The sequence below is a fragment of the Caldivirga sp. genome, from assembly GCF_023256255.1.
In the GTDB taxonomy this organism is placed as follows: Archaea; Thermoproteota; Thermoprotei; order Thermoproteales; family Thermocladiaceae; genus Caldivirga.
In genome coordinates this window covers 57,672-171,578 of record NZ_JAGDXD010000028.1, presented here as the reverse complement: position 1 = coordinate 171,578, position 113,907 = coordinate 57,672, and the positions used below count along the sequence as shown (strand labels likewise).

Genomic DNA, 113,907 nt, shown 5'->3' with positions numbered 1-113,907 from the left:
TAATAATGTTCCTCATCTCCACCGTTGAATTCTTGATAACATTAATGATACTGGCTAAGTTAAGTAGGAGACGGTGAACTAACTGGTAGTTTAGGGTTTAACATGGAGGTTAACTGTGGTATAGATCATGGAGCTTTAGGTATAGTAATAAACCCACTGACGCACCTTAAACCCATGAGTAACGGATACGTGATACGTACCCCACTTCAATGTGTCCAGTACGTTGCACCACACACCTGGGCTTACATGAGTGTTAGGAGGATTTTAGTTAATGAGAAGACTAAGTATCAGCATGTCCTCATTGCTGAACTTGAGGATTTCGGTAAAGCACTCTTCTTGGATGGTATCCTACAGTCAGCTCAGGCTGATGAGCATATTTACCACGAGTCACTTGTTCACCCAGCCATGGTGACTGTCGGTAACCCTGAAAGGGTACTGATATTGGGTACTGGTGAGGGTGCTGCATTAAGGGAGGTTGTTAAGTACAGTAGTGTTAAGGAGGTTGTTACAGTGGATATAGATTATGAGTTAATTAAGTACGTTAAGGAGTACCTTAGGGAGTTTCACAATGATTCATTTAAGGACCCAAGGGTTAAAGAAGTTTACCAGGATGCGGTGGATTACGTTAGGGACGCTGCGGCCATTGGGGAGAGGTTCGACGTGGTTATAATGGATTTAACAGACCCATATGGGTCAGAGATAGGTACTAGGGTTTACTCAACTAACGTAATTAGGGGTATTTACAGTATGCTTAATGAGCATGGTGCTTTAATTGTGCAGGCTGGTTCAAGTTTCCTATTCCCTAAGGAATACGGGCTTGTTTATGATATGGTTAAGTTAACGTTCCCATTAGTTACAGAGTACCAGGTCTGGGTACCATCGTTCATGTACGCTGAAAGTTTCATTCTGGCAACAAAGGGTACTAATCCATTGAAGCTAAGTAGTGATAAGGTTGATGCAGTACTGAGGATTAATGGTGTTAAGACAAGGTTCTATAATGGTAAAGTACACTCAGCGCTTATGGCCCTAGGTTCCTATAATCGTACTTAATGCGAACTTAAGCTGAGTAGTTTTAAAGGACCCCTGGGGTTCACCTACAGTGATGAGAGCCCTCGTGGCGGAGGAGTGAAGTATTCACGTACCGGCTGAGTAATTAAACAGTCCTCTTAACGTAACCCTGCTTAGGCATGTATATTTCCCCATTGCTCTTAAGTATACTCAGTATCTTATCAACAGTAGCCCTGTCAAGTCCCTCATTCTCAGCCTCCCTGTAAAGTTCATCAACCTTAATGGGCTTATTATTATTAATCTGCTCAAGCTTAGCTATTAGGCTCATTAGTAATGCAATCTTCTCCTGCTGGCTCCTGGGCTTACCCGTCATGATGACGTCAATGTCAATGTTACCTGTCTCCATGTCAATACCCACACTCTGCAGGAACCTCATGAATAACCTAATGGCCCTCTCAGCATCCTCAGCTGTCGCTATGCTACTTAGCCTCATCTTAGCCTCAGCCTCAGTAAGCCTAATCAAAGCCTCAAGTTGCCTAGCCGTAATAGCCACAGGTGAACCAGCCTCCTGCGTTGACTTAGCCCTCATCTGAGTATAGAAGCCCACTATCCTATCCTTAGCCTCAGGGGTGAGGACTGGCTTAACGTACTTCCTAGCGTATGCAATATACTTCCTAAGTAGGTCAACCCTAATCATATTTCTGAAGCCTTGAGTTAGCTCACCTGAGTGGAGTTTAGCCACATGCTCAGCCACAGCCCTATCCCTATCAACATTAGGCTCATCCCTAATTATGAATATTAGATCAAACCTTGACAGTAGAGTCACAGGTAAGTCCACGTTTTCGGCCACGGTCCTATTAGGCAAGTACCTACCAAAGGCTGGGTTTGAGGCAGCAAGCACGCTTGCCCTAGCGTTGAGTGTAGCTAATATTCCAGCCTTCGCTATTGACACTGTCTGCTGCTCCATAGCCTCATGCATAGCCACCCTATCCTTAGCATCCATCTTATCGATCTCATCAGCCACAGCCACCCCCATGTCAGCTAAAACGAGTGCACCAGCCTCAAGGTAAAATTCACCCGTTAACCCATCCCTAACAACAGCAGCAGTTAACCCAGCCGCCGTAGACCCCTTACCAGTAGTGTAGACTGCCCTAGGCGCTATCCTTGCAACATACTTAAGCAACTGTGACTTAGCTGTACCTGGATCACCAACCAGTAGAACGTGAATGTCGCCTCTTATCCTTGTTCCATCAGGTAATTCCTTAGGTACCCCACCGAAGAGTAGGCAGGCTATAGCCTCCTTAACGTCATCAAGGCCATATATTGAGGGAGCTATTGATGCAATAATCCTCTCCCTAACATCAGGAAGCATGGCAAGCCTCCTTATCTCCTGCTCATCCTGAGGTGTTATTTCTATTTCAGCGAATTCCTTCTGTAGGCTTTCAATGTAATTAACGTTAATGAGCCTTGAGAAGACCGGTAACTTACCCCTCCTAGGCTCAAATAGGTTTATCTCAAGCACACCACTCAACATAACCCTATCACCAGGCTTTACAGTATCAACCAGGTCATCTGTTAAGACAGCTTCAATGCTTCTTGGTAATTGCCCAGATGGAGTTTCCTCAGGTTTCTCCTGAACAAGTATTTTCTGCCAGTCAGTTATCACTGATTCCTCAGTTATGAACACCATTGAGTTCACTGCACCACATTGGGGGCATTTCTTAGGTGGTTGAAGTGAAGTGTAGGTGTCTGTGGTTACCGTAACCTCGTACCCGCATTGATTACACCTGAACTTAGCCATCCTTACATAATGCATTGGTGGCGTCTGCCTGAGTACAATACCCTCAATTGAAACGAACCTACCCAAGTGCTCGCTTCTAAGCCTCCTAATGCTCATCCTCTCCATGGGGCTTAACCTAAACCTGGCGTGGAATCTTGGAACAAGCTTGGCGTATTCCGGATCCTTTTCCGCTATTAACCTACCAACAGCCTCTGAGGCGCTTTCAATCACTAAGTCAGGCTTCTCAATTAAGTAGTCGGCCAATTGCTTATCGTAGAGTAGGAGATCGTTGAAGTCTACTATAAGTGACCTTCTCCTATTCACTATAACTAGGCTTAGTTCCTCATCGTACTTCTCAACCTGCCTTAGGAACTTCTCAACCCTATTAACCAACTCATCTCTACTTAATTGAAGCAGCTCCTCGCTACTCATTGCTAATCACCATGTTGAACCATGGGTTAATTACCCTGGTTAACTCCTTAACAAGCAGCTCCTCCTCAATTGTTAACTTATCCATTATTTCCTGAGGTAAGCCTGAAGGTGATACGCTCATCATGTTTAACACCTTCTTAAGCCTAATGGAGACCAGATCCCTTAATGCAATCATTAATTCCCTTGAGTTTCCCTGACCATTACTTAGTGCACTTAACCTGGCCTTAACGTAGAATAACTTATCAAGTTTAGTTAACTCAGTTTCCTTACCCTCAGTCCAGTGGATCCTTCTAACGTCATCTATCGTAACTAAATCCTGCTGGGTTAATGAAACATACCTACGCCTAATAAGTCTCTCAACCAATGGTACTGGTAATGTAACTAAGTCACCTGTAGAGTAGCCTCCGAAGGATATTCCATTAACCTCTACCTTAGGTATATCCCTATTGACAATAACCTTAATCCCCTGTCCAGCCACCGCCGTTGAAATCACCGACAACACTGATGGCATGCCTAATACTGTCTAGGCCAGAGACCTTATAAGGGAATTAGGTAAAATACTTCCCTATAATTAACTTAAAGTATTAGGATATGGTTACCTCAACCTCACTCTGAAGTCCACACCTCTGTGGTTCCTTCAACTCAGCCACACATATGACCTGCCTCATTGATAGGTTACTTGCCTTAATTAATCCAAGTAACTCACCGTTTAAGTCATATACGTCTGCTATTTCTATTAAATCATCCTCAGTTAAGTAGTCGGGCATATTAACCACACCCATGTTTAGTATCTCGAAGAGTGGTGGATCGTTTTTAGCAATGTAGTCAACAACATCGGGAAGCATTGTTAAGATAACCCTTAAGCCACTTAACCTGGGCATTATATTCCTTAACGTGTGTATGGCAGTTATGTAACTCCCTATTGACTGGTCATCTTGGCTTAAGGCCCCCTCATCAATCGCCAGCACTAAGCCCTTTAAACCTACGGCTAGGGTTAAGTCATGAAGCATTGTTAGGAAGTCCACTGGGTAATTGAGGGATGCGGCTTCAAGTTCACTAATGCTTAGTTTAATGAACCTGGATAACGTGTTGTTAAGTCTCTTTGATTTCGCTAACCTTACGATACCCTTAATGAAGTCCTCGTTATTCCTAACAGCCACGCTTAATAATTGACCAAGCTTCTTATCGGTTAATTGAGCGGCATCAAGGTACATGCATAACCATTCCCTCCTAAGTTCACTGCATATGTTCAGGACCATATGTGTCTTACCTGACCCAGCCCTGCCTATTAATGCCATTAATTGGTAATCATTAATCATGTTCATTATCTTATCCTTCACAGCCCTCCAGGAGGGCCCAAGTAGTACATTAGCTCTCTCAGGTGTTGCTAATAGCCTACTCTGCATCATGGTATCACCTTAACTAAACCATAGTACCCTGAACCAACCTTAACCCTATGTGAACCACCATAACTCAGTACGTACTTTCTTCCATTAATTCTAATTGCCTTAAGGAATAATTGATCGAAATTCAATTCCCCTATACCCAGCCTACTGCACACGTACTTCATAACAACACCAAGGTCAGCATAGCCTGTTGCTGGGTTGGCATGCTTCATTATGGCATTGTTCAATTCCTTAATAAAATCATCGAAGGTGATGATTGACTCAACGACGCTACCATATATACCCTTCACCTCGGGCGTGTATTGTATAATAACCCTGAAACCACCCCCAACCTTCTCCATTTTAAACACCCCCTCCTCCGTAAGCTTCCCTATGACTGCATCTGGGTTATTGATCCTTCTGGACAGTACTTGCCTTAGTTCACTTAACCTAACGTTAATCCCAGTTTCAGAATCCTCACCAAGCACTATACCTGAAACTATAGCTAGCTTCCTTTCGTTAATCGGCACGTTAAGTTAACCTTACTGGTGTTTTATTAGTGTATCATTTATGATTCAACACCTGGCTAAGGCTACAGCATACTTAAGTTGCTTTGCCTATTCTTAATTAATAAGTTAACTATGAATTCTGCAGCCTCCTCAGCGTGTTGAAACGGCTTTTCCTGAACCTTATTGTGGAAATCAAGTATGTAGACTGGGCACTCCGCCTCATTAGCAGCTGCGAAGGCGTAGTGCCTATTGGCCAATTGATGCAGCTCAATCTCCTGCGGGGTTTCCTTTTCCCTCATCCTAAGGGTCTCATCCTTCATCCTCCTCTGAATAATGTCCATTGGGTTGAACTCAAGTACTATTATTGCATCTGGCATTAGCCTTTCAACAATCCTACTGGGTAAGCCAGGGTAAAAACCCCCGCTCATCCTGATTGCTGCATGAGTATCAATTAGGACATCACCAGGTAGCTTAGCGATTTCCTCAGCGGCTATTTCCTGAACCCTCCTATACTCACCAAGGGGAAGCTTCCTCCTCATCTCATCCCTATGCGTTATCCCATAGCGTCTCTTAGCAACGTCGAACATGTAGTCACCGTAGTTGACCACGGTTACATCAGGTAATTTACCCTTAACAATCCCAAGTATAGTAGACTTACCAGCACCAGGAACGGCAACAACAATTAGCCTCACAGGCAAGTGACTTTGCGTTGGGTTTTTAACCTTTAGTATGTTAAGCTTAAGGTAAAACCTTATAAACCCACCACTAATGGTAGATGAAGGGCCCGTAGCTCAGCCTGGCCAGAGCGGCGGGCTCTTAAGGCAACTGGAGAAACCCGTAGGGCGTGGGTTCGAATCCCGCCGGGCCCGCCAAGGTGGATGCTCCTAATTACGATTAAATTAACACTTTGAGAAACGTAATGAGGAACCTTAGATGATGTAGGGCACTTTCTGCTTCACCCCTGTAACTCTGATTCTCCGCCTTGAGGGTTAATGGCTTGGGGCCTTGACCCTTCAGGATGGGGATAGGGCAATCTAATTACGCGATAAGTTTAAAATAATTAACAGGACTTATAAAGTATGTCACTATTTGGTGGTAGAAAGGAACAGCAGAGTAGTGTTGTGCAGAGGATTGAGCAGATTGCCTTAACCGTGGATAATCTTAATAAGCAGCAGCAGGCATTAATGAATGATATTGGTAACGTTAGGAGCATGCTTCAGGGCATTGGGGGTGAGGTAAGTAGGCTTAGTAAGGTTGTCCAGGACTTAAGCAGTATTATTAGGGATGTTGTCTCCGTTCAGGACAAGAGGATAAGTGACATAAGTGAACTATATCAGAGGTTTTCCCAGGCCACTGACAGTTACCTCAACGCCCTCTCAGCATTATTGGGTAGGGTTGAGCAGTTGAGTAAGGTTATGGAGGATGCGGCTAATGGATTAACGGTTAGGATTAATGAATTGAATAAGGGTCTTGAGGGTGGCTTAAACATGATGAGTGTAATAGATGGTAAGCTAAATGACGTATCCCAGAAGTCAAGTCAACTCCTTGACCAATTCTCTAAGATTGAGCAGGTTGCAACTAGACTTCAGGCGGCTAGTGATGAGGCTATTAGTAGGCAGAGGGAACTTGAGGGTAGGATAATTGAATTAGCTAATAAGGAAAGTGAACTTAAGGTTAGGGAGGAGAGCCTTAAAAGAAGGGAGGAGGAGTTAAATAGAATTGAGGCCTCCCTAGAGGAGGAGAAGCGTAAGGTTGAGGCTGCTTCAAAACTAATGGGTGATTTATCAAACTTGTCCAACAACATGAGCAGTATTATAAATGATTTAGCAAGTAGGCTCACCAACTATGAGAAGGCCCTTAAGGACATTCAGGAAAGGGAGGCTAAGCTTAGGGAGCAGGAGATTAACCTAAAGAACCTTGAGGCTAGGCTTCAGCTTGAGGCCGCTAGGATTGAGGCTAACTCCGAGAGGCTTAAGGAACTTGAGAAGAAGGAGGAGGAGATTAAGGCTAAGCTCCAGGAATTAGCCAATAGGGAGAGTCAGATCAAGGCTAGGGAAGAGCAGATCAATAAGTTGGCTGCAGAATGGGAGAGGAAGGCTAGGGAGCTTGGTGAGCTTGAGGCTAAGTTGAATAGTTATAGGGATGAGTTAAACAGGAGGGAGAAGGAGCTTGAGGCTGTTAAGAATGAGCTTGATAATAGGAGGAGGGAACTTGAGGGTAAGCTGGAGCCCCTAGTAACTAGGTTAACTGAAGAGGAGAGGAGGCTAGCTGAATGGGAGAGGAAGCTACTTGAGAGGGAGAGGGAGTTGATTAATTATCAGAGAACCCTAGTGGTTAGGGAGAGTATGCTTGTGGAGCTTAAGGAGAAGCTTGATGAGGAGGCTGAGCATTTGAAGAGGCAGCAGGCTGAGTTCGAGGAGATTAAAAAGAAGTATGATGAATTAGTTAAGCAGTGCCAGAGCCAGCAGAAGCAGTGAAGTTTGGTGGTGTTGACTTATCAGTGAAGAGGATGAGTGGTGTAGCGGAAGTTAACGATGGGGTACTGGTCAGTACGCTGGTTAAGAGTGATGATGAAATAATCAATAGCCTAAGGGGTTCATTAGTGGTGGCTATTGATGCACCCCTTAGTGGGGTAGGTAAGTTTAGGGATGTTGATAGGCTCATGTTTAAGATGGGGCTTAAGGTTATGCCTGCTAACTGGAGATGGATGATTAAGTTAGGTGAAAGGGCTCTTCGAATTAAGGGTAGGCTTGAGGAATTGAACATTAGGGTCATTGAAACTCACCCATGGAGTGTGCTTCACTGGCTTAACACTGACTTAACGCAATTATCCAGTAGGTTGGGAGTTAGGAAACTAGTGATTAATGGTGGTAAGGACGCCTATGATGCTGCAGTCTGCGCCTTAGTTGCATTAGCTTACACTATGGGTAAGGTTAGGAGGATTACCGCCAGCGATGGTGAATTATACTTAATAAGCGCCGACTAATGAGAATTAATTCGTAATAATTATAAATATGCTAATGAGTAGCTAATCATGGGGGAATGCCAGCTAGATAAGTGCCTTAATCAAGCAACTGCGCCCACTCAAGCTAGCTTTAGGAGCACCCTAGAATGCTTGCTTAGAAATGCCACCGAGAGGGTTATCGTCATTGATAATGGATTACAGTTCACGTGGGTGGCTTACGTTGAGGTTAACGATTCCAGTAAGCTGAAGGAATTATCATCATACCTGCAGGATTGCCTAAGCAGAATCAAGGAAACGCCTCTAGGTGCATTTACCAGTGGTTTAAGGGTTTTAAGCATGGAGGGGCAGGACTTGTTCATTTTCAATAAGGAACTGGTGGCAATTAAGGTTTTCCTAGTCTCCTAGGTTTCCTTAACGTAGACGTTCATCATTGGCCTGAAGCCGTACTTCCTATAGAAGGCTACTGATATTTGGTTCTGAGCTGGGAATTCCGCTGATATTACGTGGGCGCCCATTTCCCTAAGCATTTTAATGGCCTCATCCATCATCATTTTCCCAATGCCTTTCCTCCTGAACTCAGGCATGATGTAGAAGTCCATTATTACACCCTCCATGCGTGGTTCATAAAATAACCTCTCCCTAACCTCAGACACTAGGGCCCCAATTATCCTGCCGTCGTCAGACTCAGCCACCAGCAGTAGCTTACCCTTATTATTTAAGTAACCGTTTAACCAATTCTTAACCTGGACGTAAATGTCATCCCTAACCTTAAGTAGTGGATCAAATTCACTGTTGAGTCTCTTTAACCTAACCACTAGTTCAACCACGTTTTCTAAGTCCCTTTCCCCCGCCTTCCTAACCTTAACCATTACGTTCACCTTATTAACTCTGCTGGAAGCTCCCTTATAAGTCCCTCCTTCATGAGCTTCTCCATTGATGCCCTTGACTTAGATATTATGTTCCTAGCCCTCTCCAATTCCTCATTGTAAGTCGTGTTAACCCTAGCTAATCCTTCATTAACAATCTCCACAGCCGCAGCCGCTGCCGCCCTTGGGTAAACCTCCCACTCCTCCATGGTTGGTATAATGTAATCCTCCGTTATCCCCCTCTCTTCAGCATACTTAGCAATCTCCCTGGCTACTGCCACTATTACCTCATCGGAGATTCCCCTAGCCCTAACGTCTAACGCACCCCTGAACACTGACGGGAAGATCAGGCTATTGTTTATTTGATTAGGGAAGTCGCTCCTACCAGTGGCTACAACCCTGGCTCCAGCCTCCTTAGCCTCCCATGGCCATATTTCAGGAATTGGATTAGCTAAGGCGAAAACTATGGCATCCTTATTCATTGCCCTTATCCAATCCTTCTTAATAACATTCGGCCCTGGTGTTGATGCAGAAATCAATACGTCAGCGTTCTTCATTGCATCCTCAATAGTCTTGCTTCTCTCCTTATTAGTCTTAAGGGCTAAGTCATACTTCCATGGATTATTAAGCATCAGTTTATCCATATCCTCCCTCTCAGCGTGCAGTGGACCCTTACTATCTATGAGGATCATGTTCCCGTAACTCACGCCAGCGGCATGAAGGATCCTTGCTGCGGCTACATTTGATGCGCCTGCTCCGAATAAAACTACTTTAATATCGTTAATGTTCTTATCAACTACCTTAAGGGCATTATATAAGCCAGCTAAAATTGCACCGGCAGTCCCCTGTTGGTCATCATGCCACACAGGTATGTTAAGTTCCTTCCTTAAGGTGTCCAGTAGGTAGAAGCACTTGGGTGATTCAATATCCTCCAGGTTTATCCCACCGAAGGAAGGCTCAATCGCCTTAGCTACAGCCACAAACTCTTCCTTAGACTTAACCCTAATTGGGAGTGGAACAGCATCCACGCCGCCTAGGTACTTAAATATGAGGGCCTTACCCTCCATTACTGGTAACGCCGCCTCAGGTCCAACGTTACCTAAACCCAGTACCCTAGTTCCATCAGTTAATACGGCTATTGCATTCCAACGCCACGTTAATTCAAAGGAGAGGTCAGGGTTCTTGGCGATTTCAAGTGACACACCAGCAACCCCAGGGGTATAGTATATTGAGAAGTCCCTTAGACTCTTAACAGGAACCTTAGGCATCACCGAGATTTTGCCACCATAATCTTTCGCCACCTTAATTGACGTATCGTACCACTTCCTTGTTCGATCTTCACCAGAGCCACTCATAAAATATTTGACAAGCTAGGGTATTTATTTATTTCGCCTATTAACGTATTCAAAATAGGCAATACAAAGTATTTATCATTAGTGGACTTTTTAGCTAAGGAACAACACTTACTGTTTGATAGTTTATTAGTTTCACTACTACTGCATATTTATATATGTAAAATAATAAGCCTTAAACCTCCTGGTTTAGTTCCCTTACCTCTCACCCTGCATACTAAGGGTGGCGCCTAAGGCTTTCTTAATGTCTTCTATGTTAACTGGTACTATATCCCCCTTAGATATTGTGAAGTAGAACCAGTCTATTGAATGGGCTGTGCCTTTAAGTCTCTTAACCCTAAGTCTCCTAACCGGCACACCTAATTGAGCTAAGTTTGGGTCAAGTTCAATTTCAATTATTCCATCGAACACATACTCCATGTTATCAATCATTCCACTTAAGTCCTCAGTAGTCGTGTGGGCGACCATAACGCTCACTGTATTATACCGCCTAGTAATCATCTTCACTTCCTTTAAGAGGAAGAGGAGGCTCCTTGGGTCAATGTTCATAAGCATGTCATTCACTGAATCCACTATTACTCCTCTTGCCTTAGTTTGAGGCAAATTACTAATTATCCCATTAATCAACTGTCTCGGGTCTAATTCCGTTATACTACCCACAACATTAGGTGTTGACCTACTTGTGGCCTCACCTAGGTTGAATCCATCTATTATGAATAACCTAGACGCGTAGTCGCTTAGCCCATCCTTTACCGAATTAGGGTCATCATCAAACGTAATATATAATACAGGGTACTTTGAGAGAATTTCCCTTGCAATACGCTTAACCATAAGGGTCTTACCCATGCCTAAGTCACCTCTAATCAACATGAGGTAGCCATACGGTATTCCTGCTGGTACAAGTTCATTTAATGGGCTCAACTGAAGGGTCTCCATGCCCTAGGAATAGGCATTGGCTTTAATAAAACATTGTTTAAAATTGCTAACTCAAATAAGCTACTTAACTAGACTGCTGCATTACCGTTATCCTCTTAACAAACCTCATTTTCTCAACAGCTTTAAGTTTAGGTATGGATTTAGGTAACACAACCTCATCACACATTACTATTGAACTAACCTTGCTGTCGAATAATTCCCAATTAACGTCACTATTGAAGATTAATCGTTTAATACCCCTGAAGGTGACTTGTGAATCAAGGCTTTCAAGGTCCTCCTTAGTAACGGTTAATTCATCAACATTAGATATAACCCTAACACCCTTAGCACCCTCTATGAATGCCTTACTTGATTCAGACAGAGCCTGCGCCATTGATGTAACAGCCTTATTCGTTACATCGGCTAGCGATATGAATGCCCTCAATGATTTATTAACTAATTCACCAACAGTTATACCCATTTCCCTAGACATTTGAAGTGCCTTATCGTAAAGCTCCTTATCAACACCCTTAATGGTAACCTGCTTCTTCTCCTCCTCACTACCGGAACTACCAGTTTCACCACTACTCATAAAATCATTATGCAGTACTGGTTTATAAAGATTACCAGGTTAAACCATTTCAGTAATAGCACCTTAACTCCTACAATCCCATGATATTAGCTTAAGGTTTTATTTCACCCTAAACCATTACCTATAATATTTTAGCTGCTTAGGTTCTTTAAATTAACTAACCTCCTCAGGTTCCTCATACCACTTAACCCTCTCACCGATGAGGGATCTAAGCCTCCACTTTATTGACTTAGGCGCCTTCTCAACTTTAAGGCGAATATCATTAATCTTACCGATTACTTCACCACTAATTTCGGCTAATTCCCCATGACCCTTAACATAGTCAGTAACCCTACTTAAGTTAACTATAACAGTCTTGTACAATCCCCAGTCATTTGAGGTTAAGCTAATCAACCTATTAGCATCTAGTTCACTTACTGAATCACTGCTACCTACCTTGAATTTAAGTAGGAGAGCGATTATGTCCTTAATGTCCCTCTCACTAATACTCCATATTTGAAGTTTTGTTAAGAGTAAGTCACTTGGTGGTATTGTAGGTTTAAAGACCTCTAATCTATCCTTCAGGTTTATGACGTGGCTCTCCCTAAACACATCAAGGAATACATCAATCCGGGTACCACTACTTGGCTCCCTAAACATTAATCTCTCGTAGCCGTGAAGCGCGTTGAAGCGTTTATCAGCCTCAATACCCATATTCTCCATTAATGAAGTTAATCTGCTTGAATCCTTAGCATGCGCTACCAAGTCTATATCCTTCGGGGTCCTTGATAATGAAGGTACCTTAGGGTACACTGCGGAGGCAAGTATGTAGACTGCTACACCACCAAGTAATCTCACAGGCACTCCCTTCTCCTCACTTAAGTTAACAATCCTTAGCCCCAGCTCAACAGTCTGCGGCACACTAGGCATGCCTACTTACTAACTGAAGGCGCTTTTTAAATTCATCACTAACTACCTGTAGCGTAGCTTGCCTTGATTGCCTGATGTTTTTAATACGCTAGGGTATTAAGAGGGAAAAGACTAACATCAATGAGTTAAGGGGATGACTACAGTGCATTTAAAGGTAATTAAAAAGATTAGAAGTCTCACCTCAATGAGGCAGGAGTTCTCTTTAGTCTGTGTCGTTTTACTACACGTATGAAGTGTAATATTATCATATTACTGGTTAATCATTGGATTATGCTTTAAACCTAGGAATGCGTAGTGGCTATTGATGGATTTATTTAAACCATTAACATTAACTGATGGCACATTGCTGGTTAGGCTGGCTCGGTACGCAATAGAGAGTAAGCTAAGGAATATTGAGAAGATGCCTATTGCTGCAAATCACCTTAAGTCAATGAGCCTTGGTGTGTGGGTATCTGTAGAGAAGATTAAGGTTAGTAATGGGTTTAGGTATAGGGAGCTTAGGGGGGATGTTGGATCACCATACCCTATTAGGAACCTTTACGATGATGTCATTATGATAGCTAGGTATGCTGCCTTCAATTCCCCAAAGTATAGCCCACTATCGTTAAGTGAGGTTAAGAGGATAATTATTGAGGTAATTGTTAATAATCAACCTAGGCAAGTAAACATGGATAACTTAGCCAGCATACTCATACCTGGTTACCATGGTTTACTGGTTAAGAGGCCAGACGGCAGTATTGAAGCTTACTTGGCTCATAAGATAATTGAGACTGTGGCTAAGTTCCATGAAGAGAAAGGTAGGTCCCCATCCATGGATGAGTTAATATCACTTATCTGTAGTAGAGGGTGTAGTGAAGTTAAGATCTTCGAAACCCAAGTGTTTTATGAACTTGAACCTGAAGGTGAGGTTATAGAGAGACTACTCTACATGAATAAGTACCTTAGGGAAATAAACGCAGCTAAGGGTATAGTTAGTTAAACACCGCCTAGCGCATATCTCTACCTAGGTATTAACACCTCTTAAGCTTACTGACTCCCTACCTTTATTTGGGTGGTTTCCTTTGCTTGTGGTGTTATTGGTCATGGGATAGGTAGTACCCTTACCTAGATGGGTTTAAAGCAGTAATAATGCACTATCCCCCCTTAACACTGACCCCATTACCCTAATCCTCAATAAAAAGTACCAATATTGTAACCGCATGATTAACCTAGGGCTAGGTTCCTGGCGAAAGATTTATAAAAGACTAAGGGATGATGGAGTTAGATGATAGATATATCAAGGGAACTGCAAGTTGTAGCTAATACAGGTAGGTTGACGATGGGCGTTAAGCAATCAATAAAGGCAATACTCAATGGTGACGCTAAGTTAGTTATAATGGCTGCCAATGTACCACCAAGCATTAAGCAGGATGTTGAAAGGTACGCTAAGTTATCTCAAGTGCCAATATTCACCTACGCTGGGACAAGTTGGGAACTGGGTGGTGCATTAAGGAGAAGCCATAAGATAGCTGTTGTGGCAATTATTGACCCAGGGGAGAGTAGTATAATGTCCCTTGCTGGTGGTGGTAATGTCTAAGAGTAGGGGTCGAATCATACTAACTGACGATGAGTTAAGGTACGCGGCGCTATTTGAAAGCGTTACTGGAATAACACCAAGGGACGCTATATATGATCCTGAGTTCAATAGGATCATCTTCATTGTTGATAAGAACTTTGCACCATTGGCTGTTGGCAAGGGAGGCATAAATGTTAAGAAGCTTAGGAATCTACTTGGTAAAGATGTTGAGATTGTTGAATACGGTGATGATCCTGAGGAATTACTAAGGAATGCCCTCTACCCAGCTAAGGTGATAAATATAAGCATCAATAAGCTTCCTAATAATGGGAAGGTAGCAGTAATTAGGGTTGAGGAGGGGGAGAAGGGCATAGCGTTAGGTAAGTACCATAGGAATCTTAAAAGAGCAGCCTTACTGGCTAAGAGGTATTTTGACATTGACAACGTCAAGATACCATAACGCTTATTAAGGCTAGCCCAGGGGGCACATTGTGAGCGGTAAAAAGAGCCCATTAGGACTATATGCTGCCAGGAAACTTAGGAGAAGGAGGCAGAAGTTTAAGTGGAGTGATATTCAGTATAAGAAGAGGGCATTAGGGTTCGTTAAGAAGTATGATCCATTGGAAGGAGCCCCAATGGCAAGAGGCATAGTTCTAGAGAAGGTAGGTGTTGAGGCCAGGAAACCAAACGCAGCAGTTAGGAAGTGCGTAACGCCGGATACACTCATTAATCTAACGCCAAGGGTAGCCATTAAGATAATAAACCTTACTGATAAATGGCGTGATGTATCAATAGTTCATTTTAATAAGGATTTTAAGGTAATTAAGCCGACGAACCTCGTTGATTTTTTCTATATAGAGCCTGAGGAGTTTAAGGAGGATGGTGTTTATGAATTAAGGACTCTCTATGGCAGGAGAATAATAGCAAGTGGGGATCACCCAATATACACGGGTAAGGGAATTCTGCCGCTTAAGGAAGTTAAGCCCGGTGATTACGTGTCAGTATACCCAAGGGAATCCATTGAGGCATACGCTCTTAACGATGATAGGATCATATTGACGGAGGATGATATCAGGAGGGAAGCCCCACCTAATTCTAAGATTGATAGGATTATTGATGAGCTCAAGGGCCTTGGGTTAATACCACTTAAGTATAACAATAGGAATATTTATAGAATTGCACGATTAGTCGGACACTTGTTTGGTGATGGTTCACTAAGTTATGCCAGGGGTGGTAACGGCTATGGGGGTAAGATAGCATTCAGTGGGAATCCTAGTGATCTTGAGGATATTATAAGTGATGTGAGTGAACTAGGGTTCAAGGCATCTGTAATAAAGGAGTATGAGCGTGAGAGCACCGTTACCTGGGGTAATGGTTTAGTACAGGTAATTAGTGGTAAATCGTACGTTGCCTCTGCTAATTCAATAGCGCTTTTCGTACTTCTTAAGGCACTGGGTGTTCCTGTTGGTGATAAGGCGTTGCAAATGTACAGAGTTCCTAAATGGATAATGGAGGCGCCATTGGATGTTAAGGCAGAATTTCTAGCAGCGTACTTCGGTAGTGAGTTAGAGAAACCACGGGTCGAGAAAAACGGTAGAACTTTCCAGCCATTATCATTGGTGGTGCATAAGGCAGAAAGCCTAGTGGATAACGGGGTAGCTTTCCTAAACGACATTAAAGCATTGCTTAGTGAATTTGGTGTGGAAACAACACCAGTGATGGTTAGCGATGGTGTTATTAGGAAGGATGGTATTAGGACTACTAGATTAAGAATTACGATACTTAGTAAGACTGAGAACTTATTAAGATTTTTCGGAAGGATAGGCTATGCATATAATAAGGAACGTGATTCATTGGCTTTATTAGCGTATGAGTATTTGCGTAGGAAGACCATGATTTGGCAGCACTATTCTGAGGCCTATGAATTAGCAAGGAAACTGGCGAGTGAAGGTTATGATAAGCTCAGCATAGTTAAGACCATTACGAGCCAGTACAGGGTTAATAAGGCCACGGTTTATAAGTGGCTGAGGGGCATTAAGAATACTAATTACGTAGGTAGGACTGTTAGAATACCTCCATTCAATAAGTGGGTTGTTGAGAATACCCTAGGATTAGAGGGTTCAGGGCTTGTTTGGGATATGGTTACGGAGATAAGGCCTGTTGAGTGGAACGATAAGCTCTGGGATGTAACGACAGAAAGCCCATACCATAACTTCATTGCGAATGGACTAGTAACTGGTAATTGTGTCAGGGTCCAACTTACTAAGAATGGCAAGGTTGTTACAGCGTTTGTACCCTGGGATGGGGGTCTGAATCTAATTAATGAGCATGATGAGGTCATAATTGAGAGAATAGGAGGACCTGAGGGTAGGGCATATGGTGACTTACCTGGTGTGAGGTTTAAGGTAACTAAGGTTAATGGAGTTAGCCTTAAGGCCATACTACTGGGTAAGAAGCAGAAGCCTGTTAGGTAGTTCCTTGAAATTAATCTAAGTGTGTTTGGCCTAAGGGTTATGGATTTTATGAGTTATATTGAATTTATGTGTTAATATTTAAAAATAGGATAATTATCCTAGTCTCCATGTCCTTAGTTTTTGAGGATCATTGGGATAAAACGCATACAATTGCATTCATAGTATTTAGCCTAAGCACAACAATTGAGGCTTACGTATACTCAATCTCATATCTAGCTACTGGCTGGGTGACAACGCCAAGGTACTTAACGGCACTATTGGCGGTTTGGCCACCACTATGGCTAATGATTGGAGGCATCGTAACTGGCCCCCTCTCAGATGCACTTGGTAGAAGAAGAACGCTTTACTTAACTCTCTTAATGTATGCCGTTGGGGCTGCTGGATTAATTATTAGCCAAGGATACGTAATGCTGCTTACTTTCCTAAGCCTACTACTAGTAGCTACTGGTGGTGAGTATAATACAGTTATGACGGCAGCTCACGAGTACTTCCCAAGTAGGCACAGGAGTAAGCTAGTTTTCATTATACTCAACTTTACTAATTTAGGTGGTGCATTAGCTGCTATGCTTACGCTACTTAATGTTAGTCCAATAATGCAGAGGTTTGCATTAGGGGCAACATTAATGGTTATAGTGCCTCTAGTCTACATGCTTAGGCAAATGCTTCCTGAATCTGCACTGTGGTTGGAGGCAACCAGTAAAGTTAATAATAATGTGAATGAATCTAATGTGGTTTCTAATAATCCACTCTACAAGACTGCTGCGAGAATTAAGCTGCCTCCAACATGGTTAAGGGTAATGGTAGGTGGGTTAATTGGATGGGCCTATACCGCTGGGTTCAGTTTACTAGCGTTAACCCTTGGGCCTTACTTCCTACCAAGCCTAACCAATTGGTTAATCCTAGTATTCTCCGTAGTTGCCTTAACGTCAGGGGTAATCATAGGTTTGCTTGCGGATTCAGTAAGTAGGAAGTTGATGTTGGTTGCCTCATCAATAGGATCAACATTAATAACCCTAATCCTAGCTTTAACAATCCACACTTGGATGCGTAACCTAGGCTTATTCTGGGGCTTATTCACAGCATTCTCAATACTAATCAATGCGTACTTTTTAACTGAAGACACTCTTAAGTCAGAATACTGGAAGGTAATTAGGAGGGGAACCTACACTGCCTTAGTTAGGGTTATTTCACTAGGCGGCTCAATCCCAGTACTATTTGCCTCAGCCTACATACCAATGGAACTCTACCTACTAGTTAACTCAGCAATACTAGGGGTTGGGGCAGTTACAAGCATAGTCTGGTACATTATTGGCGTAGAGACTGGAAAAGGCATTAGCGTAAGGGCTTGGGGTGTAGCATGAATGTTCGACCTACTAGTCGTTTCGGACTGCGTCCTAGACGTATACTATAGGGTTAAGAAACTCCCCATAAGGGCCTATGACTTAGTGGTAACCAATGAACCAGTACTGTCACCGGGTGGTGCATGTAATGCTGCTATTATAGCCAGCAAGCTTGGCTTAAAGGTGGCCGTCGTTGATAAGCTTGGTGATGACCCATTCTCAACCCTCCTAATTAGCATGCTTGAGAAGGCAGGTGTCTACACAGGTTTCCTTAAGCGCATGAGCAGCTCCTACACGACAGTCTCAAATAATATAATTGATGAACAGGGTAGGCACGCCTTCCTAGGCTATGTGGGTGCTGGGGCCTACTTAACACCTAGTGATATTGATGAGCAGGTAATCAAGTCCTCTAAGGCAATATTCGTAAGTGGCTTCAATGCTGCGTACTCTAATAGCGTTAAGGAAACGATAACTAGGATAATTAAGGCCAGTATTGATAATGGGATAATCGTGTTCCTGGATCCAGGTCCTGCTGCCGGATACATTAGGGAATTAGTAACGTTCCTTAAAACGTCAGGGATACTTCTGCTTAATGGTAAGGAGGCTAAGGCACTCTATGGATTAAGCCTTAAGGATACTGTTAAGGTAATGAGGATGAGTGGGGGGCACTTCATAATTAAGTTAGGCAGTAGGGGAGCTTTACTGATTAGTAACGGTAAGTCCAGGCGCTGCCCCACGCGTGAAGTGAAACATGCGTTAACAACAATTGGGGCTGGTGATGCGTTTGATGCGGCCTACATTGCTGGGGTGTTGAAGGGACTTAGTAATTATGGTGCATGCATGCTGGCTAATTATGTGGCTTCCTTAAAGTTAAGCGTACTAAGCCCCATGGATATGCCTAACATGAGTAACCTAACTGCTCAATGGATTAGGCGGCTGGGTAATAGGGATTAATCAGTGGAAAGGGTGTCATCAATCATCGTGTAGACTAGGTATAGGATTATTGACAAGGCAAGCATGTAGTCGAGCATTAATGATGAAGACACAGTAACCATTCCACCTACTGAAGCAGGCCTAGTGCCCATTGTGAAAAGGGAGAGTAATGCTAAGCCCTCTACTAGTGACGCCACAATTGCGAATATTGAGTGCTCAGTACCCTTCACTATCGACCTAACTCCAGCGGCGGCTATGGCTACTATAACCAGCAGTAGTCCAATTAATGATATTGAGTAACCAAGCAGACTTAGTAAGCCGTATAAAATAAGAAGCATTAGTACATCAACGATAATGTTCAGTAAAACTGAACTAACCTTACCTGGCATACTCAACACCAAGAGTCATGTTGAATAACCCAACACCAAGTGTTATATTACTTAGTAATTGAGTGGAATTAACTATAAGGCACCCATACTGTCCCGGTTTAATTGAAGTACCGCTGGGGCCTGCGATTAATGTCACTTTTAAGGGTGTTTTATTGCTTAGGCATATCTTAGTACTGTATGTATTACCCGCTTGGGAAACCGTTAAAGTTAGGTTCTTCACTATAACCATCATTGAGAGAACCACTGTTAACACCTCAATAGCCAGTATAAGGATTATGAACGCCTCAACGACTTTGCCCAACATAGGTTTGAACACCCCTAGCCATTATCATTGAGCCAACCCACGCTATTATCACTATGAAGACTGACTTATAGGTTACATAGCCTATTAAGTTAAGGACACCGTTAATGCTTGGGCCTGAACCAAGGTACCTTGCTAAGGGTGCTGCATTAATATACTCCATGTAGGCCAACACTACCGCTATTATCATTAAGGTTAACCCAATCGCAATTAACGCTAACGCTAAGCCACTTCCCCTATGCCTAGGGGGCTGTTGGTAAGGGTAATTGTATGGCGGCTGCACTAATTATTTAGGGTCAGGAGTATTAAAAAGGGTATCGTGAACTTAAACCGTAGATACCTGATCATTAAGCCGTTAGGTTTATAAGAGGTGCCTTAATTAAGCTTCATGACTGCTTTCATTTTCATTACAGGCGGTGTAATGAGCAGCGTAGGTAAGGGCATAGCCACAGCATCCATAGCTAAGATCCTCCAGGCTCGGGGACTTTCAGTAACGGCAATTAAGGTGGATCCTTACTTAAACGTAGATGCCGGTACAATGAACCCTTACCAGCATGGTGAAGTCTACGTTACAGCGGACGGTGGTGAAACCGACCTGGACCTAGGTCACTATGAGAGGTTCCTTGATGTTGAATTATCGAAGAGCCATAACATAACGTCTGGTCAAGTATACTTAAGTGTAATTGATGGTGAACGAAGGGGCGTGTACCTTGGTCAGACGGTTCAATTAATACCCCACGTAACTAATGAGATTAAGGCCAGGATCAGGGCAATTGCTAAGGAAGGTTGGGATGCGGTAGTTATTGAGATAGGGGGAACTGTGGGTGATTACGAGAGTTTACCATTCCTTGAGGCCGCTAGGCAAATGAGGCTTGAGGAGAACGGTAACGTGGTATTCGTTCATGTGGCCCCAGTGCCCATTCTTGATGTTACTGATGAATTCAAGACTAAGCCACTGCAGCATAGCGTCATGGAGCTTAGGAGGGTTGGCATACAGCCTGATGTGATAATAATTAGATCCACTAAACCTATAACAAGCGACGTTAAGGCTAAGGTATCCTTATTCACTAATGTTCCTCAAAACCTCATCTTCAATTCCTTCAACGTCGACACTATATACAGGGTGCCGTTAATCCTTGATGAACAGGGGCTAGGTGATATGTTGACTGGGCTACTTAAGGTTAAGGTAAGTGAACCCAAGTGGGATGAGTGGATTAAGTTAGTGAACTCAATGATTAACGCCACTGATGAAGTTAAGGTAACACTGTGTGGTAAGTACGTTAGATTAAGGGATGCCTACATAAGCATAGTGGAGGCTATTAAGCATGCGGCAGCTTGGCTTAGGGTTAAGCCAAGGATTATTTGGTGTGATTCAGAGGACCTGGAGAAGGAGCCTGACTTATTACCCAACATGGATACTGACGCATACGTAATACTACCTGGCTTTGGAGCAAGGGGAGTTGAAGGTAAGATCATGGCTATTAGGTACGCTAGGGAGAATAACATACCACTATTAGGCATATGCTATGGTATGCAGCTTTCAATTGTTGAATACGCAAGGGATGTCCTAGGCCTTAAGGATGCCCACACTACTGAGGTTAACCCAAATACAACGCATCCTGTAATAGACATAACCCCCGAGGAGAAGAATATTAATAAACTTGGAGGAACAATGATACTTGGTGATAGGGAGATAAGTATTGCGGAGGGCAGTATTCTTCATGGTATATATGGTTCATTAAGGATTAGGGAAAGGCATAGGCATAGGTATGAGGTGAATCCATCATACTTTAAGCAACTTCAGGAAGCCGGCCTAGTTTTCTCAGCCATGAGGGTTGATGTACCTAGAGTGGAGGCTATTGAACTACATAATCACTACTTCTTCGTAGCCACTCAATTCCACCCTGAGTTCAGAAGTAGGTTAACTAGGCCGCATCCATTGTTCACAGCCCTACTTAAGGCAGCACTATCCTGGAGACGTGGTGAACCATCACCTTACACTGGGGTTACTCCTCATTAATTACGGGGTTTCTTAAAACACCTATACCCTCAACCTCGGCTTCAACTAAGTCACCATGCTTAAGGAACTTACCCTTAGGGAAACCAACACCTGATGGTGTACCAGTTGAAATGTAGTCACCTGGCTTGAGGGTTATTCCCTGGGAAGCCCAATGTATTAATTCATGAACCTTAAATATTAAGTCCCTAGTATTACCATCCTGCTCCACTGATCCATTAACCTTAAGTGTTAACCTAAGGTTATGAGGATCATTAACCTCATCCTTAGTTACAATGTAAGGACCCACAGGCATTGCCCCATCCATGGACTTACCGTGTATCCAGTCCATACCATATTGATCCATTGAGGGGAATTGCCAATCCCTCATTGAGATATCATTAGTCACCACGTAACCGAAGACGTGGTTGAAGGCGTCCCTAGCATCAATATACTTACCCCTCCTACCTATTACAACCCCAAGTTCAACTTCCCAATCCACCTTATTAGAAGCCTTAGGCTTAACTATAGGTTGCCCATTACCTATTAAGGCATTACGGAACTTCGGGAAGAAGTAAGGCCTTTCAGGGGGTTTAGTGCTACTCTCCTCGCCGTGAGCCTTATAGTTAACAGCGACGCACAGTATCTTCTCAGGGTCGGTTACTGGAGGAAGCCAATTGATTAAGGATGGGTTAACTAATAAGTCTCCTCTACTCGACTTAAGGGCTTTATTAACTAAGTCACTAACAATGCTTAATGCTGGTTCACCATTCTCAATAAGTCTTCTCATGGAGTAGAGGAAGTCGGGGGCTGATTCAGTCTCATAAATAGTCGTGTAGGCTTTAGGCAAATCTACAATACCCTTACCAGTGTACGCTCCCACCCTAGTGATACCGCCTAGTTCAAAGGTAAGTAACTTCATAACTAGGTCTAGTTACCCGGATAAATAAACATTAACCATTATGTTGCTTGAATAATAGTTAAATACAGGGATACACCTTGCCTAACTGCATGATTACCCCAATAGCTGCTACTGTAACTGCAGTAACTGTATTAATGATTTACCCAATAATAGTGCTCATCTATGATCTTAATAATTACCTGGCATATAGAAGAATAGGAATTAAGAAAGTCAATACGGTGGAATGCCCTAATGAGCATGGTGCCTTAAGCGTAATAATACCCACATGGCATGAACCCATTGACACCGTTGTGAACGCTATTACAAGGGCTTTAGGCTTCAATTGGCCTGGCCCAATTGAAGTAATAGTGGTTTCTGATGATGATGAGAGTTACGTTAATGAACTTAAACACAGGGTCACTGGCCTTGGTGATAACGTTAAGGTACTTAGGAGGGTTGTTAAGAATGCTGGTAAGGCGGGTGCACTTGATTATGGGTTTAGGCACTCCAGGGGTGATTATGTTTTAACCATGGATGTTGACTCATTTATAGACCCAAACTTTCCCCTTAAGGCCTGTGGATTAATGTCTAAGGAGAGTGTAGTTGCCGTAGCAGGCAGGTGGTTTGGCTACAATACTGACACTTTAGTTTCTGAGGCTGTTACTGCATCCATGAACCTTGCCGTTGACACTATACAGGGCGGTAGGAGGGCAAGGGGCCTACCAGCCTTAGTCGTTGGTACAGGTACCATGTTTAAGGCAGGTGCGCTCAGGGAGGTGGATGGATGGAGTGGTAGTGGGCCTCAGGATGACGTGTATGTTTGGCTTAAATTAATATCAATGGGCTTCGACGTCGGCTTCATTGATGATAAGGTTATTGGGGTTGAGAACCCAAGGACGTATAGTGTATTTAAGTTTCAGCAGACTAAGTGGGCTTATGGTGTTGCTGATGCCTTAAGAAGAATGATTAGGAGTTTCATGGGTAGTAGCGTTAGCGCTAGGGTTAAGTTTGATGCTGTATTACTTCTAACCCAATACTTAACTCCCGCGTTATTTGTAATAAGTAGCTTAATTGTTGGAGTTACTTCACTGATCCTGGGGGGTTTCATTGGATTAGTCACATTGCCCTTGCTTATCCTTTATGGTTCACTTGCCCTAGCTTACGGTTACTTACCATTAAAGACTAGGAGCGGTGATTTAACGCCTTACTCAGCTGGTAGGTCATCAGCAATGGTTATGTCAATCAGTATTCAAACGCTGTACTCGTATATTAAGGGTTCCTTAGGGCTTAACTTCAGGGGGTGGGATGTTACACCTAAGGGTGGGTTAACAGTGATTAAGACTTTACCCATTGAGACGATAATGATGGTAATCTTCACGGTACTGCTAATCCTTAACTTAATCCACGGTTACTTATCATCATCATTATGGGTAGCCGTGGGTGATGCACCCTACGTGTATGTTCACTACAGGTTCGCTAGGGAATTACTGTAGGTCTTTTTAGAGGAAAGCATTTAAGCGCCTTTAACTTAAGCCTGCGTGTCAGATAAGTTCAATGATGTTGTAGCGGAGTCAGGCTACTATTGGCCTAGCTTTGATGTGTACAGGGGTAAGGTTGAGGCTGGTGGGTTTTATGATTACGGTTTACTCGGTGTACTTTTAAAGAGAAACATTATTGAAAAGTGGAGAAGAACGTTCATACTGCCTTACTTAGACTTCACCTACGAGGTTGAAACCCCCATTATTATGCCCAGTGTAGTCTTCGAGGCAAGTGGGCATGTTGAACACTTCACTGACTACCTAGTCACCTGCAGTAAATGTGGACGCAAGTACAGGGCGGATCACTTAGTGGAGGAGGAGCTTGGGAAGAGGGGCATTAAGATTAAGACTGAGGGACTTAATGAGGGGGAATTAACCAATTTGATAAGGCAGAATAACATAAGGTGCCCTGCCTGTGGAGGTGAATTAGGTGATGTGCAGAGGTTTAACCTTCTCTTCAAGACTACGATAGGTCCATATAGTGAGAACGTGGGTTACCTAAGGCCTGAGACCGCGCAGGGCATGTTCGTTAACTTTAATAGGATATACAGGATAATGGGGAAATTACCTATAGCAATAGCTCAAGTTGGTAAGGTTGGTAGAAATGAGATTTCACCAAGGCAGGGATTAGTTAGGCTTAGGGAGTTTTCCCAAATGGAGATTGAGCTTTTCTTTGACCCACAGGACCCATCCTGCCCATTCATTAATGAGGTTGATGATGTTAAGTTAAGGCTGCTTACAGAGGAGGATGTGGCTAATGGTGTTAATGAACCTAGAGTTGTTTCAGCTAAGGAGGCGGTGAAGATGGGTTACGTTGCTAATGAGTGGATGGCCTTCTACATGGCGCTCTCGGTTAAGTTTCTGAAAAACCTAGGTGTACCTGAGGAGAAGCAGATGTTCATAGCTAAGCTACCCAATGAGAGGGCTCATTACGCTAGAATGGTTTATGACCACGTTGTTAACACTGAGCGCTTCGGTTGGCTTGAGGTCAGTGGGCACGCCTACAGGGGTGACTATGACTTGAGTAGGCATGCATCTTACAGTGGTCAAGAAATATCTGCTGTTAGGAGGCTTAGGGAACCTAAGGTTATTGAGGTGCATAGGGTTTACCCTAACCCATCAAGAATAAGGGAGGTTTACGGTGATAAGGCTCCCTTAGTCCTCAGGGCCTTAGCAAGCGTTAACCCTGAGGAATTGGTTAAGGCATTGGTGGATAAGGGTGAAGCAACCGTTGATGGGTTTAGGGTGACTAAAGACATGGTTTTCATTAAGACTGAGTCTAGGAGGATAAGCACCGAGAGTTTTACTCCTCATGTTATCGAACCCTCATTCGGCATAGACAGGATACTTTACGTTACGCTTGAGAACGCATATACGCTCATTGAGGGTAAGGTTGTTCTTAAGTTACCTAGGGACGTAGCCCCCATTACTGTTGCGGTATTACCAATAGTGAGCAGGGATGAGTTAACTAAGGTGGCTAGGGATATTAGGATTAGCCTAGTTAATGAAGGTATCACGGCGGTTTACGATGATGGGGGAACCATAGGGGCTAGGTACGCTAAGTGGGATAGCTTAGGTACACCACTTGCAGTAACCATAGATGCCGACACCCTTAAGGATAATACTGTTACTGTTAGGGATAGGGATAGTAGAGCTCAGGTTAGGGTTAAGATTCAGGACCTTGTACCCGTCATTAGGGACCTCATAAAAGGTAAATCCATTAATGAAGTTGCCGCCGAGAGAAACCTACCGCTCATAGTGAGAAGCCAGTAGACGCTATAGGTATAAATATAGGTACGGAGGAACACTTATAATTTACTGAAGGTGATTAAACACCATGGTTAATCTTCAGGTTAAGGAAATAGCAGTTATAGGCGGTGGAACAATGGGTCATGGGATAGCGGAGGTTGCTGCCATAAACGGCTTCAAGGTTCACCTAAACGACCTAACGCTCGACATACTGCAGAAGGCGTTGAATAACATAAGGTGGAGCCTAAGTAATCTTCATGAGAAGAGGCAATTGAGGGAAAGCCCTGATGAAGTCATGTCCAGAATAAGTGTAACAACATCACTGGAGGATGCTGTGAGAAACGCAGACTTCATTATTGAGGCCGTCTTCGAGGACTTTAACACTAAGAGTAGTATTTTCAAGAGGGCAAGTGAGCATGCGCCACCGCACGCAATATTAGCCAGTAACACTTCATCAATACCAATAAGTGAACTAGCCTCAGTAACGAATAGGCCTGATAAGGTTATTGGGATGCACTTTTTCAACCCACCAGTATTAATGAAGCTAATTGAGGTGGTTAGGGGTGATAAGACTAGTGATGAGACAGTTAATGTAACTGTTGAGTTAGGTAGGAGGCTTGGTAAGGAGCCTGTTGTGGTTAATAGGGATGTACCAGGCTTCATATCTAATAGGTTGTTCATGAGGCTTATTGAATCTGCTTGCCTAATGGTTATGAATAATGAAGCAAGCATTGATGCTGTTGATAGTGCAGCTAGGTTTAAGTTAGGCTTACCGATGGGTATCTTTGAATTAGTTGACTTCGTAGGTATTGACGTGGTTGATTTAATATTGAAGGCCATGGTTAATAGAGGCTTCAAATTCAGTGGCTGCGGGTTAATTGATGATAAGGTTAAGGCCCTTAAACTTGGGTTAAAGACTGGAGAGGGCTTCTACAAGTACCCTGAGGCTGGGAAGTACAGCAGGGTTAAAGTGCCTAAGGAAGCTGGGGAGGGGGTTAACCCAGTTAGGTTAATTGCATTAGCAGTTAATGAGGCTGCTTGGTTAATTAGAAATAAGGTAGCGTCAGCGGTGGACGTGGACACGGTAACTAAGTTAGGCTTCGGCTTCCCAAAGGGTCTACTGGAGTACGCTGACTCATACGGTATTGGAAGCGTAATCGTTGAGTTAATTAAGTTAAGGGACAGGTATGGTACTGTTGAACCAGACCCATTAATAATGCAGATGGTGTCTGAGGGGAGAGTGGGGGTTAAGGCTGGTTCAGGGTTTTACGATTATGGTGGAGAAGGCTATGAAACAGTTAAACTCACTATTGAGCCACCAATAGCTTGGATTACCTTAAATAGGCCTGAGAAATTAAACGCGATAAACAGTAAGATGATTAATGAGTTAATTGCGGTAGTAAATAAACTGGGGGCTGAACCCTTCGATAGGGTTAGGGTTGTTGTAATTAAGGGTGCTGGTAAAGCCTTCTCAGCCGGCGCTGACTTAACAATGTTCAGTAATGAGGAACCCACTGAGGCGTATTTAACAAGTAGGATGCTTCAGGAATTAACTAATAGACTGGAGAGGCTTAATAAGCCGGTAATAGCCATGATCCATGGCTACGCCCTAGGGGGTGGGCTTGAGTTAGCGTTGGCCTGCGACATGAGGATAGCCTCAGAGGATGCTATACTTGGGTTACCTGAGGTTACACTAGGCCTAATACCAGGTTCAGGTGGCGTTAAGAGACTGGTTAGGTTAATTGGGTTAGGTAAGGCTAAGGAGCTTATTCTAACTGGAGCAAAGTTAACAGCTAAGGAAGCTGAGAAATTAGGTATAGTTAATAGGGTTGTGCCAATTAATGAATTGGAGAATGAAACCAGGACCATTGCGCTTAAGCTAGCTGAGGAACCACCAATAACACTCATGATTGCTAAGGGAATACTTAACATAGCCAGTGAAGGATCATTAGAAGATACGCTTACTGCGGAGTCAATGGGCTTTAGCCTACTCTTCTCAACAAAGGATTCAAGAGAGGGCATCAACGCGTTCTTAGAAAAGAGGCAACCCAAGTATCAGGGTAAGTGAGGGTTCTCTAGTTTATAAAATATTAAAAATTCTCATAAGTATTAATTGAAATAATGAGAAAAATTTAAAAAGAAGAATACTGGCTAATAATAATGAATGTTTTCAGAATACTCAGAGTGGATTTATCAAATGAATCCTTTAAGGAAGAGGTGGTTAAGAATGGTTTACTTAAATCATTCCTAGGTGGTAGAGGTTTAGCAGCCTACTACGCCTTTAATGAAATACCAAGAGGCATTGATCCCCTTGATCCCAGTAATAAACTTTATGTCTTCTCAGGTCCTCTCAGTGGAATAGCTACCTTATCCACAAGTAGAGTTAATGTCACTACAAGGTCCGTGTTAAACGGAGTCTACACTCACTCCAATGCTGGCGGTAACTTCTCCTATTGGTTAAGGAGGTCAGGCTACGATGGCATAATCATTGAGGGTAAGGCTGAGGAGCCGGTTTACCTTGTAGTTAAGAATGGGGAACCATTATTAAAGCCGGCTAAGCATATTTGGGGTAAGTGGACTGGTTCAGCCACTAGAATCATCCTAACTGAGAATGGGTTTCCACCTGATGAAACAAAGGCCGGTGTGGCTGTAATAGGACCTGCTGGTGAGAATCTGGTGAAGTTCGCCGGTATCAGGTTCTCCGACTATGAAAGATTTGCTGGACGTGGAGGTGTAGGTGCTGTTATGGGTAGTAAGAGGCTTAAGGGTATGTTGGTGTGGGGGACAAGGGACTTATATAAGGAGTTAGTGGATAAGGGTGCATTCATGAAAGTTAATAATGAGATCGTGAAGAAACTTGTAACACATGATACAACCAAGGCCCTACACTCATATGGCACTAACGTTCTCATGAACCTTGTTCAAGCTGTCGGAGGCTTACCTCACTATAACTTTGCTGGTACCGGATTAATCAAGAACGTTGATGATGTCAGTGGTGAATTAATTAAGAGTAAGTATGTCGTGGAGACCCATGGATGCTTCAACTGCCCAATAGCCTGTACTCAGATAACCATGGTTAAAAGCGGTTCATTTAAGGTTCCAGGTGAGAAGATTAAGTATGAGTATGAGAATACTTGGGCACTGGGGCCTAACATTGGATTAATCAATGCTGAACCAGTCCTTAAGCTTGAGAAGCTCGCCAATGAACTAGGCATGGATACCATAAGCCTAGGTAACACACTGGCTGTTGCAACCGAGTTGAGTAGAATGGGTAAGCTTAAGCTTGATGTAGACTGGGGTGATGCAGCCTCTTACATTGACTTAACCTATAAGATAGCCTACAGGGAGGGTATTGGTGATGAACTTGCTGAGGGTGATTATAGACTTGCCGTGAAGTATAATGCCCCTGAAACCTTCACTGGAGCTAGGGGACAGGGGTTACCTGCATATGACCCAAGGGCGCATAAGGGTTTTGCGCTGGCGTATTATACTGCAAATAGGGGTGGGGATCATCTTGAGGCGTACACACCAACATGGGAAATTCTAGGTACAGTATTCGGTAAGGCAGGTAAGGTTGATCCACATGATGATTCACCAGCAGGTATTGACCTACAGGCTAGGTTGGTTAAGTGGAACCAGGACCTATTTGCAGTAGTTGACTCATCAATATTCTGTAAGTTCGAAAATCTGGTGCCTAACGTTAATACTGAGCAGGATATAGCTAACCTGTATAATGCAGCCTATGGCTGGGACTTAACTTCTGATGATGTCTTAACCATTGGTGAACGTATATTTAACCTTGAGAGACTCTTCTGGGTTAGAGAAGGTAAGTGGATTAAGGATGAGTTACCACCTAGAATGAGGGAACCAATACCTGATGGACCTGCTAAGGGGCATTCAGCCTCAAGGATGTTTGATGAGGGTATTAAGACTTACTACAAGTTAAGGGGTTGGGTTGATGGTAAACCCACTAAGGATACGCTGAGGAAACTTGGACTCAGTGAATTTGAGTACTTACTTTAATTTATGGAGGATTAACCAAGTTGAATTAACTTATCTTTAAAAGTGGGGTTTCCTGCTTTCATTGATTCACCTTGCCCTTGGTTTGAGCCAATGGGTGAGGTTCCGCAGATAAATGAAGAGAATCAAGGAATTTAAAAACACCCTCAAGAATCCTCACTATGAATGGTGAAGTCACTCAGAGGGTTCGCAGTAATCTAATAAGTTACTTCAGTAATGTTGTAGTTAGTCTCGTACAAGATATCTAGTGCATCATCCATTAGGTTCCTACTCTCACTCTGATATATCGCATGGATGCTACCTACAGCTTGATCGAAGGCGACAAACATGACCTTAGATAGGCTGGGTCTTCTATCCTTCTCGGAGTTAAGGAAATCAACCATGCTTTCCCTAAATCTAATGCCTAATACTATGAGACTCCTTACCCCATAATGTTTACTTATTATTAACTTATAGTGGGGTGTCCAGGGGCATAAGTAAACCACAAGACTTCTTGAACTGTAGGTGAACATGTAGTTAACACCACAGTATATCTCCCTATCGAATATGTATTTACCGTACATTGATAGTGAATGCTTAATCACCCTAGCCCTAGTGTTCTTAGCCCTAGCTAACCCTAACCTAAGGCTTCTTAAGTCAATTAATGGATTAACCAGGACTTCATCATTATGCAATTTAGCTAATTGATTAAGTAGGCCACTTGTTAAGGCGTCTCTAATACCCTTACCATAGAAGGCCCTTATGAAGCCATCAATTGGCTTAAGGTTCCTGGCTATAGTCTCTAAGGTAACCATGAACATTGGGTTATCAATATTACCGTACACTATTGATGATGAATCCAACTGCGGTGGTGGATCCACCTTAGATAAGTAACCTGCTAGGTATTCTGGGATTATTACGGTTGACTTATCAATTCTCATAAGGAATCCACCCTTAACGTAATCATCAATACTTATTCTTTGACCAGCCATACCGAGAAGTTCCCTAAGCCTATCTACGTGTTCACCATTACCAATGTAGTACCAGGTTATTAATATGGGGTTAAGGTTTAGGTTTAGTGAACTTAACCTAGCCTTAACGAGGTTATCAATCCTATACCCCATTTCATCAACTATTGTTCTCCTAACCTTAACCTTACTATCAAGGTCTAGGAAATACACCTTAAGAGCCTCATTAAGCATAAGGCTCATTCTATCACCATACCTAATACTGAAGTCGAGCTCAAGGGCCTCCCTACTCCTAGCCACTGTACCCTGGTACTTAGCTTCAAGTAATTCTAAGTCCTCCATCATCACTTCAGTACGTTAAGCGCCTGCAGGTGAATTTATAAGCCTTGTTAGTGTTCATGCCTTTAACTAAAGCTTTAGAAAACCAGCTCCTTAATCCTACCCATTATTAACCAGCCATGTTCAAACTTACCTAAACTACCTTTACTGGCGTTAATCTCGTTCAATGTTAAACCATCAGCCTTAACCTTACGTGACTTAAGCATTATTGGTACTGGGTCATCACTATGCGCCTTCAGTGCCCATGGAGTTGCGTGATCACTGGTGACTAGTATTGAGTCCCCCCAATTACTCTTAATCAACTTAGCCACGTAATACTCATCAATGTCCTCTATTGCCTTAACCTTACCCTTTAAGTCACCATCATGACCTGGTTCATCAGGCCCCTTTAAGTGAACGTAGGCTACGTCAACCCTTTCCAGGAGTTTCATGGTTGCCTCGAAGCGTTCACCGAGGACCTCATCCTTGGGGGCGTTGTAAAGCTTAACCTCCTCAACATCCATACCCAGCGCCCTAGCTATACCCCTCTCCACAGGCATCTCAGCTACTGCGCCGAATTTAAGCCCATGAAGTTGATTTATCGGGGTTACTTTAGGTAATGAGTCACCTGCATCCCTCACTAGTATTACGTTAGCCTGCAGTAAACCCTTCTTGGCCCTCTCCTTATTTAATGGATGATCCTTAAGTATGTTGATTACTTTATCAACAAATTCATTAGCTAACTTAGCTGTTAATGACGCTGCCTCATCCTGTGGGTTTAAGGGCCTTATCTGTGCAAGCCTATTATCAGGATTAGGTACAGCAACAGATACCTTACCAACCCTAACGTAGGCTGGATCATTATTAGTAACATCCCCACTAAGGCGCCCTGATTTAACACCAATAATCACCACTGCTCTATGGCCAATAGTTGCAATAACCCTAGCATACCCTAAACCACCCCCAAGCTCAATACCGTCAACCGCCTTAGCTAGCTCCTGAGCCTCCCAGGATTCCAAGCTCCTACCAACCCTCCTATCAAGGATAACCCTTGTTTCAGGATTAATAGTGGCGAAGTTAGCCCTAAAGGCAACCTCATGCCCCTCCTTAACCCTATAACCAACCCCAAGGGCTTCAAGAGGACCCCTACCCGTGTAGTACTTATCCGGGTCATAACCCAGTATAGATAATACTGCTGCATCACTCTCAGGAGCTCTACCTACCCCTAAGGGGTAGTGGTATCCTAAGGCTCCCTGAACAGCCAGTGAATCTAAATTGGGCTTCTTAGCCATGGATAACGGGGTCTCCCCCTTCTCATTAGGCCTATCAGCAGCCCCATCCAGTACTAGGAAAAGCAGCTTCATACCTAGACATGGATACAATACTTTTTAAGTGTTCGCAATAGCATTCGATTGAAATCATTTTCCTTAAACCTAGGAAATGGCTTAAGGCTGATTCATGGTATATGGGTTTACCAGCACATAGGTGCAGTCAGTGGGTGGTGGCCTATCATTTAACCGCCTTGTGCAGTATGTTGCGAAAAGCATTTTTAGTCAAGTAACCTTAGGCAATTATGGCTACTGAAATCCCGCCAGCGGTTAGGAATGACTTAGATAGGCTGAGGCAACTTGAGGATCAACTACAGGCAGTATTGCTTAGGAAACAGCAGTATGAGAGCGAACTCAGGAATGTGGATAAAGCCCTCAATGAGTTAAATAAGCTTCCACAGGATTCGAAGGTTTACAAGGTTGTGGGAACCTTTCTACTTTCAACCACTAGGGATGAGGCTATACAGGATTTAAACCAGAGGAAGGAGCTACTTGACCTGCATCTTCAGTCCCTTGTGAAGCAGGAGAATATGCTTAGGAAACAGATAAGTGAATTGGAGAATAAGGTTAAGCAAACGCTCGCTGCAGGTCAGGGTGGGCAAGTTCAATAGAAGAATCAGCGGCGTAATCAATACAGTTATTTAAATACTTGCTTACAATTACTTGAACTTAACATGGATTTAGACTTAAGCCATCATATAGCACCCTGCATCCATTCCTTAGCATTAACTTAATACCTGCATCATTTAGGAAATCCTCCACGCTTTTAACAATTAAATCAACAGGTAATTCATCAGCAATAAACGATATTTCCTCCACAATACTCCACGTAACCTTACCCTTAATAATAACTAGTACATCGAAGTCACTTGAAGGTCTATTATCACCCCTAGCTCTGGAGCCAAAGAGCACTATTGTTGAGTCAGGGTACTTTTTAATTAACCTGCTTATGAAATTCCTGAAATCCTCATCATACTTAGATACCTTAATAATCATTTTTCTAATAAGGTCCTCAGCCATGTTATAACCACCTCAGCGTGTGTTAAGCATTGCACAGCAGTATCCTTATCATAAATTGATGATGAATCGTACCTTGATGCTGAGTAGTGAGGATTAAGTACCCTGCATGAATTAAGGACTTCAGTTGATGCATTTAAATCAATTAACTTAATCAATGTTACTAAATTATGGGTAAATGGGTATGAACCAGCCCTCATGAATAATACACCCTTAGCATATAGTTCAACCGCCTGATGCGATGCATAACAGACTAACCAAAACCTACCCTCCCTTAATGCACCCTTAGCCACCTCAAACCAATCTTCAGCCTTCTTAACTAACTCAGTCACAACTGTAGCTAAGCCATGAGTTTCTAATAAAGTTTAAGCATGCGCTGAAGCTTATTTGCCTAGGCCTTAACTCCTTCATCCTTAATTGACTTAAATATACCTTCCCTATAGTACCTCTTTGATACTTCAGGTGGAATATTGGAGTACTCATCCTCAGGTAGTACACTTAAGGCGTCCCAAGCTATGTCAAGAGTCTGTTCGAACGTTCTCCTTTCATAGAAACCTTGAGCTATGAACTTCCTCTCAAACTCATCAGCGAACCTAAGGTACCTCCTTTCACGCCAACTTAAATTACCCTCACCAACCAGTACTGCTAGGTTCCTAACATCCAATGCCCTAGAGTAGGCTGATATGAGTTGATTAGCCACGTACTTATGATCATCCCTAGTCTTACCCTCACCGACAGCATCCTTCATTAACCTTGATAGGCTCATTAGGACATCGAAGGGTGGGTAAATGCCCTTACCCCACATTGACCTGGATAAGACTAGTTGACCCTCCGTAATGTAGCCTGTTAAGTCGGGTACTGGGTGGGTTATGTCATCGTGAGGCATCGTTAGTATTGGGAATTGGGTAACACTACCCTTTCTACCCCTAGCTCTACCTGCCCTCTCGAATATTGACGCTAAGTCAGTGTACATGTAGCCTGGGTAACCCCTCCTACCTGGTAGCTCACCCTTAGCTGATGAAAGCTCCCTAAGGGCCTCTGCGTAGTTAAGCATATCACTTAATATCACTAGGACGTGGTAATCCCTTTGCCAAGCCAAGTACTCGGCTATGGTTAAGGCAACCCTTGGTGTAAGAATCCTTTCAGCTATTGGGTCACTGGCAAGATTCATTACCAAGACTAGTCTTCTTAATGCACCTGTTCTCCTAAACTCATCAATGAAGAATAACGCCTCCTCGGTCCTAAGGCCAATAGCGGCGAAGACTATTGCAAACTCCTCCTCACTACCCCTAACAGTTGCCTGCCTTGCAACCTGGGCAGCAAGCATATTGTGCGGTAATCCAGTGCCTGAGAATATGGGTAACTTCTGTCCCCTAACCATAGTGTAGAGTCCATCTATTGCACTAACACCAGTCTCAATAGGCTCCTCTGGGTAATCCCTAGCGTATGGGTTAAGTGGCTCACCGTTAACGTCAAGGAAGTCCTCTGCTGGTGGCATTGATAATGAATCCCTTGGCACACCCCTACCGCTTATTATCCTACCCAGTAAATCCTCAGACACTGGTAGCCTTAAGGTGGTTCCATAGAACCTGACTGTGGAGCCGCTTGCCGGTAAGCCAAGGGTCCCTGTTAGGACTTGGGCTATGGCGTAGTCAGGTCCAACTTCAATTACCTGAATAAGCCTAGGTTCACCATCAGGCCCAGTTACAACACCCATTTCACCGTATGCTATCCCCCTAGTCCTTTCAATAACTATCAATGGCCCCTTAACCTCCCTAACAGTCCTATACTCCTGTATCCCCCTAATCTCAAGAAGCTTAGACATTAATTAAGCCGTCGAGTGATTAGTTTTTAACTATTAACGTGAGGACCGGTTAAATGAAATTGAGGGATGAATTAAGGGGTATAGTACCGCAGGACTTACTAAGCCTAGTGCCCTCAGGTTTCGACATAATTGGATCCAGGTCAGGGGCAGTGGCTATCATTGAGATACCCAATGAACTAGACAAGTTCAAGTACGAGATAGCTAAGGCAATAATTAAGAATAGTAGGAATGTTAAGGCGGTGTTAAGGAGGATTGGGCCAAGGAGCGGTGAGTTTAGGTTATACAGTTACGAGAAGTTAATTGGGGAAGTCACTGAGGTTATTCACGTTGAATCAGGGATTAGGTTAATGCTTGACCCAACTAAGGTATTCTTCTCCCCCAGAGATCAGTACGATAGGCTTGATTTAGCATCAAGGGTTAAGGATAATGAGGTAATAGCCTACTTATTCGCTGGGATCGCGCCATACGCATTCATAATACTTAAGCATAAACCCACAGTGCGCTTAATATATGCTGTTGAGATAAACCCGGAGGCAATTAGGTATGCTGAAGTTAACGTGAGGTTAAATAAGGTTAGGGGTAAGGTAGTGCCGGTTGAGTATGATGCGTCACTCTTCTGCGAAAAAATGAGGAATAGCTTCCACAGGGTAATAATGACCCTACCCTTAGGCGCTCACCAATACCTACCCAGCGCCATAAATTGCGTAATGGATGAGGGCATAGTGAACTTCTATCACATTGGCCCGGAGGAAGATCCCTTTAGGGATGCTGAGGAAATCGTGATGAAGCATTGCAGTAACATGAGTGTTAACTGCAGGATAATTAATGAGAGGATTGTTAGAGAGTATGCCCCTAGGGTGTATAAGGTTAGGGTTGACTTTGAGGTAAATAAAAGGCAAACTACCCATACGTGATCGTGATTATTTTTAATTAAAGGGCACTAACTTTAAGCTTTTGTTGGAAACATGCGTTTACCTAATCACAGGAACCTGGGCATTTCCTCCCCTCCCCTCTGTTGCCCACCCTCCTGTGCACCACCAATCCTATGCTCAAAGTATAGCCTTAGTATCTCCGGTACCTCACCAGCCGCATCATATTTCCTAAGTAAGTCAAGGTACTGTCCAGTGTGCTCAAGATCCACCTTTATGAAGTTAACCGCCAGTTCACGCAACTTAGCCTCAAGCTCCTTTAACATATCCGGTGTCATTATTGACGTTATGAGTGGGTTGTTTAGCCATGACTCAAAGTCCTTAGCGGTACGCTCTATGTAATATATCATGGCCTGCGCTGATAATAATAGGGTGTACCTATCCTGGCTCTTAACGTAATCAGCGTACTTCTGTAGATCATCTATTAATTTCCTTTGGCTTATTAACCAACCATCAAGCCTATTTATTAATCCCTTTATGTGAGCCTTAACCTGACTCTCCACGCTCATGTTTAACACTAATCCTAACTACATAACCGCTATATTTAAACCTTTGCCCCAAGCACTATATGCTACTCAACCATAATTAATGTTTATATAATATAATGATTAATCATATATAAGTTAAGAATCTAAACCTATAATATTAAATTTATTATAATTAATTGTAGAATTAATGCAACCACCGCTTACGCCGAATAGACACCAACAGCTAACCTAGCTGCATTATAACCTGGTACACCGGTTATCTGCCCACCTGGGTAATTGCCGGCACTCCCCTGGAATAGGTTAAGGAACTGGGTCCTGTACCCTGGCCTCCCATTAAGCACATATGGTGCTCTCATTGGGATATGGTTAACATCACCATTAGGTACGTTATAAGTGGCCTCGGCATCCTTGGGTGTTAACTTATCTATCACCAGAGCCTTTTCATGAATATCAGGCATCATGTCCAGTAATGAATCCAAGTCACCCATAAACTCTAAAACAACCCCACCCCTGGTTTCATCAAGTATTGACGGTATCACCAACTCTCCAGCCTCAGTGTCCATTATTGAGTGGGCGTAGGGCTTTAATTCAGGGGGGATTCTTGGGTAATCCTTAAGCACAATATTATACTTCCTCCAACCAGGCCTAGGTATACGCCAACTACTCCCCTTACCCTTAATCCATTGATCAAGCAGTATTGGGCTAACTGAGGAAACAACTACATCACCCTTTAAGATACCATCATTAGTGATGACACCGGTCACTAGGTCACCCTTAAACTCCAATCCATTAACCTTAACCCCCAGGCGCACATTAACGCCAATGCTTAAGGCATACCTCAACATTGCATCACCCACAGTACCCATGCCTCCCTTCACAAATGACCAGTCAGGTGAGTAGAAGTAGGCTATTAGGTACGCTGGGGAATTCTCCATACCTGGGTACATGAAGGTGTAGTGGAGGTCTGGAGATAGGTACTCACTCAGTATTCTACTGCATGACTCCTCAATGAATTCCTCAACACCAAGCTTAACGGCCTCATCCCTAATTTCACCCACTGAGGGTGGTTCATTAACAAACGTGAACTTACTCTCCATTAACTCCTTAAATTTAAGTAGCTTACCCTCGAACTCAGGGAACTTAACTTCACCAGCCTTAACCAACGCCTTAACCCTCTTATCCCTATCCCTCCAGAAGGGTATTAGCTTACCATTAATGTAAGTCACTTGAAATGGATCCTGCCTAATCACAGGTATGTTGAATTTATCCATGAATCGCCTGGGCATTAGGCCTAGTACATATGCAGCCCTACTAACCTTCACACCCATCATGGTTTCAGTATCAGCCATACCGCCAACCTTACCCCTAGCCTCAATTAACGTGACATTGAATCCGCTCTCCCTAAGCGTTACAGCAGCCATTAACCCATTATGGCCGCCGCCAATCACTAAGGCAGTCTTAACCATAGTTAATGAATTACCTGAAATATATAAGGGTACACTCATGTAGTGAGGGACCGTTAATATGCTGCTTATTGTAGGATTACTTAATGGTAAATGCACTATTATTACTTTACTCATGTACAGTAGTTGAGAAGCCTTGATTCTTCGTAATATAAGCATTATGCTAAACGTAGCCAGCGGATAAATTTATATTTCTGGGTTATTAGGTTTAAGCTTAATGAATCTAAGTGATGCTATTAATGCAGTAAATAGGGTAAGGGATATAATAAATAGTCATAATACATGGAGGAGGAGGGAAACCATAAACCTAATACCAAGTGAAAACGTCATGTCACCACTGGCTGAGTACTTCTACATAAACGACATGATGGGTAGGTATGCGGAGGGCACTATAGGTAATAGGTATTATCAAGGTGTTAAGTATGTTGATGATATGGAGGCGTATTTAGTTGACCTCATGTCTAAACTATTCCACGCAAGCTACGTTGATGTGAGGCCTATTTCAGGTACAGTAGCTAACATGGCTGTTTACTTAACGTTAGCTAAGGGTGGTAAGATTGCTGCAGTGCCAAGGCAGTGTGGTGGGCATATTAGCCATGATGAGGTTGGTGCCCCTGGGGCATTGGGGCTTAAGGTAATTCACCTACCTTGTGATGAGGAGAACTTCAGCATTAACGTTGACTCAGCGGCAAAGGTCATTAGGGAGGAGAAGCCTCAATTAGTTATATTGGGTGCATCACTTTACTTATTCCCGCATCCAGTTAAGGAGCTTGCCCAGGTGGCTCATGAGAATGGGGCTTACTTAATGCATGACTCAGCCCACGTGCTTGGGTTAATAGCTGGTGGCCAATTCCCCAATTCACTTAATGAGGGGGCAGACTTAATGACCTCATCAACGCATAAGACCTTCCCAGGGCCCCAGGGTGGTGTAATATTCACTAATAATGAGTCCATTTTCAAGAACATTCAAAGGGCGGTCTTCCCACAATTAACATCAAATTACCACCTGCATAGGTACGCCTCCACTGCGATAACGGCAATTGAAATGATGACCTTTGGTGAATCCTACGCCTACCAAGTAAGGTTGAATGCGAAGAGGCTGGCTGAGGAGTTAAGCAAGTATGGTATACCGGTGGTGGCTGAGGCTAGGGGCTTCACTGAGACTCATCAAGTAGTCTTTGATGCTTCTAAATTCGGCGGTGGGGCTAAGGTTGCTCAACTACTTGAGGATGGTGGAATAATCGTTAACAAGAATATGCTACCCTGGGATAGGAGCGCAGTGAAACCCAGCGGCATTAGGATGGGTGTTCAGGAAATGACTAGGGTGGGTATGGGTACTCAGGAAATGGCTGAGATTGCCGCATTCATGAAGGCAATGCTGATTGATGGTAAGGAACCTAGTGCAGTTAGGAGTGAGGTTAAGGAGTTTAAGGCCCATTACACTGAGGTCAAGTATGGCTTCAAGCTGAGTGACGTGGGTATTAAATGCGATTGCCTACCCCTCAATTACTAATTGCCCTTTAAACTAAGAAATGGTTTATTAAACCCACTCACCATATGGTTAAGGTGTCTTCAACATTAAGTATTAGTGAATTAAGGAGGCTGGGTGAGGAGGCTCTTAGTGAGATTACTAGGCATGGTCAATTGGTGGTTGAGCCAGTCTTCAAGACGCTTAACAAGGACTTAGCTGACACGGCTAATAGGGTTAAGGTCTTCTACGTGAACTTCATTGATAAGTACAGGAGAGGTAAGATAACCTTCGGGGAGGGTTTAAGAAATTACCTAGCCATTGATGGTGTGGAGAACCTAGCCAGGTACCTTACCTTAACCGCATCAATACTTTCATCAGTTAGGGTTGTTAGGGTCACTAAGTTCTATGATTCAATAGGTGGTGTTGCTGATTACATGGTTAAGTTCATTAATAATCCTGTTAAGGATAATGGAGTTAAGTTGGCTGAGGAATTCGTTAAGAATTATGGGGAGGCTGAATTACAGCAGGTTAATGATGCCGTTAAGAATTATGCCCTAAGCCTAAGGGCAGTTGCAAGGAGGGGTGGTTTAGCTAAGGAGTTCGCAGTCATTAGGAATTACACTAACCTGGAGAACTTCATAAGAAGCTTCATGACCCCCTACTCCACGGTTCATAGGAATAAGAGCGTTAGGATAATGATAAGGTGGATTGCTCATGAATCTGGGGCACCATTAGCGCTTAAGGTTATGTTAAGGGGGCAGAATAAGTTATACATACCAATCGGCGACATGTACACTGCCTCAGCGGTCATAAGGAGCGGGGCTTACTTGGTGCTTATAGACGATGATAAGGTTAAGGCACTGTACGTTAATTTAAGTAAGGGTAACGTAAAGATACCGTATAAGGTGGCTAGGGTCATTGCTGTTAAAACAATTAGGAGGAGCAGTGACCCAATAGCAGCCGAGAAGGGTGCTTACGATATTGGGTTCAATTGTTCAGTTAACCAGTGTATTGAATGCCCAATAGATGGGTACTGTTCCAAGTTCACCTCATTCAGCATAAGCCTTGATTAATAATAAGCCTACAATTTACGGAGTCCACCATTCGAACCCTATAAGCTTAAGACTATTCATATGCCTAACCGCCAGCACGAAGGTTTTCCTAACAGTATGGCTTAACCTCGCTGCCCTAGTTACATCTAATGCCGTTATGTTACGGCCTGGGTCAATTAGGTGAACGAGCATCGGTGCATGGTCTATGCCTGGCCCTTTCTCATAAACTGCGTAGAGTGAACCAAACTTCAACCCACTCCTAACCACGTAACCCCTATCCCTAAAATACCTGTATAATTCATAGACTAGTTCCCCATGTTCATAACGCTTCTCCACCAACTCCCTAAGAGTATCCTTATCCACCACTGAATCATCATCAACAACCTCCAATAGGCCTAACTCAACTAGGTAAAGGGCCTCAAGCGGCGATAAGTGTATTTGTGAATTCACAGAATCAACCTCCTCAATCTTAATCTTATCTTTACCTAGGAATTTCCCAAAGAAACCAAGCTTATAAAGAGCCCTGGATTCATCAATACTAGGTACAATAACCTTATCCCCCTTAAGTACCCCCTTATACTTAGCGATTGTCCTTCCCTTAGCATCCTGAACCATATTATTTAACTTCCACAGCATTATTTATAAACCTATACTAATAATCTCGATTCAAGTTAAGGAATTGATCTAGGTCTTAGTTAAGCCCAATTAATGCCTATTAAGCACGTAATGCTAGGAGCATTATCAGTTTAGTTTATTAAAAAGCCCCGGCAAGTAGGCAATATGGTTATTACTGGGGAGGAGCTTAAGGCCATACTTAGAAATTACCCAACTGGAGTCACTGTCGTCACTACGGTTAATAATGGTGAATACTATGGTTTAACTGTTAATTCATTCACTTCAGTATCCCTTGATCCACCACTGGTGCTGGTGGCGTTAGACAAGAAGGTGGGTTCACATAAGGCCATTAATGAATCTGGAATATACGCAGTTAACATACTACCCTACGATATGAAGGATGTGGCTATTAGGTTCGCCACAGCCCCAAGGGAGGAGAGGTTTAAGGGATTAAGGATTATTACAGCTAAGACTGGTTCACCCATAATTGATGGTTCAATAGCTTACTTAGACTGCAGGGTAGTGGCTAGGTATGATGCTGGTGATCACACGTTATTCATAGGGCAGGTTGAGGATGGTAAGGTACTTAACCTTAAGCCGCCATTAATATACTTAAACAGGAATTACTACACTATTAAAGTCTCATGATTCCACAGCCAACCTAAGGGAAGCTGCACTTCCCTAAGGCACAATACTTAATTAGCTTAAATAACGAACCTATTATGGAGGATTGGTTAAGGGGACTTAGGGCAATAATGATTAGGAGCCTAAACTACAATAGATTACCCATACCAGTTGAGAGAAGCATATGCAGTGAATGGGCTAATGGGGTTAATGTCCCTGAATCAGGTGATACAATACTTTACACTTCATGTCTTTACCAACTCGTGCCTTATATAAACTCATTCACGGGCCTAATGGAGAAGGCTCCACCGGAGTCGTTAGGCCCCTTAGTAAGTAGGTTCAGTGGCGCGGTTATTACCATGGCTAAGGTTATTTTAAAACCGCCCAGGAGTGAAATTAATAGGGTTAATGGTATTGTTAAGGCTATTGCAAACCTTCTCATTAAGAATGGGGTTAACTTCGCCTTTATGCACGACGAACCTTACTCAGGCGCTTTACTGTATGAATTGGGGTTTGAGGATGACTTCAAAGACTACTTCTCATCAGTGGTGCTCAGTTACTTTAAGAGTAAGGGCATTAAGACCGTGATAACCATTGATCCACATACCCACCACATATTAACCACTGTAGCACCCCGTTTCTTCGGGGACTTAGGCATCAATGTAATTAACTACATGGAGTTGATTAAGGGTGTTGATAAGGCAAGGTTAAGTAGAGTGGTTATTCATGACTCATGCCTATACTCAAGGTACCTAGGGATGAGGGAAACTTACAGGAAACTACTGGAGAAGGCGGGGGTTGAGCATGTTGAAGACCCTTACATAACCGGGATTTCAACATCAATGTGCTGCGGCGGCCCTGTGGAATCCATTAAGCCATCATTATCGAATAAGGTTGCCAGAAGTAGGGTTGAGTCATTATCCAAGTTATCAAACAACATAGTTGTGGCTTGCCCAATATGCTACGCTAACCTATCCAGGAACAGTAACGATAAGGTTAAGATACTAGACTTAGCAGAGGTATTGAGTGGAGTACAGTGAACCCTAACTAGGCTTAGTCTTCAATCACATTGATTCCATTTAAACGGGCATACTTCAAGAGCTTACTAATGCTACTCCATGACTTAGCCTTAACTAAAACTACGTCACCAATGATCTCACTGGCAAGACCAAGCTCACTCACCTTATTCTCAATAAGCCTAAACACTTCAATACCCATGGCCACTGTGAAGAAGCCATCAGGTCCACGTACTTTACGTGCATTAATTGAATCAAGTCTTAAACCCCGCTTCACCTAATCACCCCCATTTTAACTAAGTTATTATTAATAACTCTCATAATCTCCACGGCCTTATCCATTAAGTCCAGGTACTTGGGCAGTATAGTGAAGTTCTCGTCACCAACAGCATACTCTACAGTGCAGTCGGTGTCCTCACATAATATTGACGTGAAGACTGACAGGTCTTCGGTTAACTTAACTATGAGTAACTTCTCTAACCCGTAATCCTCAACAGTCACCTGCCCGTAACTCCTAATTTCATTGATTAACTTGTCAATAATACCATTAATGTTAATGGGCATTTATGTGCTTCCTAGCCTTGGGAAATATAAGCATTACTCATGTTTACTTTAAAAGACCAATAATGAATTAAACCATGGTTAGGGGCACTTTAGGTAACCTTAAATATTAGTATTACATAATACTAAGCGCTAATGAATTATGTTAACGCTCAACCTAGTGTGAGGTACCTGGATCCATTGAGGGATGGTGAACTGATTATTTCCTTCTATAAATCATTAAGTAGGCAATCTATTAGATCACGGTTCCTATGTATGATAAACGATGTTGAGGACTGCGTTAGATCACTATTATCATTAAGGCCAATAGTATATGGTGTCTACTATAATGAGGAACTGGTAGCAGTAGGTGAGGCGTATAGGATTAATGATTCCTATGAGATAGCCCTAGTCGTTAAGGATGAGTATCAAGGTAGGGGTATTGGTAAGTGGCTTGTGGGTTTAATGCTCAGTGATTTATTCGGTAAAAGGGCAGCAGTGAGGGTTTACGCATACATGAGTGTGGATAATATTAGGATGGTGAGGATATCTAGGTACTATGGGGGCAAGGTTTTGTTCAATGATGACTCATATAAGGTGGTTTTTAACGCTAACAACCTACAGCTTAAGGGAATTCAACAATTCAATAATACTACTTGAGATACCCCTAAGTTTACTCACACTTACGCTACCTACTACCTCAAGTTTAATTAAGCAGGTTAACTTACCAGCCTTTAGTTCAAAGGTTAAGTGAACTATATCCCTCACTAAGTCTAGTTCAATCATTGAGGTCACCCCTCTCCCATTATCTCTTTCTCCCATTGATACCTTAACACTAGATATATTACAGTTTAAGGATGAACATGGCCCATCCTTAATCCTCCTAATTAGCTCAGCTACATTAATCAAGTCCTCGGCTGCCACAGGGTTACTTCAACACGCACTTATTAATGTGCTCCAAAGCCGTGATAAAATGCTTGCTCGTTAAATACCTCATTAAATCAACTTGAGTCAACCATGAAATAGCCTAAAACCAGCATCAATTACCCTTAGAAAAGCTTATAACCCATTCACTTTAATTCCCAGCTTAGGGCCGGTAGTCTAGCCTGGAAGGATGTCCAGGAGCCTAGTCCTCAGGAAGGCCTGACCAGATGATGGCTCCTTACTACTTTTCATTCAATCCTAAATACATTAGGAATCATTGTTAAGGCTTAGACCACTAAAATAACCCTCTCTCATGATTATGGTGTATTAAGGTGCCATTACTGCAGTTTCCCAGAGTCTTGTTTAAATTTCGTGACCCATACATAATGGATTAGAATTCAATCTTCATTATACTTCTTAGCAATTACAGCAATGGAAGAGTGCAGTACCTTAAGATATTGAATTTAATAATGGACATTATATAATTAAGTTATGAGGCATGGTGGACCGGCCGGGATTTGAACCCGGGACCTCCCGCGTGCAAGGCCTATGCGGAGCCTAGTCCTCAGAAACCATTAGGTTTTCCACTCGTTTATTTTTAAATTTTTCACACTTTAAGGAGGGGTTAATTGAGCCCTGGATTATGTTTAATCTCCATCGCTAGATATTTACTGCATTGTCCTTTTTAACGTCAATTTCCCCTCCTTAATGGTCTCCTATTTTACCATTACTCTTATACATGGTTCAGTACTACTTGTTAAGTGCTTATGCTTTATTTAATTTTAAGTAAATACTTAAATATTAACTTCATGTAAAATTAAGCTATGTATAATATAAGTTTCACTACAGCTGCAAGAAGCAATCCTTAAAAATAATAATATTTAGCAATAATTATGATTAGTGAAGTAGTTAATTCAATAAAGCTTATTGACACTCATGAGCATCTTGAACCTGAACCTGATAGGCTATCTAGGCCCCAGGATCCAATGTTCCTGTTCCTAGCTCACTACTTAACAACTGACTTCTTCTCAAGCGGCATGACTCCTGAGGAGTTTATGGTGTTAAGGGATTTGAAGAAACCTTGGGAGGAGAGGTGGCCTATTTTCGAGAGGTACTGGGATTACGCTAAAACTACGGGCTATGGTTTAGCCATTAGGTTAGCTATTAGGGACCTCTACGGTATAAGTGACATCACTAGGGATACTTACCCCAAGCTTGTTGAGTCAATGAACAATAAGGCCACTAAAGGCTTCTACAGGTGGGTTCTAGAAAAGGCTAACATAGGCAAAGTGGTCTTGGATCATGGGGATAATACAGGTAATTCACTACCGAAGTTTGATAGGGATTTGTTCACTGGTGTTATTAGGTTTGAGGGGATTGTGTTCATTAGTAATTGGGGGGATTTAATGAATGCATCAAGGAGACTTAAGGTACCCATACACCACTTATCTGACTTGGAAAACGCCTTTAGGAGGTATATTAGGGAAGTTTTACCCAACTTTATTGGCGTTAAGACAAGCTTCCCAGCCTACATGCAGTCGCTTAAATTTGAGTACGTGACACCTAATGAGGCTGAGTACGCTCTTAAAGCCATCATTGAGGGTAAGGAGGGGTTTAGGCGCTATACACCTTCATCAAGTGAGGTTAAGCCTCTTCAAGACTACTTATTCAGGGTTATGTTGGATGAATTGGAGGCGTTGGGTAAGCCTCTTCAGGTGCATACAGGTATTCAGGAAACTGCACCAACGTATGATGAACCACCTAACAATGCGCTCACTAATGCTAATCCAACCCAATTAATTAACCTATTTAAGGAATATCAGAATGTAAAGTTCATACTGTTCCATGCAAGTTACCCATATTATCATGAGGCTGGTGTGTTGGCTAAGCAGTGGCCTAACGTTTACCTGGACTTGTGCTGGATGCATGAAATTAACCCAAGAGCCTACGTGGACATATTAAGTGAGTGGCTTGAACTTGTGCCGAATAATAAGATAATGGCCTTCGGAGGGGACTACGCCTTCATAGAGGGAACCTATGGGGCATCCGTAATAGCTAAGAGGGCTATAAACGAGGTTGTTGAGGAGAAGATTAATAAGGGCCATTGGGATAAGGAAGATGCAGACAAGGTGATCAAGAGAATACTGAGAGAGAACGCCGAAAGGGTATTTAAGTTAACTTAACTATATTTCTCGATCAATTGCCCAAGGCTCAGCGCCTCATACTTAATCCTCCTACCAGACTCAGCGCTCTCCCTAAGGCCCTCAATTATGTCATGAACCAGCAACGCATCGTAGATTGACTGCTCGGGTTTACGGCCTTCAGCTAAAACGTCATCAACGAAATGCCTCACAATACCCTTAAAGGACTCTACGTAGTCAATAGTCTTACCCATCATGAACGAGCCGGCTTGAAGTGAAGTCATTACGTCATCGAAGGAATTTATTGTTATGGTTCCCCTAGTCCCAATAACCTTATCAAGCCACATGAATGGGTAGGATGATAAATCATCCGCAGCCCAATTAGCCACAATGTTGCCTAAGGCTCCATTCCTATACTTGAAGGTTGCCACAAAAACCTCATCGCTCTTAACCTCCCTATAGGTCAATGTACCCCACATTGCCTGAAACTCCACCGGTGGACCTAGGAGGTAGTTAGATGTGTATATTGAGTGGTATGACTGAGTGAATAATGCGCCATGATGCCTCTTGGCTACATCCTCGGTGAGTCTCTGGGTTACAATGAATAATGCGTAGGTTGGTTCACCAATAGCCCCACTTTCAATAAGCTCCTTTGTTCTCCTAACCTTAGGCCTAAAGATGTAGTTGTGTACAGGCATCAGTATCCTATTGGTCTCGAGGCTAACCCTAGCCATGTCCGCAACCTCCCTAGCATTTAAGGCTAAGGGTTTTTCAACAAGCACATGCTTGCCAGCTTTCATAGCTTTAACTGCCTGGTCATGATGATACTCGTCAGCACTACATATTATTAATGCATCAATACTTTGGTCATTAATCAGTTCCTCAAAGGAGTAGTATGGCCTAGTTCCCCAAGCCTTAGCAACCTCCTCAGCTCTACCTTTACTATGACTAAACACTCCAGCTAGCTCACCATACTTAGTGCTCTTAAGTGCATTATAGTGGTTAAAGGAAACTTCACCAAGCCCAACAATAGCAACCCTAACCTTCCTAACTGAACTATGCATTAGTCTTTAAACCAAATTCGGTGCATTTAAAATTAACCGCGCCAGCATTAATGTCACTCATATATTTTCTACTAATCCATGGTAAATCTGGAATCAATTAGATGAACTGGAATCTTGATGTAAATAAAGAAATAAAAAGTGTTTAATATTTGAGTTAAATCATTATTACCTTAACCATACCAAGGCGTCCACTTAACCCAACCAGCAGTATGCGCAAAAGTAGCCTCTATACCTATGAGGTAGGCTATTAATCCAGCAATCACCAATATAGCCATTACCAAGTAACTCATGTACCTACTTGAGTTCCTACTTCTAGTCATGTATACAAGCGGTGACAGTAGTGGAGCTAACCCAGTTAGTATGTATAATGCAGCGGCTAATGCCGGTTCATTGGTTAAGTGATACTTCAGTATGTCAATACCGTACACTATTGGTATAATGCCTAGGAACGCTAATGGAATTGATACTGTCATTAATGAACCAGTGAAGTATAGTGCTAATCCAACTATTAAGGCAGCTACACCGAATAATGGCCATGGATCCATTAACACTATATTATATGAACTTGGTAATGGCCACGTTACTAAACCCCAAACACCAGTAGTTAATGCAAAAACACCAATACCCATGTAGTAGAAGGATAATGCCTTAATTGTGGGAGGACACTCAATAGTCTCCTCTGAAATAACCTCCCTCTTAACTATTGCAGCCTGCTCATTAGGTGGATCCTCCTTAATCGGTCTTGTCGTTAACCAAACCGTATAGGCTGTGCTGAGTAAGGTTGCCCCCAGTATCATTAGGAATATGTCCAGTGGATCCATGAAGAGAGCCATATTTCCTCAACATTAAGGTATTTCACGTGGAAAATAAAAATTACTAATGTACAGAAGCTTTATATCTAAACATACAGAGAATTTATAAACACCCTTAAAGGCTTAATTAGCACCATAACTTATTTCACCTATTCCGCATGCCTTATGACCACAAATGTAATCGTAATTACCTTACCTTTAATCAATTATGGTTATTTAAGTGATTCCTATTCCACGTTCCTAAGAATGTTTAATAATGCCCTGAGCCCATGTTAATGGTTAATTTCCTCAACTGATATGGGTAAATCCTAGAATTAATTAAAGTCTTCATAAATAACCTACCTGAAAGTTGCTTAGGATGAATATATTCATTACCTTACTTAACTTCATGTAGGTACTATTAAAAGTTGACTTAAGGACACAGGTATAAGCTACATTTTAATGTGAGGGATTAGTTACTTTAAAGTCCAGTGGTGTTTCATTTAATGAGCATAGGTTTCACTATTAGGAGACCTGATGTTGAGGGAGTCTTCGTTAGGAGGATTAATAGGTTCGTAGGCATAGGTATAATTAATGGTGTTGAAGTTGCTGTGCACATTCATGATCCTGGTCGATTAACTGAATTACTTAAACCTGGTGTTAGGTTTTATGCGTATTCAAAACAAACAGGTAAGACTAGGTTCTACCTAACTGCTGTTGACCTAGGTGATGAGTTAGTCTTGGTGAATTCAGCCATTCATAATGATGCTGTTACTTGGTTAATACATAATGGTTACATCCTAAAGGATTATGATGTTTTAAGGAGGGAGCCTCGTTTCAGTGATGGTAGGTTTGATTTACTGCTTAAGTCACCGAATAATAATTACGCTTTCCTTGAGGTTAAGGGTGTAACCTTAGAGGAGGGTGGTTTAGCTAAGTTTCCTGATGCACCTACATTACGTGGTGCTAGGCATATGCTTAAATTGGTTGAGGCCATTAAATCGGGTTACGAGGCCTACGTAGTCTTCCTAGTACTTAGATTAAGGGCTAAAGTATTCACGCCTAATAGTGAACTTGACCAAAGGTTCACTGAGTCACTGAGGTATGCGGTTAAGAATGGGGTTAAAGCCTTGGCTTATAAAATGGTGTTGACGAGGAACTGGGTGCTAACTCCAATGGGTTACCTTGAGGTTAGGTTGGCCTGATGTTTAGCCAGCTAATGGTAATTAAGTAATCTGTTAATCGGCCTTAATCCACCCATTCCTAGTCTTCATGAATCCCCTAGTTCTCTCAAGTGCAAGGACCCTAAGCCTATTGAATAATTCAAAGTCTCCGCATATTAACTTCCCCTCATGGAACGCATCCACGAATAACGTGTTGAATTTCATAATCTCAGCCTCCGCCGTTAATGTATCAGTGAAGTAAACTTGAACTAAGTCATTAGGTGGTTCAATGGCTTGCCCATTACCAATCACTATAAGGTCCCAGTCACTGTCTATTCTAGCTTCACCCCTGGCTCTTGAACCAAATAAAATAACGGTGAAGCCACGGCTGCACAATACCTTAATCCAATCCTCAACATCCTTATGCATCTTCATGAAGACTTCCCTAAACAACATTACTAAGCACCAATTCCATACACTTGATGCATTCCTCGGCATCATCCCTATCGTAATCCAGCATGCGTGCGTCAGGGTACCTGGAACTTATGTATTGTTCAGTCAGCGTCTTAGCACATTTAATCACTTCACCACTGGGCTTCCTCTGCAGTATACTTAGTAACTGTTCCAGTAATGCAACTATGGAGTGCGTGTAGGGTCTAGCACCAGTTAATTCAATTAATTTACCCTTTATGTAAAATTCAACGGCCTGCTGCGCAAAGAAGCATGCCTCATCATAAAGGCCCCTGTTAACCATATCCCTACTTAACTCCCTATACCGCTCAGCCCTATTAAACCAACGTGAAGACACTAAATAAGGCTCTCATTTCAGGATAAAAACATTACCCTTTCCGTGGAGGATCCTTAATAAGCAACCCACCACTAGCTAGGCAATAGCCTTAACATGAGGGCATCACATTGATGGATTGACCAGTTTTAGCTTCTGATTCAACGTGTGAAATTCTGTGAAACTTAATCCTTATAGGTTTATCCATGTTTACTTTTAGGCCTTTAATATAGATAGATAGTTAGTTGCTTAAAATTTATTCCTTTAAGGAAGCAGGAGTCTGAATGCTTAAATAATGAGCATTGAGAGAATGATCCCAGACTTAAAGGATTATGAAACATATGGTGCATACATGGGTACTGAACTCATTACTGTGAAGTTTAGTGAACACTTGGTTGAAGTTCTTTGAATGGTGGTGAAGAGGGAGTACTAGGGTAAGGGTATTGGTACAACATTACTTAATTTTATTGAACAGTTAGCTAGGGGTCGTGGTTCTGGGTTAATCATAGAGAAGTGAAGACTAGTGATGACACTGAACATGAGCCTATACCGGTGCTACTTATTGATAGCTACTCGGATTGGGAGAACCTATGGTGTTACGTTGAATACTTATGAGAGGAATAATGTATCCTTAGGGAATGTCTTACTCACCGTGGGTGATTAACCTATTCTTCATTATTGGGTAGAAGACATCCATTCCCATTGGTAATTCACCTACTCTACCTAACCTTAAGTCATGGATTATTGTTGAGTTTAGGATTAAGGCCTTAGTCAGCTTCTTGAAGTCATCAACTAAGTCTATACTGCACATTAAGGCTACGTTAACCCTATAGGGTGATACTCTCCTTATGCTAACCATGAAGCCGGGCTTATGATAAATCTTAACACCGGCGACGTGGTAATCCCCATCTGTTAATGCCTTCACCTGTTCCTCAACCTTATCTGGGTTACTACTTAACTTAGTGGACATGGCTAATATGGGTATTGGGGATTCGAGGTACTTACTTATTAATACATCTATTATGTACCTAGTGTAGTCCTCGTTGTTAACCACTAGACCCCTTAATATGGTTTCATCAGCCTCCTCTGACTGTAGGCTTACTCTTCCACCTGATATTGTTAATTGGTTTAAGGCCACCACATCCCTGTATATTACGTAAACAGGCACGTACTCGTAATTATAAACCATAAACGGTTTAATTGCTTCACTGCTTGGGCCAATACGGAGGTAGGGCTGAAGCTTAATGTAATCACCGATGCAGGGCTTACTTGAACTAATAATTAACCTACCGCTCCTATCAATGGTTAATGCTAGGTCGCTACTCCTCGACTTAACTATGGCGCAGTAATGCCTGTGTGTTAATATGAACTTAGGTATCACGTTCAAATCATGTGTCTGAGGGTTTTAATACTAATTAATTATTTTCAATGGTAACGTCACTTAAGAGGCTTAAGGAAGAGTACTTTACCGTAACCGCTTAACTCACCGTATATTATGCTTAGCGGTTCCTCACTGCTTGAATTGAAGCCGGCAACCCTTGAATCATTCTCAGTAATCCTAACGTACCTATTCTCATCAAACCTAACAGTGGCTTCCCTAGGCCCGAAGACCACCTTGAATTTAACCCTTGACTTAACTAAAGCTCTAGCTATGGCTGCCATTAACTCAACCTGTCTCTTAGTTGGCCCTCCCCTCGGTCTCCTCTTCTTAAGTTCCCCTAAATCCCCCACATCACCTTTGACAATGCCCTTAACTGAATCAACTATGACTGAATCCCCCCTGTAGTCCACAACCTCAAGGTTGTTGCCGTCCATAATCCTATTAATAAGTTCCTCGACGGTAACCTCCTCAGTCATCAGAATGGTGTACTAGTCGAAATTAATAAATGTTATACCTTAAGCATAATTACGTACGCATGACCCCTATATTGGCTGTTAAGTTAAATAGGGCTTTAGTGCACGTTCAAATTATGAGGAGTAGGCTTAGTGATTTCGTCGAGACCTTAAGAGCATTGAGTGATGGTAAGTGGGTTAGTTTGAGAAGTGTTAGGGATAGGGTACCATTCAATTTATCGTACAATGACTTACTCGAATTAAGTAGACGCGGCCTAATAGACACTTACGTTGACTTAGCCTCAGGGGAAGTTTACGTTAAGGTTAAGCAAGTAATTAGTAATGATAATGTAGTTAACGTGAATGAGATTGTTGACCGCATTATAAGTGAGTTGAAGGAACCCATGCCTAAGCCCGCCTTCGAGGAATTACTGAAGAAGATAACTGGAGATGAGTGGTCCCGAGTCTACTCCGAATTAATCAATAAGGGTATTATTAGGGAAATGGAGTTTAACGGTATGGTATTCCTAGCCGTGGTGAAACAAGGTGGTGAACAGGTTCAGGATTCAGGAAGCTCAAGTAAGTAGGGTTGATTGGTTTCCACCTAACTTTCAATCACTTGCACTAATGATAAGGGTACTCTAAGCCTTAATAACCTCATCTATTAGCTCCTTAACCCTCCTAACAACATCAATACGGTTAATCTCCGAATCACTTAGCATTAAGGGTGTTATGACTAGTTTCCCCTCCTTGTAGAATGCATACGCGTCAGTGTCAGCATCTAGTTGCACTAATTCCTCACCCCACCTCCAGTATATCTTATTACCCCTTGGGTCATTTGACTCAACTATAGTCTCCTTGAATATTCGCTTAGCCATACGTAAAACCACAGCGTATTCACCACTCCACCTGCTTGGTGATGGCATGTTTAGTGAGAGTGCATCAACTCCATTAATCCATCCCTTAATCCCAATGCGGCTAATGATGCCTCTAACCACCTTAATTATACCGCTGAAGTAGTCCCCACTAATCTGCGGTATTATGAACTTACTGTGAGGTGGTACCTCTATTGAGACTGCTATACCTGGAACACCTATTAATGATGACTGTATTACCGCCCCTATTGTACCACTTATGAACAGTGACTCAAGGCCCACGTTCTCACCTAGGTTAACGCCACTAACCACTATGTTTGGCTTAAACATGTTTATTCCCATGAAGACCGCATCTGAGGGTGTGCCATCTGTTGCGTAGACGTTTACTGAACTGTGGTAAAGGCCGCCATTCCATTTCCACATCCTTATAGGCCTATTATAGGTCCTGGCAGCACCTATACTGCTTAGTTGTGATTCAGGTGCCACCACGTGTACTTCATGTTCCTTGGCTAATTCATTAGCTAATGTAACTATACCCGTTGAGGTTAATCCGTCATCATTAGTTACCAGTATCCTCAATTAAACTCACCATCACTCATACTCACGCCAAGTATACCCACACCTAGTGCACCTGTAGAATCTGGTTGGTGGTTCATCAGCCGCCCTAGTCTGCTGCACCCAGAAGTACGCCTCATTATTACCACACCTTGGGCACGTTACCTTAACTTTAGGTAAATTATCATTGACTTTAGTGAGGACTACGGGTTTTTCATCAGGCTTATGCTCAATAACGGTCCTTTCAATCAATGGGGCTGCTGTTGAAGAGTCCTCAACATACCCACATTTGGGGCACTTCCAAATAACCTTATTACCGCTCCTGTATGGTTTCATGATTGATCCGCATTTAGGGCAGAATTTTATGGCCATGTAAATTAACACTTGGCCGGGTACTTTTTAATAAATCTTTCTCAAAAATTAAATACTTAAATGCGCCCGCTCGTGGTGGTTGAGTGTTAATTATAGGTCACATGACTATTGATGAGCTGGAGTTCCCAGGGATCAGTAGGATAAGCCCCGGTGGCCCACCAACCTTCTGCTCCACTTACCTGAAGCAGGTTGGCTTCATCACTAAGCCAATATCTGTCGTTGGTTTTGACTTTAAACCAGCCTTAAGACCCTACGAGGAATTGGGTATTGATTTAACTGGTGTTAGGGTTGATGAGTCATGCAGGACCACTAGGTTTAGGATAAGGTATGATGATTCCATGAATAGGAAACTATGGTTACTCAGCAGGTGCAGAGACATTAAACCCAGTGATGTAACGGTAAACGACGATACTGTTGTTATTAATCCAGTGGCCGGTGAGGTATCATGGGGGCTTGTTGAGGCTATTAGGGAAAAGGCTAGGTTAGTTTCAATAGACCTCCAGGGTTTTACAAGGAGGTTTCGTGATGACGGGTTAGTTATTAACGATAGCTCCAGGGATATTGTTGAATTAGCCCTAGCCCACTCTGATATTGTTAAAGTCAGCGCAGATGAGGTTAACCATGGGGTTATGCGCGTTAAGGATAAGGTCCTGGTGGTTTCAATGGGCAGTAATCTGGCTAAAATGTACACTAACGGTAAGGTTTACTGGTTTGACAAGAATATTAAGGTTAATGCAGTTGACCCCACTGGTGCAGGTGATGTCTTAATATGTTCATTAACAGGCTACTTAAAGATGGGTCTTAATCCACTCGACGCCTTCATTAAGGCCGTTGCCCTGGCGACAGTTAGGGTTACTGTGAATGGCCCCTTCAGTATGATAGATCTATGGCTACTTGACCACGTGACCAGTGAGCTTAGTAGGCTGGTAAGGTATGGTGAAGCCTAACTTACCAATACCTTAAGCGCTCATAATGCTTGTGGAAAAGCATTAAAACGTTGAGTTGAGCCTATAGCGATAAATGTGGGTAACGTAAATGTTCAATCATTGCTAATGGATATTGTGAAGAACGTATCTCCAATAATAGTTGAGAAGTCTAAGGATCCATCATACAAGAGGATAATGAAGTCCGGGAAAGGGGATGTAACTAGGGGTATTGATTGGGTTGCTGAGGGTGCAATAATTGATAGAATTAAGGCTGAGGGGTTGAGGGCTTTAGTTATTACTGAGGAGAGGGGTGTCGTTAAGGTTAATGATGGTGAGCCCGATTACTTATTCATAGTTGATCCAATCGATGGTTCACTTAACTTCGTCCTAGATGTACCATTCTACTCCATATCAATAGCCACGGCTAAGTTCAAGAATAACCTAACTCTGTCAGATGTTGAAGCCGGGATTATTCACCACGTCAACACTGGCGTGACCTACTACGCTGAGAAGGGTAAGGGAGCCTTCATAAATGGTGAACCAGCATCCTTTGACTCAAGCGTCCTAGATAAGCCGGTAGCCTCAATATACATTGAACCAACTGTTGAACAGAGGGTTTTAACAGGTTTAGCTGAATTATATAGGAGACTTAATGGTTTCAAGATAAGGAGCCTTGGTGCAGCCAGCCTGGAAATAACAATGGCGGCCTTAGGGAAACTACTCTTCTTCCTTGACGTTAGGAATAGGCTTAGGCTCTATGATATAGCCGCAGCCTACGTTATGGCTAAGGAACTTAACTCAATAATATTAGCCATGGATGGTTACAACATCGATGATGTGCCAATCAATGAGCAACCCAGGGTCAGCCTACTGGTTACTAGGAGTAGGGAGGTTGCTGAACTACTTAAGCAATTCCTTCAGCATTAACAATTTGTGAGTAAATTTTAAAACTCGGTTAAATTTAAAGGTGCTGGTTAGTGATTATTAATGAGGCTTGATATTAACGAAATTAAGAGGATTTATAAACCTAAGGTTAAACCTATTGAATGGAAAGATAATAGGTTAGTAATACTGGACCAGTCCAAGGTACCCTTTGAAACAAGTTACGTTGAACTCCACACACCATTAGATGTGGCTGAGGCGATAAGGTCCATGAAGGTTAGGGGGGCACCTGCAATAGGGATAACGGCAGCCTATGGTATGCTGCTCGGCTTGTTAAGCAGCATGAGTAAGGTAAGTGACCTTAACAGTGCCTTAAGGGTTCTTGAGGATGCTAAGAGGGTTATGGATGCTGCAAGGCCAACTGCAGTTAACTTAACCTGGGCTACAAGCAGGATGCTTAATAAGGCTAAGTTAAGTATAGATAATGGTAGTGTTAAAAGCGTTAGGGAATTAGTGGATTCACTTAAGGCTGAGGCTGACGCAGTCTTTAATGAGGAGTATGATGCAGAGATAGCTATCGGCATCTATGGCATGGAGAAGCTTAACAATGGTGACTCAGTGATGACTCAATGTAATGCTGGTGGCTTAGCAACGGGCACTGGCTTAGGAACTGCATTAGCGCCCGTTAAGTTGGCTAAACTAATGGGCATGGAGGTTTCAATGTTTGTGCCTGAAACTAGGCCATGGCTACAGGGAGCTAGGTTAACAGTGTATGAATTGGTAATGGAGGGTATTGACACTACGTTGATTACGGATACTGCCGTTGGGTTGGTGATGTTTAAGGGCATGGTTAACCACGTCATGGTTGGGGCAGATAGGATTTTAAAGGACGGGCACGTGTTTAATAAGGTGGGTACGTTTAAGGAGGCTGTGATAGCCCACGAATTAGGAATACCCTTCTACGCCCTTGCCCCATCCTCAAGCTTCGACTTAACCAGTAGCGTAGGTGACGTTAAGATTGAGGAGAGGGATCCTAATGAGGTTAGGTTAATTAGGGGGGTTCCAATAACCCTAAGTGACGTTAAGGTGTATAACCCTGTCTTCGACGTAACGCCCCCCAGGTATGTTACGGCAATAATAACGGAGAAGGGGATAATATACCCACCCTTCGATAAGAACGTGAATAGGGTTATAAACGGGGGTGGTGGATACGGATAGCGTGAATATTGAAGAGAAACTGGCTAAGGCCCTCGTTAGGCTCATTAGTAGTTCAAGGGGTAGGAGAGTCACCATTAAGACCGCCACATTAGTGAGGTTAGCGGGCCTTGATGAGAAGCATAGGAACATCCTTAAGGCAGCTAAAATGCTTAGTAAGCTCTCTAAGGAGAGGATCATTAAGATTGAATTCAAGGATAAAGTATCTAGGGCTAAGTCAATAATGTATGTTGTTGATGATCAAATGGACTTGTGGAGAATATCAAAGATTAACCCAGAGGACGCCACAAAGGCCATTCTTAAGTCACTGGAGAGGTTTAAGAATAGGGCTAAGTTAAGTGGGCCATAGTAACCATGCCTAAACATAATACTGAGGGAGGTGTTAAATTCATTGAGGTAGCTAAGGGTATTGAACTAGACCAGGAGGTTTACAAACATTTACTGCAGTACATGGATGATGGTGAATTAGGCTCCTATTTTGAAAGCGTTAGGAAACCACCAAGAAGATACTACGTCAGGGTTAACACACTAAAGGTGAGTACTGATGAATTACTGGGAAGGCTTAAGGAACGTGGGATAACAGCTTACAGGGATGAAATCCTTGAGGAGGCTGTGTGGTTTCCAACAGAGGGGCCTAGTAGGATTGGGACCAGTAGGAAGTATGTGATTGCTGATAAGTACGCCTCAGAGAGCGTCTACCTAGGCTCCAACCTGTATGGCCCAGGTGTACTCTACATGCCTGGTGACGTTCATGCTGGTGATGAAGTTAATGTAATCTCCCCAAATGGTGACATAGTTGCCTTAGGCGTTGCAAAGGTTAATGCATCAGACTTCAAGAGGGGCTTCAGGGGTATTGTTGTTGAGACCACTGAGTCAGTGTATAGGCTACCTAAGTTAAGGGACCTTGATGAGTGGCAGTTCGGTTTATTCTATGAACAGTCACTGCCAGCTCAGTGGGTAGGTAGGTTAATTGACCCTAAACCTGGTGAGGTCATTATTGACTTATGTTCAGCACCAGGTGGTAAGGCAACCCACGTAGCTCAGTTATCTGGGAATAGGGCAATTATTATTGCGGTTGATAGGAGCTGGAGTAAGGTTAAGCAAGTTGAGGGTAATGCAGCTAGGTTGGGGGTTAGGTTAGTAACCTACATTGAGGATAGCAGGTTCCTTCACGTTAATCACCCTGAGCTCATCAATAATGCTGATAAGGTTCTCATTGATCCACCCTGCAGCGACGCTGGGGTTAGGCCTAAGCTATACTATAGGCTAACAATGGCTGACTTAATTAACCTAGTGTCCTACCAGAGGCAGTTCATTAAGGTGGCCTATAGTCTACTTAAGCCTAATGGTTCACTAGTATACTCTACCTGCACACTGCCGCCGATGGAGAATGAGGATAACGTTAAGTGGGCTAGTGAGTTAGGCTTCAGGCTAGAGCACATTAATGCGCCTGCTGGTCAAAAGGCGTTCGATGGTGCTTCAAGGAGGTTCCACCCGCATATACAGGATACGCCAGGTTTCTTCATAGCTAAGTTAACTAAACCATCTTAACTCATTGGGCTGTATTCTTTTTTATGGTAATATGAGTCTTTTTGTATTTATTTTCTCTTTGTTTGCTTATTTTCTTCTCCAGATGGTTTTATAATTAACTTGCTTATAGGCTTTTTGGTGACCCCGAGTTCCCAAGAACCACTCCAGAAGGGTGGTGAGGGGGCTTGGGGAAACCACAATGAACCCGAGGGCAGCAATCAATAACCACTCCCGGGTAAGCAGTAAGTTTAAAAGTTGAGTAAGGTATTGATGAGGTGTGGATTCAATTTACCTAGTTCAGCATGGTAAGGCTTTCGATGAAAAGGTTGATCCTGAGAGAAGCTTAACACCAGATGGGGTTAATGAAACCACCCTCATTGCATCTTACTTAGCTAGATTAGGCGTTTCAGTTGATTTAATAATCCATAGTGGAAAGAAGAGGGCCCTTCAAACGGCTGAAATATTGGCCAAGCATCTTGGTGTTGAATCAGTGAACGCTGTTGAGGGTTTGAATCCTAATGATGATCCAAGTTTAATTGCCAGTAGGTTAAGTGAACTAGGTGGTAGGGTAATGATTGTGGGTCACTTACCTCACCTATCTAAATTAGCCTCACTGCTTATTACCGGTAACCCGAATAATCAATTAATTAAATTTAGGTACTCAGGCGTAGTTAGGTTAGGTTTAACTAATGGTCAATGGGTCATTGAATGGTACATAACGCCTGAGTTAATTAAATAGTAGGCCCCTGCCTGTTAACGTTGGCCATAAGCCCTCTTAAGCACGGCAGCTGACTTAACCTCCTCATTGGGGTACTGTCTATCCCATTCATTAATCACCCTAATAGCCTCATTAGCGACACGGCAAGCATCCATTACCCCCGCCTCAGGGTTAAACTCATCGCTCTCCCTATTAGCCACCACGGCCATTACTGAACCAGCCCTTAAACCATAAACGTTAGCTATTGTTAATAATGTTGCCGTCTCCATGTCGAAGTTCATTACTTTAACGGCCTTAAGCTCATTAATAATGCCCCTAAGCCAACTGGGCAAGTAACCACCAAGACCTGGCCTACCCTGGCCAATGTAGAAGCTGTCTGTAGTTGCTGTTAAACCAACATGGTACCTTACGCCCAACGCCTCAGCAGCCGTGATTAGGGCATTTAAGACGTCTGGGTGAGGAACTGCTGGATAACCTGGTGGCGCATAGTTGCCGCTTGCCCCATCAAACCTAACCGCACCCCTTGCTATGACTAAGTCACCAACCTTCACGTTAACCCATAGTGAACCAGTGGTACCCACCCTAATTAACGTACTAACCCCCAGCGTAGCCAATTCCTCAATGGCTATTGAGGCTGAGGGTCCACCTATACCTGTTGAGGTTGCCATCACCGGTACCCCCCTATAGACGCCTACGTATGTCCTGAACTCCCTGTTCTCAACCTTAAGCTTAACTTCATCCCACATTGAGGCTATTAAATCAACCCTACTTGGGTCACCAGGGAGTAGGGCATACGGCGCAGTCTCATTGGATTTAAGCATTAGGTGGTAGATCCTACCGTTAACGGTGGGTCTGGTAGCCATGCCTACTGATGCTTTTAGGTTAAATTAAGGTTTATTAGTAAGTTAAGCGTTATTAGGGACTTGGTCACTGTGAAGAGTAAGAAACCTTACCCTCATAATAAGGATATTGCGCAGGCAATCCTCAGGGTAATGTACGAGAAGCCTTACGTTAAACCAATTGACTTCATTAATGAGGTTAAGAGGATACTGGAGGAGAGGGGTTACTACACTGGTTTAGTGAGTGCTAAGAGGATTTGGAAGATTTACGAGGAGTACGCTAGGAAGGGGTGGGTTTACGACTACTTAGGTGTAATGGAGAATGATGGTGGGGAGTAACGTTAATCAAGGCTTCAGTTAGCTACCTATAGTGACCTAGGGGAGCTAGTGAAATATAGTTGCTGCGTAATGATCCTTAATCCTATATATAAGTATATTCCATGGGTACTTTATTTAGTAAAGCTTTAAAAATACCTGGAGTTAAGTAACCCATGGTATGGAATGGAGTACACTTTAACTTACATACTATAATACCCTGGCCTATTATGTTAATATGGGCCCTGGTTTACTTCGGCCTACTTGCGTGGGCATGGGGAATCGGCAGGGAGAAACCATTCAGTAGGTTTAAGACCATTGACTTCGTTTACATTGCATTAATAGCTGCACTTATGATAGTGTACAACTTCTTCATATCACCCATTATACCCAAGGTTAGTGCAATTACAACGTACTTCTACTACCCAACCATAGGTGAGGCATTCCTTCTAATGCTAGCGGCTGCACTGGTAGGTAAGCCTGGTTCAGCTGGGTTAACCATGTTCATATACACCCTCCTCTCAGACATAATTCACTACGGATTCGGGGGTGAGCCTTTCTGGTTTGTTTACGAGGTGCTTGGTTATGCAGCATTAATAGACCTCTGGCTAATATACAGGAATCAACATTACTTAACGCCATTCACTAGGGTTAGGAAAGGAACGGTTACCGTTGAGGAGGCAATCGAGGAGACCGAGGAATTGACTGCCCGCTCCACTTGGCTCTTACTGATTGATGGCGCAATAGGAGGCTTAACAGTATTTATAGCTTTCCCGCTCTTCTATAGGGGCTTCTTCGCAACCTTTGTGGAGGGCTACACTTACACAGTCTCATTCTGGGCAATAACAACAGTGACCGCCTTGATCTTCGGCGCAGTGATAGGTTTAATACTAGCGCCCCTAGTGTACTATATTAAGAAGGTGGTGACATGAAATATGCCGTCGAGGTTGAGAACCTCACGGTATACTACTTTGGAGCAAGTAAACCAGCCTTAAGGAATATTTCACTTAAAATTAAGGAGGGGGAATTCATCCTTCTTGTTGGGAGAACAGGTTCAGGTAAGTCAACTCTTCTAAACGTCATAAATGGAGTCATACCAAACGTAATAGAGGCTAGGGTTAGGGGTAAGGTAAGCGTATTTGATAGGGATCCAAGGAAGACGCCTGTACATGAAATGGCGACCCTAGTTGGTACAGTATACCAAGTTCCGGAGAGTCAAATATTCTCACTGATAGTTGATGATGATGTAGCCTTTGGTTTAGAGAATAGGGCAGTGGAGCCTAGTGAAATTAAGATTAGGGTTGAGGATGCCCTTAAGTTAACTGGGTTATGGAATAAGAGGAGGCATCCAACCTTCCTACTCAGTGGTGGGGAGAAGCAGAGGTTAGCCATAGCCGGTATGCTTGCCTTGAGACCTAGGTTACTGATCCTTGATGAACCAACTTCAATGCTTGATTCCCTTGGGGCTGAGGAAATATTCACATTAGTGAGGAAGCTCAATGATGATGGGTTAACTGTGGTAATGAGTGAGCATAGGGTTGAGAGGGTTATAGGTTATGTGGATAGAATAGTGGCGTTGAGTAATGGATCCCTTGTGGTTGATGATGAGGCTCATAAGGCATTAGCTAAAATAAGTGAACTCGGCATTGAGGAACCCCAGGTTGCGACACTGTATAGGATGTTTAATAGAGGGAATCCGCAGTACTACCCAACCACGATTAATGAGTTTATTGAAATGGGTGGCCTTAAGCAGCTTGAGCAAGTGCTTAATCATGTTAATCATAATACTGTGCACCAGGGTAATGCAATAGCTGAGGCCAGTGACCTATGGTTCACGTATCCAGGTAATCAGAACCCAACTTTAAGAGGCATTAATGTTAAGTTCCCCGAGGGGGCTATTATTAGTGTTATTGGACCTAATGGTAGTGGTAAGTCAACCTTAATGTACCTCATGGTGGGTATATATAGCCCCACGCGCGGTAACTTAAGGATAATGGGCCTTGAACCCTATAGGCTTAAGGGTAAGGAACGCGTTAGGCTAGTTGGCTACGTTTTCCAGGACCCTGACCAAATGATTTTCTCAACAAGCGTTAAGGGTGAATTAGAGTTCACACTTAAGAATTCTGGCGTTAGGGGGAGGGAGCTTGAGGCTAGGGTAATGAATATAGCTAGGGAGTTAAACATCATTGACTTACTTAATAGGGATCCCCACAAATTATCAGTAGGCCAGAGGAGACTAGTCACAGTTGCCTCAGTACTGGTGGCTGAGCCGAGGGTACTTATACTTGATGAACCAACAAGGGGGCTTGATCATGAGACCGGAGAACAGTTAATGAGGTATATTGAGGAGGTTAAGGGTAAGACTGGCTCAACAGTCATCATGGTTACCCACAACATGAGGCAGGTTGGGGACTATAGTAGTAGGGTTTACGTGATGTATGATGGTAAGATAGTGTATGATGGGTCACCTGAGGACGTATTCTGCAGGGCTAGGGAACACCCTGAGTGGGGTATTTCCCCACCACAGGTCTTTGAGGTTACGAGGAGGTTGAATAAGCCTGTAGCTAATTTAAGGGGTGTGGTTACCAATGCAGCCTCAACTCCTGTTGTATAATCCAGCCGTAAACTGGACAATATCACTGCTTTACCTACTCTATGGCCCAGTAATAGTGATATACCTAATTTTCAAGCTAATAGGCTTCCAGGGCTACATGTCATTATTCAGGTATGTTGAAGGGGGTTCAATACTGTATAGGCTTGATCCCAGGGTTAAGATACTTCTATCAATAGTAGTTACCGTGGTGGCTGCCGTAACGATATGGTGGGTATCAGCCATAATCTTCATGGGCGTTATGGTGCTTTACAAGCTATTAACCAATGTTAAGGATAAGCTTAAGGTGGCTGTGCCACTTGTATTATCAGCATTCATAGGTACTGCTTGGACTGAGTCAATATTCGCCCCATATAACTACTTATTCGCATTATTCCACCACGTAACCTTCATATATGTCTTCCCCCAGGTCTTCTCAGGTCTTGGATTAACCGAAGGTAACCAAAGCGCCACTGTAATATACCTGGGTCACATTAATAACCCAGTGGGCATAACCTGGGAGGGGGTAATCTATGGACTTCAAATATCCTTCAGGTCTGTAGCAGCATTAGCGTCAGGCCTACTGCTCATATTCAGCGCCTCACCGGCTGATATACTTAGATCCCTTGAGAAGTCAGGTCTACCCATAGAACTCGGCTTCACGCTGCTACTTGCTGTTTCATCTGTTCCTAAGGTCCTTGAGAACTCAATGACGGTTATAAACGCAGTTAAGGCTAGGGGTGTTGATATTAGGCCAAGGAGTAGGAACCCAATTGAGGCACTTATTGAGTTGGGTTATTCACTGAGGATTGTCGTAATGATCCTAGTCACCATAATAATACTAACCCTTAAGGATGCTAGACAAATAGCGATAGCAGCCGACATAAGGGGCTTTAGAGCCCTTAGGAGGAGAACCTACTATAAGGATATTAGAATGAGTAGGGTAGACTACGTAGCCCTAGCGATAATACTACTAATACTGGCTATTGGACTATACATATCTGGTTTACCTGGAATGGGAGCCATCCCCTACAACCCTTAGTCAATTTACATTATCTTCAATACGTATGCTGGTTGCCTCTTAAATTCCCTAGGCATCTTAGCCACAAGGCCCCTTTCATCCCTAGTGAACTCCAGTTTACCGTAACCAAGCAGTTCAACGTTCTTAATGTCCCCCTCATAAAGCCTTAGATTACTGCTCAGTGACTGAACCACAGCCTCCTCGCCAGGCCATTCTAAGGCTACTGCGTATAGTGCATTACCCCTACTGGTAAACCTAAAGTCCCTACCAGTGTACTTAACCTTAAGCCACTCAGCCTCCTTAAACTCACCAGTGGGTTGCCTAGTGGGTCCTTCACCATAGGTTAACCACGGCTCAGCCCCATATAATGCCTCACCATTAGTGCTCAACCACTCACCAACACTACTAAGTATCTTAACCTGCTCCTCAGGTATTGTTCCATCACTCCTAGGTGCAACGTTCAGGAGTAGGTTACCGTTCTTACTAACTATATCCACTAGATCAAGTACTATTGATTCAGGGGTCCTGTACTGGCAATCATTAGTGTAACCCCACGTGTTTAGGCATACTGATGTGTCTGTCTGCCATGGTAACTGCCTAATGCCACTTAACTTACCCCTCTCAACGTCAAACACACCAGCCCATGGAGGCATTGCATTATGCTTATAATTCACCGCAACCTCCATACCCCATTCAGAGGCCCTATTGTAGTAGTATGCCGTGAAGAACCTTAAGTAAGGCTCAAAGGCAGGGTGCTCAATCCACCAGTCGAAGTAGAATAACTGAGGCCTATACTTATCAACGAGTTCAATAGCCCTAAGCAGCCAATCGTTCAGGAACTCCTCATTAGGTGGCTCAACGGGCTGTGGCCATAGTTTACCCGGCTCACGGGTTTCCTTAATCGGTACCGCTGGCCCATATAGATCCTTGTAGGCTGGGTCATTTACATCTGAGTTGAATCTCCTACCACCCTCAAAGAACCACCAGTGCTCAGCCCTATGGTACGATACACCGAATATTAAGCCTAAATCCCTGCAGGCATCAGCCAATTCACCAATAACATCCCTATGTGGCCCCATTCTCTTAGCATTCCACCTATTTATTGAACTATCCCACATTGAGAAACCATCATGATGCTCAGCCACTGGCACAACATACTTAGCCCCAGCCCTCTTGAATAAGCTACACCACTCATTAGGATCCCACTTCTCAGCCGTAAACATGGGTATGAAGTCCTTGTAACCGAACCTATCATGAGGCCCATAATGCTCAAGGTGGTACTTAAACTCCCTTGACCCCTGAATATACATGTTCCTAGGATACCACTCATTACCAAAGGCTGGGACGGAGTAAACACCCCAATGAATGAATATACCGAACTTAGCGTACCTAAACCAACCAGGGATTCTAAAACCCCTAAGAGACTCCCAATCAGCCTCAAAGGGGCCAGGAGGTAAACTAACGGGGAAATTAACCATACTAAATGGAGAAGGTTTAAACTTTAAAATATTTAACCATATAATTCTGTGGGCTATCCTTTTCCCAAGGGGCTAGGTTTTAGGTACATCATATTTAAGCACATTGCGGGTTTTCCCCGGCTTCAGCCCCCTCATTATTGATGTTGTGGATTATTATGTAAAATAAGCCATCATGTATTAATGTATGTATTGTATTCTCATTAAGAATTGCTGCATTGTCGCATTCTCCTAGATTCCCTCTCAACCTATTCAAGGTTTTAGATTAATTCTCACTCAGTATAGTTTTGATGCGAAGCACTTGAAAAACTGCAGTATCGCTATGCCTAATGGTTTCTTTGGAGAGGAGGTTAGAGTAACTTCTTAGCTTCACTAATCATCTCCTCTATCTTAATGATACTCACCTTCACGTGGTTAATTGCGTATTTTCCCTCATGGAATCCCCATACGTGTAGGTCATATGCAACATTCTAACCATCAAGCACCCAATAGCCTAGCTCCTTAGCTAATGTCCTGCTAGCCATGCCAAGCAGATAGGTGTACCATTGACCTTCCTTTATGAACTCTTGGTACTCTGGTATTCTATATTTCTCAGCGAGCGCCTTAATAACCTCCTCAGCAGTCCCTCAATACTACTCATGCGTTAAGCTATGCGGCTACTTAGTATATAAATCCTCTACTGATTTACTATTCATCTTAAAGGGCAAACCTTTAAGTACGCTGTAAGGTAACGGTAACGTTGATGTGAGTATTATTAATAAGTTTAAATGACTTCTTATTTTTAGTGAATAATAATATTACAGTAAGCTAGCCGGGATTTGAACCCAAGGGCTACCGAGCGGGAAGCGGGTTTCCCCCTTCAGGTTAATTTACGCAGATGTACTTAAAGGTTCACCCAGAAGTTTAATCAAAAATAACCGAGTTAAAAATGTTAAGAGTTTCCAAGTCGTGAAAGTTTAAAAGCCTAATAGCAACTTACCTAATGGCGGGGGTGCCCGAGCCTGGTCAAAGGGGGCGGACTCAAGATCCGTTGGCGTAGGCCTGCGTGGGTTCAAATCCCACCCCCCGCACCATTCCATGCATACGGGTATGAATAGGCTAATTAAAACCAGCCTAGAATAAGCCTATGGATAACCTGGAGGTTGCCCTACTCCTGGAATCCCTCAGGCACGGCATGGTACTCAGGGGGAGGAGCGTGATTAAGCATAGTAGGCAATTCATAATAACCCTACCCACCGAGTACAATGAATTATGGAGGATACTAAACGAGAAGGGGGTGAAAGTAACAATAATCATTAGGCTAGAGCGTTTTCCTCAAGCTTAATGAAGACGTGCCTACTGGCTGGTGGCGAGTATAATATACCCATAGCGTACTCACCAAGTAACCTAGGGGTTAAGTCCATCCTCAACCATTCTCTATCAGCCTGCGTTAACCCAAACTTACCGTAAACCTCATCAATGTAGGCGTCTGGGCCAGCCAGTATAATGCTGAAGCTAAGGTTCTGCAACATACCGGTGGTGTATCAGTAATGCTCTGCGTAGTCGCATTGTCCAACGCCGCTGAGCCGAATAGGAAGGCAAAGCAAACATATCTACCCTAAGGTTAGGTCCTTAAGGCGTCAATAGACACCCTAAAGAACCTAACCTACAGTCACCTCCACAGGGTACTTGGATTTAACTTTGAACTAAGTTTATGTAATGATAAGTTTAACTTAGCACTTAATTAGTAATTATGATACAAACATTAGGGTACTCTGATTCCCTAATGAGCAAGGTTACGAATTTAGTTATAAGCATAGTGATGAACCACAAACCTAATATACACATCCTCAAACCTCAGGTTTAACACAAGGTATCTCCATTATCTTTTGTGATAGGGAGATTGCCCATGATTGAAGCTAAGCCAGACATATATGCAGCATGTTAGCTGTACGTAGAGAGATGAGCGTCCTATTACCTAATAGAACTTAAACCTAGGATTAAATTGAGGAAAAGTACCTAAATGAATTAAGCTTAAAACTACTGGGTTAATTCGATGGGGTGCAGATGAGTAGGTTAAGCAGTGGTATAATCTACTCCGTTGCTTTAGCCTTAGTATGGGGGGTGGCTTACCCACTTACTAGGATGGCGGAGGCTTACGCGTCGCCAATGGTTATAGCCGTGATTAGGGTTATTGCCGCATCAGCATTAATGTATCCGTTGGTGAGGAGACTGGTGTTGAACCTGAGGATGCTTATAACTGCGGTGTTGAACATGGGTCTCTTCCTAGTTTTAATAAATGTGTCAATACTATACTCCCCAAACCCGGGTTTAGCCGCATTAATGATATATACTCAGCCACTCTTCGTAGCTCTCTTTGAGAGATTAATACTTAAGCATGGTTTAAGCTTTGGGAGGGTAATCGGCTTGATACTGGGCTTTACGGGTGTCGCATTGGCTTCCACCAGTTCAGTGTTCCTAAGCTTAGGGGTTATTGTGGGTTTAGTGGCTGGTTTACTGTGGGGTCTTGGAACCATACTATATGCAATGTGGTTCAGGGACATTGATCCGCTTGTAACTAATGCATCATCATCAGTCTTATCAATACCAGTAACAGCCCTGGCCTTACCCATTGACCCAGCATTGTCACTAACACTCAGGGGCATACTGCTGGTGCTACTGGTTGTCGCTGATGCTCAGATACTGGGCTTCATACTCTGGTTTAAGGCGGTTAGTAGCGAGAGACCTAGCACTGTATCATCAATACTATTACTAACCCCAATCTTAGCCCTCTACTTCAGCGCATTAATACTTAAGTCACGGTTAACAACCCCTGAATTAATGGGTACTGCAGTGACTATGATTGGCCTACTCCTTGTTATTAAATCAGCTTAGTTCACCTTAATGTTGCCTTAACCCAAACCCCCCTCTTACTATCCCACGTTAATCTACCACTCCTTATTTCCCCATTTATAGTATCCTCAAGGAGCCTATAGTATTCCTCGTCCTTAACCAGGAATGAGCCTGAGTAAACAGCGTTAATAAGCTCCTCATCACCCTGCTTAACTAGGCTAAGGGCTAGGTCAGGGGTGAGGAACCTAGCCACTATCCTTAACCCACCCACCTCCGTCTCCTTAATGCCCACTGAGGTATCATTGGCAATAATTATTATACTTAGTGGGGGTTTAGGTTCCATTACGTAGGCTTCACCGGATACCCATGGTCCATGCATGATTATTAGTAGTGGCCTTAACCCACCCAGTGAATTAACATACTCTGTAGCCAGTTCCCAGGCATTTATCGCCATTACCCCTAGGTTGACTCCAGGGTTAATAAACCCTAGATTGATTCTAACCTAGGTTTGCATGTGGTAATGCTTACGTTATTTTGCTGATTAATTTTTTAAATTCAGTAATAATGATATAGCTATTAGCTCATCCTTAATGCATAAGGGTATTAGCAAAATAAGGATTGGGTATGCACTTGACTTAGTAGCATACATTATAGTCACTAGCCTAGTTGCCGTAATTATTGGCTTCATCCCTGCAATACTCACGAATACTACGGCTGCATTACCCTCATTACTCCTAGGCGTAACTAGTGAGTTCTCATGGCTACTACTTGGCTTAGTAATAATGCTAGTGATCATTATTATAATGGGGATTGTGGCCATGGTATTTAAGGTAATGGGCTTCCTAACCTTAGCTAAGGTTAATGAGACCCGATATGGTGCCGTCAGTGTTGGATTAGCAGCCATAATTCTAGCTTATATTCTAGGAGTATTACTCTTAGTACTGGTGATTTATACTCTAATGCATAATCCTCAACTTATGCTTAAAATGGCGCCTCCACTCATAATGTTAACCGTAACCATTATCGTATTAGCCATTGTTGGTAATGCAGTATTATCGGTGATCCTGTGGAGACTTAGTGATGATTACCGTTCATCAACATTGTTAGTTGGGGGAGTATTAATCATTTTAACGGTAGTCAATACAGTACTGGGTTTCTTAGGTACAATTGCAGTGGTGATGGGGCTTAGTGAGGTAATGAATAGGGTTAGTTCAATAGTTGAGGAGGAGGGTTAGCAACATCTACCTTCAGTGAATTATTTCCTAACTGTTCTTGGCAATATTAGTAGAGCCGCCAGTCCACCCAGTATTACCGCAATCAGCATTAGGGCTACTGCAGTAATATTTGCACTGACTACTGGTGCTAAAACAATTGACGTAGATGTAATGTATTTTGATGCTGCCCTTGGTATGATTGCCGCAATTAAGTAAGAGTTAGTTGATGAAGTCATCTGCTCTAGCATAGCGTGTGGTGTTACTGTTACTGTTCCATTATTCGGGATTAGTAACCAGTTACCTGTAAGGTCAATAATAAGTATGGTGCTTACGGTATAGCCATAAACGTTGATTGTTACATTATCGTGAAGCATCATTATGTAGGATACTAAGTACAGTTCGGTAGTTAGGTTACTGAACCTCACTATACCATTCGTGACCCTTACGCATTGTTGTTTACCAGTCATTGAGTAAATACACAGTGTACCACCCTTGATTAGTTCACCGTTAGGTGCCTTAATGATAATGCTAAGGCTTGACTTAGGGTATTGGTCAAGGGGCTTAAGCCTAGTGTTAGACATAATCCATGAATACACCGCATATGTTCCATTCTTAACAACCTCATTCAATACGCTACCAGGTACTTTAAGGTATCCAAACCAACCTGAAGACTCATTAAGAACTATAACGTAGTAATATGAGGAATTGTTGAGGTATTTCTCATGAATCCACGCCTCTTTTCCAGCAAGTATCCTTGAACCATTTACTAGGTATGATAAGGATACTGCTTCGTAACCATTATTGCTTATAATCATTACATCAATCCGCTCCCCAGGTTGCTGCGGAGTAGCTGATGTGGTAACTGTAGTGGAAGTACCATTGGTTGTTGTTACGTTAGTAGTGTTCATTGATACTTCGTATGAGTTTGTTAATTGACCTACTACAATCGCTAATGCCACTACCACAATCACCAGTGGTATCAGTGGACTGGGTTTCATAATAAGGGTTAATTCACCTGGTTAATTTACTTACCACGTAGTACATGATGTGTTAACGCCTAGGTTTTAAAGAACTAGGCTTCTTCACTACTATGGGTAGTGATGTTAGGCTTGGTGAAACAGCATTGAGGATTTACCTACTTCTACTTAGGGAGGGTAGGGCTATGAGTGCTAGGGAGGTTCAGAGGATTTTGGGCTTATCCAGCTCTGGCTTGGCTTACCATCACTTAGAGCATTTAAGGATACTCGGCTTAGTGATTAAGGATACTGATGGTTATAGGGCTATTAAGAAAAGTGGCGTAATTGAAGGTGCCATAATAGTCAGATCCAGCGTGTTGCCTAGGGCATCATTCTACATGGGATCCGCTACAGCCTTAACAATAACCTACACGATATTAGCAATCCTTGGTATGGTTAAATTTGATGCGGTCGCAGTAATAGCGATAGCATTACTCCAAGCCTTCGCCACCGTGGAATTTAGAGAACAGTACGTAAAGTTGAGGAGGCTACTTAAGGCTATTGAGGCTCAGGAATAACGGCATGCAAGGTAAGGTCATCCTAGAGTTCTTGACATTACTGCTTAAGGTTTCTTCCTCACGCGTTATTCAACCAACTTGCATTAAGGTGCGGAATTGCTTAAGCACTGGATATAGTGTTAAGTTAACTATTTTAGTTTATAAAGACTCATGGTAATTAGGTATCGGTAAATAGGGAAGCGCTCACTTACCTAACACATAGTACTTAACCTTCCTTCTCCCAATGACCTTAACCATGACTGTGGCTAAGCCCCTACTTGCTAATGAGTCTAGGGCCTTATACACCCCTAGTAATGATCCTTCACCAACAGTCTTCCATACACTGTAGGCTGTTAATGGTACCCCCTTAGGTGCCCTTGCTAGTATTGCATCCTGAAGGCTCTGAGCCCTATTACTCCTCGTCCTCATATTGAAACTAGCCCTAACCTTAGGTGAACCAGATACTACGGCTACAGCTTCATTAATATCCTTAGCCGCCACGTAGGCTGAGGCTGAGATTGGCCTAGCGAACACGGAGTGTTTAGCTAATTCAACAACAGCCGTAATAGTGTCCTCAGGCTTAACACTCATAAAGCTAACACCTAATTCCCTTAATTGATCACCTATTGGGCTCTTAAGTGAACCCACATGCACTCCCATTACCCTTGGTGCATTACTAATAATACCCTTATCCTCAAGCTCCATGAAGCCCTTAACTAAGGCAAGGATTAACGCGCCTCTCTCCACTGGTACTGTGACTGTTCTTAAGTCGCCTAATTGTTCAATTAACTCGTATGATATTGTCTTAAAGCCCTCTATTAGGAATGGGTTAAAGTAATCCACTGAGGGATCCCTAACACAGTTCACGCATACTCTAGTACTTAACTTAGCCAGTATGAGTAGGTCCCTTGGGTCAACATTAGAATTAACACTTACCGTAACATTAATACCCACCATGGATAGGTATAATGCCAGTGACCTGGTTAAATCCTCCTCGAAGACTAACTTAACATCACCATCATTAGTAAGACTAGCTAAAACCGCTGAACCCCTATCATAATATGTACCAGTGGGGTTATTGCCTTCATATTTAATGATTATGCCGTTAATCCTCCTAATCTTAGTAAAGCCCTCACCAAGGCTAACTAGCTTATTAGGCTTCGGTAACTCATTAAGGTACCTCCATACTCCAGGTAGGCTACTTATGTGAAACTTACTGAAGCTAACCCTGTAAAGCAGTGGTAGCCCGCATCTTGGACATACCCCTGGTTCATGGCTTCTGTAACCGCATAATATGCATGTAAACTCCACACGGTTACTGTATTGAACCAATTATTAACGTTGCGTCTCCTCTTATTAAGTAGGGTTCGACCTTCATCATGATTAATGTTTAATGATAATTAATCACTCAGTCTCATTTACTCCCCCCACTTAGCATTAAGGTATTAAAAGTAATTGAAACAACGAATAGCCACGTAAAAAGCTACAGACACTAACAGGTTTAGCTGAGAATTAGCCTTATGAAGTAGAAATTATATAATGGGCCGCATACAGGGGAGTTATGGCCTACGTGTCTTTCGACATAGATGGTACACTAGTGGATTCAACAAATAGGCTTAAGTTATGTTACATTAATGGTTCAGTTAATTGGGAATGCTTCCTAGACTGCGGTAAGCTTCACCTTGATTCACCACTGGTTAATACTATTGAGTATGCTAATTCATTAAATAGGAGGAAACTAGGCGTACTATTGTTAACTGGTAGACCTGAAAGAATGAGGCAATGCACCATTAGGCAGCTTATGGACTATGGATTAATGGGGTTCATTGACCTAATAATGAGGCCTAATGATAATCATGACCCAGACCCAGTCTACAAGACACAAGCCCTAGCTAGAGTACTAAGTAAGTATCCTATCTTAGTTCACTTTGACGATAACCCAGACACTGTGAAGGCAATTAAGGGAATAGGGATTGATGCAGTATTAGTCTAGAGGTTTCCCTCCAAGTTAATGTACTTGCCTATTACCTAGTTGAATGACTAGCATGAATAGTAATTGCTATCTCATAGGGAAATCAGCAACAGTGGTAATGCTCCTTACTCCTCTTAAACCCTGATGGATTAATCCCTTTGCGCCGTCTAAGTTAAGACTTTAGCTTTTTAATGTTGAGGCTGAGGTTATGAACCTAGTTTCACTACATAGCGTGTAACCGTTGGCTACTTTTATTCACCAGTTCCAGAACTTTATGTTTAAGTCTTATGCACTGGCTAGAGGCAGATGTCCTAGATGTGGTCTTGAAGGTACAATTGTGATTAAGTCTGTAACGCATTTACGTAACTACTCGTTATTTTTAATTGCTTCTAGTCCCCTTGATGCTATTAGGTGTGTTGAGGTTATGACTCCCCTATGTTTCATACGATTTAACAACAAAATTTATTAGCTTTTCCTTCAATGCTTAATTGGAGGGTGCCACTGTGAAGCCTGTGAGCAGTTGCGAGGTGGAGGAGGGCACCCAATGAAACCCCCGCGTCCTCGAGGGGAGTTAGTCCCGTAGACGGCACGGGGAGGAAGAAGGAGTAATGAGGCCGAGCGACTAATAGTCACGAAAAGTGACTATTAGCCACAATGAAGGCCGAACTCTAGTGGTAAAGGTCTCTATGTTTATGTTAGGCATGGTAGAGTATGGCATTACGTGGGTCCTTTAAGTAAAGTTAACGTTGATCAATTGATCATTAAAAATGATACGCATTGCAGGAGGAATAGCGCGTATTCAAGTAAGGTATTACCAGTACTGGCGCTTCTTACATTAGTATTATTGGTAGCATTATCAATATACGTAAATTTAGGGTTATTGTCGCAAGGTATTAATGTTAACCATGTTGATGCCATGCCTAACGCCACCGATACTTTCCAGGTCTTAAACGCGTTAAGCCATGATGTATGTAATGCTACAGATGCGTATTTAAGTAGTAATGATTAGTTTAGTTGCTAATAGTCATGAGAATCCCTGAGTTATTTTAAACATTATAGTAACGCATAAGTTTCATATAATGCTTATTACCTTATTCTGATCTAATTAAAGTGTGAATTAATGTATGGTGAAGGTAATTTGAAAAACATGGTAAGGGTAAACGCCCCTAAGTTAACTTAATTAGCTAATGCTCCAGGAGACTGCATACTATATTACGTTCATAGCGTAAGAGATATTAAAGCATTAAGTTAATTAATTAACGTGTTTAAGCCCTATAACCTTGAACAGGGAGCATTCCTAGTTAAGTTAGCTAGAAGGGCGGTGGAGGAGTTTATAAAAAGTAGACGTATTATAAAGCCACCTGAAGATACACCCAGTAGATTGCTTGAGGATAATTACGGGGTTTTCACTACGATAGAAACAGTGAAGGAGAATGGGACCACTGAGCTGAGGGGATGCATAGGTTTCCCAAGGGGTAATGTTAATACGGCTAGGGCGACAATAAACAGTGCCTTGGCCGCGGCTTTCGATGACCCTAGGTTTGCGCCACTCGACGTTAATGAGCTTGAGTCAGTAGTTTTTGAGGTAAGTGTACTCAGTCCCCTTGAGGAGACTAGGTTTAATTCCCCTAAGGAATTAGTCAATTCAATTAGGGTTGGTGTTCATGGTTTAGTAATAGAGAGGGGGATGTATAGTGGATTGCTTCTTCCTCAAGTGCCCGTTGAGTATTGTTGGGATACTGTAATGTTCCTTGATGAAGCGTGCGAGAAGGCTTACCTAAGACCTGAGTGTTGGGCCGAGAAGGGTACTAGAGTTTATACCTATGAGGCGCAGATATTCAGGGAGAGAAGGCCTAGGGGGGATGTTTACGAGAGGGATCTTATTGAGGAATTAAAGAAGTGTCACCTTGATGAAGCGTAGTTGCTCATTAATCTCCTAATCACGTTAACGTCAATGTTAGACAATGGTTTACTTGACACTATGATTGAATATAGTGTGTTTTCTATTATAGGAACCACGTAAATATTGGCACCATCCTTAACTATACCCATGTAGCTTAACTTATCTCTACTCACCATCATTATGTAGTCGTTTAATGACTCAAAGGGATAGTCGCCATCCTTTTCAATTACCTTGAGGTTAATGGCATCAACCAAGGCTAGGGCGTCCACGTTAACCATATCCCTAACTTCACTTAGACTTGACGGCGCGTAACTAATCATCATTATTGGGGATTCCTGTTGAGTAGTTTGACGTGTTGATAATTCGCTCACCTTCCTATTAACCTCACTGATCATTAACGTTAGGCTCTCTATCCTACTGATTAACTCATTCTTAAGTGAATCCATTGAATCCTGATTAGCTTGTTCACTAGCCTGTTGAGTACCCATACCTTGGCTTCCAGGGTTTTGCCGTATATTTATGTTGCTTAAATTACCAGTTGAGGTCGCCTTCCCCCCACCTCCCTTACCTCTTCTAACCACTAGCAAGATTACTACTAAGGCCACCACTACTACAGTGACCACCAGTACTATGTCTACTAAGTTCATTATGTGTTAGTACACTGAATTAATATAAAAATATTGCCCTACATTCTAATGGGGGTGATGGCTAAGAGGGGTATGATAAACACGCACATGATTGATAAGCCTAAGCCAATACTGTGAATAACCTTACCAGTTAATATAGCTGTAGTTAACGCTGAAGCCAGAAGTATTACCGACGGTACATGGTAATTAAACGGTGAACCTAAAGCAGTATTAATTGCAGTTGATGAAATAGTACTATTGATTAATCTAAGGAATTCAATTAATGCAATGTAGTTAACCGGAATCAACACCCCATAAACCACGTTATCCCTAAACATGCTCTTAATTTGAAAAATCAATGAATCAACCACCCTAGCTGCCCTGGTTACGAAGTATGGTGCACCAATACTATAGGCTATGTCCCTTATTCTTGAGAATTCGCGTTCAATAATGGAGGAACCTGTTATCTCCCTTGGATTAGGGTTCCATGTTAACTCAAGTATGGGTTCCATTACTCTCTGTTCTAGGTTTGTAATAAGCCTTATGAAACCAAGGAATTGAGGCATGTAGAGGGTTGAGAAACCTAGTGAGAATGCTATTATAGTGTAGGCTGGGGAGCGCGTAATAGCATAAACTACTAGTGCCGGAATGAGACCCATTATTGTGGGTTTAACGTAATCATAATCATATAGCTTTATTTGATTAACGTGTATAAGGGGCATTAACAGTAATGGCGCTAGGACAAGAATTGAACCTGCTAACCCAACGCCTATTAGCATTATCATTAATGCTTCAAGCATTACTAAAGCCATCGTTAACATTAATACGCTTAAATTAACTTCACTACTCATTTTCCTCCAATCCTCAACCATATTGTTAAACCTCTGGGCGAGAAACTCAAAGTATGCATCATAACTTACACCACTCTGTTCATAATGCCTAGCCATGGTTAACAATGCCTTACCAACCTTATTGAGTTCAATATTATCACCTATTAACCTAATGGCTTCCTCATAACCAACTAGGGGGGACATTAAAACTAGTAGAGTTAAGTTAACTAGTTCCCTAATCCTCATAACCCTTACGGTTACTGGGTGGTTTAAATTCACGTATAGGTAGGTAGGTTAATGAATAAAACACCATGACCCTACATTACATTACGCTTATTAACAGGGAGATAACCATAGGGTTAGTGTCCTTCAATATGATTGTGTTTAACTAGGCTTCACTTAGGAAACGCCAAGACAACACTATCCCTATTGCCGAGAACACCACAGCGAATATTGTCAAGTACAGGAAGTCCATGGGTACACTGAATGATGATACACCTAGTAGTAATCCTCTTGTTACATCATTAACGTACGTTAATGGGTTTACGTAGGCTACTGGTCTAAGCCACCAAGGCATCATCTTTATTGGGTAGAATGAATTACTTGCAAACATTAACGGCATGTTGAGTAGGTTTATTATCGCCATTTGAGACTGCCAATTGGTTGAACGAAGTGCCAGGGTTAAGTACAGTGATGAGAATCCTAAGGAAAGTAGAGTTAAGGCTGCGTAAACACCAATAATACTTAGCGCAAACTCAAGGGGGGTTAGCTTAGTATTGAATTTCATTCCTAAGAGCACCGCTATAAGTAGCACTATGGTGGCTTGGGCAAGTGACCTTATTACTGAGTTAAGCACCTTACCCATTATTATGCTACCCCTAGGTACAGGTGTTGTAAGTAGCTTACCCAACACCCCTAATCTCCTATCCCACACAATGCTCATGCCGCTGTTCATTGCGGTAAAGAAGGTTATTTGAGCAACCATTGAGGCGGCTAGGAATGAGAAGTAGTCCGTTGTACCGAATGTTGACTTTAAGTAGGCTTGGGCTATTTGGTCAATAACCTGTTTAGGTATGTTTAAGCCAGGTATGTTAACACTACCATTTGTGAATATTGAAGTCATGTTCATTGATTTACCGAAGAAGGCTAGCCAAACTATTGGTTGAATTAATGTCACTATTAAGACTACCGGAGCCTTATACCACTTCTTAAGTTCCCTATCCGTTAAGGCCCATAAACCATGAAGTGGATTACTCATCCCCATCACCTCCTAGCCGTGTTTATAATCCTCCTCATAGCCATGGCCTCCTCCCTACTGCCCCACTCTTCCCTTAGGCTATGGCCAGTGTACTCCATGAAGACCTCATCCATTGAAGGCTCCTTAATTGATATACTCATTACCCTAACACCAGCCTTACTCAATATATCGAATATTACTGGTGCAGCTCTACTGCCATCCTTAACCTTAAACCTAACGTACCCTTCAACAACCCTAACGTCACTTAAACCATCAACACTCTGAAGCACCTTAACTGCGGACTCAGGATTACCGGCAACTTGTATTGAAACCACGTCACCGCCAATGCTCTCCTTTAAATCCCTAGGTGTCCCCATGGCAAGTATCTTACCGTGGTCAATTATGGCTATTCTATCGCAGTACTGGTCTGCCTCCTCAAGGTAATGAGTAGTAACGAATATTGTGGTACCCAATTGCTCCTTAAGCCTATAAACATACGACCATATTGCAGCCCTAGTCTGCGCATCAAGACCCAGGGTTGGTTCATCAAGAAACAGTATCTTAGGCTTATTTATTAAACCCATGGCTATCTCAAGTCTCCTCCTCATGCCTCCTGAATATGTTTCAACCTTCCTGTCTGCTGCATGGGACAATTCAACTAGGTTAAGTAGCTCAACAGCCCTCTCCTTAGCCTCCTTCTTAGGTATCCCATATAGGCTAGCTATGAGCATTAGATTCTCCCAACCGGTTAAATCCTCATCACTAGTGTACTCCTGGGGAACTACACCAATTGATTCCCTCACCTTAGCCGGTTGCTTAACAATATCGTAACCATTCACCAGTGCTGTACCCTCAGTGGGTCTAGTTACAGTGGTCAGCATCTTTATGGTTGTGGTTTTACCTGCCCCATTAGGGCCTAGGAAGCCGAAAACCTCACCGTACTTAACGTCGAAATTAATGTGATCCACGGCTAGTATTGGACCATAGCGTTTGGTTAGGTTTATGGCTTTTATTGCTGAATCTAATGGCATAGCTATCCGATATCGACACTGCTACACAGCTTATAAACGTTTCTAGTCTATTAATGCATCCCTGTTAATCAGCTTCCTTATTCTTAATTCCCTTAGAGCCGAAGAGGTTAACATCCCTTATTCTCATCCTGACGGCGCTATCAACCCAATGCCAATACATCACCCTAGGTTCGCTAAACCTATAGCATAGTAACGCATCATAATTACCCTTATATAATGTTGGGAAGTGAACAATACCAAGCCTAGTGTTTATACTGAAGCCGAGCCTATGGGATAATTTAATTAGCCACCTTGACTGCTTACGTATAATGTCTAATTCACCATCCTTATACGCCTCCATTAATCCCCCTAACACTGGCTTAATTTCCGTAATTATTACGTTAGCTTCATCAACAGTGAAGGCATGGGTGTGCTTACCCATGACTTAACCTCAGTTACCGCTGCATTTAAGCGTAATTAATCCAATGATTACTGGGTTTATAGAGGTGACTGAAAGTATTAATTAGTTAGGTTCATCCTGATATCGAAATCATTAGCAACGCTTATTATTCCCAACCCAATACCCTCACCTATGCTTAACGTTACCGACAGGATGATAGTGCTACCTGGGGATTTAATTGGTGGAAAGAGTAATGATTACGTCATAGTTGGATCAGTGTACTGGGAGGGGGATAAGGCATACGCCGCGACGGTGGCCATGATTAACATTAAGGGTGACGTAAAGCCAATGGAGGTTCAAGTAATACCACTAAATGGGGCCTATAAGCCAAGGCAAGGAGACATAGTTATAGGTTACGTAATAGATATACTTGTTAATGGATGGGAGATTGATATTAAGTCCCCATACTCAGCCTACCTCCCCATTAATGAGGCCACCTTGAAGCCTGTTGATGTGGTCACCGCTGATTTAAGGAACATACTAAACATAGGTGATATTGTCCTTGCTAAAATAAGCGACTTCAACCTGGCTAAGGATTACCCAGTAACGTTAACTATTAAGGAGTCTAGGCTAGGTAGGATTGAGGACGGGACTATTATAGAAATAGACCCAGTTAAGGTGCCTAGGGTTATAGGGAAGAAGGGGTCTATGGTAAACATGTTTAAGGATGAACTCAACTGTGACGTAACAGTAGGCCAGAATGGCAGGATATGGGTTAGGTGCAGGAGTAAGCGTGATGAATTATTCGCATCACAGACTATTAAATTCATTGAGAAGGAGAGTCATCAAAGTGGATTAATGGATAAGGTTAAGGCAATAATACAGAGTTATAAGTCTACGGCTGGATTACCATAGGCTTAAATCAGATTCAGAGCAATGGCTTTAAACGACGTTAGCAATTGATCGTAAGGTTACTTTAATAGTTAAAGGGAAAATTCGGGGAATTAAGGTTATGTTGCTGAACTTGCTTAAGCAAGTTTAAATACCATTTTACTGCGATTTACTGAAATGGGTAAGAAGGATTACTGGGTGGTGTGGAGGATTAACATTGACTCGACGGTAAGCAGGAGTAATGGTAGGGTTGTGCCTAGGCAGTTGGCTGTTGAAAAGCCTACATTGGATGAATTGGTTAAGGCAGCTTCAACGCTTGGGCTTAAATATGAGGCGCACCCTGAGAAGAGGCACCCTAGGCATTGGTTTGAGGAGGACTCCGCAGGGTGCTTATATGTTTATAAGGTTGAAGGGTATGGTAGGAGAAGCCTTATTAAGAAATTAGCGCAACTCGTGAAGAGTAGTAGGAGGGGTGGTTAACATACTTGCGGTTTTCATAACTGGAACAGCTGGTTCAGGGAAGTCAACGTTAACCTCAGCTTTAGCTGATTACTTAGAGAACCAGGACAACTACGTCAGCATACTTAACCTAGACCCAGCCGCAGAGTACCTGCCTTATACCCCTGATATTGACATTAGGGATTACGTATCAGCCAGGAGCATAATGAGGAAGTATAAGCTTGGCCCAAATGCATCATTAATAGCGGCCGTTGACCTAATAGTGACTAGGATTGATGACATTAAGCAGCAGATAAATGATCTTGATCCAACGTACCTAATAGTGGATACACCGGGTCAGCTTGAGATGTTCGCTTTCAGGGATACGGGACCCTTAGTGGTGGATAGGTTAACGATGGATAAGTCCATGGTGCTCTTCGTAATAGATTCAGTACACGCCAGAACCCCACTAGGCCTAGCTTCAAGTCTCCTACTATCCCTATCGGTTCAGTTGAGGATTCAGAAGACTCAAGTTAATGTACTTAATAAGGTTGATTTACTGACTGAGGAGGAGATTGAGGAAATAGAGAACATGATTGAGGACCCTGACTACCTAGAGGTTAAGGGTGGGTCAGAGTTAGTATCAAGGATAGGTGGCGTGATTAGGAGTGTCAACATTGTGCCTGAACCAATACCAGTAAGTTCTGTTAATGGACAAGGGTTAGATAGGCTTCACGCAATCATGGAGCAGATATTGACTGGTGGTGATAAGCCATCGTAAGGTTAAGCCACCAGTCATTCCGTAGTATAGTTACTTAAGCTCATGCAGTATGGCAGCATAGCTTAATACCTGGGCTAAATGAACCCTTATGCCTGACTTAGTGGCCTTAGGTGAACCGCTCGTCCAGTTTAATGCAGTGACTGAGGGTCCATTAAGGTATGTGACGTATTTTGAGAAGCATTCAGCAGGCTCCGAGGCTAATGTGTGCGTAGCCGTCTCTAAGCTTGGGCTCAGTAGTGGATTAATAACAAGGCTCGGTAATGACGAGTTCGGCTTCTTCATATATGAGTGGCTTAGGGGGCAGGGAGTTGACGTTTCCAGGGTTAAGTTTGACCCTGAGAGGCCAACTGGGATATATTTTGTTCAAAGAAGTTACCCAGTACCAGGGGTTAGTACTGTATTATACTATAGGAGGGGTTCAGCGGCGTCAGCATTAAGCCCCAGTGACTTGGATGAAGAGTACATTGCTGGTTCAAGGTTCTTCCACACCACCAGCATAACCATGGCTATAAGTGACTCAGCCAGGGAGACTGTGATGAGGGGTGTTGAGGTAGCCCATAGGCGCAACGTAATGGTTTCGTTCGATGTAAACATTAGGAGACTCCTTTGGCCGAGTATTGAGGAGGCTGTTAAGGCTGTCGAGGGGGTTCTCAAGAATGTTAATGTACTTTTCCTTGATGAAAATGAGGGGGAACTACTGTTTGGTACAAGGGATCCTCAAGGCGTCTTCAAGGAGGCGGAGGCGAGGTTTGGGATAAGTAGGGTTATCTTAAAGATGGGGCTTAAGGGCTCAGTGGCTAGATGGGATGGTGAAACAGTAAGCTCAAAGGCTTTCCAAGTACCTGTCAAGGATCCAATAGGTGCAGGAGATGCGTACGCAGGTGTCTTCCTTGCATCAGTGCTTAAGGGACTTCCACCATCTAAGGCTATAGTTAGGGCATCTGCTGCAGCAGCCATGGTAGTTATGGTTAGGGGTGATGAAGAGAACCTGCCAAGAGAAGCTGATTTAGAAGTCTTTCTACGCAACTATGGGTTAAGCGATGTGGAGCTAAGGTAAACCACCTCAATAGTTGGAAGCCTGCTTTTCCCCTACTTATGCCTCTCAAGTGGTAAAATTGAATATTGCCGTCAACTTAATGATGTGAACCTTAATGGAACTGTATGACGTGGAATGCGGGTTAGTACAGGTGATCAAGTAAACCACCCCCACTGCGCCTAGTTCTTCCCTTAACCATGGTTTCATTAAATTTAACTACCCTACCATCCTTAACTAACTGGCGGGCTTGCTCCAGTATTGATACTGCAATCTTATCCCCTATTCCACGTATCTTGGTTAAGTCACTTACGGTTGCCTTAGCTAAGTCCTCTATCGTCCTATAGCCAGCGTTATAGAGAGCCCTAGCCCTAACCCTACCCACACCCTCAAGGTTAACGACTAATTCCAGTAATTCATCATTAACACCGTACTTAACCCTATACCTAAGTGTCCTTAACCCGTTCACAATACTACTACTTAACCCTAGTGTCTTGGCTAATTCCTGAAGTGCACCTATCAGCCACTCAGCCTGATCTGAGAGAACCCTTAAGTCCCCTGGTTGCACATCATAAGTCTTCATTACCTGGTCCTCACTGCCTTCGTTAATCCACTCAAGGAGCGCCATGGCTGTTTTAAACTCTGAGAGGAGGTCCTCGTAGTCCTCGGGGTAATTAAGTAACTCATCCTCATCACTGGGTTTAAGCGGTATTGAGGGCCACATTGAGACTACCTGTTGAGCCAAGTCATCAACCTCATTCTTCCTCACCTTAACCTTAGGTATCTTAGGTGACTTAACGACAAGCATTAGTGAATAAGCGTTTAAGTCAGCCTCATTGTTAAGGCTGTTTAAACCCATTATGAAGACATGAGCCGTATCCGGGTCAAGGTACATCCTATTCACCACTGCACCAACCTCAGTGGCCTCAAGCTTATCCCCATTCTTAATGATGAAGCCGTAATCCACTAGTTCATCAATAATCCTACTAATCATCCTCCTAATTGAATTAGCCTGGATTACTGATGATAATCTACCCTGGAATCCAGCGAACGTGTTTGAAATGAACGTAACCAATTCATTAATTGTATCAGCATATTGGCTTGCCACAGCGGATAGAATGTGGAATTTGAGTGAAGTGGTGTTCATGAAGTTTGACTTAACGTACTCAGGCGGGGACTTAATGTACTTGTCAATGACGTAATCCACCTCATCCTTACTTGAAACCACTATTATTGCTTCACCATAGGGGTCAAGGCCTGGTCTACCTGCCCTACCAGCCATCTGCTTATACTCCATTACAGGTATCTCAATGAAGCCGAAGCCTGGTTCATAACGCCTATACTCATTAATAATAACCCTACGTGCAGGTAGATTAACCCCAGCGGCTAGGGTTGTTGTGGAGGCTAAAACCCTTAATACGCCTCTCCTAAATCCCTCCTCAATTATTCTCCTAACCTCTAATTCAAGACCTGCGTGGTGAAAGGATACGCCGCACCTTATTAGGCTTGTTAATTCCTCGGCAAGTATCCTTGATGAGGAAGCCTCCTTAACCTCCTCAGCTAATTCATTTGCCTCAGTGGGGTCAATGTACCTAACTGGGGATGAGCATACGTATTCAGCTAGCTTCCTAGCTATCTTCACTGCGCCCTGCCTTGACGATGAGAACACGAGTACTTGCCCACCATCGTTCAGCGTATCCACCGTTAGGTTTACCAGTGAATCACCCTGCCCACTAATCCGCCTTTCGCCGTCATTAACGTAGGTTATTACGCCCTTATGGTAGACGCCCTCCCTCAGGCTGACTGGCCTCCAGTTTGACTTAACGAGCTTAGCGTTAAGCCAATTAGCCAATTCTTCAGGATTACCTATTGTTGCACTTAACCCAATAATCTGTGGGTTAAGGTTAAGCATCCTTAACTTAGCTACAATCGACTCTATGATTGGTCCTCTTTCATCATCATTAATGAAGTGTATTTCATCAATGATGAGTTGCCCAACTTCCCATATCCAGCTCGGCTTAAGCCTAAGCAGACTATCAAGTTTCTCATAGGTGGTTACTACTATGTCATAAGAGCCTAACCACTTATCCTCACTATTATAGTCACCTGTTGATGCAGCCACCCTAATGCCTAATTCACTGTACGTGTTGAAGTCACTTAGCTTCTCGAAGGCTAATGCCTTTAAGGGAACTGCCACAAGCGTCTTCTTATCATTAACTAAGATATTGTTTATAGCCGCTACCTCAGCTAGTAGTGTCTTACCTGAGGCTGTGGCTGAAACCATTAGTACATTTTCACCATTCAGTAAGCCAGCCTTAATAGCCTCCTCCTGGGGTGGGTATAATGTTCTAATGCCCCTCTTACTAATTAGGAAGTCCCTAAGCACGCTTGGCAGCGGTAGCTCCTCAATGTTCACTAAGGGGGTTGCATCCTATTGCTTAATATTTCTTATCATTATAGGTGACTTAAAGTTTAAGCTTTAAGCTAAGGGAAGGGCCTTGACGGCTAAACGCGCCCCGTCAGTCATCATCTAGAAAGCTTAAAAAGGCCTCATTCATTAACCCACTGCTAAGGTGTCTTATAGTGGGGTTGAAGATTCATAGGCCTAGGAGAGGATCCATGGCCTACTACCCTAGGAAGAGGGCCAGTGATATAGTGCCTAGAATACGCAATTGGCCTATAGTTAACTTAGGTAAACCCACCCTCCTGGGTTTCGTTGGTTATAAGGCCGGTATGGTTCACGTTACTGTGGTTGATGATAGAAAGACAAGCCCATTCTTCGGTAAGGAACTTATTAAAGCAGTTACAGTAGTTGAGACTCCTCCACTTTACGTAGTTGGTTTAAGAGCCTACGCAGTTAACCCACTTAAGTCAGAGTTAGTGAGCGTTGGGGAAGCCTGGGTTAGCGTTACTGATGAAGTTAAGAAGTATATTACGAGGAGGATACCTACATTACCTGAGAAGTTTAATACGGATAAGGCGCTTACTGACCTGCAGGGTCTACTTGACTCGGTAAGTTACATTAAGGTTATTGCAATGACCCAACCCTATAAGGCTGGTGTAGGTAAGAAGACCCCTGAGGTTCTTGAAATACCAGTTGGTGGTGTACCAACCATTGATGAGCAGTTTAAGTACGCTTCAGGGTTATTAGGTAAGGAGGTTAAGCCCACTGATGTCTTTAAGCCTGGTCAACTAGTGGATGTCATAGGGGTTACTAAAGGTAAGGGGACCCAGGGTGTAATTAAGAGGTTTGGCGTTAAGGAGTTGCCCAGGTGGCATAAGCATAGGAAGGGTTCAAGAAGGACTGGTACAGTTGGGCCTAAGCCTGCGGTAATGTATACTCAACCGAGGATGGGGCAAATGGGGTTCCATAGGCGCACTGAGTATAATAAGAGGATACTTAAGATAAGCGATAATGGTGCTGAGGTGACGCCTAAGGGTGGGTTTAAGCATTACGGCATAATAAGAAGTGGCTACGTGCTCATTGAGGGTTCAACACCAGGCGTTGTTAAGAGGCTTATTGCTTTCAGATACCCAATTAGGCCACCGTTCAACTATGATCTTAGGCAGATTCAAGCCCCAAGCGTAACTTGGGTAAGCACAATGGGTGTAAGTGGGGTGAGTTGAAGTGAGCATTGACTTATCCCCATTACTTAAGAACAAGTACGAGGTCCCGGCCAACGCTAAATTACTGAACCTAAACGGTGAAGCTGTAGGTGAGGTAAACCTACCTGAGCATTTTAAGACCCCAATAAGGTTTGACTTAATTAGAAGGGCAGTGTTGAGTGCATTAACGGCTAGGCTTCAACCAAAGGGCACCGATAAGGAGGCTGGGTTAAGGACATCTGCTGTAAGCTTCGGTACGGGCCTAGGTATAGCTAGGGTTCCTAGGATTAAGGGTAACATGTGGCCAAGGGCCAGGATCGCACCCAACGTGGTTAAGGGCAGGAGGGCGCATCCACCTAAGGTTGAGAAGAGGCTGCGGGAGAGGATTAATAGGAAGGAGAGGATACTTGCAATTAGGTCAGCAATAGCAGCCACAGCCGTTAAGGAACTCGTAATAGCGAGGGGGCACTTAGTTGGGGATGTTAAGGCAATACCGCTGGTTGTGGTTAATGATTTTGAGGGAATTAGTAAGGCTAGTGATGTTAAGGCCGTCTTCAAGGCTCTTGGACTATGGAGTGATGTACTTAGGGCTCAACGTAACGTGAGGATTAGGGCTGGGAGGGGTAAGATGAGGGGTAGGAGGTATAAGGAGCCTAAGAGTGTGTTAGTGGTTGTTTCCAGGAAGGATGCACCAGTGATTAAGGCAGTTAGGAATATGGCTGGAGTCGACGTGGTTTACGTAGACAACCTAAGTGTACTCCACCTAGCGCCTGGCGGTGTGCCGGGTAGATTAACATTATGGACTCAGGGGGCTATTGAGAAGTTAAGCAGTGGGAAGCTTTTCAATGTAGGTGAGTGAGCATGTCCAGTCAACCAATCATCACTAGGTTCATTCTAACTGAGAAGGCTATTAGGCTGGCTGAGAAGGAGAATACGTTAACCGTTGTAGTGCCTAGGAGCGTTAATAAGAAGGTGATCAGGGATTACGTGGAGAAGGCGTATAAGGTTAAAGTCATTAACGTTAGGACTCTGATAACAATGGAGGGGGAGAAGAAGGCTTACGTAAGATTATCAAGCGAAAACAACGCCATTGAACTATTAACCAACCTAGGACTACTGTGACCAAGCCTAATGCAGTTCCTTTTCCTGCAACTCAATGAATGGTTTAAGTGATTCAGGTACCCTTAAGGCTAACGCCGCGGCGCCGATTATTCCTATGTCATCCCCGAAGCGCGTGCCCGTTATTTCAGGCATCCTATTAGCAACATACCTCTTAACGTACCTGTTTAACCCATCCATTATCACATCCACATTATTAAGGAAGACACTACCACCCAGTATCACTACTTCAGGGTCATAGGCATTTATTGTGTTAGCCACCCCAGCCGCAATAGCCTTAAGTACATAGTCAATGAACTCCAGCGCAAATGGATCACCATTCTTGAATCCATTAAATAAGTCTGGAGTAGTGGCCCTACCTTCCTTAACCTTTAAAGCTAATTCACTCACCTGTCCCCTATACCTCTTCTCAAGGTACCACCGGGCGCTCCTAGGTATATTACCACCACCAGCAATAGCCTCCAAGTGCCCATAGCCCCCGCAGCCGCACTGCAGATCTGACTCAATATCAACAACGGCATGGCCCATTTCATGAGCGTTACCATCCTTACCCACTAGGAGGTGCCCATCAACCACAACACCCATTCCTATACCTGTGGATAAGGTTATGTAAACTACGTTATTCCTCCCAACCCCCTGGCCGAATAGGTACTCACCCCAGACTGACGCCATGGCATCATTACCTATTACTACAGGTAACCCAAGCCCCCTCCTCAATGGGGCATAGAGCCTAAACCTCTTAACCCTCCACCTTAAATTAGGGGCTATTAGAACGTTACCAGCCTTCAGGTCAAGGGGACCTATTGACCCTATCCCCACTGCTGAAACTGAGGATAGGTACTTGCCTAAATTCTCCTTAGCTCCCTTAATTATTATGTTAGCAACAGTGTCTTCATCACCTTCCTGGGGCATGGGGACCTTAACCTTATCAATAATCTCACCGTTTAACCCAACCACGCCTATCCTAATGAAGCTTGCACCCACGTCTACGCCTAAGTAGTACTGCACCATATTCACCTTCACCGTAGTTTATGCCTAGGATTTTTTAAAGCATTAACTAAAAGTTTTCTTCATGTTTCGCCTCATGACCCTTTTCATAGTTGCTTCCCGCATAAGACTTCAATGCCTGGGTTCATACTTTTATTGAAAGTGCCCTTAAGTCTTTCCAATTAAGTGAGTAAAGCCTAGGCATGATTATTTAAGTGATGAGTAGATTACGAATTTGGAAATATAAATGTCAAAGCGCATCATTAACCTGTTGAGAGGATAGATTTAAATATTCAATGGTCAGTGTGGTTTATTTGTGGATAAGCTGAGATTATACGTGCTAATTCAGAACCTAGCCAATGGTTTAACACAACCGTTCATGGGTTTCCTGGCAGTCGCCAGTGGGGTACCTAATATTGGCTTAGGTTTAATTTCATCCGCAAACGGTTTCTTTGCAGGGGTAACTCAGTTACCATTAAGGAAGCTCAGTGAACCCGTTAAGTTGCTTAGGTTATCAACAGTAACGTTGGCTACTTTATGGTTACTGATGGCGTTCATCTCCTACAGTAATCCAATACTCTATGTTATTACTTACCTATTCATTGCTGCCATTGGTGGTGTTTCCTCATACGCGTGGGCACTACTATTAGAGAGAGCAAGTAGAGGCTCTAGGGGTAGGGTTCTTGCTGAGTACGGCTTCTTCGGGTCAATAGGTGGTTTACTGGCCACATTAATAGCGGGATTAGTGATTAGGGGTGATTACTCCCTGGCTAGGTACGTATTCTTAACCGCTGCGCTACTCATAATGAGCAACTTCATGGTGTTGACTAGGTTAAATAACGTTAAGTATGATGGGGTGGATTCAGGCAACCTTAGGCAGAGCGTTAAGGGTATTGAAAGATTCCTGGGCGCAACATTCCTATTTGCGGTCGTCTGGTCCTTCGCCTGGCCAATATTCCCAGTTGCGCAATACTACGTATTCAACATGACCACTGAGCAAGTGGCTATACTAAGCATAGTAGGCGGAACATCAACGTTAATCCTCCAGAGGCCGGTTGGTTCACTTGTGGATAAGCATAGGAGACTAATGATGTTCCTGGGCAGGTTCCTTCTAGTAACGTTCCCATTAATGTACGTTTTCAGCACTAGCGTTTACCAATTATTCATAATGAACATAGTAGCCGGCTTCACTAACTCAGTATCAAACACAGCCTACATGGCCTACCTCTTCGATAATTCAAGGGACAAGAAGAGCGCAATAACAATATACAATGCCGTCTATGGTACTGGAACATTAGTTGGTTCACTCATAGGTAGCGCAGCATTAACTGTAACTGAACTTGTGGTGGGGATTGAGGAGGCTGTTAAGTATCTCCTAGTGATTGACGCAGCAGCTAGGGCTGGGGCAGCAGTGGCATACTTGAAGCTACCTGAGTTTAAGCCAGCAAGTAAAGGAACTTTAACAGTCTCAGCTAGAATTAATTAGGTTTATTAAGTAATACCTTTAAGTAATTGAGTGCCTCATTAACCGCAGCATCTCTATTAGCATAACTTAACTTAAGTATCTTGCTGAGGCTTAAGTATGAGTTAACCCAATTACTCATCCTAACATGGACAGTAATGAGGAAGCGCTTTGAGTTAATGATGCTCTCAATGTTCCTTAGAAATGAGGGATGCTTCATCTCCATGGGGCCAACCTCATCAATAACGTAAAGGTCACCTACTTCGTTAAGTAAGGTTAAGCCCCACTCAATCGCATTAATATCAACATGATACTTACCAACCATTGGCCCCTGCACCTTATTAACATGAGCCAGCCACCTCCATTCACCATTATTAACATTAACCAGCCTAAAACCAACCCTAACGCCCCCTTCCCTATCCTCTAACGTATAAAAGCCCACGACCCTAACACCAGCCTCCTTAAGCCTACTAGTCACCTTAACAACTAGGGTTGTTTTACCAACCCCAGGCGGTCCCGTCACGAAGACACCCTGCATCATGCTTAAACCCACTTGGCTGCTTTTAAGCTAAGCATAGGTGGGTGCGGAAAGTAGCCTTAGGGGAAAGCGAAGAAGCAGGAAGGTGAATAACCACCATAAGTCAATCATTGCTTAACGTGGGTTAATAAAATTAGCTGATACTCCGCGGTTCACACTAAGTAGTGATTCTAAGCGATTAATGCGTCAAATTTAAAAGAACAGGGGAATTGAGGGATTGTGAGGATTTACAATTGCTCGTACTGTGGAAGACCCATACCGCCTGGCTATGGGTTAATGTACGTTAGGGTTGATGGAGTGGTCCTACGGTTCTGCAGTAGGAGGTGCTTCGTAAGCATGGTTAAAATGGGTAAGAACCCGCAAAAGCAGGCTTGGGTTAGAAAACTAAAGCATGCTAAGTCCACTGCTCAATCAAAATCCTCCAGTAAGTGATATGAACACTGCACGTTAGTGGATTAACCTCCATAGGTACGTTCGTTAACTTTGCCTTAAGGCACATGGGGGTGAAGTAATTAAGCCTCCATGAGTGGTACTTACTTTATTAGTAAACAATAGGTTAAATAGTTTCAGGATAAAAAGACATCCCCGTGATGAGGAAGTTTATTGTATTCCTAGTGGTGTTGATGGTTATGGCGCCTGTATTGGTAGCTGCACCTAACTATATTGTTAATTATGGGTTGATGTACATTAATGGTTCCCCAACTCCAGTAATACTGCCTGTTAATGGATCATCAATAATACCGTTGGATTGTAATGGCATTGTTAATTTAACCCTTGTAATTGACCCAAGGTCACAGTTGGGTTTATCATCAGTCTCATTAGTGCTGAGTAATGGGTCAATAACCCCAGTAATGGGTTTGAACACTCCTAAATTCATAAGCACTTGGGTTAATTGCGGAAGCACCTATGGATTAATGGTAACTATCGCCAACTACATGAAGATACCCCCAGTGCTTTACCTTTACAAGGGACCGGTAATTACAGGCAGCTACAGTGGCTCCGGCATCCTCACCATTAATAATACGGTTAGCCTTGGGTTGACCCCATTATACACTATGGTTGGGTTAGTCGTAATTGGGGGGTCTGTGAAGCCTGCGTCCCCATTCACTTTCCTGGTCAATAAGAGTACGTACATTGTTAACGCCAGTGGTATACCCATAGTAATGAGTAAGTATGTTTACGTATCCTACACATTTAACCCAGCTTTCAGGGTTAATAACGCCACGGTGTATTACTCAGTCAACACGACTTATTCAATACCAGCCACCGTGGGCATTCCCTGGAGTGGCTTAGCGATCTTAAGCAATGACTCGGCCTACTACACTATTAACCTAGCAGGCTCATTAACTAGGCTAGATACCACCGTGCCTATCTTCATTCCTGGGCAATCGTTAGTTAAGTTAAGTGGATCAGTTAACTGGATTGAGTCAACGGCATCAGTGTCCTTGAACCCATGGTGCAGTAATCTCCTAATACCCACCCAGGCTAGTAAGGGGAGTGTCACTGTAACGGTTCCATCTAATGAAACCTTATACATAGGTAATGAGCCTGTGGCCAACCTGATTATACTCGGATTGGCTAACGGTAAGGCTACGGTTAACTTAAACAATATTATAACTGGGAATTCAATTAATGTTGAGACCATTGATGGATACCCTGTGAATGCAACAATCCTACTTTTGGGCCATGGGGCATACACTATGTTAAGGAATAATACCTGCCTAGTTCCAGGGGTCTACTCCCTGGTTATTATAAGCGATTCAGGTTACTATAGGCTTATGGTTACTATAAATCAATCATCAACCATAGTTAAGGTTCCACTATTCCATACAGTGAACTTAAGCGTAATGTTAACTCAATTACCGTCTGCATGTGGTCATGTAGTATTAGCCATGAATTCATCTGCGCGTTTAATAAATGGCAGTAATAATGTGTTTAAGGTTACCTTAAGTAATGTTAAGTATGGGTCCACAATACTCATTAACGCTATGATTAATGGTTCCGTGGTAGGTTCATCAATAGTTAAGGTTAATTCCAGTAACGTGAACGTGAGTATACCAGTAAGGGTAATTAATGTTAAGGTAGTTGGGCTTCTAGGTTCACCAATAAGTGCAATCGTTAATGCAGGTGGCCTAAGCTTCAACATTAATGGTTCAGCCACCATATGTGTTCCAATCGGCGTCAATTACGTTACAGTACATGCCGCAATCGGCTCCTATACAGTGCCAATAATAGGTAACTCAGCGTCTATTAACGTATTATATTACATTAACTGGAATTACCTAGCCGCAATACTGCTTATACTCGTAATCATAGGTATTACAGCATTACTGATTAAACTATTCAAGGGCAGGAGCAGTAAGGGGGATGACTTCGTGATAATTACTGGTGATTAAAAGTAGGTTATTGCTGGCCGCATGAATGCAATATAGGGGATATTGGGTTAAACTGGGGGTAAAGTTTTTAAGCGAGGAAATATAATGGGTTTAAAAACCCACTAGAATCGCAGCAATGAGAACCCAAACCAATCCCCTCACATTGGGAGAAGAAGTTCCCAAGCACGTGAGGGGGATTGGGGCAGTTGTTTATGGTACCCATGTGTACGGTAATTTATATGACTGTAATGAGGAAATACTTCGAGATGAAGTCAAGTTAACAAACATAGTTAAGGAGGCTGCAGAAAAGGCTAACGCCACCGTGGTGTCATTATTCTACTATAAGTTTACGCCAAGCGGTGGATTATCAGTAGTGGCTATTGTGGCTGAGTCCCACATATCAGTTCACACCTGGCCTGAGCACAAGTATGCGACTGTTGATGTCTATACCTGTGGACCACACACTGACCCCATGGTGGCCTTTGAGTACATTGCGCAGAAACTTGAGGCTAAGAAGTATAGTGTCAATATTAGTGATAGGTCACTTTATGACGGTGAAGAGCCTAGTGATGACTTAAAGTAACTTAACGACGCCCCACCCCCTGTTTTAAAAAAGGGTAAATGTTTAAATTTTTTAAAAAGAACCCTTCAGTAATGAATCTAGATTTCCCCCCATACTTCATGATGGCGTATAATGAGGTAAGTAGGTTTATAGAAGAGGCTATAAAGGTCATGCGTCCCGATCAGGTTAACGAATTCATTGACGAGCTTGAGAAGCTTTACCATAGGGGTAATAAGGTTTTAGTTGTTGGGGCTGGGAGATCAGGTCTAGTTGCGAGGGGGTTTGCCATGAGGCTAATGCACCTTGGGTATAAGTCATACGTATTGGGTGAAACGATAACGCCAAGTGTCGGCTCAGGGGACTTGGTTATAGCCATAAGTGGAAGTGGGACAACGAGTATTGTAGTTGCAGCTGCTGATGCGGCTAAACGCATGATGGCTAAGGTTGTTGCTGTGACTAGTTACCCTGACTCACCATTAGCTAAGATTGCTGATATGGTTCTTGTAATACCAGGTAGGACTAAGGTTTCCAGGATTGATGATTACTTTGCTAGGCAAATACTTGGGCTTCATGAACCGCTCGCTCCCTTAGGTACATTATTTGAGGATACCACTACTGTTTTCCTTGATGCAGTAATAGCGGAGTTAATGCATAGGTTGAATAAGACTGAGGAGGATTTAAGAAATATGCATGCTAACATAGAGGTTCCATAGAAATACTAATAAATTTAAATTACCTAAAGCCATATGCGCATTGAAACCATTACGCTAGGTGACCTTGAGCAATTTAGGAAACTAATCAACTCAAACCCAAATGATTTAATTAAGTTATTCAAGGCTAAGAAAAAGGATAATACTTACGTTATACCACTTCTCAAGGCACCTTGGGTTATTTCAATTGACTTAGGTTACCAATATAGTCTTGAATCTAATGAGGGTAGGTTAAGCCTAGAGGGGGTTAACTTCAGGATTTTAAATAAACAAGCCAGGGCTGTTGCGGGTTTCCTAGCATCAAATGGGTTCATATATGGGGCTTACCTCGGTGGTAGGAGTAGGTTTAAGTGCATTAGGGTTAACGTTAAAGTACCCATGGGTTTAGCAATACCCTTAAACAATGTAGAATTTGAATCAACTCAAGCATACGTAAATACTTATGAAGATAAAATAATAGTTCCCAAATGCGCATTAGTCAATAGTATTGGCTTAACCACAAGTAGACTTATCGTTGTGGCATTAAATTCGCAAGCCATAGGTAATGTGGTTGTCGAATTCTCTACACTTAAGGTGTTATATTTATAGGTAAATTAGCTTTTTAAGCATAAATTCAACTAGGGGAACTATGGAGTCTGTTAAGAAGGTTGAAATAAGTACAAGCGGAAAGGTGATAGAGTCTCCATGCGGGCCAATAATACATGGTCTTGAGGATGTTCTAATCAAGGTAACGTCAATAAGTGATATTGATGGAAGGAAGGGAATACTGTGGTATAGGGGGTATAGGATTGAGGACCTAGCCAAGTACTCAAACTTCGAGGAAACAGCCTACCTGGTGCTTTACGGCAAGTTACCCACAAAGAGTGAGTTATCGGAGTTCAGTGAAAAGCTTGCAGCCAATAGGGATTTACCGGAGGAGGTTTACTCAATAATAAGGGTTCTAGCCGAGAATAAGGTTCACCCAATGCTTGTCCTAGAGTCAGCTGTATCAGCCTTAGCCGGCTTTGACCCTAAGGCGGGTGACTTAAGCAAGGATGCTCTTTACGACCAAGCAATTAGACTAGCCGCAGTTTTCCCAACCATAATTGCCGCCCACTATAGGTTTAGCAGGGGTTTAGGGATTATTAGGCCTAGGAGGGATCTTAGTCATTCAGCTAACTTCCTCTACATGATGTTTGGTTCAATACCTGATGAAGTATCCACAAGGGCAATAGACCTATACCTAGTACTTCACATAGATCACGAAGTTCCTGCATCAACCTTTGCGACACACGTGGCGATATCAACCTGGACTGACCTATACTCAGCTATTGTTGCAGGTATAGCGGCATTGAAGGGGCCACTTCACGGTGGTGCTAATGAGGCAGCCATGAAGCAGTATCTTGAGATTGGGAATCCAGGTAATGCTAGGCCTTATGTTGAGAAGTTGCTTGCTGAGGGCAAGAGGTTAATGGGTGTTGGGCATAGGGTCTATAAGACCTATGACCCAAGGGCCAGGATATATAAGGATCTTGTTAAGGAGTTAAGTGAAAAGAAGGGTAACATGACTTATTACCAGATAGCTGAAGAGGTTGAGAAGGTTGTTTTAGAGAAGCTTGCGCCAAAGAGCCTCTACCCCAATATAGACTTCTGGAGTGGGATAGCAATGTACCTGCTTGGTATACCGTACGAGTATTACACGCCGATATTCGCTATGTCCAGAGTTGTGGGTTGGTCAGCCCATGCAATAGAGTACTTGAATGAGCATAGGTTATTCAGGCCAAGGGCGTGCTACGTTGGGCCACATGACGTTCAGTATGTCCCAATTGATCAAAGGAAGTGAATTAAATAACTGCGTAGGGTTAAAAGGAGACCTTCTTTTGTTTTAAGAATTCCCTAAATATGTCGGTTTCAGTGAACATGTCCTCATACCCATCATTAATGCTCTTAAACTTAACGTACTCCGACCAAAGAGCTTTATGAGGTTCATCATACCTACTCTTTAACCTAACGTGCTTAAGTAGTGAGAGAGTGTTCTGGTAATCCCTCCCGCAGACTGGGCACTTAACCATATCTACTTCACCTCACTCTTCCTCATTCGGATTATCTTAAGGTTACCGTTCTCATCGAAGTCATATTTAACCACGTACTCCGCTTCATCATCCCATTGAGGTAGATTATGCATATCCTCAGGCTTAAACACTGTTGACTCTAGGTTTGGGAATGCGCCGTCACTTATTGTAGTACCCTGCAGTGAACCAACTGGGCAAGCGTCAACGCAGAAGTGGCAGAGTATGCATTGCTCATACCTTATTCCAGGGTAGTACTTACCGTTGGGTGCCCTATACATGAATATTGCGTTAACTGGGCATGCCCACGCACATTGGAAGCATGATATGCATTTCTCAACATCATTAATTATGAAACCCCTAAACCTATCAATAACCCACCTCCTCTCCCTGGGGTACTGTATTGTGAACCTAGTTGGTTTAATTAATTCCTTCACTCCGACAGCTAACGCATTTAAGTGTCCAGCCACTGGGTTAACCTTGGGTTGCGTTACCTTCTTAGCCATGTTAAATCACCGGGAACACTAGCCTAATAACTATACTCCATATAACACTTACTACTGACAGAATAAGTAGTGTGCGCCATCCCATCCTTAAGGCGTGGTCAAGCCTGTAATTAGGGTACACTGCCCTTAGGAATGAGAAGAACATCATGACTAGGAACACCCTAACGCCAAGCCATAGTGGTGCCGATAAGTCACCTAGTGGTTCAATGTATGGGCCACTCCAGCCACCTAGAAAGACTATTGAGAGTAGCAGAGTCATTACGTAAGTCTTCTCGTAGCTCATGGTCATGGTTAAACCAAAGATTAAACCACCGTACTCAGTGAAGGGTCCAACAACAATGTCCGTATCATTCTCAACAATATCGAATGGAAACCTGGAGGAGGCCATTGCTGTGGTTATGAAGGCAACTATGAAGGCTAGAGGATTAAGTATGGCTCCAGGTATGTAGTGGGCAACCTGTGCATTAACCATAGTGAATGGGTCAGCTGTACCGAAGAGTATTATCATTGCTATTATTGATAACATGAATGGTATTTCATAGGCCGCATACATGAAGGCCTCCCTAACCGTACCTATGTAGGCCCACTTATCTGTTGAGGCCCAGCCACTCACTATGATGACAATGTTGAATATTGATATGAGCACCGCAGCTATCAGTATATTGTAGCCAGTGTTTATTGCGTAAATGCTAGGCCCAGCGGGCAGGAATAGGACTGGCAGTAGCGCGAATACGAAGCCGAAGACGGGCATGTGTAGGAAGTAAGCCTCATCAGCCTCCTGGTGAATTATGATTTCCTGAAGTGTATACCTTATTAAGTCGCTTATTGGTTGTATAACACCACCAATCCTCTTGGATATTTCAAGTGGTCCATACCTCCATTGAACCCTTGCGGCAGCCTTCCTCTCCCACCATATGACGAATATCAGCGGTATGAATAAGCCAACCAGACCAGGAACAAACCAGACAGCGAAGATAGGTGTCCATAGTAGGAAGTTCACTATTGGCCCAATCACAGGTACCTTAAGTAGGAAGTTTATCAACGGCTGCAGGAATGGTATCTGCACCATGGGCTCTAGGTAACTCATGAAAGGTCTTTTCCTCTTGTATATTTAAGGATTAACCCTTTACCTAACGCAAACAATCATGAATTAGCTCAGTGGGACGAAAAGGTTAATAATATCAAGAACGCTGATGCGTTATAATGAGTAATAGCAATGCTGTGGTTAAGTTAATTAACGTTAGCAAGAGATACTACATATCTGAGTCCGTATACGTTGACGCGTTGATCAATGTCAATTTAAATGTGTACAGTGGTGAGGTTGTCATTATAATGGGTCCCAGTGGTTCAGGTAAATCAACACTGCTCAATATAATGGGTATGCTTGACAAGCCTACTAGTGGGAGGGTTTACTTGAATGAGATTGATGTCACTGATATGAGTGAAAATGAGTTGGCTAAATTAAGGCTACTGAAGGTGGGTTTCCTGTTTCAGCAGTATAACCTTATCCAGAACCTGACGGCTATTGAAAACGTCATGATGCCGATGTTAATGAGCGGTATGTATGATGAAGCAATGGCAGAGGCTAAGGCTAGGTATTTACTTGAACTAGTTGAGTTAACCCCATACGCTAATCATTACCCAAACCAACTATCGGGTGGTCAACAGCAGAGGGTTGCTTTAGCTAGGGCACTAGCCCTTAACCCAAGCTTAATAATAATGGATGAACCCACTGGTGCCCTTGACCCAGCCAGTGCATCAAAGCTACTGGCTCTCATTAATGTGTTGAATAAGACAATTGGTGTAACCATGGTTATCGCCACCCATAACCCTGATGTAGCGCAGATAGGCAGTAGGATAATTAACATTAGGGGTGGTAAAGTCTATGAAACAGGCGTGGTGGAGAGGATAAATGTAAGTGGCGTTAATGTGAGAGATATGATTAGGAACTATGTTGAAGGACTTAAAATAGATTTATTAGCCAGGAGACGCAGCAGATTAGTCGATGATGCCGATAGAATTGAAGAGGAGATATCGAGGCTTGAAGAGGTTATTGAGGATCAGAGGCATTAAGCCCTTATTCACAAGCTACTTCACCTTAATTAAAGCCAGACCATGGCTAATCACGATTACCCTATTGACCATTGCACTTGCTCACATGGCCTACGTGGCTGAGGCTACTGGGTCATTATCAGTAACATACACTATTAATTACGTCAACTACTACACGAGCAGCGGTGTTAAATCCTATATTAACTATGGTATTAACCTAATTAACGAAAATTCATCGGCAATTAACGTTGTGGTGGGCTTTAGGTTACCACCGTACTCATCAATATTATACGCCTCAAGTGGATACTTAATGAGCGGTGATGAGGTTTACTGGAATGTTAAAATTAACCCGTTTGAGACCATATCACTCAACGTTGAGTTTCAGAACCCATTAGTGAATGGTTATGTAATTAACTTCAGGTACCTCATCAATGGTTCAACAACCCCAAGTCAAGTAATAAACGGCAGCCCTGGTGTTAAACTCATAATGCTGATTAATGCATCAAACCTATTAGGCCTACCCCTAACCTATAATGCGTACATACCGCTTCAGAACGGCATTAATTACTACTACTCCACACCACCCACGGGCGTGGTGAGTATTGGTACTGGGGAGTATACGTACTGGTCTGGTGAGTTACCGAGGAATGGTTCCATTGGGTTAAACGTAACATTCATCATTGCTAATTCAGGTAATTGGAGTGCAATAAACCTGGGTTCATTAACCTTCACTTCGTCAATAGACTTATACTACTATTTGAACTACCTTAAGTTAACCATAGGTCAATTAAACAATACACTTACGGAATTCAACAATATACCTTACGTAAGGCCTATAAGCAGTAACGCCACCATTCTTTTGAATGACTTGTATCAATTATCATACCTACTTAACACCACCGCCACCCTATATAGGCAGTCAGCCTACTACATGAATTCCACTAGGGTTATTGAAAGCCTACTGCTGCTTCAGGTCTATGAAGTTAACTACGCGTTGAAGGCTGAATATGGTGTTTTAAGTAAGCTTAACTACACTATCCCAATGGTGTCCTACTCCCTTAAGCAAATAATGAGTAATTTAACGCAGTTGAATAATGAGATAATTAATCTTCAATATGAGGTAATTTCAGATGTCGTATACGCTTATGGGGAAATTAAGCAGTATAACGTCACGTTAATGGAGTTAATACCAATACTTAACGCTACTAACACCACACTTGCCGGGTATTACCAGTACCTTGGTTATGTTCAAGGTAACTTAACTAAACTGTATAATGAGGTTAATTCACTTAACATAAACAGTGAAGTTAAGGCTAGCATACTTGGTGAATTAGGTAAGTTAATTAAGGATGTAGATGCCATGAGGGTTACGGTGCTTAGACTTGAGGATTACGTTAGTGGCGCTGAGATGGGTGTATTAATGGCTAGTAGGCAATTGAGTGAACTAGCGTACCAACTGAACACTAGGGGTACTGCCATCGTCATCGCCTTAACCAACATAAGTAATACCCTTGTTAGGACTAATCAAAGCGTTTACTCACTCTACATTGCCCTCAATTACCTAGGTAACGTACTTAACTCAACAACAAGCACACTTAATACGACGCTAAGTAGGCTTAACATGGCGTTAGCGGTACCAACCTCACTATACGGTAACTTAACCAACATCACTAATGGACTGATTCAAACAAGTTCACAGCTTCAAAACGCATCAGCTAAGCTAATGAGCATATACTTTAACTTAACCGGTCAGTATTTACTCTTCAGTCTTGCTATTAATCAAAGCATTGAATACCAGAAGGTTAACTTAATTAATGAACTAGACACGTATGAGACTTACTATGAGGTCGCTAAAAGCACTTATAACCAGTATTTAAGTAACCTCATTATTAATTCCTCCTCATCCTATACTGTGGACATTGTTGTTGAGCAAACCAGCGAAGTTAATTTACCCATAATCCTGAACATTAAATACATCTCCTCAGTACTATCTAACATCACTAGTATTAACACGGACGCTGGTGGAGGAGGTGGTTCAATAAGGGGGATTAGCAGGGGTGCTTATGGATTATTAATTATTGTTCTTGCACTTACCCTGGGCCTTATCCTCAATAAGCGTAAGTACATCATTAACAACATCTTTAATTAACCTTGACGCGTCAATAACTGGGTAATTACGCTCCCTAGCTCTCCTAAGGTAAGTCTCCTGGACGCTCTTAAGGAAGCTAATGTTCCTCTCAAAGTACTCAAGCGTCCCCCTACTAGTTAACCTACCTGCAACGGTGCTTAATGGTGCATTAAGTATTATCACTAGGTCCGGTTCAGCCACCGTTGAGTTAATTTCCATTATCCACTCAATAGGTACCCCCTGGGAACCCTGGTACGCCACCGTGGATTCAACGTACCTCTCAGTAATAACTATGTAACCCTCCTGAACCTTAGGCCTTATAACCCTATTGTAGTGAACCACCCTATCCGCTGCAAATAGAAGGGCTAAGGCAGTTGGCTCCACTTCAAGATTGCTTTCCAACACGTTTTTCCTTATGAATAAGCCAATGGGTGAGTCACTTGGTTCACTTGTAACATAAACTAAGTACCCCCTCCTCCTTAGCTCATCTGCAGTAAGCCTAATTACAGTGGATTTACCAACACCATCAATGCCCTCCACATCAACCAAAATACACATTCACGCCCCCTTAAGAGGACGAGGGGAAACTAGGTTTTAAACAAACCGACCCAGCACTAGGGACTATTGCATTGAGTTTAATTAGGCTTTCGTGAGGCCTTAAGTAAAGCTGAATTCTCAATAGAATGTAAGCCCCATTAACTATAGGGTTCATTAAATAATAAGGATGTTGAGTTCAAGAGAAACTAATGAAAAAGTAAGCTTGGGGCTAGTGTTTCCCATCACTGTGATTAGGAGTAAAATTCAGGCTAGGAGGAGGAAAAATGAAGTATGCAGGATCTTAAACTGGAAAGTAAACGGAAAACCCTATAAGAGGTTATGCAGTATTGCCTAACCTGAGTGATGTAACCACGCAGGCCTTGAGTTAATGATGAGTGACCTAAAGACTGAGTGATACAATGATTAATACGCATTATCCCCCTCATAATGCCTATGATAATTCCTAACGTGGGGATCTTAACAAAGGGAACACACCTTAAACACCATGCATCCATCTGTATAACGTATCTTAGCCTTTTAAAGGCGAGTTTTCGAGGACCCTTATAGAGGTGATGCGGCTTTCATTATTGAGGTGGTAAGTCCTTTACATAAGCGTAGGGTTCGGTAGTTAATTTAATAATCCTTTGAAGAGGCGTATGCGACTCATAAGTTTTTAAGCCTCAGCGCGTCTGCATTAACTGGTACTTGATGCTTGCAGCTGGGGAAATCTATATTCCGGATATGTCAGTCTTCCTAGATGGGTCTCTGAAGGAGTACCTACAGAGTAATGGACTTAAGGGTAGGTTACTTATACACACTGGTGTAGTTAAGTACTTTGAGGATGATGCTAAGGTTGGTTCCTCATTAGGCATACTTGGGCTTGAGGAGGTGGCTGCTATACACAACCTGGCTTCTAAAATTGAGGGGGTTACCGTGGAGTACGTTGACATTGCTCCTAGGACTGCTGATTTAAAGGACCCGGAGAGTCTCGTTTTAAGCACCGCTAGGGAATTGGGGGCGGTGTTAATAACGAGTGATGCTATGGTTAAGAAGGTTTGCGAGGCAATGGGCGTTAGGTACATTTACATTGGTAAGGGAACTGGGGCGCTTGAAATTGAGAAGTGGTTCCAAAGGTACCCTGATACAATGTCAATACACCTTAAGGAGAACACGCTCCCCATGGCTAAGAGGGGTTCCCCAGGTAACTGGGAGTTGGTTTACCTGGATAATAAGGTCCTCTCCAAGGAGTACTTGGAGAGGCTTGTGAGGGAGGTTATTTCCACAGCCTACAGTGGCGGTAATGGGGCTGTTATTGAGGTTAAGAGGAGTCACTCCCTCATAGTTCAATACAGGGATATTAGGATAGTAGCCGTGTTCCCACCAGTCTCAGATGGTATAGAGATAACGGCCGTTAGGCCCCTGGTTAAGAAGCGTGTTGAGGAGTATAACCTGCACCCCAAGGTTATTGAGAGGCTTGAGAAGGGGGCTGAAGGAATACTGATTGGGGGTGCTCCAGGTGCTGGTAAGACTACCTTTGCCCAGGCGCTTGCCGAGTTTTTCGTATCCAAGAATAAGGTGGTTAAGACTATTGAGTCACCGAGGGATATGGTTCTACCGGATCAGGTCACTCAGCTCTCTAAGAACCTAGCCACATCCGAGGAGCTTCACGACATACTCCTTTTATCAAGGCCGGACTACACGATATTTGATGAAATGAGGGATACTGCTGATATTCAGCTTTACGTTGACCTTAGGTTAGCTGGGATAGGTATGGTTGGTGTTATTCACGCAACTTCACCCATAGATTCAATCCAAAGGTTCATAGGTAGGGTTGAGTTAGGCATGTTGCCATCAATAGTGGATACCGTGATCTTCATAGATAAGGGGACTGTTAGTAAGGTTTACTCACTGGAGATGACTGTTAAGATACCTGCAGGTTTGAAGGAGGAGGACTTAGCTAGACCAGTTGTGGTTGTTAAAGACTTCATAACTGAGGAGCCTGAGTATGAGGTCTACGTCTTCGGTGAGGAGACTTTCGTAGTACCCTTAAGGAGGAGGAGCGTGGAGGTTAATAAGAGGGCTATGAATCAATTACTTAAAGTTGTCGGTAAGTATGTGCCGCTTGACCAAGTGATCGTGGAGCCAAGGGAGGATGCCCTAGTTATTAAGGTTCCGCAGGAGTACTATGGATTAGTGTTATCTAAGAGCCTGCCCAGGATAGGTAGGATTAAGAGGAGGTTCAGGGTTGATGTTAGGATTGAGCCTAGGCAGTGATTAAACTAAGCCTTCATTGCCTAGGCCATTCAATTATTCGAGTTAATGGTGGATTCAAGGTAAAAGTATAAATATCCACCTAGGGTTTAGGGCATATGGGTTTAAGAAAGGAGAATGATGCTGCTGCAGATTCGTCGCAGTATGCATACTATGCGTATGACTATGGAGGCTACAACACTTATAGTGGTAATAATTACAGTAACCAAACTTACCCATTCGACATAACCCAATACTACACTGCCCAAATGCAGTACAGCATGTACGCTAATAAGGCTCCCACCGGCATAGCCTACTTAGATGCGTTACTTTACGGCGGCCTCAAGAGGGGTGAGGTTTACTTAATTGCTGGTGAGGCAGGCTTAGGCAAGACAATATTCAGCCTTAAGTTCCTTAAGACTGGGGCAGACATTGGGGAGTCAGGAATATACATTAGTGTTGATGAACCCAGTGAGGATGTTAAGAGGGGTGCCTACGAGGCCTTAGGTTGGGATCTTGATGCCTATGAGAAGCAGAATAGGGTTATAATATATGACTTCAGGACCCACTTTAAACTCTACTCTAAGGAGGGCACCACCCTTTCACTTGATCCTAAGGATGTGGCTAGGATGATTATTGACGTTATTCAGAAGAATAAGGCTAAGAGGGTTGTTGTCGATCCCATAGCACCATTAATAATAACGGGGCACCAGGATCTACTATGGGTTAGGGAGTACTTGAGGGAGTTGGTCTTCCAGCTTAAGCGCTATAAGGACACCACCACGCTTTTAACATCAGAAATACCCACTGGTGAAGCAACTAAGGTTAGTAGGTTTGGTGTTGAGGAGTACTTGGCTGGTGGTGTGCTTATTCTCCAACTCTTCGAGGAACCCATCACGCACCAGATACTTAGGGTAATGTACATTAGGAAAATGAGGTGGATGCCCATATCACCCATGAAGCTTGTCTACGAGATTCAAAGAGGGGAGGGAATAATCATAAGGGGTACGTTAACTGATGTGCTTAGGTATGTTCAGCAAAGCATGTACCAGTACAGTTACTACCCATACACAACCCAGTGATTGATTAATGAGAGACTTAATGGATGCAATAGGCGGTATAATAAATAGGATTAGGGGTTCAACCTTAATTGATGAGGAAACCCTGAGGAGCATACTGAGGGATTTGCAGAGGGCCTTAATAAGGGCTGACGTGGACGTTAAGTTGGTTTATGAATTAACGAAGAGCATTGAGGAGGAGTTTAAGGAGGCTAAGGAGCTTCCCCCAGGGTTAACGGCTAAGGACTACTTAGTTTACTTACTATACAGGAAGCTCACTGACCTACTGGGTGGTGATAAGGAGCCTGATGTTGAAATTAAGACTAAGCCCTACATCTTAATGCTGGTGGGAACCGAGGGTAGTGGTAAAACAACAACTGCAGGTAAGTTGGCTAACTTCTACATTAAGAGGGGGCTTAAGGTTGGGTTAATTGAGACTGATACAATTAGGCCAGGGGCCTTTGACCAGTTGAGGCAATTGGCTGAGAAGGTTAAGGCAATGTTCTTCGGTGACCCAAGCCTAGGTAATGCGGTTAACATTGCTAAGGTTGGCTTAGGCAAGATGATGGCCAGTAGGGCTGAGTTAATAATAATAGACACCGCTGGTAGGCATAGGAATGAGGAGGAGCTTCTCAGTGAGGTTAAGGAGATTTACAATGTTGTGAAACCTAATGAAGTAATGCTTGTGGTTGATGCAACAAACGGTAAGCAGGTTGGGGCTCAGGCTGAGGCATTCAGTAGGTATGTTCCAGTTAATTCAATATTCATAACTAAGCTTGACAGTACAGCCAAGGGGGGTGGGGCTCTCGTATCCGCTGTTAGGACTGGGGCTAGGATTAAGTTCATTGGTAATGGTGAGGATATTGAGGATATTGAGGTCTTCAACCCAAGGAGGTTTGTGGCTAGGTTAATGGGCATGGGGGACGTGGAATCACTACTGGATAAGGTTAGGGCAATGGAGGAGGAGGAAGAGGTTCTTGAGGATATTGAGACAGGTAAGTTCACTCTGCTAACACTAATGAAGCAGCTTGAGGCAATGGGTAAGCTTGGGCCATTGAGTAGGGTTCTTCAAATGCTCCCAATGGGGTTAATGCCTCAGTTAAAGGAATTGAATGATGATCAACTAACGAGTGCGCAGGATAGGATGAGGAAATGGCTATCAATATTAAGGTCAATGACCAAGGAGGAGTTACTCAACCCAAACATACTCAACGCATCAAGGATTAGGAGGATTGCCAAGGGCTCCGGAGTAACACCAAGGGATGTTAGGGAACTACTGAGGTACTATAATGAGATGAGCAGGATGATGAGTAGCCTCAAGAAGAGTCAACGTAGGTTAGGAAGCCTATTCAAGAGGTTCAACATCAATCAGAGTCAGTAAGGGGTGAACCAATCACTCCTCATTCCGGAAACCTTCTCATCACTACCAGTACTATTGAGAAGCCTTTAAATATGCTTAGGTTCACTTAAACCAATACTAAATAATGACTAATGCTCAGATGATGCTCAGGGTTTATTAACAGAGCCTAGTGGATGCTATAATTATGATAACTATAGATGGATCAATGGGTGAGGGAGGTGGGCAAATACTGAGGACTGCATTAGCCTTATCCATAGTTACCGGTAAACCCTTCAAGATAATTAACATTAGAGCCAAGAGGAGTAATCCAGGATTACAGCCTCAACACCTAGCTAGCGTTATGGCTGCTGCCAAGATCAGTGATGCTAAGGTTGATGGAGCCTATAAGGGGTCTTTAAGCCTAACATTTGAACCAGGGAAAGTTAAATGCAGTAGCTACAGTATTGATATTGGTACTGCTGGGAGCATAAGCCTAGTGCTTCAAACGCTACTGCCCGTACTAGCCGTAGTTAACTGCAGTGAAGTCACCCTTGACATAACCGGCGGCACAGATGTGCCTAAGGCCCCTCCCATAGACTACGTACGCTTTGTACTAGCCCATAACCTATCCTTAATGGGCGTGAGGGTTAACGTGGAATTAATTAGGAGAGGCCATTACCCGAGGGGTGGTGGTAAGGTTAAGGTCACTGTTAAGCCAGCCAGTAGGCTTAAGCCAGTCAACATAACTGAGCTTGGTGAATTAAGGGGAATCTGGGGCCTATCCCACGCCGTTAGGTTGCCAGGCCACGTAGCGGTTAGGCAAGCTAAGGCTGCTGAGGATTATTTAAGTAAACTAGGCTTAAAACCCAACATAAGCCTCGAGTATTATGAGCAGGGTAAAGACCCTCACCTAGGCCCTGGCTCCGGAATAACACTATGGGCCGAGTCCATTAATGGACAGAGGATTGGGGCTGATTCACTAGGAGAACGTGGTAAACCAGCGGAGGAGGTTGGTAGGGAAGCTGCAGAGGCACTTACAACGGTAATTAACGCGGGGGCAGCCTTCGACGACCACATGGGTGACATGCTTGTTCCATTCCTAGCCCTAGCGGAAGGCAACTCAGAGTACACTGTAGCAAACCTAACATCACACCTATCAACTAATATAAGCATTGTTAAATTATTCCTAGACACCAGGATAGAAGCCGTAAAGTATAGTAAGAAAGTTAAAATAACCATTAACCCGATCATCACATCAAAGAAGCCTTAAATCATAATATATACATACAATGGTATACGAAATTCTACTTACAGCCAGTTACCATTGGGCTTAAACCAGAATGTATAATGAGTTTAATAATTAAGTAATCTTGCTTAATGTTATTAGCTTAATGTTACTTTATTTATTATCTCATTTTGCTTACTTCATGTCTTATTGTTTATTGTCTTTTGTTGGTGTTGTTTATTATTGTTGGTAGGGTTTCTTATCTTCGAAGGTGTAATGTGGGTTTTATGGTGCCAGTCCCGGTTTCGAAGAAGCACCCACCATAAACCCACGAAACAAAACTTAAAAACCCACAACAGAATCTAAAAAAGAATTGAAAGGCATTTATAAGGACATTATAGAATGCCTAGCGTAACAAGCAGAATCTAAAAAAGTAGCAGTGGACTTATGAATTGACTGTAAGTATCCATTGCTGCAGAATCTAAAAACGAAAGAGTTAGATTTAGGAACTCTACCAGGTTTAGTCCTGACCAAGGTTGTTTCATTGATTGGCAGTGTTGTTGATGAATTAAGTAAGCCATGTTCAGTCCGTAATACCTTGTGTGTTACTATTCGTTAATTGCCTCTAATTCTCTTAAAGCTAACACCTAGGGTATCTCACCATAAACGGCTAAAATTTAAATGCAATATGCGAGGATTTTGTAAGTGAATTGTAATAAAAATCGAAAATTCTTTAAATTAACTTAATGAACTATGGTGCATTATGGATGCTAAAACCATAGGCTTAATAGTAGTAACCGTGTTAGCGGTAGTGGGTTTCGGGTTGGCTGGGTACTTTGCAGTTAAAACACCAACTAAAGTAACGGTTACGGTTCCCACAACTGTAACTACAACAACACCAATAACTGTGACGACAACCACAACGATGCCGACCACCGTTACTACAACATCCACCGTAACATCAACAACCACTAGTACAGTCACCAGTACCATTACGGCGACTGTACAGTCAATGTCAAGTGATAACCACGTTATGTTAGTATACAAGACTAATAGCGCCTTAGGTGTATTCCTAGACTTCCTAGATGGTATAGCTATTGAATCACCGTCTGATGTGTTACCACTCCTATCACTAAACTTCACTGCACAAGTAATGGGTGTTCCCTATCCAGGTGTATATAGCTACAGTACTTTTAACTCAACGTGGTTAGCAAACTTCTTCAGCACGTATGAGACAGTCTATTTCTATACTACAGCGTTACCAACGGTGAAGAAGATTAATGGTGATACATTCCAGGTCTCAGCAGTGGTTCAGTACTTTGTTGCGCCAGCTAATGACCCAATATATCTCCATGTCTTCAACGCGTCTGCGGTAGCTACTGTGAAGATAATTAATGAGACACCACTCATAACGCAATTAACGTGGATTGGTAACGAGTTACCACCATCAGCAGTAATAGCTGGTTATCCATCTCAACATGCATTGGAGGCTAATGAGGCGCTTGAGGCCTTCCTATGGCAGATCAACAGTATGGCCGCGGAATTCCCACCAAATGCAATAGCCCAGTACTTTGCATCTTCAGCTACATTAAGTGTTAACGGTCAATTACCACCTGGCTTAAAGACTGGCGTTTACAAGGGTTTAAGCAATATTGAGAATTTCTTCAACAATTGGGATAGTTACTTCATATTCGCTGCAACCTATTCACAGAATCTGCTTCCGAATGGGACTGCTATTCCACCAATGGTATCAATAACACTTAACCCAAGTGGAGCCTCAGCCACCGTTACGGCTAATGAAACAGTATTCCTAGGCTGGGTTGCACCTGGTCAATCCGGTTATCCAGCACTCTACGATATGCATGTTAACATCACGGCATACTTAATCTACAACGCAACTACCGCCTCTTGGCAGATAAATAACGAAACCATGGACTTCACCCTGGTTCCGCTAGAGGGCGATACAATGTCTGAGGTTGGCTTTGGGGCACCATATTATGGCAATACACCAGCCTTTGTGGTTGTGGCTGGTGAAACAGTTACCGTTAATGCAGTATCTGGGCAGAGTTACACATTGCAAGTGGGTAATATAAGGGTCGTAGTTAAGCCAGGCACCTATGCTGAGTTAGCCAACGGAAAGATGCTAAGTACCTATAACTTCAGTTTAGTAATTCTGGCGGACTATGACATCCCACCGCCTTATCAAAGTGATTATGTGCCCATATATACCTTCGCCTTCGAGGTTAATGGACAAATAACGCCAACAATAACCTTCGTTAATGCCAGTGGTAAACCACAGGGCATATTAACATACGTCTACACTGCACCGGGTGTAAACTGGACTAGTTGGACTTGGCTTGGAGGAATGTTTAATGGTACAATATATGTTGGTGGTAAATACGCCTTCGCAGACCACTGGACCTATTTCAGTAATGGGACAATGATGACAACTTTCATAAAGCCAGTACCATGGGTACTTGAGGCACCTAAGACGCTACCGATTTACATGACCCCAAGTATGGGTAATTCCTAAACTCAAAATGCTAATACTTAACTTTTAAAATAAAAACAGGTTTGTTTCTCATTCTCTTAAATAGGTTAACTACTAGAATTTAAATTAAAACATAGGTAAGAGCCTGATCTTCTTATCTTAGAGGGTCAGGGTTCTCGTATTGGTTAAGGCAGAAAGGAGGTTTAGGAGTTCCGCCGGATCTGCATTAAGCACCTTGCCTAGTCTATGCACTTGAATAGCCCCTCTTTATCATGAGTTTACGCAAGGTATTACCATGAATTAGGCCCTTGGATGAGGCGTATTACCCATATTCCCTCTCAACTTCAGTAGAAGAACTGAAGGAACTAAGCTATGGGTATTTTACGTGGTTCGATATATAAGGAGGATCTGAAAGTGAATGTTAACGCGAAGAATGCTTGCTGGGTAAATGAGAGTTAGGTTACTTGGGTCAATTGGGTATTAGGTGTTCTAGCTTCCTCTCGATATAGCCTAGTCTAGCATTCCTATGGATCTTAAATAATGATGGAAGATCTATGAGTATGCCGACCATTGCAGTTAGGTAGTATGAGATTGGGCTGAGTTAGGCCTTTGGATTACTACTGAACTTAACCTAGGGTTAATTCATAAACCGTATACTTACCGTAATAGTTTCTAAACGCTCCAGGTTCCGTAGCCAGTACCTCAGACTCTATGGGCGTTGTTGGTGGCCCTACTGAGAATTGGCTAAGTCCAATGCCCCAGCCTACGTAAACCTCATTAACCATTGATGAGACGTATTCTGCATTAGCCCTAGTGCAGGACCAGTGGTTGGCCAGTGTACAGAAGTAGCCTCCCGTTAACCTTAACGCATCATTAATGTAGTTGAGGGCCTCATTACCCTTAACAACCCTGACGCTTGATGGTTCAGCAACACCAGCATGTAGTGTTAAGACTCCCCTAAAGCCCATGGACTCAGCCAAGTTGCGGCTTGGATTGTTCCACTCAGCTATCATCAACATGACGTACCTAGCCCCCGTGGCCTTAGCCTCACTAATAGCGTACATTGTTAAGGCCCTGCCTATACCCATCCTCCTATAATTAGGCTTAATCCTAAGCCCCTCAAGCCAAACAGTGTCATTACCCATGTTAACCATATTCAACACACCCAACACCTCATTATCCCTAACAGCAACGTAGGCAGTCCCGGCCTTAACCCATTCATAAATCGCCCTTGGGACATAATCACCCCAGGGGAATGTACTACTGGTGAAATCAACCACCTGGTCAATATCGCTTAATGCAGCCTTCCTAATCGTAAAATCCATGAAGATAAGCCCCCTATGGATTTATAAACATTGTTAATGGCTCTGGAAAATTAGGTGGTGCAGGTATTTAATAGCAGGTTAATGCCTAGGGTCTGGGAAACTAGTACCTAATGTGTGTAAACTATGTTGCCTTAGGGGGCCTTTCCTCAATAGGGGTATTTGACCCAGCCTTAGTAATTACCCTAGCTATGCTAACTGTTTTCAATAAGACCCCTGCCATTGCCGGCCAAGGCACTTTAAATATGGTTAAGGGTAGGGAAAGTATGAAGAGGCTTATGCCCACTAAGAACACTAACGCATTCCCCCTTCCTATAATTAACTTGAAATCATCATACAGTAGGAGACCTGCCACCAATTCGAAGGAGTACCCAGCCATGAGGAATACCTCCATGGCTAACCACTGGTGAATAATGCCCATTACTATGAATAGTAGGGTTAAGGCCAATGAGTAGGGCGTGTATTTACGTATGTAAGCTGAGGAACGTAGATTGGAGTTACTGAGCAGCCTATATGTTACTACTCCAAGTATCCATAAGAACCATAGTATGAGGACTAGTGGCATTTGGAATAATGATTTAAGTGGAATCGCTGGCACTAAAATTAGAACCACCAGTATGATTAAGCCGGCCGTTAAACTGGTCACCATGGCTAATTGAAATTTTATCATCGAACACGCACGTATGCGTATTGTTTAAAACATTCTGCTCTAAAGCATGATTGTTACTCTAATTTCATTCATCTCCCTATAGTATCTTCAACACCCTCATGCATAATCCTAGACTTCTTATAAGCCAACTAAGGGTACGCGCTTAACCCACTTGAGGTAGGGTAATGTACAGTACCCTTAGGTTACTATAACGTGTGCTACGTAAGCTGCAAGAGTTAAACACATAGTAATGGGGCTGGCTCTAGAATAATGAATACAGTACCTTTCAATTTTGACTATTCAATAAGCGTATTCTACAGGTTTTAAAGCTTAAAAGGGGTGCAGCATCTTAGCAGTATGGCTGTTATTAAGGATGTGGAGGTTTACCCGGTTAGTGACTTGGCTACCGCCAAGGCTAGTCCGTGGGCTTCTGTTTCAATAATAGTGAAGGTTGTTACTTCAGATGGACAGGTGGGTTATGGTGAGGCTGTACCGACTCTTAGGGTTAACCAGGTTGTTAAGGCTATTGAGGAAGTTAGGAGGCTTGTTGTCGGTAAGGATCCCTTTAGGATTGAGTATATTTTCAGGGAGTGGTATAAGCATGACTTCTACATTAGTAGGTCCTTTGAGTCCGCTACAGCCTATAGTTCAATTGACATTGCCCTTTACGACATATTGGGCAGATACTATGGGGCACCAGTGTACCAGTTAATTGGTGGGTTGATTAATGATAAGGTGAAGGTTTACGCTAATGGCTGGTACTCGGATTGCGTCACCCCTGAGGATTTTGCTAAGAGGGCTAAGGAGGTTGTTTCAATGGGCTTTAGAGCCATGAAGTTTGATCCATTTGGCCCATACTTTGACTCAATGGATAAGGCCGGTTTAGAGGAGGCTGTTGAGAGGGTTAGGGCTGTTAGGGAGGCTGTGGGTAAGAACGTGGATATACTTATTGAGGTTCACGGTAGGTTTAACGTTAATACAGCGGTTCAGATGGTTAGGGCAATGGAGCCCTTTGAACCATTGTTCATAGAGGAGCCGATTCACCCTGACCTAAACATGGAGGGGCTTGGTAAAGTTAAGAACGCTACGAGGGTTAGGATAGCTACGGGCGAGAGGATTATAAGTATTGAGGAGGCCCTTCAGTTAATTGAGAGGGGGTTAGTGGATGTTCTTCAACCAGACATAACTAATGCCCTAGGCTTCACTGGAATGAGTAGGATTAGGGCATTAACCGAGGCCTATGGTATAGAGTTAGCTCCTCACAATGCCTTCGGCCCTATTCAACACGCCGCCACTCTTCAATTCGATGCAGGCACCTTCAACGTATTGATTCAGGAGAGTTTCTACGAGTTTTGGCCCCAGTGGAAGCGCGACATAGTTGGTAATGCCTTTAAACTCAATAATGGTTACCACACAGTACCCAGTGGGCCGGGTCTTGGGGTAACTGTTAATGAGAGGTTGCTTGATGAGTTGAAGTTTACAGGTATGGAGCCCTTCCATGAGGAGGAACCCGTGTGGGTGATTAAGGGTACGTGGAGGAGGTATGGCTCCTAGTGAGTTTAGTTACTGGCCTGCTTACTAGTCCTCCTCCAGGTTGATGGGTAAACCCCCCTTGGCATAATAACTCTAGTTGGCTTAGCTACGATTCCCTTACTCATGCTGAGTATACTATCCGTTGATGCGGTGGATTCAGCCAGCGCCACTAATTCCCCCTTAAGCGTCATTAAGGCTACTAACTGCCCACTCTTAATACCCTCCTCAACCTTAGCAACCCCTGGTGCAGCTAATGATGCACCATGGGCTACAGCGTCCACTGCCGAGTCCCTAATGTAAATCCTAGGTAAGTGAGCGACCATTTCCTCAACGGGCCTAATTACCCTCCTAAGCAGTGACTCATCACCGTAATCCCTCCAAAGCCAGTAAGCTTCCCTTAACGTGTCAAGGTTAACCGCATTCTCCTCCCTGAAGCAGCCAACCCTAGTCCTCCTTAACTCCCTCATGCTTGCGCCAACGCCTAAAACCTCACCAATGTCGTAACATAGCTTCCTAATGTAGGTTCCTGACTCAACATCAGCCTTGAAGAGAACGTACCTACCGTCGAACTCCATTATGTCTAGGCTATAGATTGTCTTAACCCTAATCCTCCTCTTAACCGCACTCTTTAGGGGTGGGCGTTGGTATATTTTACCCGTGAATTCCCTGAAGACAGCCTTAACCCTCTCCTGATCCACCATTGAGTGCAGCAGCATGACTCCCACGTACTCCTTATCAACATTACCTATGCCCTGCAGTACCTTAGTTGAGTCACCTAAGGCTATTGGAAGCACACCCGATACCCCTGGGTCAAGTGTGCCAGAGTGCCCAGCCCTACTAATGTTAAGCATTTTCTTAACCCACGCAACAACCTCACTACTTGTAGGCCCCCTAGGTTTATCAAGGATTATGAAACCATAATTAATGTACTCCTCAATCCTCCTTTCATATGGGTTAACACCATACCTTGGATCAGTATCCTCATTCACCTTAACCTTAATTACCCTTTCACCACCGCAGTTAACTACACTAGACATAAACCACTGCCTCCTTGCTTTTGAGAATTTTATTTACTTACCGGTTTTAGGGTTTAAACAATAATTCACTTAGTTACCTTAACCGTGGGCACCATGAAGAGTTTAGGTTGAACACCCTTCTTCATAACGTCAACTAAC

General features: G+C 43.0%; 120 protein-coding genes, 2 tRNA genes and 1 pseudogene (2 of these 123 running past the window's edge). 67 read left to right on the top strand and 56 right to left on the bottom strand.

Annotated elements, in window-relative coordinates:
- Positions 1 to 77, top strand: partial view of a hypothetical protein gene (locus tag Q0C29_RS05310; RefSeq protein WP_291999613.1) — the end only. It extends 1,405 nt beyond the left edge of the window; the window shows 77 of its 1,482 coding nt (coding positions 1,406-1,482); its start codon lies beyond the left edge, outside the window; it ends in the stop codon at positions 75 to 77.
- Positions 78 to 174: 97 nt separating this feature from the next.
- Positions 175 to 1,050: a spermidine synthase gene (locus Q0C29_RS05305; RefSeq protein WP_291999612.1), complete on the top strand. Its 876-nt coding sequence runs from the start codon at positions 175 to 177 to the stop codon at positions 1,048 to 1,050.
- Positions 1,051 to 1,153: 103 nt separating this feature from the next.
- Here the strand turns inward: Q0C29_RS05305 and mcm are convergent, their stop codons facing one another.
- The 5 genes from mcm to Q0C29_RS05280 all read right to left on the bottom strand — a co-directional run bounded on the left by mcm (position 1,154) and on the right by Q0C29_RS05280 (position 5,806).
- Positions 1,154 to 3,220 (bottom strand): minichromosome maintenance protein MCM, encoded by a 2,067-nt coding sequence (mcm, locus tag Q0C29_RS05300; RefSeq protein ID WP_291999611.1) that lies wholly within the window; start codon positions 3,218 to 3,220, stop codon positions 1,154 to 1,156.
- Positions 3,213 to 3,731, bottom strand: coding sequence for a DNA replication complex GINS family protein (locus Q0C29_RS05295; protein ID WP_291999610.1), 519 nt, complete (start codon positions 3,729 to 3,731; stop codon positions 3,213 to 3,215). The genes mcm and Q0C29_RS05295 overlap by 8 nt, the downstream gene beginning before the upstream one ends.
- A 73-nt stretch (positions 3,732 to 3,804) precedes the next feature.
- Positions 3,805 to 4,626 (bottom strand): hypothetical protein, encoded by an 822-nt coding sequence (locus Q0C29_RS05290; RefSeq protein ID WP_291999609.1) that lies wholly within the window; start codon positions 4,624 to 4,626, stop codon positions 3,805 to 3,807.
- Entirely contained in the window at positions 4,626 to 5,135 is a 510-nt protein-coding gene (locus Q0C29_RS05285) for a hypothetical protein (protein WP_291999608.1), read from the bottom strand. Before Q0C29_RS05285 ends, Q0C29_RS05290 begins: the two co-directional genes overlap by 1 nt.
- Positions 5,136 to 5,197: 62 nt before the next feature.
- Complete coding sequence (locus Q0C29_RS05280; RefSeq protein WP_291999607.1) at positions 5,198 to 5,806, bottom strand: adenylate kinase; 609 nt, start codon at positions 5,804 to 5,806, stop codon at positions 5,198 to 5,200.
- Between the two features lie 88 nt (positions 5,807 to 5,894).
- On the opposite strand from Q0C29_RS05280, the gene Q0C29_RS05275 reads away from it, so the two are divergent.
- The 4 genes from Q0C29_RS05275 to Q0C29_RS05260 all read left to right on the top strand — a co-directional run bounded on the left by Q0C29_RS05275 (position 5,895) and on the right by Q0C29_RS05260 (position 8,484).
- Positions 5,895 to 5,986, top strand: a tRNA-Lys gene (locus Q0C29_RS05275).
- Positions 5,987 to 6,193: 207 nt separating this feature from the next.
- Positions 6,194 to 7,591 carry a hypothetical protein gene (locus tag Q0C29_RS05270; RefSeq protein ID WP_291999606.1) on the top strand — a complete coding sequence of 466 codons (1,398 nt, stop codon included), beginning with the start codon at positions 6,194 to 6,196 and terminating at the stop codon, positions 7,589 to 7,591.
- Entirely contained in the window at positions 7,567 to 8,100 is a 534-nt protein-coding gene (locus Q0C29_RS05265; protein ID WP_291999605.1) for a DUF429 domain-containing protein, read from the top strand. Before Q0C29_RS05270 ends, Q0C29_RS05265 begins: the two co-directional genes overlap by 25 nt.
- Positions 8,101 to 8,148: 48 nt before the next feature.
- Positions 8,149 to 8,484 carry a hypothetical protein gene (locus Q0C29_RS05260; protein WP_291999604.1) on the top strand — a complete coding sequence of 112 codons (336 nt, stop codon included), beginning with the start codon at positions 8,149 to 8,151 and terminating at the stop codon, positions 8,482 to 8,484.
- On the opposite strand, the gene Q0C29_RS05255 is transcribed toward Q0C29_RS05260, so the two are convergent.
- From Q0C29_RS05255 to Q0C29_RS05235, 5 genes are all read right to left on the bottom strand, one after another.
- The gene (locus Q0C29_RS05255) at positions 8,481 to 8,948 is read right to left on the bottom strand and encodes a GNAT family N-acetyltransferase (RefSeq protein WP_291999603.1); all 468 of its coding nucleotides are present in this window, start codon (positions 8,946 to 8,948) and stop codon (positions 8,481 to 8,483) included. The two genes, Q0C29_RS05260 and Q0C29_RS05255, sit on opposite strands and share 4 nt — an antisense overlap.
- 5 nt (positions 8,949 to 8,953) lie before the next feature.
- Positions 8,954 to 10,300 carry an NADP-dependent malic enzyme gene (locus Q0C29_RS05250; RefSeq protein ID WP_291999602.1) on the bottom strand — a complete coding sequence of 449 codons (1,347 nt, stop codon included), beginning with the start codon at positions 10,298 to 10,300 and terminating at the stop codon, positions 8,954 to 8,956.
- A 195-nt stretch (positions 10,301 to 10,495) separates the two neighbouring features.
- Positions 10,496 to 11,233 (bottom strand): RAD55 family ATPase, encoded by a 738-nt coding sequence (locus tag Q0C29_RS05245; protein ID WP_291999601.1) that lies wholly within the window; start codon positions 11,231 to 11,233, stop codon positions 10,496 to 10,498.
- Between the two features lie 64 nt (positions 11,234 to 11,297).
- The gene (locus Q0C29_RS05240; RefSeq protein ID WP_291999600.1) at positions 11,298 to 11,804 is read right to left on the bottom strand and encodes a hypothetical protein; all 507 of its coding nucleotides are present in this window, start codon (positions 11,802 to 11,804) and stop codon (positions 11,298 to 11,300) included.
- A 153-nt stretch (positions 11,805 to 11,957) separates the two neighbouring features.
- On the bottom strand, positions 11,958 to 12,713 hold the full coding sequence (locus Q0C29_RS05235; RefSeq protein ID WP_291999599.1) for a nucleotidyltransferase family protein: 756 nt from the start codon (positions 12,711 to 12,713) through the stop codon (positions 11,958 to 11,960).
- A 304-nt stretch (positions 12,714 to 13,017) separates the two neighbouring features.
- Here Q0C29_RS05235 and Q0C29_RS05230 point away from each other — a divergent pair, with 304 nt between their 5' ends.
- The 6 genes from Q0C29_RS05230 (at position 13,018) to Q0C29_RS05195 (ending at position 19,036) form a co-directional block, all read left to right on the top strand.
- A complete protein-coding gene (locus tag Q0C29_RS05230) occupies positions 13,018 to 13,692 on the top strand; it encodes an AMMECR1 domain-containing protein (protein ID WP_291999598.1) in 675 nt (224 codons plus the stop codon).
- Between the two features lie 285 nt (positions 13,693 to 13,977).
- On the top strand, positions 13,978 to 14,289 hold the full coding sequence (locus Q0C29_RS05225) for a 50S ribosomal protein L30e (protein ID WP_291999597.1): 312 nt from the start codon (positions 13,978 to 13,980) through the stop codon (positions 14,287 to 14,289).
- Complete coding sequence (locus tag Q0C29_RS05220) at positions 14,282 to 14,728, top strand: NusA-like transcription termination signal-binding factor (RefSeq protein WP_291999596.1); 447 nt, start codon at positions 14,282 to 14,284, stop codon at positions 14,726 to 14,728. Before Q0C29_RS05225 ends, Q0C29_RS05220 begins: the two co-directional genes overlap by 8 nt.
- A gap of 31 nt (positions 14,729 to 14,759) precedes the next feature.
- Positions 14,760 to 16,742, top strand: a complete 1,983-nt coding sequence (locus Q0C29_RS05210) for an intein-containing 30S ribosomal protein S12 (RefSeq protein ID WP_367173628.1) — start codon at positions 14,760 to 14,762, stop codon at positions 16,740 to 16,742.
- 107 nt (positions 16,743 to 16,849) lie between these two features.
- On the top strand, positions 16,850 to 18,103 hold the full coding sequence (locus tag Q0C29_RS05200) for an MFS transporter (protein ID WP_291999595.1): 1,254 nt from the start codon (positions 16,850 to 16,852) through the stop codon (positions 18,101 to 18,103).
- On the top strand, positions 18,104 to 19,036 hold the full coding sequence (locus Q0C29_RS05195; protein WP_291999594.1) for a carbohydrate kinase family protein: 933 nt from the start codon (positions 18,104 to 18,106) through the stop codon (positions 19,034 to 19,036).
- Here Q0C29_RS05195 and Q0C29_RS05190 read toward each other — a convergent pair.
- The 3 genes from Q0C29_RS05190 to Q0C29_RS05180 are packed head-to-tail and all read right to left on the bottom strand — an operon-like array spanning position 19,033 to position 19,988.
- Positions 19,033 to 19,404 (bottom strand): hypothetical protein, encoded by a 372-nt coding sequence (locus Q0C29_RS05190; protein ID WP_291999593.1) that lies wholly within the window; start codon positions 19,402 to 19,404, stop codon positions 19,033 to 19,035. The genes Q0C29_RS05195 and Q0C29_RS05190 overlap by 4 nt on opposite strands.
- Positions 19,394 to 19,708 (bottom strand): hypothetical protein, encoded by a 315-nt coding sequence (locus Q0C29_RS05185; RefSeq protein WP_291999592.1) that lies wholly within the window; start codon positions 19,706 to 19,708, stop codon positions 19,394 to 19,396. Before Q0C29_RS05185 ends, Q0C29_RS05190 begins: the two co-directional genes overlap by 11 nt.
- On the bottom strand, positions 19,689 to 19,988 hold the full coding sequence (locus Q0C29_RS05180; protein ID WP_291999591.1) for a hypothetical protein: 300 nt from the start codon (positions 19,986 to 19,988) through the stop codon (positions 19,689 to 19,691). The genes Q0C29_RS05185 and Q0C29_RS05180 overlap by 20 nt, the downstream gene beginning before the upstream one ends.
- A gap of 105 nt (positions 19,989 to 20,093) precedes the next feature.
- Here Q0C29_RS05180 and Q0C29_RS05175 point away from each other — a divergent pair, with 105 nt between their 5' ends.
- On the top strand, positions 20,094 to 21,725 hold the full coding sequence (locus tag Q0C29_RS05175) for a CTP synthase (RefSeq protein WP_291999590.1): 1,632 nt from the start codon (positions 20,094 to 20,096) through the stop codon (positions 21,723 to 21,725).
- On the opposite strand, the gene Q0C29_RS05170 is transcribed toward Q0C29_RS05175, so the two are convergent.
- A complete protein-coding gene (locus Q0C29_RS05170; protein ID WP_291999589.1) occupies positions 21,712 to 22,623 on the bottom strand; it encodes a fumarylacetoacetate hydrolase family protein in 912 nt (303 codons plus the stop codon). The two genes, Q0C29_RS05175 and Q0C29_RS05170, sit on opposite strands and share 14 nt — an antisense overlap.
- Positions 22,624 to 22,712: 89 nt before the next feature.
- On the opposite strand from Q0C29_RS05170, the gene Q0C29_RS05165 reads away from it, so the two are divergent.
- The 4 genes from Q0C29_RS05165 to Q0C29_RS05150 all read left to right on the top strand — a co-directional run bounded on the left by Q0C29_RS05165 (position 22,713) and on the right by Q0C29_RS05150 (position 29,912).
- A complete protein-coding gene (locus Q0C29_RS05165) occupies positions 22,713 to 24,095 on the top strand; it encodes a glycosyltransferase (RefSeq protein WP_291999588.1) in 1,383 nt (460 codons plus the stop codon).
- 45 nt (positions 24,096 to 24,140) lie between these two features.
- Positions 24,141 to 25,913, top strand: coding sequence for a glycine--tRNA ligase (glyS, locus tag Q0C29_RS05160; RefSeq protein ID WP_291999587.1), 1,773 nt, complete (start codon positions 24,141 to 24,143; stop codon positions 25,911 to 25,913).
- A 64-nt stretch (positions 25,914 to 25,977) separates the two neighbouring features.
- A complete protein-coding gene (locus Q0C29_RS05155; RefSeq protein WP_291999586.1) occupies positions 25,978 to 27,957 on the top strand; it encodes a 3-hydroxyacyl-CoA dehydrogenase/enoyl-CoA hydratase family protein in 1,980 nt (659 codons plus the stop codon).
- 92 nt (positions 27,958 to 28,049) lie between these two features.
- Complete coding sequence (locus Q0C29_RS05150; RefSeq protein WP_291999585.1) at positions 28,050 to 29,912, top strand: aldehyde ferredoxin oxidoreductase family protein; 1,863 nt, start codon at positions 28,050 to 28,052, stop codon at positions 29,910 to 29,912.
- A 194-nt stretch (positions 29,913 to 30,106) separates the two neighbouring features.
- Here the strand turns inward: Q0C29_RS05150 and Q0C29_RS05145 are convergent, their stop codons facing one another.
- Together Q0C29_RS05145 and Q0C29_RS05140 are read right to left on the bottom strand one after the other, a co-directional pair.
- Entirely contained in the window at positions 30,107 to 31,204 is a 1,098-nt protein-coding gene (locus tag Q0C29_RS05145) for a hypothetical protein (RefSeq protein ID WP_291999584.1), read from the bottom strand.
- A gap of 68 nt (positions 31,205 to 31,272) precedes the next feature.
- Complete coding sequence (locus tag Q0C29_RS05140; protein ID WP_291999583.1) at positions 31,273 to 32,538, bottom strand: alkaline phosphatase family protein; 1,266 nt, start codon at positions 32,536 to 32,538, stop codon at positions 31,273 to 31,275.
- A 209-nt stretch (positions 32,539 to 32,747) separates the two neighbouring features.
- Between Q0C29_RS05140 and Q0C29_RS05135 the strand changes: the two genes are divergently transcribed.
- Positions 32,748 to 33,113, top strand: coding sequence for a prefoldin subunit beta (locus Q0C29_RS05135; protein ID WP_291999582.1), 366 nt, complete (start codon positions 32,748 to 32,750; stop codon positions 33,111 to 33,113).
- 58 nt (positions 33,114 to 33,171) lie between these two features.
- On the opposite strand, the gene Q0C29_RS05130 is transcribed toward Q0C29_RS05135, so the two are convergent.
- Genes Q0C29_RS05130 through Q0C29_RS05120 form a run of 3 tightly spaced genes read right to left on the bottom strand, consistent with a single transcriptional unit; the run spans position 33,172 to position 35,344 of the window.
- Positions 33,172 to 33,522 carry a nucleotidyltransferase domain-containing protein gene (locus tag Q0C29_RS05130; RefSeq protein ID WP_291999581.1) on the bottom strand — a complete coding sequence of 117 codons (351 nt, stop codon included), beginning with the start codon at positions 33,520 to 33,522 and terminating at the stop codon, positions 33,172 to 33,174.
- Entirely contained in the window at positions 33,495 to 33,851 is a 357-nt protein-coding gene (locus Q0C29_RS05125; protein ID WP_291999580.1) for a HEPN domain-containing protein, read from the bottom strand. Before Q0C29_RS05125 ends, Q0C29_RS05130 begins: the two co-directional genes overlap by 28 nt.
- A 59-nt stretch (positions 33,852 to 33,910) precedes the next feature.
- Positions 33,911 to 35,344, bottom strand: coding sequence for a V-type ATP synthase subunit B (locus Q0C29_RS05120; protein WP_291999579.1), 1,434 nt, complete (start codon positions 35,342 to 35,344; stop codon positions 33,911 to 33,913).
- A gap of 53 nt (positions 35,345 to 35,397) precedes the next feature.
- On the opposite strand from Q0C29_RS05120, the gene Q0C29_RS05115 reads away from it, so the two are divergent.
- The gene (locus Q0C29_RS05115; RefSeq protein WP_291999578.1) at positions 35,398 to 36,258 is read left to right on the top strand and encodes a class I SAM-dependent methyltransferase family protein; all 861 of its coding nucleotides are present in this window, start codon (positions 35,398 to 35,400) and stop codon (positions 36,256 to 36,258) included.
- 65 nt (positions 36,259 to 36,323) lie between these two features.
- Here the strand turns inward: Q0C29_RS05115 and Q0C29_RS05110 are convergent, their stop codons facing one another.
- Both Q0C29_RS05110 and Q0C29_RS05105 read right to left on the bottom strand, forming a co-directional pair.
- Positions 36,324 to 36,782 carry a DUF2153 family protein gene (locus Q0C29_RS05110; RefSeq protein WP_291999643.1) on the bottom strand — a complete coding sequence of 153 codons (459 nt, stop codon included), beginning with the start codon at positions 36,780 to 36,782 and terminating at the stop codon, positions 36,324 to 36,326.
- Between the two features lie 179 nt (positions 36,783 to 36,961).
- Positions 36,962 to 38,383 (bottom strand): NAD(P)/FAD-dependent oxidoreductase, encoded by a 1,422-nt coding sequence (locus Q0C29_RS05105; protein ID WP_291999577.1) that lies wholly within the window; start codon positions 38,381 to 38,383, stop codon positions 36,962 to 36,964.
- Between the two features lie 58 nt (positions 38,384 to 38,441).
- Between Q0C29_RS05105 and glyA the strand changes: the two genes are divergently transcribed.
- The gene (gene glyA / locus Q0C29_RS05100) at positions 38,442 to 39,737 is read left to right on the top strand and encodes a serine hydroxymethyltransferase (protein ID WP_291999576.1); all 1,296 of its coding nucleotides are present in this window, start codon (positions 38,442 to 38,444) and stop codon (positions 39,735 to 39,737) included.
- 53 nt (positions 39,738 to 39,790) lie between these two features.
- Positions 39,791 to 40,768 (top strand): hypothetical protein, encoded by a 978-nt coding sequence (locus tag Q0C29_RS05095; protein ID WP_291999575.1) that lies wholly within the window; start codon positions 39,791 to 39,793, stop codon positions 40,766 to 40,768.
- Between the two features lie 15 nt (positions 40,769 to 40,783).
- Here Q0C29_RS05095 and endA read toward each other — a convergent pair whose 3' ends face one another.
- Positions 40,784 to 41,362 carry a tRNA-intron lyase gene (gene endA / locus Q0C29_RS05090; RefSeq protein ID WP_291999574.1) on the bottom strand — a complete coding sequence of 193 codons (579 nt, stop codon included), beginning with the start codon at positions 41,360 to 41,362 and terminating at the stop codon, positions 40,784 to 40,786.
- Between the two features lie 165 nt (positions 41,363 to 41,527).
- On the opposite strand from endA, the gene Q0C29_RS05085 reads away from it, so the two are divergent.
- Positions 41,528 to 42,010 (top strand): flavin reductase family protein, encoded by a 483-nt coding sequence (locus Q0C29_RS05085; RefSeq protein WP_291999573.1) that lies wholly within the window; start codon positions 41,528 to 41,530, stop codon positions 42,008 to 42,010.
- A gap of 74 nt (positions 42,011 to 42,084) precedes the next feature.
- A complete protein-coding gene (locus Q0C29_RS05080; protein WP_291999572.1) occupies positions 42,085 to 43,026 on the top strand; it encodes a (Fe-S)-binding protein in 942 nt (313 codons plus the stop codon).
- 13 nt (positions 43,027 to 43,039) lie between these two features.
- Here Q0C29_RS05080 and Q0C29_RS05075 read toward each other — a convergent pair whose 3' ends face one another.
- Both Q0C29_RS05075 and Q0C29_RS05070 read right to left on the bottom strand, forming a co-directional pair.
- On the bottom strand, positions 43,040 to 43,279 hold the full coding sequence (locus Q0C29_RS05075) for a hypothetical protein (protein WP_291999571.1): 240 nt from the start codon (positions 43,277 to 43,279) through the stop codon (positions 43,040 to 43,042).
- Positions 43,276 to 43,566 (bottom strand): hypothetical protein, encoded by a 291-nt coding sequence (locus Q0C29_RS05070; protein WP_291999570.1) that lies wholly within the window; start codon positions 43,564 to 43,566, stop codon positions 43,276 to 43,278. The genes Q0C29_RS05075 and Q0C29_RS05070 overlap by 4 nt, the downstream gene beginning before the upstream one ends.
- Before the next feature lie 132 nt (positions 43,567 to 43,698).
- Between Q0C29_RS05070 and Q0C29_RS05065 the strand changes: the two genes are divergently transcribed.
- The gene (locus tag Q0C29_RS05065) at positions 43,699 to 44,202 is read left to right on the top strand and encodes a GNAT family N-acetyltransferase (protein ID WP_291999569.1); all 504 of its coding nucleotides are present in this window, start codon (positions 43,699 to 43,701) and stop codon (positions 44,200 to 44,202) included.
- Here the strand turns inward: Q0C29_RS05065 and Q0C29_RS05060 are convergent.
- Entirely contained in the window at positions 44,161 to 44,466 is a 306-nt protein-coding gene (locus Q0C29_RS05060) for a hypothetical protein (RefSeq protein ID WP_291999568.1), read from the bottom strand. The genes Q0C29_RS05065 and Q0C29_RS05060 overlap by 42 nt on opposite strands.
- 893 nt (positions 44,467 to 45,359) lie before the next feature.
- On the opposite strand from Q0C29_RS05060, the gene Q0C29_RS05055 reads away from it, so the two are divergent.
- Positions 45,360 to 46,649 (top strand): amidohydrolase family protein, encoded by a 1,290-nt coding sequence (locus Q0C29_RS05055; RefSeq protein WP_291999567.1) that lies wholly within the window; start codon positions 45,360 to 45,362, stop codon positions 46,647 to 46,649.
- Here the strand turns inward: Q0C29_RS05055 and Q0C29_RS05050 are convergent.
- A complete protein-coding gene (locus Q0C29_RS05050; protein WP_291999566.1) occupies positions 46,646 to 47,671 on the bottom strand; it encodes a Gfo/Idh/MocA family oxidoreductase in 1,026 nt (341 codons plus the stop codon). The two genes, Q0C29_RS05055 and Q0C29_RS05050, sit on opposite strands and share 4 nt — an antisense overlap.
- Positions 47,672 to 47,841: 170 nt before the next feature.
- Positions 47,842 to 48,504, bottom strand: coding sequence for a DUF981 family protein (locus tag Q0C29_RS05045; protein WP_291999565.1), 663 nt, complete (start codon positions 48,502 to 48,504; stop codon positions 47,842 to 47,844).
- A gap of 464 nt (positions 48,505 to 48,968) precedes the next feature.
- On the opposite strand from Q0C29_RS05045, the gene sfsA reads away from it, so the two are divergent.
- Positions 48,969 to 49,667, top strand: coding sequence for a DNA/RNA nuclease SfsA (gene sfsA, locus Q0C29_RS05040; protein WP_291999564.1), 699 nt, complete (start codon positions 48,969 to 48,971; stop codon positions 49,665 to 49,667).
- Positions 49,668 to 49,700: 33 nt separating this feature from the next.
- Here the strand turns inward: sfsA and Q0C29_RS05035 are convergent, their stop codons facing one another.
- From Q0C29_RS05035 to Q0C29_RS05020, 4 genes are all read right to left on the bottom strand, one after another.
- Positions 49,701 to 50,081 carry a nucleotidyltransferase domain-containing protein gene (locus Q0C29_RS05035; RefSeq protein WP_291999563.1) on the bottom strand — a complete coding sequence of 127 codons (381 nt, stop codon included), beginning with the start codon at positions 50,079 to 50,081 and terminating at the stop codon, positions 49,701 to 49,703.
- Complete coding sequence (locus tag Q0C29_RS05030; RefSeq protein WP_291999562.1) at positions 50,071 to 50,433, bottom strand: HEPN domain-containing protein; 363 nt, start codon at positions 50,431 to 50,433, stop codon at positions 50,071 to 50,073. Before Q0C29_RS05030 ends, Q0C29_RS05035 begins: the two co-directional genes overlap by 11 nt.
- Before the next feature lie 619 nt (positions 50,434 to 51,052).
- Positions 51,053 to 51,790: a hypothetical protein gene (locus tag Q0C29_RS05025; RefSeq protein ID WP_291999561.1), complete on the bottom strand. Its 738-nt coding sequence runs from the start codon at positions 51,788 to 51,790 to the stop codon at positions 51,053 to 51,055.
- Between the two features lie 56 nt (positions 51,791 to 51,846).
- Positions 51,847 to 52,266 (bottom strand): hypothetical protein, encoded by a 420-nt coding sequence (locus Q0C29_RS05020; protein ID WP_291999560.1) that lies wholly within the window; start codon positions 52,264 to 52,266, stop codon positions 51,847 to 51,849.
- Positions 52,267 to 52,379: 113 nt separating this feature from the next.
- Here Q0C29_RS05020 and Q0C29_RS05015 point away from each other — a divergent pair, with 113 nt between their 5' ends.
- Positions 52,380 to 52,829, top strand: coding sequence for a hypothetical protein (locus Q0C29_RS05015; RefSeq protein ID WP_291999559.1), 450 nt, complete (start codon positions 52,380 to 52,382; stop codon positions 52,827 to 52,829).
- Between the two features lie 54 nt (positions 52,830 to 52,883).
- On the opposite strand, the gene surE is transcribed toward Q0C29_RS05015, so the two are convergent.
- Both surE and Q0C29_RS05005 read right to left on the bottom strand, forming a co-directional pair.
- Complete coding sequence (surE, locus tag Q0C29_RS05010) at positions 52,884 to 53,696, bottom strand: 5'/3'-nucleotidase SurE (RefSeq protein ID WP_291999558.1); 813 nt, start codon at positions 53,694 to 53,696, stop codon at positions 52,884 to 52,886.
- A gap of 12 nt (positions 53,697 to 53,708) precedes the next feature.
- Positions 53,709 to 54,038 (bottom strand): transcription factor S, encoded by a 330-nt coding sequence (locus Q0C29_RS05005; protein WP_367173631.1) that lies wholly within the window; start codon positions 54,036 to 54,038, stop codon positions 53,709 to 53,711.
- An 89-nt stretch (positions 54,039 to 54,127) separates the two neighbouring features.
- Between Q0C29_RS05005 and Q0C29_RS05000 the strand changes: the two genes are divergently transcribed.
- From Q0C29_RS05000 to sixA, 6 genes are all read left to right on the top strand, one after another.
- Positions 54,128 to 54,991, top strand: coding sequence for a PfkB family carbohydrate kinase (locus Q0C29_RS05000; RefSeq protein ID WP_291999556.1), 864 nt, complete (start codon positions 54,128 to 54,130; stop codon positions 54,989 to 54,991).
- A gap of 75 nt (positions 54,992 to 55,066) precedes the next feature.
- Positions 55,067 to 55,897 (top strand): inositol monophosphatase family protein, encoded by an 831-nt coding sequence (locus Q0C29_RS04995; RefSeq protein ID WP_291999555.1) that lies wholly within the window; start codon positions 55,067 to 55,069, stop codon positions 55,895 to 55,897.
- A 60-nt stretch (positions 55,898 to 55,957) separates the two neighbouring features.
- Entirely contained in the window at positions 55,958 to 57,070 is a 1,113-nt protein-coding gene (locus tag Q0C29_RS04990) for an S-methyl-5-thioribose-1-phosphate isomerase (RefSeq protein ID WP_291999554.1), read from the top strand.
- Between the two features lies 1 nt (position 57,071).
- A complete protein-coding gene (locus Q0C29_RS04985; protein ID WP_291999553.1) occupies positions 57,072 to 57,416 on the top strand; it encodes a hypothetical protein in 345 nt (114 codons plus the stop codon).
- 5 nt (positions 57,417 to 57,421) lie between these two features.
- Complete coding sequence (locus tag Q0C29_RS04980) at positions 57,422 to 58,618, top strand: RsmB/NOP family class I SAM-dependent RNA methyltransferase (protein WP_291999552.1); 1,197 nt, start codon at positions 57,422 to 57,424, stop codon at positions 58,616 to 58,618.
- Between the two features lie 256 nt (positions 58,619 to 58,874).
- Positions 58,875 to 59,336, top strand: coding sequence for a phosphohistidine phosphatase SixA (gene sixA, locus Q0C29_RS04975; RefSeq protein WP_291999551.1), 462 nt, complete (start codon positions 58,875 to 58,877; stop codon positions 59,334 to 59,336).
- A gap of 14 nt (positions 59,337 to 59,350) precedes the next feature.
- Here the strand turns inward: sixA and udp are convergent, their stop codons facing one another.
- Entirely contained in the window at positions 59,351 to 60,178 is an 828-nt protein-coding gene (gene udp / locus Q0C29_RS04970; protein ID WP_291999550.1) for a uridine phosphorylase, read from the bottom strand.
- 69 nt (positions 60,179 to 60,247) lie between these two features.
- On the opposite strand from udp, the gene Q0C29_RS04965 reads away from it, so the two are divergent.
- The 4 genes from Q0C29_RS04965 to Q0C29_RS04950 all read left to right on the top strand — a co-directional run bounded on the left by Q0C29_RS04965 (position 60,248) and on the right by Q0C29_RS04950 (position 64,101).
- Positions 60,248 to 60,493 carry a hypothetical protein gene (locus Q0C29_RS04965; RefSeq protein WP_291999642.1) on the top strand — a complete coding sequence of 82 codons (246 nt, stop codon included), beginning with the start codon at positions 60,248 to 60,250 and terminating at the stop codon, positions 60,491 to 60,493.
- 152 nt (positions 60,494 to 60,645) lie between these two features.
- Positions 60,646 to 61,401 (top strand): hypothetical protein, encoded by a 756-nt coding sequence (locus tag Q0C29_RS04960; RefSeq protein WP_291999549.1) that lies wholly within the window; start codon positions 60,646 to 60,648, stop codon positions 61,399 to 61,401.
- Positions 61,398 to 63,083: an ABC transporter ATP-binding protein gene (locus tag Q0C29_RS04955; protein ID WP_291999548.1), complete on the top strand. Its 1,686-nt coding sequence runs from the start codon at positions 61,398 to 61,400 to the stop codon at positions 63,081 to 63,083. Before Q0C29_RS04960 ends, Q0C29_RS04955 begins: the two co-directional genes overlap by 4 nt.
- Complete coding sequence (locus tag Q0C29_RS04950) at positions 63,058 to 64,101, top strand: energy-coupling factor transporter transmembrane protein EcfT (protein ID WP_291999547.1); 1,044 nt, start codon at positions 63,058 to 63,060, stop codon at positions 64,099 to 64,101. Before Q0C29_RS04955 ends, Q0C29_RS04950 begins: the two co-directional genes overlap by 26 nt.
- 5 nt (positions 64,102 to 64,106) lie before the next feature.
- Here the strand turns inward: Q0C29_RS04950 and Q0C29_RS04945 are convergent, their stop codons facing one another.
- Together Q0C29_RS04945 and Q0C29_RS10845 are read right to left on the bottom strand one after the other, a co-directional pair.
- Positions 64,107 to 65,558, bottom strand: a complete 1,452-nt coding sequence (locus Q0C29_RS04945; protein ID WP_291999546.1) for an alpha-L-fucosidase — start codon at positions 65,556 to 65,558, stop codon at positions 64,107 to 64,109.
- Between the two features lie 347 nt (positions 65,559 to 65,905).
- Positions 65,906 to 66,175, bottom strand: a pseudogene (locus Q0C29_RS10845) (PaREP1 family protein); the annotation flags it as partial.
- Between the two features lie 365 nt (positions 66,176 to 66,540).
- Between Q0C29_RS10845 and Q0C29_RS04935 the strand changes: the two are divergent.
- Positions 66,541 to 66,628, top strand: a tRNA-Leu gene (locus tag Q0C29_RS04935).
- Between the two features lie 53 nt (positions 66,629 to 66,681).
- Entirely contained in the window at positions 66,682 to 66,879 is a 198-nt protein-coding gene (locus tag Q0C29_RS04930; RefSeq protein ID WP_291999545.1) for a hypothetical protein, read from the top strand.
- Here Q0C29_RS04930 and Q0C29_RS04925 read toward each other — a convergent pair.
- Positions 66,851 to 67,066, bottom strand: a complete 216-nt coding sequence (locus tag Q0C29_RS04925; protein WP_291999544.1) for a hypothetical protein — start codon at positions 67,064 to 67,066, stop codon at positions 66,851 to 66,853. The genes Q0C29_RS04930 and Q0C29_RS04925 overlap by 29 nt on opposite strands.
- A gap of 535 nt (positions 67,067 to 67,601) precedes the next feature.
- On the opposite strand from Q0C29_RS04925, the gene Q0C29_RS04920 reads away from it, so the two are divergent.
- A complete protein-coding gene (locus Q0C29_RS04920) occupies positions 67,602 to 68,429 on the top strand; it encodes a DMT family transporter (RefSeq protein ID WP_291999641.1) in 828 nt (275 codons plus the stop codon).
- Position 68,430: 1 nt separating this feature from the next.
- Here the strand turns inward: Q0C29_RS04920 and Q0C29_RS04915 are convergent, their stop codons facing one another.
- Positions 68,431 to 68,841: a hypothetical protein gene (locus Q0C29_RS04915; protein WP_291999543.1), complete on the bottom strand. Its 411-nt coding sequence runs from the start codon at positions 68,839 to 68,841 to the stop codon at positions 68,431 to 68,433.
- A 136-nt stretch (positions 68,842 to 68,977) separates the two neighbouring features.
- Between Q0C29_RS04915 and Q0C29_RS04910 the strand changes: the two genes are divergently transcribed.
- On the top strand, positions 68,978 to 69,622 hold the full coding sequence (locus Q0C29_RS04910; protein ID WP_291999542.1) for a DUF973 family protein: 645 nt from the start codon (positions 68,978 to 68,980) through the stop codon (positions 69,620 to 69,622).
- A gap of 20 nt (positions 69,623 to 69,642) precedes the next feature.
- Here the strand turns inward: Q0C29_RS04910 and Q0C29_RS04905 are convergent, their stop codons facing one another.
- The gene (locus tag Q0C29_RS04905) at positions 69,643 to 70,572 is read right to left on the bottom strand and encodes a hypothetical protein (RefSeq protein ID WP_291999541.1); all 930 of its coding nucleotides are present in this window, start codon (positions 70,570 to 70,572) and stop codon (positions 69,643 to 69,645) included.
- Between the two features lie 119 nt (positions 70,573 to 70,691).
- Between Q0C29_RS04905 and Q0C29_RS04900 the strand changes: the two genes are divergently transcribed.
- Positions 70,692 to 71,135: a hypothetical protein gene (locus Q0C29_RS04900; RefSeq protein WP_291999540.1), complete on the top strand. Its 444-nt coding sequence runs from the start codon at positions 70,692 to 70,694 to the stop codon at positions 71,133 to 71,135.
- A gap of 183 nt (positions 71,136 to 71,318) precedes the next feature.
- Here the strand turns inward: Q0C29_RS04900 and Q0C29_RS04895 are convergent, their stop codons facing one another.
- Entirely contained in the window at positions 71,319 to 72,425 is a 1,107-nt protein-coding gene (locus Q0C29_RS04895) for a pyridoxal-phosphate dependent enzyme (protein WP_291999539.1), read from the bottom strand.
- Between the two features lie 250 nt (positions 72,426 to 72,675).
- On the opposite strand from Q0C29_RS04895, the gene Q0C29_RS04890 reads away from it, so the two are divergent.
- From Q0C29_RS04890 to Q0C29_RS04880, 3 genes are all read left to right on the top strand, one after another.
- Complete coding sequence (locus Q0C29_RS04890) at positions 72,676 to 73,107, top strand: HAD family acid phosphatase (RefSeq protein ID WP_291999538.1); 432 nt, start codon at positions 72,676 to 72,678, stop codon at positions 73,105 to 73,107.
- Positions 73,108 to 73,807: 700 nt separating this feature from the next.
- Positions 73,808 to 74,095 (top strand): hypothetical protein, encoded by a 288-nt coding sequence (locus Q0C29_RS04885; RefSeq protein WP_291999537.1) that lies wholly within the window; start codon positions 73,808 to 73,810, stop codon positions 74,093 to 74,095.
- A gap of 252 nt (positions 74,096 to 74,347) precedes the next feature.
- Complete coding sequence (locus Q0C29_RS04880) at positions 74,348 to 75,007, top strand: TIGR00296 family protein (protein WP_291999536.1); 660 nt, start codon at positions 74,348 to 74,350, stop codon at positions 75,005 to 75,007.
- Here Q0C29_RS04880 and Q0C29_RS04875 read toward each other — a convergent pair.
- From Q0C29_RS04875 to Q0C29_RS04855, 5 genes are all read right to left on the bottom strand, one after another.
- Positions 74,989 to 75,636, bottom strand: a complete 648-nt coding sequence (locus Q0C29_RS04875; protein ID WP_291999535.1) for a hypothetical protein — start codon at positions 75,634 to 75,636, stop codon at positions 74,989 to 74,991. The genes Q0C29_RS04880 and Q0C29_RS04875 overlap by 19 nt on opposite strands.
- A 38-nt stretch (positions 75,637 to 75,674) precedes the next feature.
- Positions 75,675 to 76,724: a hypothetical protein gene (locus tag Q0C29_RS04870; protein WP_291999534.1), complete on the bottom strand. Its 1,050-nt coding sequence runs from the start codon at positions 76,722 to 76,724 to the stop codon at positions 75,675 to 75,677.
- A gap of 109 nt (positions 76,725 to 76,833) precedes the next feature.
- Positions 76,834 to 77,703 (bottom strand): ABC transporter permease, encoded by an 870-nt coding sequence (locus Q0C29_RS04865; protein ID WP_291999533.1) that lies wholly within the window; start codon positions 77,701 to 77,703, stop codon positions 76,834 to 76,836.
- Positions 77,704 to 77,708: 5 nt separating this feature from the next.
- The gene (locus tag Q0C29_RS04860; protein WP_291999532.1) at positions 77,709 to 78,713 is read right to left on the bottom strand and encodes an ATP-binding cassette domain-containing protein; all 1,005 of its coding nucleotides are present in this window, start codon (positions 78,711 to 78,713) and stop codon (positions 77,709 to 77,711) included.
- A gap of 64 nt (positions 78,714 to 78,777) precedes the next feature.
- Positions 78,778 to 79,134 (bottom strand): DUF2203 family protein, encoded by a 357-nt coding sequence (locus Q0C29_RS04855; protein ID WP_291999531.1) that lies wholly within the window; start codon positions 79,132 to 79,134, stop codon positions 78,778 to 78,780.
- Between the two features lie 150 nt (positions 79,135 to 79,284).
- On the opposite strand from Q0C29_RS04855, the gene rrp4 reads away from it, so the two are divergent.
- From rrp4 to kdgK, 4 genes are all read left to right on the top strand, one after another.
- Positions 79,285 to 80,007 carry an exosome complex RNA-binding protein Rrp4 gene (gene rrp4, locus Q0C29_RS04850; RefSeq protein ID WP_291999530.1) on the top strand — a complete coding sequence of 241 codons (723 nt, stop codon included), beginning with the start codon at positions 79,285 to 79,287 and terminating at the stop codon, positions 80,005 to 80,007.
- A gap of 153 nt (positions 80,008 to 80,160) precedes the next feature.
- Positions 80,161 to 80,463, top strand: coding sequence for a signal recognition particle subunit SRP19/SEC65 family protein (locus tag Q0C29_RS04845; protein WP_291999529.1), 303 nt, complete (start codon positions 80,161 to 80,163; stop codon positions 80,461 to 80,463).
- Entirely contained in the window at positions 80,456 to 81,202 is a 747-nt protein-coding gene (locus Q0C29_RS04840) for an ATP/GTP-binding protein (protein WP_291999528.1), read from the top strand. The genes Q0C29_RS04845 and Q0C29_RS04840 overlap by 8 nt, the downstream gene beginning before the upstream one ends.
- Before the next feature lie 88 nt (positions 81,203 to 81,290).
- Positions 81,291 to 82,259, top strand: a complete 969-nt coding sequence (gene kdgK, locus Q0C29_RS04835; RefSeq protein WP_291999527.1) for a bifunctional 2-dehydro-3-deoxygluconokinase/2-dehydro-3-deoxygalactonokinase — start codon at positions 81,291 to 81,293, stop codon at positions 82,257 to 82,259.
- A gap of 121 nt (positions 82,260 to 82,380) precedes the next feature.
- Here kdgK and Q0C29_RS04830 read toward each other — a convergent pair whose 3' ends face one another.
- On the bottom strand, positions 82,381 to 84,651 hold the full coding sequence (locus Q0C29_RS04830; RefSeq protein WP_291999526.1) for a DEAD/DEAH box helicase: 2,271 nt from the start codon (positions 84,649 to 84,651) through the stop codon (positions 82,381 to 82,383).
- 167 nt (positions 84,652 to 84,818) lie between these two features.
- Here Q0C29_RS04830 and Q0C29_RS04825 point away from each other — a divergent pair, with 167 nt between their 5' ends.
- From Q0C29_RS04825 to Q0C29_RS04815, 3 genes are read left to right on the top strand one after another with little or no spacing between them, the layout of a single operon-like run.
- A complete protein-coding gene (locus Q0C29_RS04825) occupies positions 84,819 to 85,862 on the top strand; it encodes a 50S ribosomal protein L3 (protein WP_291999525.1) in 1,044 nt (347 codons plus the stop codon).
- Position 85,863: 1 nt separating this feature from the next.
- A complete protein-coding gene (gene rpl4p, locus Q0C29_RS04820; RefSeq protein WP_291999524.1) occupies positions 85,864 to 86,700 on the top strand; it encodes a 50S ribosomal protein L4 in 837 nt (278 codons plus the stop codon).
- 2 nt (positions 86,701 to 86,702) lie between these two features.
- Positions 86,703 to 86,963: a 50S ribosomal protein L23 gene (locus tag Q0C29_RS04815; protein ID WP_291999523.1), complete on the top strand. Its 261-nt coding sequence runs from the start codon at positions 86,703 to 86,705 to the stop codon at positions 86,961 to 86,963.
- A gap of 6 nt (positions 86,964 to 86,969) precedes the next feature.
- Here the strand turns inward: Q0C29_RS04815 and Q0C29_RS04810 are convergent, their stop codons facing one another.
- On the bottom strand, positions 86,970 to 87,971 hold the full coding sequence (locus Q0C29_RS04810; RefSeq protein WP_291999640.1) for an ROK family protein: 1,002 nt from the start codon (positions 87,969 to 87,971) through the stop codon (positions 86,970 to 86,972).
- A 292-nt stretch (positions 87,972 to 88,263) separates the two neighbouring features.
- Here Q0C29_RS04810 and Q0C29_RS04805 point away from each other — a divergent pair, with 292 nt between their 5' ends.
- Entirely contained in the window at positions 88,264 to 89,433 is a 1,170-nt protein-coding gene (locus tag Q0C29_RS04805) for an MFS transporter (RefSeq protein WP_291999522.1), read from the top strand.
- Here Q0C29_RS04805 and Q0C29_RS04800 read toward each other — a convergent pair.
- The gene (locus tag Q0C29_RS04800; RefSeq protein WP_291999521.1) at positions 89,426 to 89,947 is read right to left on the bottom strand and encodes a nucleoside-triphosphatase; all 522 of its coding nucleotides are present in this window, start codon (positions 89,945 to 89,947) and stop codon (positions 89,426 to 89,428) included. The genes Q0C29_RS04805 and Q0C29_RS04800 overlap by 8 nt on opposite strands.
- Positions 89,948 to 90,166: 219 nt before the next feature.
- Between Q0C29_RS04800 and Q0C29_RS04795 the strand changes: the two genes are divergently transcribed.
- From Q0C29_RS04795 to Q0C29_RS04770, 6 genes are all read left to right on the top strand, one after another.
- Complete coding sequence (locus Q0C29_RS04795) at positions 90,167 to 90,379, top strand: 50S ribosomal protein L24e (RefSeq protein WP_291999520.1); 213 nt, start codon at positions 90,167 to 90,169, stop codon at positions 90,377 to 90,379.
- Between the two features lie 155 nt (positions 90,380 to 90,534).
- Positions 90,535 to 92,343: a hypothetical protein gene (locus Q0C29_RS04790; protein ID WP_291999519.1), complete on the top strand. Its 1,809-nt coding sequence runs from the start codon at positions 90,535 to 90,537 to the stop codon at positions 92,341 to 92,343.
- A gap of 115 nt (positions 92,344 to 92,458) precedes the next feature.
- Complete coding sequence (gene speD / locus Q0C29_RS04785) at positions 92,459 to 92,905, top strand: adenosylmethionine decarboxylase (RefSeq protein ID WP_291999518.1); 447 nt, start codon at positions 92,459 to 92,461, stop codon at positions 92,903 to 92,905.
- 71 nt (positions 92,906 to 92,976) lie between these two features.
- Complete coding sequence (gene hxlB / locus Q0C29_RS04780; protein ID WP_291999517.1) at positions 92,977 to 93,597, top strand: 6-phospho-3-hexuloisomerase; 621 nt, start codon at positions 92,977 to 92,979, stop codon at positions 93,595 to 93,597.
- A gap of 33 nt (positions 93,598 to 93,630) precedes the next feature.
- On the top strand, positions 93,631 to 94,182 hold the full coding sequence (locus Q0C29_RS04775) for a hypothetical protein (RefSeq protein WP_291999516.1): 552 nt from the start codon (positions 93,631 to 93,633) through the stop codon (positions 94,180 to 94,182).
- 40 nt (positions 94,183 to 94,222) lie between these two features.
- Positions 94,223 to 95,416: a citrate synthase/methylcitrate synthase gene (locus tag Q0C29_RS04770; RefSeq protein ID WP_291999515.1), complete on the top strand. Its 1,194-nt coding sequence runs from the start codon at positions 94,223 to 94,225 to the stop codon at positions 95,414 to 95,416.
- A 19-nt stretch (positions 95,417 to 95,435) separates the two neighbouring features.
- Here Q0C29_RS04770 and Q0C29_RS04765 read toward each other — a convergent pair whose 3' ends face one another.
- Genes Q0C29_RS04765 through nuoH form a run of 3 tightly spaced genes read right to left on the bottom strand, consistent with a single transcriptional unit; the run spans position 95,436 to position 97,235 of the window.
- Positions 95,436 to 95,645, bottom strand: a complete 210-nt coding sequence (locus Q0C29_RS04765; protein ID WP_291999514.1) for a hypothetical protein — start codon at positions 95,643 to 95,645, stop codon at positions 95,436 to 95,438.
- 2 nt (positions 95,646 to 95,647) lie between these two features.
- Positions 95,648 to 96,148: an NADH-quinone oxidoreductase subunit I gene (locus Q0C29_RS04760; RefSeq protein WP_291999513.1), complete on the bottom strand. Its 501-nt coding sequence runs from the start codon at positions 96,146 to 96,148 to the stop codon at positions 95,648 to 95,650.
- Position 96,149: 1 nt separating this feature from the next.
- A complete protein-coding gene (gene nuoH / locus Q0C29_RS04755) occupies positions 96,150 to 97,235 on the bottom strand; it encodes an NADH-quinone oxidoreductase subunit NuoH (protein ID WP_291999512.1) in 1,086 nt (361 codons plus the stop codon).
- A 116-nt stretch (positions 97,236 to 97,351) separates the two neighbouring features.
- Here nuoH and Q0C29_RS04750 point away from each other — a divergent pair, with 116 nt between their 5' ends.
- Positions 97,352 to 98,221, top strand: coding sequence for an ABC transporter ATP-binding protein (locus tag Q0C29_RS04750; RefSeq protein WP_291999511.1), 870 nt, complete (start codon positions 97,352 to 97,354; stop codon positions 98,219 to 98,221).
- Positions 98,157 to 100,349, top strand: coding sequence for a hypothetical protein (locus tag Q0C29_RS04745; protein ID WP_291999510.1), 2,193 nt, complete (start codon positions 98,157 to 98,159; stop codon positions 100,347 to 100,349). Before Q0C29_RS04750 ends, Q0C29_RS04745 begins: the two co-directional genes overlap by 65 nt.
- On the opposite strand, the gene tmk is transcribed toward Q0C29_RS04745, so the two are convergent.
- A complete protein-coding gene (tmk, locus tag Q0C29_RS04740) occupies positions 100,272 to 100,886 on the bottom strand; it encodes a dTMP kinase (RefSeq protein ID WP_291999509.1) in 615 nt (204 codons plus the stop codon). The two genes, Q0C29_RS04745 and tmk, sit on opposite strands and share 78 nt — an antisense overlap.
- Before the next feature lie 687 nt (positions 100,887 to 101,573).
- On the opposite strand from tmk, the gene Q0C29_RS04735 reads away from it, so the two are divergent.
- The 5 genes from Q0C29_RS04735 to Q0C29_RS04715 all read left to right on the top strand — a co-directional run bounded on the left by Q0C29_RS04735 (position 101,574) and on the right by Q0C29_RS04715 (position 109,270).
- The gene (locus Q0C29_RS04735; RefSeq protein WP_291999639.1) at positions 101,574 to 103,139 is read left to right on the top strand and encodes a PINc/VapC family ATPase; all 1,566 of its coding nucleotides are present in this window, start codon (positions 101,574 to 101,576) and stop codon (positions 103,137 to 103,139) included.
- 95 nt (positions 103,140 to 103,234) lie between these two features.
- A complete protein-coding gene (locus Q0C29_RS04730; RefSeq protein WP_291999508.1) occupies positions 103,235 to 104,197 on the top strand; it encodes an ATPase domain-containing protein in 963 nt (320 codons plus the stop codon).
- A 7-nt stretch (positions 104,198 to 104,204) separates the two neighbouring features.
- Positions 104,205 to 105,554: a signal recognition particle protein Srp54 gene (locus tag Q0C29_RS04725; protein WP_291999507.1), complete on the top strand. Its 1,350-nt coding sequence runs from the start codon at positions 104,205 to 104,207 to the stop codon at positions 105,552 to 105,554.
- Between the two features lie 163 nt (positions 105,555 to 105,717).
- A complete protein-coding gene (gene rtcA, locus Q0C29_RS04720; RefSeq protein ID WP_291999506.1) occupies positions 105,718 to 106,782 on the top strand; it encodes an RNA 3'-terminal phosphate cyclase in 1,065 nt (354 codons plus the stop codon).
- Between the two features lie 718 nt (positions 106,783 to 107,500).
- A complete protein-coding gene (locus Q0C29_RS04715) occupies positions 107,501 to 109,270 on the top strand; it encodes a hypothetical protein (RefSeq protein ID WP_291999505.1) in 1,770 nt (589 codons plus the stop codon).
- Between the two features lie 584 nt (positions 109,271 to 109,854).
- Here Q0C29_RS04715 and Q0C29_RS04710 read toward each other — a convergent pair.
- Together Q0C29_RS04710 and Q0C29_RS04705 are read right to left on the bottom strand one after the other, a co-directional pair.
- On the bottom strand, positions 109,855 to 110,553 hold the full coding sequence (locus Q0C29_RS04710; RefSeq protein ID WP_291999504.1) for a GNAT family N-acetyltransferase: 699 nt from the start codon (positions 110,551 to 110,553) through the stop codon (positions 109,855 to 109,857).
- 121 nt (positions 110,554 to 110,674) lie between these two features.
- Complete coding sequence (locus Q0C29_RS04705) at positions 110,675 to 111,220, bottom strand: hypothetical protein (protein ID WP_291999503.1); 546 nt, start codon at positions 111,218 to 111,220, stop codon at positions 110,675 to 110,677.
- Between the two features lie 336 nt (positions 111,221 to 111,556).
- Here Q0C29_RS04705 and Q0C29_RS04700 point away from each other — a divergent pair, with 336 nt between their 5' ends.
- Positions 111,557 to 112,753 (top strand): mandelate racemase/muconate lactonizing enzyme family protein, encoded by a 1,197-nt coding sequence (locus Q0C29_RS04700; RefSeq protein WP_291999502.1) that lies wholly within the window; start codon positions 111,557 to 111,559, stop codon positions 112,751 to 112,753.
- 5 nt (positions 112,754 to 112,758) lie between these two features.
- Here Q0C29_RS04700 and Q0C29_RS04695 read toward each other — a convergent pair whose 3' ends face one another.
- On the bottom strand, positions 112,759 to 113,769 hold the full coding sequence (locus tag Q0C29_RS04695) for an RNA-guided pseudouridylation complex pseudouridine synthase subunit Cbf5 (protein WP_291999501.1): 1,011 nt from the start codon (positions 113,767 to 113,769) through the stop codon (positions 112,759 to 112,761).
- Between the two features lie 65 nt (positions 113,770 to 113,834).
- Positions 113,835 to 113,907, bottom strand: partial view of a 50S ribosomal protein L14e gene (locus Q0C29_RS04690; protein WP_291999500.1) — the 3' portion only. The gene runs 242 nt beyond the window's last position; only the last 73 of its 315 coding nucleotides appear in the window; its start codon lies off the right edge, out of view; the stop codon is at positions 113,835 to 113,837.

What these genes read in the sequence shown, in the direction of transcription:
- Q0C29_RS04705 (WP_291999503.1), bottom strand. Translation starts at nt 111,220, where the DNA reads ATGATAAAATTTCAATTAGCCATGGTGACCAGTTTAACGGCCGGCTTA.
- Q0C29_RS05065 (WP_291999569.1), top strand. Translation starts at nt 43,699, where the DNA reads ATGAATTATGTTAACGCTCAACCTAGTGTGAGGTACCTGGATCCATTG.
- Q0C29_RS05260 (WP_291999604.1), top strand. Translation starts at nt 8,149, where the DNA reads ATGGGGGAATGCCAGCTAGATAAGTGCCTTAATCAAGCAACTGCGCCC.
- Q0C29_RS05255 (WP_291999603.1), bottom strand. Translation starts at nt 8,948, where the DNA reads ATGGTTAAGGTTAGGAAGGCGGGGGAAAGGGACTTAGAAAACGTGGTT.
- Q0C29_RS04925 (WP_291999544.1), bottom strand. Translation starts at nt 67,066, where the DNA reads ATGTTGCAGAACCTTAGCTTCAGCATTATACTGGCTGGCCCAGACGCC.
- Q0C29_RS05170 (WP_291999589.1), bottom strand. Translation starts at nt 22,623, where the DNA reads ATGAAGTTACTTACCTTTGAACTAGGCGGTATCACTAGGGTGGGAGCG.
- rrp4 (WP_291999530.1), top strand. Translation starts at nt 79,285, where the DNA reads ATGCTTAACGTTACCGACAGGATGATAGTGCTACCTGGGGATTTAATT.
- Q0C29_RS05200 (WP_291999595.1), top strand. Translation starts at nt 16,850, where the DNA reads ATGTCCTTAGTTTTTGAGGATCATTGGGATAAAACGCATACAATTGCA.
- Q0C29_RS05140 (WP_291999583.1), bottom strand. Translation starts at nt 32,538, where the DNA reads ATGAAGCTGCTTTTCCTAGTACTGGATGGGGCTGCTGATAGGCCTAAT.
- Q0C29_RS04980 (WP_291999552.1), top strand. Translation starts at nt 57,422, where the DNA reads ATGCCTAAACATAATACTGAGGGAGGTGTTAAATTCATTGAGGTAGCT.
- Q0C29_RS04845 (WP_291999529.1), top strand. Translation starts at nt 80,161, where the DNA reads ATGGGTAAGAAGGATTACTGGGTGGTGTGGAGGATTAACATTGACTCG.
- Q0C29_RS04945 (WP_291999546.1), bottom strand. Translation starts at nt 65,558, where the DNA reads ATGGTTAATTTCCCCGTTAGTTTACCTCCTGGCCCCTTTGAGGCTGAT.
- Q0C29_RS04800 (WP_291999521.1), bottom strand. Translation starts at nt 89,947, where the DNA reads ATGCAGGGTGTCTTCGTGACGGGACCGCCTGGGGTTGGTAAAACAACC.
- endA (WP_291999574.1), bottom strand. Translation starts at nt 41,362, where the DNA reads ATGGTTCAGGATGCTAAGGGAAGGACAATCGCTAAGTATAAGGGGGTA.
- Q0C29_RS04815 (WP_291999523.1), top strand. Translation starts at nt 86,703, where the DNA reads ATGTCCAGTCAACCAATCATCACTAGGTTCATTCTAACTGAGAAGGCT.
- Q0C29_RS05035 (WP_291999563.1), bottom strand. Translation starts at nt 50,081, where the DNA reads ATGTTGTTTAGGGAAGTCTTCATGAAGATGCATAAGGATGTTGAGGAT.
- Q0C29_RS05085 (WP_291999573.1), top strand. Translation starts at nt 41,528, where the DNA reads ATGGTTATTACTGGGGAGGAGCTTAAGGCCATACTTAGAAATTACCCA.
- Q0C29_RS05190 (WP_291999593.1), bottom strand. Translation starts at nt 19,404, where the DNA reads ATGCCAGGTAAGGTTAGTTCAGTTTTACTGAACATTATCGTTGATGTA.
- nuoH (WP_291999512.1), bottom strand. Translation starts at nt 97,235, where the DNA reads ATGAGTTACCTAGAGCCCATGGTGCAGATACCATTCCTGCAGCCGTTG.
- Q0C29_RS04875 (WP_291999535.1), bottom strand. Translation starts at nt 75,636, where the DNA reads ATGAACTTAGTAGACATAGTACTGGTGGTCACTGTAGTAGTGGTGGCC.
- Q0C29_RS05240 (WP_291999600.1), bottom strand. Translation starts at nt 11,804, where the DNA reads ATGAGTAGTGGTGAAACTGGTAGTTCCGGTAGTGAGGAGGAGAAGAAG.
- Q0C29_RS05295 (WP_291999610.1), bottom strand. Translation starts at nt 3,731, where the DNA reads ATGCCATCAGTGTTGTCGGTGATTTCAACGGCGGTGGCTGGACAGGGG.
- Q0C29_RS05110 (WP_291999643.1), bottom strand. Translation starts at nt 36,782, where the DNA reads ATGAGCGTGGAGAGTCAGGTTAAGGCTCACATAAAGGGATTAATAAAT.
- rtcA (WP_291999506.1), top strand. Translation starts at nt 105,718, where the DNA reads ATGATAACTATAGATGGATCAATGGGTGAGGGAGGTGGGCAAATACTG.
- glyA (WP_291999576.1), top strand. Translation starts at nt 38,442, where the DNA reads ATGAATCTAAGTGATGCTATTAATGCAGTAAATAGGGTAAGGGATATA.
- Q0C29_RS05115 (WP_291999578.1), top strand. Translation starts at nt 35,398, where the DNA reads ATGAAATTGAGGGATGAATTAAGGGGTATAGTACCGCAGGACTTACTA.
- Q0C29_RS04760 (WP_291999513.1), bottom strand. Translation starts at nt 96,148, where the DNA reads ATGGCTAAGAAGGTAACGCAACCCAAGGTTAACCCAGTGGCTGGACAC.
- Q0C29_RS04920 (WP_291999641.1), top strand. Translation starts at nt 67,602, where the DNA reads ATGAGTAGGTTAAGCAGTGGTATAATCTACTCCGTTGCTTTAGCCTTA.
- Q0C29_RS05015 (WP_291999559.1), top strand. Translation starts at nt 52,380, where the DNA reads ATGAGGAGTAGGCTTAGTGATTTCGTCGAGACCTTAAGAGCATTGAGT.
- Q0C29_RS04865 (WP_291999533.1), bottom strand. Translation starts at nt 77,703, where the DNA reads ATGAGTAATCCACTTCATGGTTTATGGGCCTTAACGGATAGGGAACTT.
- Q0C29_RS04750 (WP_291999511.1), top strand. Translation starts at nt 97,352, where the DNA reads ATGAGTAATAGCAATGCTGTGGTTAAGTTAATTAACGTTAGCAAGAGA.
- udp (WP_291999550.1), bottom strand. Translation starts at nt 60,178, where the DNA reads ATGGCTACCAGACCCACCGTTAACGGTAGGATCTACCACCTAATGCTT.
- Q0C29_RS05195 (WP_291999594.1), top strand. Translation starts at nt 18,104, where the DNA reads ATGTTCGACCTACTAGTCGTTTCGGACTGCGTCCTAGACGTATACTAT.
- mcm (WP_291999611.1), bottom strand. Translation starts at nt 3,220, where the DNA reads ATGAGTAGCGAGGAGCTGCTTCAATTAAGTAGAGATGAGTTGGTTAAT.
- Q0C29_RS04735 (WP_291999639.1), top strand. Translation starts at nt 101,574, where the DNA reads ATGCTTGCAGCTGGGGAAATCTATATTCCGGATATGTCAGTCTTCCTA.
- Q0C29_RS04900 (WP_291999540.1), top strand. Translation starts at nt 70,692, where the DNA reads ATGGGTAGTGATGTTAGGCTTGGTGAAACAGCATTGAGGATTTACCTA.
- Q0C29_RS05230 (WP_291999598.1), top strand. Translation starts at nt 13,018, where the DNA reads ATGGATTTATTTAAACCATTAACATTAACTGATGGCACATTGCTGGTT.
- kdgK (WP_291999527.1), top strand. Translation starts at nt 81,291, where the DNA reads ATGCCTGACTTAGTGGCCTTAGGTGAACCGCTCGTCCAGTTTAATGCA.
- Q0C29_RS05105 (WP_291999577.1), bottom strand. Translation starts at nt 38,383, where the DNA reads ATGCTTATATTACGAAGAATCAAGGCTTCTCAACTACTGTACATGAGT.
- Q0C29_RS04710 (WP_291999504.1), bottom strand. Translation starts at nt 110,553, where the DNA reads ATGGATTTTACGATTAGGAAGGCTGCATTAAGCGATATTGACCAGGTG.
- Q0C29_RS05130 (WP_291999581.1), bottom strand. Translation starts at nt 33,522, where the DNA reads ATGGCTGAGGACCTTATTAGAAAAATGATTATTAAGGTATCTAAGTAT.
- Q0C29_RS04725 (WP_291999507.1), top strand. Translation starts at nt 104,205, where the DNA reads ATGAGAGACTTAATGGATGCAATAGGCGGTATAATAAATAGGATTAGG.
- Q0C29_RS04775 (WP_291999516.1), top strand. Translation starts at nt 93,631, where the DNA reads ATGCGCATTGAAACCATTACGCTAGGTGACCTTGAGCAATTTAGGAAA.
- Q0C29_RS04770 (WP_291999515.1), top strand. Translation starts at nt 94,223, where the DNA reads ATGGAGTCTGTTAAGAAGGTTGAAATAAGTACAAGCGGAAAGGTGATA.
- Q0C29_RS05080 (WP_291999572.1), top strand. Translation starts at nt 42,085, where the DNA reads ATGGAGGATTGGTTAAGGGGACTTAGGGCAATAATGATTAGGAGCCTA.
- Q0C29_RS04695 (WP_291999501.1), bottom strand. Translation starts at nt 113,769, where the DNA reads ATGTCTAGTGTAGTTAACTGCGGTGGTGAAAGGGTAATTAAGGTTAAG.
- Q0C29_RS04960 (WP_291999549.1), top strand. Translation starts at nt 60,646, where the DNA reads ATGGTATGGAATGGAGTACACTTTAACTTACATACTATAATACCCTGG.
- Q0C29_RS04700 (WP_291999502.1), top strand. Translation starts at nt 111,557, where the DNA reads ATGGCTGTTATTAAGGATGTGGAGGTTTACCCGGTTAGTGACTTGGCT.
- Q0C29_RS05225 (WP_291999597.1), top strand. Translation starts at nt 13,978, where the DNA reads ATGATAGATATATCAAGGGAACTGCAAGTTGTAGCTAATACAGGTAGG.
- tmk (WP_291999509.1), bottom strand. Translation starts at nt 100,886, where the DNA reads ATGTGTATTTTGGTTGATGTGGAGGGCATTGATGGTGTTGGTAAATCC.
- Q0C29_RS05305 (WP_291999612.1), top strand. Translation starts at nt 175, where the DNA reads ATGAGTAACGGATACGTGATACGTACCCCACTTCAATGTGTCCAGTAC.
- Q0C29_RS05290 (WP_291999609.1), bottom strand. Translation starts at nt 4,626, where the DNA reads ATGCAGAGTAGGCTATTAGCAACACCTGAGAGAGCTAATGTACTACTT.
- Q0C29_RS05185 (WP_291999592.1), bottom strand. Translation starts at nt 19,708, where the DNA reads ATGTTGGGCAAAGTCGTTGAGGCGTTCATAATCCTTATACTGGCTATT.
- Q0C29_RS04890 (WP_291999538.1), top strand. Translation starts at nt 72,676, where the DNA reads ATGGCCTACGTGTCTTTCGACATAGATGGTACACTAGTGGATTCAACA.
- Q0C29_RS05135 (WP_291999582.1), top strand. Translation starts at nt 32,748, where the DNA reads ATGGCTACTGAAATCCCGCCAGCGGTTAGGAATGACTTAGATAGGCTG.
- Q0C29_RS05235 (WP_291999599.1), bottom strand. Translation starts at nt 12,713, where the DNA reads ATGCCTAGTGTGCCGCAGACTGTTGAGCTGGGGCTAAGGATTGTTAAC.
- Q0C29_RS04910 (WP_291999542.1), top strand. Translation starts at nt 68,978, where the DNA reads ATGCATAAGGGTATTAGCAAAATAAGGATTGGGTATGCACTTGACTTA.
- Q0C29_RS05070 (WP_291999570.1), bottom strand. Translation starts at nt 43,566, where the DNA reads ATGCCCATTAACATTAATGGTATTATTGACAAGTTAATCAATGAAATT.
- Q0C29_RS04930 (WP_291999545.1), top strand. Translation starts at nt 66,682, where the DNA reads ATGGATAACCTGGAGGTTGCCCTACTCCTGGAATCCCTCAGGCACGGC.
- Q0C29_RS04730 (WP_291999508.1), top strand. Translation starts at nt 103,235, where the DNA reads ATGGGTTTAAGAAAGGAGAATGATGCTGCTGCAGATTCGTCGCAGTAT.
- Q0C29_RS04860 (WP_291999532.1), bottom strand. Translation starts at nt 78,713, where the DNA reads ATGCCATTAGATTCAGCAATAAAAGCCATAAACCTAACCAAACGCTAT.
- Q0C29_RS05220 (WP_291999596.1), top strand. Translation starts at nt 14,282, where the DNA reads ATGTCTAAGAGTAGGGGTCGAATCATACTAACTGACGATGAGTTAAGG.
- Q0C29_RS04765 (WP_291999514.1), bottom strand. Translation starts at nt 95,645, where the DNA reads ATGGTTAAGTGCCCAGTCTGCGGGAGGGATTACCAGAACACTCTCTCA.
- Q0C29_RS05120 (WP_291999579.1), bottom strand. Translation starts at nt 35,344, where the DNA reads ATGTCTAAGCTTCTTGAGATTAGGGGGATACAGGAGTATAGGACTGTT.
- Q0C29_RS05155 (WP_291999586.1), top strand. Translation starts at nt 25,978, where the DNA reads ATGGTTAATCTTCAGGTTAAGGAAATAGCAGTTATAGGCGGTGGAACA.
- Q0C29_RS04955 (WP_291999548.1), top strand. Translation starts at nt 61,398, where the DNA reads ATGAAATATGCCGTCGAGGTTGAGAACCTCACGGTATACTACTTTGGA.
- Q0C29_RS04810 (WP_291999640.1), bottom strand. Translation starts at nt 87,971, where the DNA reads ATGGTGCAGTACTACTTAGGCGTAGACGTGGGTGCAAGCTTCATTAGG.
- Q0C29_RS05250 (WP_291999602.1), bottom strand. Translation starts at nt 10,300, where the DNA reads ATGAGTGGCTCTGGTGAAGATCGAACAAGGAAGTGGTACGATACGTCA.
- Q0C29_RS05245 (WP_291999601.1), bottom strand. Translation starts at nt 11,233, where the DNA reads ATGGAGACCCTTCAGTTGAGCCCATTAAATGAACTTGTACCAGCAGGA.
- Q0C29_RS05050 (WP_291999566.1), bottom strand. Translation starts at nt 47,671, where the DNA reads ATGCATAGTTCAGTTAGGAAGGTTAGGGTTGCTATTGTTGGGCTTGGT.
- Q0C29_RS05045 (WP_291999565.1), bottom strand. Translation starts at nt 48,504, where the DNA reads ATGGCTCTCTTCATGGATCCACTGGACATATTCCTAATGATACTGGGG.
- sfsA (WP_291999564.1), top strand. Translation starts at nt 48,969, where the DNA reads ATGAGCATAGGTTTCACTATTAGGAGACCTGATGTTGAGGGAGTCTTC.
- Q0C29_RS05150 (WP_291999585.1), top strand. Translation starts at nt 28,050, where the DNA reads ATGAATGTTTTCAGAATACTCAGAGTGGATTTATCAAATGAATCCTTT.
- Q0C29_RS04950 (WP_291999547.1), top strand. Translation starts at nt 63,058, where the DNA reads ATGCAGCCTCAACTCCTGTTGTATAATCCAGCCGTAAACTGGACAATA.
- Q0C29_RS04915 (WP_291999543.1), bottom strand. Translation starts at nt 68,841, where the DNA reads ATGGCGATAAATGCCTGGGAACTGGCTACAGAGTATGTTAATTCACTG.
- Q0C29_RS04715 (WP_291999505.1), top strand. Translation starts at nt 107,501, where the DNA reads ATGGATGCTAAAACCATAGGCTTAATAGTAGTAACCGTGTTAGCGGTA.
- speD (WP_291999518.1), top strand. Translation starts at nt 92,459, where the DNA reads ATGAGAACCCAAACCAATCCCCTCACATTGGGAGAAGAAGTTCCCAAG.
- hxlB (WP_291999517.1), top strand. Translation starts at nt 92,977, where the DNA reads ATGAATCTAGATTTCCCCCCATACTTCATGATGGCGTATAATGAGGTA.
- Q0C29_RS05055 (WP_291999567.1), top strand. Translation starts at nt 45,360, where the DNA reads ATGATTAGTGAAGTAGTTAATTCAATAAAGCTTATTGACACTCATGAG.
- Q0C29_RS04745 (WP_291999510.1), top strand. Translation starts at nt 98,157, where the DNA reads ATGCCGATAGAATTGAAGAGGAGATATCGAGGCTTGAAGAGGTTATTG.
- Q0C29_RS05270 (WP_291999606.1), top strand. Translation starts at nt 6,194, where the DNA reads ATGTCACTATTTGGTGGTAGAAAGGAACAGCAGAGTAGTGTTGTGCAG.
- Q0C29_RS05175 (WP_291999590.1), top strand. Translation starts at nt 20,094, where the DNA reads ATGACTGCTTTCATTTTCATTACAGGCGGTGTAATGAGCAGCGTAGGT.
- Q0C29_RS05020 (WP_291999560.1), bottom strand. Translation starts at nt 52,266, where the DNA reads ATGACTGAGGAGGTTACCGTCGAGGAACTTATTAATAGGATTATGGAC.
- Q0C29_RS04855 (WP_291999531.1), bottom strand. Translation starts at nt 79,134, where the DNA reads ATGGGTAAGCACACCCATGCCTTCACTGTTGATGAAGCTAACGTAATA.
- Q0C29_RS05165 (WP_291999588.1), top strand. Translation starts at nt 22,713, where the DNA reads ATGATTACCCCAATAGCTGCTACTGTAACTGCAGTAACTGTATTAATG.
- Q0C29_RS04990 (WP_291999554.1), top strand. Translation starts at nt 55,958, where the DNA reads ATGAGGCTTGATATTAACGAAATTAAGAGGATTTATAAACCTAAGGTT.